Source organism: Microbulbifer mixtoriginis (SeqCode), from assembly GCF_052466695.1.
Window position 1 is genome coordinate 2,187,944 of record NZ_CP174285.1, and the last position, 115,343, is coordinate 2,303,286.

Consider the following 115,343-nt stretch of genomic DNA (forward strand, 5'->3'; position numbering starts at 1 on the left):
CCAGGGTATCGCGCAAATTGCGTAGGCCTACGGTGGCACTCAATGCCAAGCGCATCCGATCTCCCTCCACAGAAAGGAGATTTGCACTGCTCACCTGCGCCAGTCCCTGTAAATAGGCCGAGGCCTCTGCGTAATCGGCAAAGCTATCCACGCCAGATAACTCCACAAAAATTGAGCCCTGTTGGGCATCCTCAATACCGGGGCGCACGGCATAGCGTTGGGCAAGCAAGTTAGCCATCTGATTAACACCGCGCAGTGCAACCTCTTCCAAAGAGCCACCATTGCTATCAAAGGCATAACTGCGACCACCGTGCAGTAATAACCAATCAGCCTGCCAGCGGCGCCCCGACGCCTGAAGCAAGCGCCCCATCAAAGTGGCATCCGGCCTGTAGCGTAAACCAGCGCGCTCTGCGGCCTGTTCACTCTGAGCCCAAAGGTCACCAAGAGGCATATTGTGCTGGTCATTGAGGTCCATCACCGGGAAATCCAATGGCACACCGCGCTCCACAGCCATAGCATCCAATACCGAAAAGAGCTCCGGGGCATCTTCTTCCCTGAGGATACTGCGCCCTTCCTTTAGGGTATCCACAGCCAGCCACACCAGAGTGCCGGGGCGATTATTGGGCCACATCGGCAAACCCAACTGATGGACTTGCCTGGAAATAGCTTGGGGATCAAAAGAGAGATGAAGGTAGAGCTGGTTATCTTCGCTGGTGTAGCGGTAACCTTCTAGGAAATGCTGGGCTTTCTTCAGGATAGGCTGCAAATTTGGATTACTGCCAATTGCGGCGTCTCCGGTGACACGCACAAATATCCGCTCCAGCCCCCGGCTGCCAGCACTCGCGCGGTCAGTAGCCCCACGGCTCGGTACAGCCTCGACCACTTCATACAGGTCCGAGATAACTCGAGCCTGGACTGGCAGAATTAGGGCACCGAACAACAGGACCAAAAACTGCAACACCAATCCCTGCCGGAGCAGCTTGTGCATAGGATTCTTCTCCAAACCTCATTCCAACCCGTGAGCTTGCACGAAATCGTTGTTATTGCGCAAGACGCCAAAATCCACGGCTGGGATAAAAATTGGGGCTATTGTATCAGCGTCGGCGACTTCTCTCAGCCCCGAGTTCTCACTATTAGAGGGTTTCTAGCCGTTTAACTGAAGATAAATACCAGATTCCTTCATTGAGATGCCCACTGGGCGTGGCTACCGGACCAAGACCCGGCTAGAATACGCGCCCTTCGAAGACCCACTGCAGGAAGAATCATGAGCGATTCCAAGCCGCAAACCGCTGAAACATCCCTCTCTTATAAAGACGCCGGTGTCGATATCGACGCAGGTAACGCCCTGGTAGAGCGTATCAAGCATGTCGCCAAACGCACTTCCCGTCCGGAAGTCATGGGAGGCCTGGGCGGTTTTGGCGCTCTCTGCCAACTCCCCAGCGGCTATAAAGAGCCAGTCTTGGTTTCCGGCACCGATGGCGTGGGTACCAAATTACGCCTGGCGATGGACCTGGGCATCCACGACACCATTGGTATCGACCTGGTTGCTATGTGTGTCAATGACTTGGTGGTAGCAGGTGCCGAACCACTTTTCTTCCTCGACTACTATGCCACTGGCAAGCTGAATGTGGATATCGCCGCTGAGGTTGTCTCCGGTATTGGTAAAGGCTGTGAGTTGGCAGGCTGTGCCCTGGTCGGTGGCGAAACCGCCGAAATGCCCGGCATGTATGAAGGCGACGACTACGATCTGGCCGGTTTCTGCACCGGGGTCGTTGAGAAATCCGAGATTATTGATGGCAAAAAAGTAAAGAGTGGTGATGTGCTCATTGGACTCGCTTCCAGCGGCCCCCACTCCAATGGCTACTCTTTAATCCGAAAGGTACTCGAAGTCAGTGGCGCCGATTTACAACAGGAATGCGGTAGCGAAACGCTGGCCAAGGCATTGATGGCCCCCACCCGCATCTATGTTAAGAATCTGCTTCAACTGATGAAGAGCGTCCAGGTAAATGCCCTCAGCCACATCACCGGCGGCGGCCTGCTGGAAAACCTGCCCCGCGTACTCCCGGAAGGCTGTCTTGCTCGTGTAGACGTCACTAGCTGGGAGATGCCCGAAGTGTTCCGCTGGCTCCAACAGGCAGGCAACATCGACGCCCGCGAAATGTACCGCACCTTCAACTGTGGTGTCGGTATGGTAATTTGCGTACCTGCGGAACAAGCCGTCCAAGCACTGCAAACCCTGAAGCAAGCAGGTGAAGACGCCTTCGTCGTGGGCAAAATCGAAGATGCTGTGGCAGGCGCAGATGCCGTAGAGCTGGCGGGCCTGTAATGTCACAGGGAGTATGCAAAGTTGCCGTGCTGATTTCCGGTAGCGGCAGCAACTTGCAGGCGCTCCTGGATGCCTCGGCAAATGCCGGGGCAGACTTTTCCGTCTGCACAGTAATCAGCAATAAGCCCGAGGCCTTCGGCCTCAAGCGCGCCACCGAGGCCGGAGTCCCCACATCAGTGGTCGACCATCGCAACTTCTCCGGCAGAGAAAGCTTCGACCAGGCGCTAATCGCAGAAATCGACAGCCATCAGCCGGATTTGGTTGTCCTGGCCGGGTTTATGCGTATCCTCACTCCCGAGTTTGTTCGCCACTACAGCGGTCGCCTGCTCAATATTCACCCCTCTTTACTGCCAAAATATCAAGGGCTCCATACCCATCAGCGTGCTCTGGAAGCCGGTGATAGTGAGCACGGTGTTACCGTTCATTTTGTCACCGAAGAGCTCGATGGCGGACCACCCATCGTTCAAGCCGCCGTACCTATAAAGGAAGGGGACACTCCCGAATCTTTGGCAAAGCGGGTTCAGGTACAGGAACACGTCATTTACCCCATGGCTGTTACCTGGTTTGCCCAGGGGCGCCTAAAAATGCTGGCGGACCGCTCGCAACTGGACGGAGAGCTTCTACCTCTTAGTGGCGCCAGAATCGATAGTTAAGCAAAGCCAAGCTGGCGGGATCAGCATTGCAATGTACTTTGCGGGTCGCGCCAGCTAGTATTCAAAGAGGTTCAGATTTTGCGAGGCTCTGTCGTGCGCATTTTTATCTCCTCTCTGTTTTTTCTCTTTCTCTCCACTCAATCTCTCGCCAGCCAATTGGAACCCTTTAAGGCGACTTATACCGCAAGGTACAACGGCATTAGTGTTACAGCCACTCGTGAGCTTACTGGGCAAGAAGGGAGTTGGCGGCTGGACTTTAATACCTTTGCACTTTTTGCCAGCATTAAAGAATATTCCCGCTTTATCAGCCAGGACGGCAATATTACCCCCTACCACTATGAGTATCGCCGCAAAGGACTCGGCCGCGATCGCGGTACAGTTCTCAGCTTCGAACCCGACAAAGGCATGGTATTCAACGTTTCCAACCCGGAGCGGGATATGGAAAACGTATCGCCAAACATCCTGGATAAATTGAGCTATCAAATGCAGCTAACACTGGATGTCGCCGCAGGCAAAGAAAATCTCCAGTATGAGGTCGCCGACGGCAAGAAGATTCGCAAGTACACTTTCGCCAAAGAGGGCACCGAAGTAGTAAAAACACCAATGGGGAAAGTAGAAGCAATAAAGGTACGCCGAGTTAGAGATGCGGACTCAGAAAGAGAGACGACCGTCTGGATTGCACCTCAATGGAACTACGCCTTAGTGAAGCTGGTACAACGTGAGGAGAATGGCAAAAAGTACCAAATTACTTTGAAAAAGCTATCTATCAATGGCAAAAGTGTCGGTGCTGGCCAATAAATTGCCATTTTTTTACAGAGGCAAAAAAAATATTCACATTTGATGGATTTTTGCCTCCTTTCTCTTTATAAAGTGACTCCTTTCCCTTGCACAGGCAATTCCTTGTTGCCTAACCTGTTTAAAAGCGAGGGATTTGCTACGAAAACGGAAGGCATCTATATAAATCTAATGGCCTTCCCTCCATATCCCAGCATTTCCAATGCTACTTATGGTTTTCAGTAATCAGCAGACTTAGAGATGGGCTCTCATGAATAAGAAATACCTGCGACATGCAGTTTTAGCCGCAGCAATCGGCTCCGTTTCCCAAGGCGCTATGGCCGCGGGCTTCTACCTTCAGGAAACCAGCGCATCCGGCCTTGGCCGTGCCTTCGCTGCCGAAAACACTATCGGTGATAATGCCTCCATCCTAGCCCGCAACCCGGCTGGTTCTGCACTATTTGATACTTATACTTTGACTGGCGGCCTCACCTACGTCGACCCCGAAATCGACGTGGCCGGAACAGTTACTAACTACGCTTTTAGCCCGCAACTTGGCAGATATGTTGCCGTTAGCTCTTCTGTGGCTGACGCTAGCGACTATGCCACCAGCGCCTTTATCCCCAATGGGTACCTGGCAGCACCAATCAATGATGATTGGTCCTGGGGCTTAGCTATGTACACAGATTTCGGTCTTGAGACTGATTTCCCCGACAGCTTCCCCGGCACCATCATCGCCAACAAAACCAACTTGTTGACCCTTAATATCCAGCCCTCTGTTGCTTACGATATAAATGACACCTTTAGTATCGGCGCATCTATTAACTTCCTCTACGCCGAAGCAGAATTATTAACCACCTTCCCCACAGATTACGAAGTTGTTCCTGCTCTGGCCGATGCAACTATCTTGGATGTTAAAGGGGATGGCTGGGATGTAAGCTGGACAGTCGGCGCCCTGTGGCGCATTAGTGACAACACCCGCGCAGGTATTTCTTACCACGCAAAGTACGACCCCAAGCTAAAGGGTGATGTTAATTCGGATGTTACCCCCGCAGAAGATCCCTTTGATGATGCCAGCGGCAGCCTGACCCTGAACCTACCCGACACCCTGGAGCTGGGTCTATACCATCGTTACGATAACAACTGGGCTATCGCTGTTGGCTATATGTACACGAACTGGGATCGCTTCGAGCGCCTAGCCGCATTTGTTCCAGCGGGCGGCGCCGAGTGGGACCCTAAAGTACTTAAAGAGGAAAACTTTAAGAGCGGCTCCCGCTTCAGCCTTGCCGCCGAATACTTCTTTAATGACAATGTAACCGTACGCTTTGGTTACGCCCATGACGAAGGTGCAGCTCGTGACGGCTTCAATCGCCACGAAGAGGAAGTTATTAGAGAAGAGACAGGCTTCGATTTACCAATTACTTGGCGCACACTATCTATCCCCGATACCGACCGTCAATGGCTGACCCTGGGCGGCACCTACACTCACAATGATCGCCTGAGTGTTGATGCTGGCTTCGCTTTCATCTGGGGTGATGATGAGCGAATCCAGGAAGTTTCAGAGCCTGGAGCTGTTTTCGCATACTACGATGGCGGCACCACCAAGACCGAGGCCTGGCTATTCAGTGCAGGTGTAAACTACAGCTTCTAAGTAGTTCGCCCTCTCGACAAACAAAAGGCTCTACCCCGGTAGGGCCTTTTTTAATTCTCCTATCGACCTCTCACCCTAGCGCCTCCAAACCCACCAACACCTCACCCCCATCAGCATCAGCATCAGCATCAGCATCAGCATCAGCATCAATACCACTTAATAGCAATATTAAGAATTAGTGGTTAGATATCTGTCGAAAGTAATTTGTTATATAGCCACCTCAACAATTAAGAAAAACAACACAACATCGAAAATCGACTCATTATTGAAAATATACAAATTAATAACACTCACTTAAAAGAAAACCAAATGACTTTATCGAGAACACCAGCTTTCTAGATAATTTTTGTAACATGCCATAGTGAGTGACAACAGTGACTCTAAAACAGAAAGGTAATCCCCTCACTAATAAGTCTGAAATGGGGTAGCAGAAAAACTAGCAGGCAGGCCCAAAACCTCAAACTTAAAAAGCCAAACCAAAAGAGCAAAACATGAAATTAACCGCGGTATTTCTCCTATTAATAGCAAGTCTTGATGTTGCAGCATTAACCATGGGAGAGGCAATTAATATAGCAGGGCGTCAACGAATGCTATCTCAAAGAATCACGCAAGCATTTATCCTAAACGGTATACAACCCGAAGCACAACGCCACCAGAAAGTATTGAAACGGTCAGTGCAGGAATTCGAGCGTAACAATCAGAAACTTAATACGTTCCCAGCTGCAGAAAAAATCAAAGATCAGCTAAAAAAAGTACAGAGCGAATGGCAACCCTTTAAGCAACTCAGTCTGCAACCGGTAACCAGGGAAGGAGCAACCGACTTATTCCTGCGCAGCAATAAACTATTAACAGAAACGCACAGCTACGTGGTTAAATTACAGCAACTTGCCAATCACAATTCTGCCGAACTAATCAACATTGCCGGTCGGCAGCGAATGCTTTCTCAAAGAATTTGCAAGAATTATGCTGCTAAACTTTGGAACATCTCACCAGCTGAAGCGGAGCAAGGGCTACAACAAGATCTTACAGAGTACTCCAGTCGCCTAACCCGCCTTCTGGAAAGCACACTCAACACCCCTGAAATCAGCAGCAACCTTCTCAAAGCCAAAGATCATCTCAGTTATGCCAGCCGAGGCTTTGAAGGGGAAATGAAACTATCTGAACAGCGTCAGATTCAAGTAATTACTGGCACTACAGACTTGATGCTGCGCGATATGGATGTCGTTACCAAGCAATATGCCAGCTTGCTGGACTCAAGAGAATAGCCATGAAAACAGATGTTGAATTTAGGCCCAGTATGGAGGAGCTTCTGGAAAAGCTGGCAACGCCAAAATTCCGAGGCCTAAATCAACAAGCTAATGACGAAACCATAAAACGTATGAAGCAGTCCGTGCCGATTTTAATCGGGATTGGCAAAGCTGGGGATCACATACCCGGCATGCGTAAGAATCTGATTTTACACGCCGGCCCACCAATCACATGGAACCAGGCCTCTGGCCCTTTAAAGGGGGCAATTATTGCCGGCCTCCTATTTGAAGGGCTCGCAAAAAACAAAGAAGCCGCCATAGAGATGATGAAAAAAGGGGAGGTGGATTTAGAGCCCTGCCATGATCACAATGCCGTTGGACCAATGGCCGGCATTATTACCTCTTCAATGTCAGTGTATATTGTTGAGGACCAACTCTCTGGCTATAGAACTTACTCCAACCTCAGTGATGACAGAGGTGATTTTCGTGGAAGCTCCATTCGCTTTGGTGTTTACGAAAAAAGTGCTATCGATTACCTCCACTGGGTTGAGAACAATGTGGCCCCAGTTCTCAATCAAGCCATTGCCGATGTCGATGGGATTGACTTCCTGCCAATCATTGGCAGAAGCCTACTTATGGGCGATGACTGCCATGTAATGACCAATGCTGCCACTTTAATATTTTCCAGAATTCTCCTCCCTGGTGTTATCAAGGCCAGCCCTAAAAAAGAGTGGATAGAGAAAATTGCCTCACAGATTTACCAAGATGAATCATTTTCCCTGAATGCCATTATGGCCACCTGTAAAGCAATTGCAGATGCGGGTAATGGCATACCACATAGCAGTATTATCACAACCATGGCGCGTAATGGTACCGAGTTCGGCATCAAGATATCAGGACTCGGTGAAAAATGGTTTACCGGCTTGGCCGGTGTTGGACGCGGTTTTTTGATGCCCGGAATTACGCCTGCGGATGTCAACCGCGATATGGGTGACAGCGCAATAACCGAAACCGTAGGGCTTGGTGGTACTGTGAAATCACTATCCGGTTCAAACCTGGATACGATCGACAACACTCTCAAGATGTATAGCATTGCACACTCAGAGAGTGATTCCTTTTTAACTCCAGGTATTGATGATCGGGGGCCACCGCTTGGATTCGACCTATTAAAGATCGTCAAGACCAATACAACCCCAACAATCAACTCCGGCCTGGCACACAAAAATATGAATCGCTATATGGCCGGCACTGGATCACTTCACCCTCCAATGGAGGCTTTTATTAAAGCCGCTGTAGAGTTTTCTGAAGTTGAAGTCCCCTTAACTCAAATGCAGCCCTGACATTTTTTAAGCACAAAAAAAGGGGAGTAACACTCCCCTTTTTTGGCCACTTCTCGCAAAGTTAGCAAATTACCAGCCGCACTGACGACCCTTGTTCTGCTCTTCCAAGTATGCCATCAAAGGCTGGAAGTAATCGATAATTGCAGATGCATCCAGATCGCGCTGGCCAGTCAAAGCTTCCATCGCATCCGGCCAAGGCTTACTGGCACCCATAGCCAACATGGTACGCAATTTCTTGCCCGCTTCATCATTTTGATAAATAGAGCAGCGATGCAGTGGCCCGGTCTCGCCAGCAGCTTCACACAATGCACGGTGGAACTGGAACTGCTGAATGCGAGCAAGGAAATAGCGGGCATAAGGAGTGTTGCCGGGAATATGGTACTTGGCACCCGGATCGAAGTCCGCTTCTGTGCGCTCTACCGGGGCCTGGATACCCTGATACTCCTCGCGCAGCTTCCACCAAGCCTTATTGTAATCAGCCGGCTGAACCTCACCATTGAAAACCTGCCAGCGCCACTTATCTACCAGCAAACCAAAAGGCAGGAAAGCAATTTTATCCAGCGCCTGCTGCATCAGATAACCGATATCTTTACTCTCATCCGGCACCTCATCCATCAAGCCAATTTCCTTCAGGTACTTAGGTGTGATAGACAGGGCAATGGTATCGCCGACAGCTTCGTGGAAACCATCGTTGGCCCCCTCTTTATAGAGGAAGGGCTGCTCCTTATAAATGCGCTGATAGAAGTTGTGCCCCAGTTCATGATGGATAGTAACCAGATCTTCTCCGGTCTTGTTAATACACATCTTGATGCGGATATCATCCTGGCCGTCCATATTCCAGGCGCTGGCGTGACAGACAACATCGCGATCACGGGGCTGCGTGAACTGAGAACGCTCCCAGAAAGTTTTGGGCAATGGTTTGAAGCCGAGAGAAGTAAAGAACTTCTCACCCGCCTTGACCATATCCTGCTCGCTCATACCCGAGTCAACAACGAGCTGGGTCAGGTCATAGGGTGCCTGCATGTCATCGTCTTTGACTAGGTCATAGACATTGCCCCACTCCTGAGCCCACATATTACCAAGCAGATGCGCGGGGATTTTACCCTGAGCAGGAACTACCTCATCACCGTAGTGATCATTTAGCTTGGCGCGTACATGGCAATGCAATGCCTCATACAAAGGCTTCACTTTGCCCCACTGAGCATCCATATCGGCAGCGAAGGCATCTGGCTCCATATCGTATTTGGAGCGCCAGAAAACACTCAGGTTATCGTAACCCAGCTCCTCAGTGCCGGCATTGCCGATCTCCACTTGACGCTCATACAGAGGCTTCATAGGAGGGGAAACTTTACGCCAGCCCACCCACAAATCCTTAAGCAGCTCTGGGTCGCGGTTGCTAGCCATAACCTGACCCATCTCGGTCAGGGTGTAACACTTCTCAGCCCCTTCCTCTTCCCGACAGTACTTACCGGCACCATACATACCCTGCATTTTCGAGCCGATCTGGGCCAGCTCAGCGGTCAAAGCGGGATCTTTCGGCGCCGGGAACACCAAACCCTGCTTCAGCATGGTCAATTGGCGACGGGTATCTGGATCGAGCTCCAAGTCATTAAACTTTGCCGCTTCCGAAGCGAGCTCCACAGCCATCGTTGTATAGCGCTCGGAAGCGAGGGCTTCTACATACTGCGAATCAAGATTGATATAAGTGGATGCCAACCAAGCGGCGTGGCTCATTTCCTGAGCCATTTTCTCCAGGCGGGCCTGGGCATCATTGAGGAATGCCTTGGCATCCTCAGCAGTCAGCGGGCCATTTTTGGCCGCTGGGCTTTCTGCGGTGGCCTGAGCCACCCCCATGGATTTTGGTGACTGCTGATTGCTGTCACAGGCAGACAGCGCTACTGCAGCGGCAATGGCAAGAGCAACTTTCTTCATCTTCCCCTCAAATAATCGTTATTGGGCCTAGCTATAACTGTCGCCGTTTATAGCATAAGCAAGCTGCTAGCAGCGACGGTAAGCTTATGAGTTAGCTACAGATCGACACAAAATCTCACGTATTCGGCGGTTTCTGGGGAAAAATACGGCGTGATCGAGTACGGCTGCCAACAGACAGCGGGACGATTAGCCTCGGAGGCCATCTGGCGAAGAATCAGGTAAAGCTTTAAAAAGGAAGGCGTTTAAGGAGGCAGCCCAACCAGCAACACCCTCGGCACATGATACCACTGCTACCGTTGCTCCCTTCCGGGCCTGGCGGGGTTCGCAGCTGCTCATTGCGAGGGGACCGGAAGGGCCACCACAACGATCTTCGGTGCATCCGAAGAGGGCGCGATTATAGAGGGTTAAAGGCGCAAGTTCCAGCCCTATTAACAGGTTATAATAGGCGACTACTACTTTATCCCCTTCTGAAGAGTTAACCATGCATCTGTTTGTCGATAATTTGACCAATGTTGATTTCAGCTACCTGGACCACCAGCGTGGTTTAGTGGGCGAAACCTGGCTAGCAAATGCCGCCCTGGATGGGGCTCTCGATCACCAGGGCATGGTTTGCGATTTTGGTATCGTTAAAAAGACATTGCGCCACTGGCTAGATGATCAGCTGGATCACCGCCTCCTGGTTCCGATCCTCGCCCCTGGCCTGGCGCTAGCCCATCAAGACGGCAATATCTCTCTCAAGTGGCAACTCGCAAGCGGCGAGCAGATTTCAGTGTCTGGACCAGAACAGGCATTCGCCCTAGTAGAGAGTGGTAGCATCAATGCTGAAAGTGTTGCCCGCTGGAGTGTTCAGCAACTGGCTAACTCCTTCCCTGCCAGTGTCGAGCAGCTCAAGCTATCTTTTGAAGACGAGCAAATTCAGGATGCCTTTTACCATTACAGCCACGGCCTGAAAAAACATCAGGGCAATTGCCAGCGTATTGCCCACGGCCACCGCTCTCGCATCCAAATTTTTGTTAATGAAAAGAGAGACAAATCGCTAGAGCAAAAGTGGTCTCAACGTTGGAAAGATATTTACCTGGGTACCCGTGAAGACCTGCGTGAAGAGAGTGGACATAGCCTGATCTTCGCCTACAGAGCCCAACAGGGAGATTTCACCTTGGAGTTGCCCGCAAGCGCCTGTGAAATTTTGGATTGCGATACCACTGTTGAGCAGCTGGCTCAATATATCGCCACGACTCTTGCCGAACAGTACCCCGGCAGTGAAGTCAGAGTGCGCGCCTATGAGGGGCTCGGCAAAGGAGCCATTGCCAGTGCTAAGCTCTAGCCTCTGTAAAAGCCACTAAAACTAACAATTCTCCATAGTCTCAAGAGACTTGATTTTGAATTTGATTCTTTTGCAAGAAGCGGACTTTATCAGCCCTGATGTCGTCCGCCTCTCTGGCCGTAGGCTAGAGCATATTGTCAATGTCCACCGGGCCGAGCCCGGTCAGCAACTGCGCGTAGGTCTGCTGGACGGAAATATCGGCTATGGGCAAATCACTACTCTCGCCGATCAGCAAGTAGAGCTCCGAGTGGAGCTAAGTAAAAACGCTCCACCACCTCCTCCCATCACCCTGATCCTGGCGCTGCCACGTCCCAAAATGCTGAAGCGCATTATCCAGCATGTCACCGCACTGGGAGTTAAAAAGCTGGTCTTGATCAATAGCTATCGGGTGGAAAAGTCTTATTGGCAAACCCCATGGCTAGAAGAGAAAAAGCTTTTTGAACAATGCCTGCTTGGGCTCGAGCAAGCCGTCGACACACAAATGCCAGAAATTCTATTGCGCAAACGCTTTAAACCTTTTGTGGAAGATGAGCTACCCGAGCTGTGTCAGGGCTCTCAAAAACTGGTTGCTCACCCGGTCGGTGGCACTGCTTGCCCAGTAGATATCGGAGAGGCCTGCACCCTGGCAATTGGTCCTGAAGGGGGGTTTATTGCCTACGAAGTTGAGAAGTTAAAAGAAGCTGGGTTTTACTCTGTACACCTGGGCCCACGAATTCTCCGAGTAGAAACAGCCCTACCAGTTCTGGTAAGCCGACTTTTCCCCTCCTGTTAAGTGTAAGTCCCGAGTCGTGATCACATGCCAATTTCACAGTGCATGTGATCCATACTTCTCATATTTATTTCACAAGCCATTAATATCGCTCTCCCCAAGCTTTCAAAAAGCTACGGCAATATGGTCTTGTTTACCGCAAATTGTCCTGGACTCAAATTTGAGACTTTTGCACGCTTCCTTCATGAATAATTCATCATTTTGTCACAATTAAGACATATTTTGCGGCCTCGTTTTACTTCCCTAGGCTCTGAAATCACATGTACCTTTTTCTTCAACGACTGTGCCGCTCATTAATACTATTAATACTGCTTGCTACTAACCTTCTAAGCCCTTTCGCCACCGCTGAACTTCCTCCTTTTCCTTCAGACAGCAATGGAAAGCTATTTAGCCTACACGGCTCCAATACTATTGGCGCACAACTGGCACCCAACTTGGTTCAAGACTATTTCACTGCGAAAGGAGCGAGTGACATTAGTGTCCAGCCACTAGACGCTCCCAACGAAGTCCGTATTCAGGCAAAAGTTGGCAACAATTCTGTATTTGTCGATATTGCTGCACATGGTTCCAGTACGGGCTTTACTGGGTTAAAACTGGCAAAGGCCGATATCGCCATGGCTTCGCGCCCAATCAAAGACGGTGAATTCACAGAGCTGAGCACACTGGGCGATATGCGCAGCCGCAATGCGGAGCATGTCATTGCCATAGATGGACTGGCCATAATAGTGCATCCACGCAACCCACTTCACCAACTGACCCTACAGCAAATAAGTGCTATTTTTTCTGGTCAAATCAAAGACTGGTCGGAACTCGGTAAAGGCAAAGGGCGAATTAACGTTTATGCCCGAGACGACCAATCAGGCACCTGGGATACCTTTAAAAGCTTGGTACTTGGCAAGCGTTACGCTCTCACCAGCCGGGCCAAGCGCTTCGAGTCCAACGATCAACTTTCCGACCGTGTTACCTCTGACCCGCGCGGAATCGGCTTTGTTGGGCTAGCATCCATCCGCCAGGCAAAGGCTGTAGCCGTTTCTGACCAAAATACTCTGCCGCAGGCTCCAGAGCACCTAACCATTGCTACGGAAGACTACCCACTGTCACGCCGCCTTTTCCTATACACTCCGATTTATTCCTCCAACTCTACAGCGAAAGAATTTCTGCGTTTTGTACAGAGTGAGCCGGGACAGGAACAGGTGAAATCCTCTGGATTCGTCGCGCAAACTCCCATCGGCTTTAAACTAGAGGATTCTCGGGAAGGACCAAGCGAATATTTGAAGCTTACCCGAAATGCTGAGCGACTCAGTATCAATTTCCGTTTCTCCGAGGGCAGTGCTTCCCTGGATAACAAGGCTCAGCAGGATATTGAAAGGCTGGCAAAGTACATGGAAAAGCCACAGAACCAAGGTCGAAAACTATTACTTGTCGGGTTTGGCGATGAGAAAGTCAGCCCTGAACGTTCGGTTATCCTATCCAAACTTCGCGCAGTTACCGTACGTTCAGCTCTGCGCGATTATAAAATTAGTACCGCGCCAGTGCAGGGTTTTGGTGCTTACCTCCCAATCGCCTCGAATAACTCCAGCGCAAAAATTAAAAATCGTCGAGTTGAAGTTTGGCTACTCTAGCCATTAAAGTCCGGCCAGAATCAGGGAAGAAGAAACGAATAAGGCTGGATAAATAGACATCTAAAGAGAGGCCACCGCGGTCTCCTTTTTTTACGACACAAATCATTGTATTTGTTGAGAAATGAAAAATAGTTAAGGAGTAAAATTATTTTTTTAGGGGGAGCGGAGCTATCGTTCAAGGGTAACGATAAATTAGCAATAAAAAAGCCGCGTTTAAACGCGGCTACAATGGTGGCACAAGCCACCAGGTCTCACAGAGAGGAACGCCAAAGAGCGCTCCGGGGAAAATTTCCCTTCAAAACAAGCGCGTTACCGCTTTCTTGTTCAAGGTGCGGCTGACGCAGCCGCATCCTATTAAGCTACGGCGCCTTCCGCCTCAGCTACTTTTTGCAAAGCCAGCTTCGGATCTACAAACTCATATCCCAGTACATCGGCAACTGCCTTGTAAGTCACCATACCGGCGTGAACATTCAGACCTTCCAGCAGGTTGGCATCATCCAGCAACGCCTGCTTAGCGCCTTTGTTTGCCAAGGCTACAGCGTAAGGCAGGGTAGCGTTGTTCAGAGCCATGGTGGAGGTGCGTGCTACACCACCGGGCATGTTGGCCACACAGTAGTGCACTACACCATCGACAACGTAAGTGGGCTCCTGGTGAGTGGTCGCTTTGGAGGTTTCGAAACAGCCACCTTGGTCGATAGCTACATCCACTACCACTGCACCCTTCTTCATACGGCTGATGATATCGCGGGTCAGCAGCTTGGGAGCTGCGGCGCCAGGAATCAGCACTGCACCTACGACCAGGTCTGCTTCCAGGGCGTGCTTTTCAATCGCATCATTCGTGGAGTACTCGGTGCGTACAGCACCACCAAAAATGTCATCCAGCTGACGCAGACGTGGCAGTGAACGGTCCAAGATAGTGACGTCAGCACCCATACCCAGCGCCATCTTGGCGGCATTGGTACCAACAACACCACCACCGATGATGAGCACTTTGGCAGGTGCAACACCGGGAACACCACCCAGCAGTACACCGAGGCCGCCCTGAGCTTTTTCCAAGTGATGCGCACCACACTGTACAGACATACGGCCGGCAACTTCGGACATGGGGGCCAGCAGAGGCAGGCCGCCAAAGCGGTCAGTCACAGTTTCATAGGCGATGCAGGTTGCACCAGATTTCACCAACAGCTCGGTTTGCTTGGGGTCTGGAGCAAGATGGAGGTAAGTGTAGAGAACCTGCCCTGGGCGCAGCATTTCGCACTCATTGGGCTGCGGCTCTTTCACCTTGACGATCATATCGGCAGTAGCAAAGATCTCTTCCGGAGTCTCGATGATTTTGGCTCCGGCCTGCTCGTACATTTCATCAGTAAAACCGATAGCGGCACCGCCATCTTTCTGTACGATTACTTGGTGACCATGGCCGATCAGTTCGCGAACACTAGACGGCGTCAGGCCAATACGGTACTCGTGGTTTTTGATCTCTTTCGGGACGCCAATCAACATTTTCTGCTCCTTAATCTCTGCGTTTGGCGTAGTCTCCGCAAAAAGCTCGGAGCTACACCTACTTTCTGTGTTTTACCCAGTATAGGGCCACTTTAAAAGTGGATTTCTGTAAGAATTTTTAACAAACTAGTGGAATCAACTACTTACAATAGTAATAAGACTATTTATTGATCTGATCGCCCACAAAGGAAACAAGATATGCGCAAGCGCGCGGGAGAACTGAACACCGTAGACCGCAATATCTTGCGAGTTCTGCAAAAAAATGGCCGTACCAGCTATGCAGAGCTAGCTCGTCAAGTGGGATTGACTGCTACGCCATGTGTCGAGCGGGTGAAACGGCTGGAAAACGATGGGGTTATTCAGGGGTATACCGCGCTGATCAATCCAGAGTTCCTCGACGCAGCCCTGGTGGTTTTTGTGCAGATTCGCCTAAACCGTTCCGCCCAGGACGCCTTCGAAGAGTTCCGCAATGCTGTAGCAGCCCTGCCGGAAGTACAGGAGTGTTACCTGGTATCAGGCAACTTCGATTACCTGATCAAGGCACGAGTTGCCGATATGAGCGCCTACCGTAAGTTTTATGGTGAAACCCTTCTGACCCTACCGGAGGTACAGGAGTGCACCAGCTATGTGGTGATGGAGGAAGTGAAAGAGACTTTAGAGGTGCCGGTCCATTACAACCGCTAGCCCCAATTTGCGGAGTTAGATCACAAGAGAGACGACTGATCCATCGCCTCTCTTGCTTGCTAACAGTAAATGAAATCAGTACTGAATTCTGAGCTTTCGATAGATGAAGCCTATCACCCAGGCGGGGCCGATAAGCAGGAATTGAATATCCTTGAAGAAGGAAGGTTTTTTCCCTTCGATATGGTGACCGATAAACTGAAAAATCCACATCAGCACAAACAGTCCCAGCGCGGTTTGCCAGACGGGTATTCCCAGCCGCTCTACCACAGACCAGGCCCACAGACACACTAGCGTTAGTGCAGTCATCCCCAGGCCAATGGAGAATGACAGGGCGAAATAGAACAACATCACCGGCACTGTGATCACTACGGCCCAATTTAACCAGGGTATTGATGCCATAAATTGCGGCTGGGGTATGGCCCATAAGAGGCCAGCGACGGTGGCGTAAATCACTGGTACCGCAATCCAGTGAATCGATTTATTGACGGGGTTCTGATGGCTTTCACCATATTCGGCAAACCACTGTTGGGCACTGCGCATGACAATCTCCTTTTCTTATTTTTTATTGTCAGACGCTCATCTTGCTAAACAGCTGCAACGCAATCAATGGCCGAATGTATCAGGCAAAAGCGCAAAGTAATCAGTTAACGCCGCACATAGGCATCCAGTTGGGTGTGATAGAGCTCTGCCATTTCCTCGTCGAAACAACAAAAAACAATACTCACTGGCGCCCCTTCCCTCTCCTGGTGTTGCTGTACCTGCTCTACAGCAATTTCCACAGCCTGCCTGGGAGGGTAATCGTAAACACCGCAGCTAATCGCGGGGAAGGCTATAGAGTACATGCTCTCTCTCCGCGCTAAGGCCAGACACTGGCGATAGCAGCTCGATAGCAGCTCTGGCTCACCCAGGCGGCCCCCGCGCCAAACGGGTCCGACCGTGTGATAAATACGTTTAACGGGGATTGAGAAAGCGCTGGTAGCACGGACCTCGCCAACTGGACAGCCGCCGATACTTCGACAAGCTTCCAGTAGCTTAGGACCTGCGGCACGGTGAATGGCCCCGTCCACACCACCACCGCCGAGCAGGCGTGTATTGGCGGCGTTGACGATGACATCGACGTTCAATCGTGTGATATCACCGAGATGAACTTTGATCACTCAGTATCTCCAACCGCTATTTGAATAATCGCTGCGGATGGAAATCCTTTTCGCTTCACAACAGTCGCGCCCATGAGTAGGACGCGTCCTTTGCACTGCAGACAAGTGGCCGGGCCAATGCAACAGGGCCCCGCAGCCCCCGGGCTTATCCCAGCAATTTCTTGTGTTGGGAGGCCACAGTTTCCGGGCATTTCGTCAGCGCGCTAACTATGACGATAGCAGCTGCTGAGAAAATGAAACCTGGCAGCAACTCATAGATATCGAAGATTCCCCCAGACAGCTGCTCCCAAATCACTACGGTAAGCCCACCGACAAGAACCCCGGCAATGGCTCCACTGCCCGTCATACGGGACCAGTAAAGGCTGATCAACAGTGCCGGGCCGAACGCGGCACCGAGTCCTGCCCAGGCATAGCTCACCACATCCAAAACCTTGGAATCCGGGTCCATCGCGATCCACACCGCGATCAGGGAGAGCCCAACAACAGCCCAGCGCCCCACTTTAACCATGGCCTCCGGACTGGTCTTGCGACCAAACCAAACATGATAGATATCTTCCGCCAGTGCCGCAGATGACACTAACAGCTGGGAATCTGCCGTACTCATGATGGCTGAGAGGATCGCTGCCAACAGCACACCGGCAACAATCGGGTGGAACAACACCTGAACCAGCTCCATAAAGACAGTCTCACCATCGGGCAGCCCTTGTTCCATTTGCAGATGGGCAAAGAGACCCACCGCCATGGCGCCGAGAAAACCGATCAGGGACCACACCGCGGCAACGGTTGCCGCTGCCGGCACATCATCGGGGCTGCGCACTGCCATAAAGCGCGCCAGGATATGGGGCTGACCAAAGTAACCCAGCCCCCAGGCCAAAGAGCTGAGAATCGCGACTAAGCCCAATGCCTGGCCGCTGCCATCTGTGAGCCAATGCGTTAATTGCGGTTGCTGCGCTTGCAACTGGGCCCAACTGGCGGAGAAACCACCCTGGTCAGAAATCACAACCAATGGTACGGCAATTAGAGCAGCGCTCATTAATAAGCCCTGAAACACATCAGTCCAGGATACCGCCAGGAACCCACCAAACAGCGTGTAGGAAATGACAGCTATAGCACCAACAATTACCGCCCAGTGGTAATCCCAACCGAATACCGTTTCAAATAGCTTACCGCCGGCAATCAGACCAGAAGCCACATAGAAGAGGAAAAACAGCAGGATAAAGACCGCGCATACCGTGCGCAGGTAGGGGTGCCCCATTTTGAAGCGACGATCCAGGTAAGCGGGAACTGTGAGGGAGTCATCCAACTCATAGGTATAAATACGCAGGCGACGCCCCATGCTAACCCAACTCAACACAATTCCCGAGAACAGGCCTATAGCGATCCAGCCTGCGGAGAGACCGGCAGCATAAGCAGCTCCGGGCAAACCCAGCAGTAACCAACCGCTCATATCCGAAGCGCCAGCCGACAAGGCTGCTACAGCTGGAGGCAGCGAACGGCCACCGAGGAAATAGTCACTGGCATTTTTGGTGCGTAAATAGGCGTAAATACCGATCACCAGAATCAGAGCCAGGTAGGCGATAAAAGTTAAGGCGACGAGCCACTGTGCGGACATGGGAATTCCTTCTGCTCAAAAACGGAATGGCACCGAAAGAAGGCAATGACTGCGACACTTGCTCGCTTTTTGAGCAAAATGCACTACAGAACCGGAGCCACTTCAAAAATAATTATGTTTATTGCGCGTAAATCTACTTAACGGCTGGCGCCAACTCAATCCACAAACTAAATATTCAGAACAACCACAGAAAAAAGACAATACTATGGGCATCTGTCTGGACGAACTGCGCCTCCAGGTTATCCGTCCAACCCTCAAGCATTTGAGAGCCTGGAGCCAGGGCATGGAAAACCTTTTGCTGGGCACTGCTGCACAGGAGTCACAGCTGGGCTTTCATCTCAAGCAGGGACGGCGCCACGGGTTGGGGATCTATCAAATCCAGCCACATACACACCGGGAAATCTGGGATAACTACCTGATTGATCACCCCGCACTGGCCTCAAAAATTCGAGGGCTCGCCAGCCAACGGGATTTTCTCGACCACCCCCACAGCGAACTGACCACCAACCTGCGCTATGCCACCGCTATCGCCTGGCTGGTTTACCGCTCGGCAGAAGTGCACAAAATACCCGAATCAGACATCCACGATGTGGCCAAAATGGCGCGATTGTGGCACCAGCATTTCCATCACGGACCCAGTGCCACTACGCGAGATTTTGAATGCAGCTATGCCCAGCTGGTGAGCGGTGCCGATCCTACAAATTCAGCGCCGAGATATACTGGGGCTCAACCTCCTGGGCATCGTCCGGCTCCCACGAATTCACCTGGCGCTGAATTAAATGGTCAGGGCGCTCGGCAGCCGACGGCTTAGAGCGATCCAATTCCAGACTTTCAAAATCGTAGAGATCCCTGTCCGCCAATTGCGACGGGGATATACGTGTTAATGCGGCAAAGATATTTTCACTGCGCCCTGGGAATTTATTGTCCCACTCCCGCAACATCTGCTTGATCGCCTGGCGCTGCAAGTTTTCCTGACTACCACACAAATTACAGGGAATAATGGGGAATTCCTTGAACTCCGCGTAGCGGGCAATATCCTCTTCTCGGCAATAAGCCAGCGGGCGAATCACAATATTGCGCCCATCATCTGCACGCAGCTTGGGCGGCATCGCCTTCAGGCGACCACCGTAAAACATATTCAGGAACAAGGTCTCGACGATATCGTCCTTATGGTGACCAAGGGCCACTTTGGTAGCACCGATTTCCTCGGCAAAGCCGTAAAGGGTACCCCGACGCAGTCGTGAACAAAGGCTACAGGTAGTCTTGCCCTCTGGCACCACTTCCTGCACCACCGAATAGGTATCTTTCTCTACGATATGGTGTGGCACGCCGAGGGAGCGCAGATACTCCGGCAGGATATGTTCAGGGAAACCAGGCTGCTTCTGGTCCATATTCACCGCCACCAACTCAAAGTTCACCGGGGCGGTTTTTTGCAGGTTCAGCAGAATATCCAGCATGGCGTAAGAATCCTTACCACCGGATAAGCAAACCATGATTTTGTCGCCCTCTTCAATCATGTTGAAGTCGGCAATAGCGCGACCCACATGGCGGCGTAGGCGTTTCTGCAGTTTGTTGAATTCGAGTCGCTCGCGGCGATTTTCCACTTCGGACATGGTGTCTCTCTAACTATTTCGGTACCGGTGACCGGGGCTGGGGGTCACAGCCATCGCCTATCTGTGTGGAGCGAGGCTTTCATATTGCTAGGGGGCGCGATTGTACGCATTTCGATCACGGAGTACACGACTCCCCATCCGACTTATCCGCTAACAAGAACTCAACACAGGGCCAAACATGCTCCAGCAAGGCAGGCTGTGCCTTGGCGGTTGGGTGGATACCATCGGATTGCATGGCGCCGTCTGCAAGCGCGACGGTTTCCAGGAAGAAGGGCACCAACCCGACCTGTTCGGATTTGGCCACCTTGGGGTAAACGGCGGCAAAAGCATTGGTATAGGCGCGGCCGTAGTTGGGCGGGATACGCATGCCAAGCAGCAAAACCTCTACACCAGAGTTCTTCGCCAGCTTCACCATCTCCATCAGGTTGCGCTGTAAAGACTGGGGAGGGTATCCCCGCAGACCATCATTGCCGCCCAGCTCTACAATCAGCCAACGCGGATTGTGCTCCTGCATCAGGCGCGGCAGACGCGTCAATCCACCAGAAGTCGTCTCTCCGCTGATACTGGCATTGATCACCCGAACTTTTTTGCCCTTTTCCTGCAAACGCTCCTGCAGTAATTGCACCCACCCCTGCTCTTCATTGATACCGTAGGCCGCGCTGATACTGTCACCCAAGACCAACAAGGTATCTGCCTTACTTGCCTGGGCAGCTCCAATGGGGATAAACAGCAACAGTACCAAGCTGAATTGAGCCGCCATCTGCCGAAAAATGGCTGTCGTCATGTCATACTCTCCAAAAATTCGCGCATCCGTATAGGGAACACAGTATGTCCGCCATTCTTACGGCAGAAAACCTGTATCACAGAGTCTCCACCAGCGAAGGGCCATTGACCCTATTAAACAATATCTCCCTGCAGCTGGCGCGTGGAGAGAGTCTGGCTGTGACCGGTGCCTCAGGTTCCGGCAAGTCCACCTTGCTCGGTCTATTAGCTGGATTGGACAAGCCCAGTGAGGGAAAAATCTGGCTGGCCGGCGAAGAAATTACCGCCATGGATGAAGAACAACGTGCGGCGGTACGCGCCCGCTGTGTGGGGTTTGTCTTCCAAACCTTCCAGCTACTACCCGGTCTCACCGCTCGCGAGAATGTCATGCTGCCCAGTGAGCTACGCGGTGAACGCGGCGCCGCCAAACGCGCTGAGGAGTTCCTGGCCAAGGTCGGACTCGAGCATCGCCTGGGCCATTACCCGCGCCAACTCTCCGGCGGGGAGCAGCAAAGGGTCGCCATTGCCAGGGCATTCGCCAGCTTCAGCGGCGAGGACGCTATCCTTTTTGCCGACGAACCCACCGGCAGCCTGGATGCCGGCAACGGCGCCAAGATCATCGATTTACTCTTTAAGCTCAATGCCGAATCCAGCACCACTCTGGTGTTGGTGACCCACGAGCAGCGCCTGGCTGAACGCTGCGCCACTCACTTGCGTATGTCTGCAGGTGCCGTGGAGTCTTACGAGCCCCTTGCCGGTGACGACAACTTCTCGGAGGTATCCGCCTGATGCTGCCTCTGCGACTGCTTTTCAGGGACTGGCGCGGTGGCGAGTTGGCGCTAATTGCCTCAGCCCTGATTTTGGCTGTTACCTGTGTCACTGCGATCGCCCATTTCACCGACCGCCTTACCCGCGCCATGGAGCAGCAATCCCTCACCTTCCTGGCCGCAGAACGGGTGCTGCGCAGCAGTAAGCCTGTGGATAGCGCATGGCTGGAAGAGGCCAATAAAAAAGGGTTAGAACAGGGCCAGATAGTCCAGTTTTCATCCATGATCTCCGCCAACGACCAGTTCCAGTTTGTCTCGGTCAAAGCCGTCGACAAAGGCTATCCGCTGGTGGGGCAACTGGAAATCAGCAAATCCCAGGGAGGCCCAAGGGAAGTGGCACCACAAGGACCTCCCCCAGGAGAAGCCTGGGTGGAGTCCCGCCTTCTACCTTTGATGGGAATCCAGCTCGGCGACCCTATCGCCCTCGGCGACACCCAATTAAAAGTGACAGCCATACTGGAGCGGGAACCCGACCGGGGCACCAGCCTGTTTGATATGGGTGCGCGAGTATTAGCCAATACCGCCGACCTGCCCGCCTCTGGTGTAATCCAGCCCGGCAGCCGAGTGCGCTACCGCTATCTGTTTGCCGGTGATGACCAAGTTCTGAAGGATTACTTTGACTGGCTCAAACCTCAGCTGACTGAACACCAGCGAATACTGGACCTGCGCGAAGGCCAGCCCCGGGTTGCCTCTGCCCTGGATAGAGCCGAGTCCTTCCTGTTTCTCGCCGCCAGCCTGGCCGTTCTCCTCGCCAGCGTCGCCGTTGGCCTGGCAGCCAGACGCTACGGACTGCGCCACGGCGCCTACGTAGCCGTAATGAAAAGTCTCGGCGCCGGGCGCAACAAAATTCTCGGCATCTACCTGGGACAACTGGCCGCTCTCACCCTGATTGCCACTGCTATCGGCCTGGCACTGGGCACCTTTATCCAGAGCCAGGCGGTCAACCTGATGGAAGGGTTCTTCCCGGTACAACCCCCGGCCACCAGCTGGAGCCCACTGCTGATCGGGCTCGCCACCGGCCTCGCCTGCGCACTGGGCTTTGCCCTACCGCCACTTTTCCGTTTAGCTCGTACAGACCCGATGCAAACCCTGCGGCACGACTGGAGCAATCCTGACCGACGCGAATGGCTCGGGCTGATTCTCGGCCCCAGCGCTATGCTGCTCCTAATCTGGTGGCTTTCCGGCAGCCTGCTCATGACGCTCGCCCTGTTTGTCGGCATGCTCCTATTGGTGGCGGGCAGCGCCTTGGTTAACCGACTTTTGGTGCGCGGAAAGCTGGCCTCCCTGGGAGGCGCCTGGCGTATTGCCCTGGGCAGCCTGCAACGCCGAGCCGCATTTAACACCTTATTGATTGCCGCTTTTGGCACCGGTTTATTGGCCATGCTGGCCATGGTCTTTGCCCGCACCGCCCTGGTGGATGAATGGCGGATGCAATTGCCGGAAAAAGCCCCCAATCACTTCCTCCTGAATATCGCCCCTCACGATGTTCCAACCATGGAAAATATGCTGGCAGAGGGCGAGGTAAGCAGCACCGAGTTTTACCCCATGGTGCGCGGCCGTTTGGTGGCGATTAACGGCGTCTCGATTAAAGAGAAGAAAGATCGTCCCGGTGGCGTTCGCCGGGAATTAAACCTGAGCTACACCGACACCCTCGCACCAGATAACCGTATTCTGGAAGGCGAGTGGTGGGACAAGGCCAGCGAAGGTGTTTCCGTAGAAGTGGAACTGGCAGCCCAGCTGGAGCTATCACTGGGAGATCAATTGCGCTTTTCCATCGGCGGACTGGAAGTAGAAGCCCCGGTAGCCAGCTTCCGCTCGCTGGACTGGAATAGCATGCGCCCCAACTTCTATATGATATTTGCACCGGGCACTATCGATGATTTCCCGGCTACCTATATCACCAGTTTTTACCTCCCACCGGAGGACAAGTTACTGGTCAACGACCTGGTTCGCGCCTTCCCCAGTGTCAGCGTGATAGAGCTGGATAAGATCATCCAGCGTATCCGCGACACCATTAACCAGGTGTCCTTTGCTATCGAATCGGTCATGGCCCTGATGCTGGTTGCCGGGGTCCTGGTATTAATTGCCGGGGTGCGCGCCAGTATCGCCGAGCGATTGCAGGAAGCGGCAATTATCCGCACACTGGGAGGTCGCAGGCGCTTGTTGCTGAGAAGCCTGATATTGGAATTTGGCCTACTGGGTTTTGCCGCCGGCTTGCTCGCGGCTATCGGTGCCGAAGCCACCTTGGCCGTGCTGTCTTATTGGGTCTTTGAACTGCCGGTGATATTGCACCCAGTCCTTTGGCTAACCGGACCACTCACCGGTGCGGTTCTGGTTGGCACCGCCGGTACCCTGACCTGTTACAGCTCTATCAGCCAACCCCCGCTCAGAGTACTGCGCGAACTGGCCTAAATGATGAATGTCGGCTCTTGAGAATAAAGATGTAGTTTTTATGGACCTGGATTTCGATCGCAAACATATTTGGCATCCCTACTCCTCCCTGATCGACCCGCCGCCGGTGTACCCGGTAGCGCGGGCCGAGGGGGTAAGACTTTACCTGGAAGACGGGCGCGGCCTGATCGACGGTATGTCCTCCTGGTGGAGTGCCCTGCACGGCTACAATGTGCCCGAGCTAAACCAGGCCATGCGCGATCAGATGGACAAAATGTCCCACGTCATGTTCGGGGGCTTAACTCACGAGCCCGCAATCGAGCTGTGCAAGAAATTAGTGGAAATCACTCCCACCGGCCTCAACCGGGTATTTCTGGCTGACTCCGGTTCAGTGTCTGTGGAAGTGGCCATCAAGATGGCCATTCAATACTGGCACTCCCAGGGAAAACCGCAAAAGAGCAAACTGCTCGCCCTGCGCAACGGCTACCACGGCGATACATTCGGAGCCATGGCCACCTGTGATCCCGTTACCGGCATGCACCACCTGTTTGCCGGGCAATTGAGCCAACACCTGTTTGCCCCCGCCCCGCAAACCCCTTTCGGCGAAACCTGCCCGGATGAAGATATCCGTGAACTGGAACAACTGATTGCGCAAAACGGCGAGCAACTGGCTGCGGTAATTCTCGAACCCATAGTACAGGGCGCCGGCGGTATGCGCTTTTATTCCGCAAATTACCTGCGCCGGGTACGAGCACTCTGTGACGAGCACGACCAGCTATTAATCGCCGATGAAATCGCCACCGGCTTTGGTCGCAGCGGCAAGTTATTTGCTTGTGAACACGCCGATATCACCCCGGATATCCTCACACTAGGCAAAGCTCTCACCGGCGGCACCATGACCCTCGCCGCCACTCTCTGTACCGATAAAGTAGCTGAAGGTATTTGCCAAGGCGAAGCCGGTGTCTTTATGCACGGCCCCACTTTTATGGGTAACCCCCTGGCTTGTGCCGTCGCCGATGCCAGTATTCAACTGCTACTCAGCGGCCCCTGGCAGGAACGAGTAACCGCAATCGAGCAGCAACTGACCGAGCAGCTGGCCCCATTAAAAGCCGCACCGGGTGTGGCCGATGTTCGCGCCCTTGGCGCTATTGGGGTGGTGGAAATGCGCGAACCGGTAAATACGGCCAAAGTGCAGGAGGCTTTAATCGAACGCGGAGTTTGGCTGCGCCCCTTCGGCAAGCTGGTCTATGCCATGCCACCCTATGTAATTTCTAAAGAAGACCTTAGCCAATTAACTTCGGCAATGGTTGATGTATTGGGTGAAGTTTCTTAGCCTCCGTACCAATTAATTTGTGAGGCCGGTCTCAATAATACCGGGTTAACCCGCTCTTCCTGTAAATTACCTTCTCTTTGCTATCGCGAAGAGAGGGTTAACAGATCAAATTCCATAAACGGAGATGCCTCTTCCTGGCTAAAGGCCTCCGTTGACCCCTCCCGTACTCGCCGTTCTCAGATTCCATTTTCTTGACCTGTACAAGCATCGATCAGCCAGAACGCAATTTCTGTCAGAAATGTTTTGAGCCCCTAAAAATTCCTGTATCATGAATGTTAATGATAGTTATCCTCATTTACGATAGCGATCAAAGTGAGCAAAATGGCCACTGAAAAATGTTAGGCATTCACCTCGCCCGATCAATGCCTTACCAACCCTTAAAGTTTGGGCGTCAGAGAGGAAAGATGAGAATTTTAATTGCACTACTTTTTGCGGTTACTTTTGCTACCACAGCGCAAGCTAGCGATGCTTCTGGAGAAAAGCCCATTCAGCACCTTAAAGTAGCGGATGTTACTTCGATGAAAGATGCCAAGAAGATTTTCGTTGAGAAAACCGCAGAAATTAAGAGCAAGCAAAAGCTTGACGCTGCTGAGCTTCACCAGATACATGTCATCACCTACACGCTTGAGAAAAGTGTTGAGTTTTTCGCTGAGAACCTAAAGGGTGACAAGCAAGAGCTGGCAAAAGAAATTGCCGTTGTTGTGGAGAATATCCATCTTAACTCCGAGAACAACCGCACAGAAAAGACCCGTAAGGACCTAAAGGAATACTTTAAATTAGCAGACAAATTTGCCGCTGGGTTTAAGCATCACTAATAAAGCTTATTCCTGAGCTTAAACAGCGGCTCTAGTCGCAGCGAAAGGCTCGTCTGGTTCGATTGAAAATTAAAGGGCTAACTATCATTAGTTAGCCCTTCAATGGCAACAAACCCATTCAGGGCTAAGCGCCACAATCCCGATCAGATTCTCAACGATTTCCACTGCCTATATTTCCTTCCTTTTTGATCCGCCTATAAATCTCCTCGCGGTGTACGGGCAGGGATTTGGGAGCAAGTATGCCTACCTTTACCTGATTGCCCTTAACTTCCAATACGGTGATTGAGACATTCACTCCAATCCGTAAGTTCTCGCCTGTGCGGCGCTTTAAGATCAACATATTTGTTTCCTACTGATACTCAAACCATGGATAGACCTTCCACAATGGAAAAGCTTGAATAGAAATGTTTTGAGTAACTGCGAGGAGGTGCGCGAGAACGGTAGGCGTAGAAAAAGAAAAGGCAGACGCAGCGCCCCCAGGGCTTGGGGAATCTCTCCAAGCCGCTGATTGTGCTCCACTTTATTGAAGACGAGCGGGTTTCTAGCGTACTATGCATATAGCCATCTTGATACTTTATCTATCAATTTGGTTAGCTGGCCCCAGGTGTTCCAGCACCTTGGGTCAGCGCCTTTTACTATTTCTTACTTCACGCTACCGTTCTCCTTTGAGAGGTTGATTTTTTAGAAAATCTTAGGTCTCTTGATTCTTCCGATTCTCTTGAACTGAGCCGCTTTGACTGTTGCCTTCAGGTGGCTCCTTAAGCACGGCAAAATATCAAAAAATATCTATCGATTTTACGTGGCTTTGACACTAAAACAATCCTAATAAAATCTAATAAGATTATTTTTGTGCCTATATTTTTTGTTACTCACGCATTGAAAATTTCGGTTGCATATAAAAATGGCCATTTAGATTAATATACCCACCGCTCCCATGCCGGAGTTCAAACAACAATAGATCATCAATGCTTCGACTTAATACGTACTCCATATCTCTACAGAAAAGATCTCTCCATAGACCAAAGTAACTTGCAGACTTTTAGAAAATTACTGCGCAATTTAGGAGCCTCTAAACAACCCAGTGATGCCTCTACTTGCAGAGTGGTTTCAATAAGAGCGCAGCTTCACAGGAATGACTAGACCTTAGAAGAAGTCTCAACACGGTGTATGAATCGTTATGGAAGCCCTCAGGCCAATCCTTGAAGGCCACATCTGCTGCGTTGCAACGCTTGCAAAGGGCTACGTCCATTCGCGGCGAACTGCGTCTAACATCTTTAGCCTTCAAGATCCGCAGAGATGTTACAGAGTGATTCAGAGGAACCCTGGATACCTTAACCACTCCCCAACTAATACCAGCCTGTAAAAGTTAGCGAGTGCTAGCTTAGGGATTTACGATCATATTGACCGTGATATTGAAGAACAAGAAGATAAACCCAAAAACAATAATGAAATCAGGAATTACGGACTAGCGTTAAAATTGGGATAGTAGTCAAAGTGATCGCTTTTCCAGTTTGCACGGACGTATCAAGATGCTTTAAGTCTATGGTTTTAAATAAAAATTTAGGCTTCGGCGTAGAAATTGATTCTAAGATAACAATCAGGATAATAGTGGTCAGAATGATTACTATATAGCTGTTATGAGTAATTTAATGAAGAACATACTATTTCTGTCACTGACTTTTTTTTGTAGCGCGGCATTCGCAGAGAATAAGTCCGTTACAGTTTTTGATGGTGAGTTCAAAAAAATAAATGAGCTAACTCAGCCAAAAGATATTGAAGCCTTTTACTCATTGTGGCAAACCAAGGTTGCGTCTGACAAAAAGATACGAATGGATTGGTCAAAGGGCTTTAAAATAGATATATCTGGTGGCAATGATTCTGGGCGTTGGCTGTATCGTGGTGGATGGTTAATGCCATTAGCTAAATCTGCATCAGTAGGTCTTTATCAAATACAAAACTATAAGCAATTCGAGTTGGTGCTAGGAATCACTCATAACAAGTCAATGGTGTATCGCCCAAGCAAGCTTGGGCTGGACTCGCTAACGCTCGCCGCACATTGAGGCGTTAACTATAAAGTCATGATATTAGAAACCTCACTGATAGAAATATTAAAAAGCTTAGATGAGCTACCTTGGGATCATCAGCTTTACCTCTCTAGTGGCGGCATTAGTTCTTTAGAGTCAATGGCATTGGTGTTAAGTGACGATGATGAGATCGAGAGAGATTCTAAAGATGAGCCTCTGTATGCGATTGAAAGGCAATATCAGTACTATCTTGGCATTCAGGATCTCCAGGGGATTAAAGACAACTTGCAATCACAATCACCTATTGAATCTATAGAGGAGCTGGTTGCTGCAATTAATTTTTACCATGAGAACGATGCATTTATTTGCATCAACAGTTAACAAGTGCCGGCACAATCGCGCACTTCGTGCGCTGGACTCGCAACAAGTTGCTCGCCTGTGCGGCAGGCGTTATGAGCTACCAAACCTCAACATCCGAGTTAATATTCAACACATTTGAAGTAAATTTTTTATGACAGATAAACCTAGATATGGAAGTCAATATTCTGATACTGATTGGGGATGTGACTACTTTGAGATAGAAACAGACACATCGATTGGAAAAATCAAGGTATGTCATGTAGTAGTAAACGACATAAAGATAATATCTGAAGCACTAGCTAAAAAAGTACTTGATACTTCTTGGATGACGAATTTAGATGTAGGTAGCAAGAGAGCATACGATAGAACAGTTCAAGAAACTGCTTCTGCACTAATTGAGATATTTGAATCTACCACCACACCTTCTGATGTGGGGAGTGAGTTTGGTGAAGTCATGGTTTCAATTGGATCTACTAAAGCACTTGAGAAAATATTTAGTCATGTGATTTTGCCCATAGCAGAACTCTGGAAGCCCCAGATTAAACAAAATGAGGGTTTTGATTTTCATACAGTTTGTTCTGACATGTTTATAAATTTTGGAGAAGCAAAATATTCAGGAAGTGCAAACCCCCATGGTAATGCAATAAATCAATCAAAAGGTTTTATAGATGATGAAAAACATCTAAGGGATTTTGTTCACTTAAGAGAATTGGCTTCAGACGCAGCTGTTGAAAACCTGAATAATGATAGTTTTGGTATTGTCGCGTCATTCTCAATAAATACATCCGACCCACTTGAAGTTTTAAAGAATGCTATTAATTCAGCTAAAAGTAAATTGAGTTCAGATAGCATAAAAGCAGTATATTTGGTTGGGGTAAGTAAATGAGCATAACCGATATTGCAGAAAACATTGAACCAATCAATGGTATTTCTGAACTATTAGATATTCTTCATAAAGAAGGCCCTGTAAGCCCTGAAGTATTAGAAAAGATAGCTTATTATAAAAAGTTCCACAGAGATAAGTTTCAGGAACATGAAGAGAAAATCATCACTTCTCTCGGACTCTTTTATAAATTACCTAAACCAAACAATTTGTACTCATTCCTTTTGTCCGGTATTGGAAAACAACACAAGGAAGAGTTTGGTGAGTATCTCACCCCTGTTCAGGCGAGTGTAAGAAGAGCAGTTGATGAATATAAAGTGGTTTCTATATCCGCACCAACAAGTGCTGGAAAGTCATATTCCATCAGAGATTTTATTGCTGAAGGTGATGGCGATGCTGTTGTAATTGTTCCTTCTAGAGCTTTGATCGCAGAGTATGTCAACACAATGAAGCAAAAGTTCAACGGTGACAAAAATGTGATGGTATCCTCATTTGTAGATGATATATTTAAATCTAGGAATCTACGAAGAATATTTATTCTCACACCTGAACGAGCAAGAGACCTATTTTCCAGCAACCTAAATTTAAATATCAAAGTATTTTTCTTTGATGAAGCTCAGGTTTCTGAAGAAAATGAAAGAGGGGTTATTTTCGATGTTCTTGTGCGAAGGGTTAAGCAACATTTCGATAAAGCAAAACTAATTTTTGCGCATCCATTTGTAGAAAATCCTGACGCTCAACTTAAAAAGCATAACTTTTCTGAAACAGACGGCTATTCCAGATCATATACCCATGGCTCTGTAGGTAAAATCTTTATATATCAGCATAAAAATAAAAAATATTATCACTTTTCTCCATTTATTGAACGCGGACACCAGATTAAAAAATGTGTAGAGCATGAACAAAAGTTCAGTGATTTTGCATTTGATGGAACTCACTCCGTCCTTGTCTATGTGTCAAAAGCATCTATATATAACGGTAAATTTATCGAACCATTCAGAAAATATATTGATAATTATGAGGGCATAGATTCAGTTGAAGCTGAAGAGATAATTAACATAATTGAACACCTTCTGGGCGCTGATAACGATGAGCATAACTCTGAACTGGTCGCACTATTACGTAAAGGCATTGTGATTCATCATGGTTCAGTACCACTAGAAGTACGTTTTCTTATCGAAGACTTAATAAGAAAGGGTTATGCAAAAATTTGCTTTGCGACAAGCACGCTTGCACAAGGTGTTAACATGCCGTTTGATATTGTATGGCTTGATAACATGCGAATTCTTGGTGATAGCGATCAAAGTAGATCGTTATCATTTAAAAACCTAATCGGAAGAGCTGGCCGACTATCCAACAAACCTAAATTTGACTTTGGGTATGTTTTCACAAAAAGTCCTCAGCTACTCTCCCAAAGAGTCAATGAGAAATTCTTATTAGATGAACAATCAATTATCGACAGTCCAGAAACCATAGAAGATCCTGACACTTCGGAATTGATCAATTCAATAAAAGAAGGCAGTTTTGACGATGATAAGCAAGCACCTTTATCCAAAATTGAACGCCTATCTGAATCAGAAATATTAAAATACTGCGAAACAATATTAAGTGTTATCTATAACGGAGACTCGATAAAGGATAATCTCTACGGGACCAAGAATGAAGGCAAAAGAGAGTCATTAAAACAATACTTTAGATTCATATATGAAGCTTCAATTAATAGAGTCTTGTATGATGGTGAAATTGCAGTATTTAGGCAAGCAATTTCAATTTTCCTCCAAGTAATTCAAGGGCGATCCTTTAGAGAAATTGTCGGCATTCGATATAGTTATATTTCAAAAAAAGATGAGGGAAGACAAGGTTATGCTGCGTTTTCACAGCCGGCTGCTAAATTGCCAAAGAGTACATTGACTCAAACATATTCAATCTTTGACAAGGGCACATTAGCAAAAAATGTTAGTTATGACGCGGTAGTTTTTGACACATATGATTATCTCGATCAAGTTATTTCATTCTCTCTAACCGAGTCCTTTATTACTTCTTTTAAAGTATATAAAGATCAAACATCAGACCAGCGCTCTGATAAAATGATAGAGTTATTACGGTTCGGTACAAATAACACAGTACATACATTGCTAATGCGTTATGGATTTCCACCTGAGGATATTACAGAAATATCAAAATACATACTTTTCATTAATGAAGACACCATAACATTCAAACCTGACATATCAGATGCGCCAAAATATATTCAAGAAATGGTAGATTGGTATTTGCCGGGCTAGGCTCATAACAAGTAAATCCAGGTGACGCCTACGGCGCACCTGATTTAGGCGTCAACTGTATTTTCTATGGACCTATATACAATCAATTTGACAACCAAAACACGCAAGATGGTAAACCCCTTTACTGAAGAGATTTCCTATGCGCCTGTAGATAATCCTATTACCGCTTCGGCAAAAAGTAACCTCAAGCAGTTCTTGTTGGAATTAGGTGCAACTTCTGAAGAAGAAGATACTTATGTTTATGTGCCACTAGAAAGTGGCACGATGCTAAGATTAGGAATGCTCAACTTTCTAGAAAATGAATCTTTGGTGGGTATTGCATTCGAGTATGATGATTTAGATATATCGCTTGCTAAGGCCTTGTTTCAAATTTGCAGTGCTGGTGAGTTGGTTATTCGGTCCGGAACTGATGAAGAGCCTGTGGCTGTAGTAGCAGAACTCGCTAACCCCTCGTTGCAATCGCGCTGGTTAAAGCTGGAGAAAATCGGGCGAGCCGAAGATCTTTTAACCTGGATGCAGTCGAATTTAGAATGGAATAATTAACAAGTGACTATGGTTGCTCGTCAAGTTTTTAAGCCATACTTTCATCACAGTAGGCAGAGTACAACACTAGAACACCCACAGATTGAAATATGACACAGGAAAAAGTACAGGCCTTCCACCTTGACGGCCATTTCTCCTGATCAGGTATAGGGCAAAGTGAAATACTGAAAAATTATGCTTTAGGTTTGAAAATTGCGTGACTTTGGCCAAACCGAAAAGAATAGTATCGAAAGGTTCGGAGGGAATTAGTAGTGCATTGCAGATAGGAAACGTTGGCAGTCACCTATACCGTGTACCCAGCGTTTATTGAGCTGAATACAGGCTTGCCGTACCGCCTCTGCTGATCCCACTAGGCCTTTAAAGCGGCTTTCAAAGTTCCGATTAAAATAGAGCCAGTGTTTTGAAGAGATTCCCAGCCGCTCAAGGATAGGGGGCGCATTTTGAGAAATGGTACCGATCGGCTTGAGATCTACATAGGCTATAAAGTGGGCTTCCTGAATCGGGCTAGCGGGTTGGGCCCTATATGATTTCAAGGTCACGCAGACAGCAGCAAGCTAAGCAGACCTCTCCAGATATGAACGTGAACTTTCAATACACGACTACATCATTAGCTCGGCCCATTAGCCACATGACTTCGGTGTCCTTGGTCACCTCGTCTCCAGACTAAGCCTTATATGATGTTTCTGTTCGTCAGCTCATAGTTTTGCTAGCGGCTTCCTCCCCACAAGACCTCACGGTATTGCAGTTGCCATTCGCTAGTAGTTAGCATTTAATGGAATCCATTAAATGGTGATCCTCCTACAGCGGACTTTCACCCCATTAATCCACGCTCTTGTTGGACGTACCAAGTCAATTAACTACGCGCCTTTGGCGCCCGACAGCTTACACGCCGCTTCGTTATGTTTCTGAGGATGACAAGTGCATAAAGATCAAGTTCGAAGATTTTATGAGGTTCTTTGGGATGCCCACGATAAGAAAGCAATGCCATCGATCCTGCATAAGAGTTTCTCCTTTAGAGGATCATTGGGGCAGGAAAAGCGAGGTCACAAAGGTTTCGCTGAATATGTCGATATGGTTCACAAAGCGCTGGGTGATTACAAATGCATTATTGAAGATCTCGTAGAAGAGGGAGACAAGGTTTTTGCAAAGATGTCCTTTACCGGATTTCATAGAGATGAGTTTATGGGCTTTTTACCATCACATAAACACGTAACTTGGAATGGGTGTGCTTTGTTTACCTTTGAAGGTGATCGAATCTCTGATGTATGGGTACTGGGTGATTTAAAGAGCCTTGAAAACCAGCTCAAGAAAAACGAAATATAACAGTCGCAGTCAGCAGGTCCTTCGCTACGCACCGACCTCTGCTGCAAGGCGTTAGTTTTCATCGGGCTTCGATCAATGAAAGTTATATATCTAACCTTATTAATCATCCTTTATTCTCAGCGAGCCATTTCGTTTGAATATGATCATAAGAATTTAAGCGTTGATTTGAATAATGCCACTGACATTGTTATTGCTAAGAAAATCTCAGGCCGCATCGCGTACGCAGATCTGACACATGAAATTAGCTCATATAACGCAAAGCCTATTGAGTGGCGTGACTCTCCAGCGTGGGAGAGATTGCAAGATCTGAATCGAGGTATCGACTCAACTTTCTTGGTTTTGAATTCAATCAAGAGTACTTTTGAAATAGGGGATCGATTTACATTTAATGACTCATGGATACCTGTTGAATTGGGTTCAGTTCAACTGTATTTTCTATATCTGAAAAACGATCAAATCCAGTCTAATCCGTGTCATCGAATACCAATCGGCGATAACAAACAATCAATCGTCGAGCTTTCTTCAGATCCTAATGGGATTATTGATTTGGTTTTACGCAATAAGCTATCATTTTGCGATTCAAAAAACTGACAAAGCAATGTACTTGACCTCCACTGCGCCGCTTTATTTTGTGCTTTAATAGCACAAAATCAACCAACTACGTTCCGGCCAGTGCTTGGGGCGTTATGACTAAAACTTTCCACTGTTAAGGAGGTAATACAATGTCAAAGGAAAGAACTAAGAATTTAGTCGATTTATTTTCGTCTAGACTAACGACTCTTGGTCATATTCTTGAAATTTCTGAACAGCACTTCCATGAGGAGTCAGAATCCATATTGGATTTTCGACTAATTGAAGACATGCTTCCTTTTGGCACACAGATCGCCTACACATGTAATCAGCCTTACAATTTCTCGCTTTGGTGCAAAAATCAGGAATCCGATAATCTATCCCCTAAAATTGAGTCCTTAACTGTAGCTAAGAACCTAATTGAGCGAACTAAATCTCAACTTAAAGATTCGGAGCTAAGAGATTCAAAATTGTCAGAACTAAAGCGAATAAACCTTGATGGAAATCAATATCTTGAGCTAAAGGGGAAGGATTACATTCAAGAATTTCTAATCCCCAACTTTTATTTTCATTTGGTTTCTGCTTACAACATCATGCGGATGAAAGGGGTTCCTTTGGGAAAGGTAAACTATATGGCACATTTAGCTCCCTTGGTTAAAGTGGCATAACAAGTGACTATGGTCCTTAGTCAATTATTTAAGCCATCTTTTTTGGTTTACCAACAGCGACTAGGCGCTCATACATTGGTTTTAATTTAGGGTGCATTGTATTGCCGACATCATAGAAAAGAATAAGACTGTACGCACACGATGTCGTCCGCCTCGAATATAGGGCTAACCCTGGAAGCTGCCACTATTACGGTTTACCGGGGTGATACCGCCAAGTGCAGCGATTTTTTTACGGTTCAATTTTCCTACCTCGGGAAGCTCACTCATCAAAATATAAGCCAATACATTTCCGCCCCCTTTAGCACTCAACAGTAGGTCGCGCCTTTGCCGCCACTCAGACATACTGTTAACCAGTTTATCCAGTTACTTGTCGATACCTTGTAGCTCTTTCTTTATGGTGTTTAGAATGGTCTGTATAGGTTTGAGTACTGATTTCGGCATTCTCAGGAGCCGATTCTTTTGCATTGTGCTCATCTCTAAACACTGACTTCTTACCGCCAGCAAGTCACTGATCTCCCTAAGATTTTCGGGTTTTAGCGCCGACAGCCTCGGCTTCATGGCCTCACCAGAATGTGCAATATCAATTGCATCTAGCCCGTCGGTTTAGCGAGGCGTCCTTCGGATTTATCGAAGCTTCTTATCTGAGACGGATTGCAAACGACAATAGGTAATCCTGCTTTATCTGCGGTGCAAACAAACACTAATTCGAGCCTTCCAGTAGACTCTATTAATACGCTCTGAGGTTTAAGAGGTTGTAGTTGTTTAATGGCGTCTTTAATGCCATTTTTGGCATTGTTAACACTAAAGAATTGGCCAGTAGATCTCACATAAATATCGAGTTGTTTACTACTGGAATAAATACCGACATTGATCTCTTTAGCTTCCAGTAAGATAAGCCATCTCCACCTTGCTATTCGGGCTCAAAGCCCACATGACTATTCGAGTTATGCCTAGTGAGTGCTTTTCACGTTCACACTTGTTAACGGTCTTTATGAACCGGCGCAGCAACGAACTGTGACAAACAAGGCCTTCGGTGGCCGCCGAAGGTGGGTCTCAATTTACCCGTTAGCGAAAAGGATTTTCAACATCAGAATCGGGCAAGAAGAACCATACAAGTCAATTAACTTCGCGCCTGCGGCACCGGACAGCTTATATTGCGCTTCGCTCCGAGCCTGCTGCCGGTTATTGAGGCGTTTAGGTGACATAAATGCTCCCCCGCTTCGACCACCAGCTGGAGACGTCCGATGGATAACGAGCGCGATGTAGTAGTGATTGGAGCCGGATTCGCCGGACTTTCCTGTGCCGCCCGACTGAAGAGCGCAGGTCTCACCAACTTGGCCATCGTAGAGAAGGGGGAAGGATGCGGAGGGTTCTGGCGTGGGAACTATGACCGGATCCGCCTTCACACGCCGTTTCACGAATTGCCCGATGACGGTGGAATTCGCCGCGACTACCCTGAGTTCCTTCCGAGAGACGACCTCATCGAATATTTCGAACGATACGCAGCACGCCACAACTTGCTCGGCAATATCGTGGTAGACACGGAGATTTCGTCAATTGCTCTGGACGCCGGGCGCTGGTCGATAAGGAGCTCTAAGTCGGAATTCCGATCACGGTTTTTGGTAGTTGCCACGGCGTCCAATCGGAAACCAATTTGGCCGGAGATTGACGGCTTAAGCGAATACGGGGGAACGGCGATACATAGTCGACAGTATCACAATGCGACTCCCTTCAAAGGCAAGCGAACCCTTGTAATCGGAAGTGGAAACTCTGCCGCAGAAATCGCTTTGGATCTCGCTGAGGGTGGCGCCCGCGAAGTGAAGATGCTCATCCGAGGCCCGCGCCATGTGTTGTCATTGAGAGGCCTGGGAATCGCTGCCCGTGTTGCGCGGTTCCTCAAGACCGGGTTCACCTCAAAGCACATTGAAGTGTCGCACGCCTATACGCGCTCTCACCCAGCGTTTCGGGAGAAACTCGCAAAGAAGGACAAGTTCCTCTCTACCTTCTCAATCGATATGAGCGAGTATGGAATCCATCCGCCGGATTCGGGCCCGGCGACCCAAATCTCATTGCACGGCCGAGTAGCGTGGATGGATCAAGGCACCGTAAAAGCGATAAAGCAGGGACGGATCAAAGTAATTGATGCGAAAGAGAACCCCCTGCAACGATTGAGCAAGAGGGGCGCCGTCTTCCAAAATGGCCACGAAGATTTTGATTTGGTCGTATTTGCTACTGGAATGGAGCCGGGCTTAGATGACTTGTTCGAGGAGCCTGCAAGATTCCTAGAATGGAATGACGAGATGTCCCGCCTAATGCCTCGGACCGATGGCCGTAGCCGTAGCATCGTTGAGCCCACCCTATTCTTCCCTGGGTTCGACCTTTCGGTAAATGGGGGACTGAGCCTTGGCCTATGGGGATTCGAGTGTGCAGATGCTATCCTGCGCCAAATGGGTTCTGGTGCTACTGGCACCTAACAAGCCGATCAACTCGGCGCTGACTGTTGTACACACTATGAGACTATTTACTGATTTTTATACAAAGGTTGCACTTAAGCTTTATCCATATAGGTGGTTATTAGTTGTATCCTTTTTTCTTCCTTTTATAGGTTGGTCTCCTGCCTCGACGGCACTGCTGGTAATGCTGTGGGTGTGGACCAATTTAGGACTATTTATTGTTTTAACTTATGGTCCTATCAACCATTTAGAAGGCTCTATTATATGGAGTGACGGGTGGCGGCCTATAGCTTGGGTTTTCCTGATTCCAATCTTACTGGGAGCCTTGGCTGCAACAGTCCTAATTCCTTATGCTCTTATACAAAGTAATTAACAAACCGCAGCAGACGTTCCCTTTGATCGCCGGACTCGCACAAGCGCGAGCCGTTTAACCGGGCGTTAACCAAAAACTAATGTCAAAGAAGCGTAAAATGAGATACAGAGAGTACGTAGATCATCCACGATATGGTTCCAAGCCAATATACTCCGGAAGCAAGATGACGACTGAAATGGCTGCGTCTGCTCATTGGAGCCTTGATAAAGATAGTGTTTTCCCCGAAACGGCTATCCCGGCAAATATTGATAGGCAGAACTATTCAATATTTCCGCGTAAGTTTTACGTAGATATAGAACGCTGTTGTATTCAATGCAGGCGATGGTTTATTTTTTTTGCTAACGAGCAGAAGCACTGGTTTGAAGGGCTGGGGTTTTATGTTGATGCCGATTGTACCAAATGCGTCGACTGCAGACAAAATGATCAGAACATCAAGCTGATGCAAAAGAGATACCAGATCCTTAGTGTGAAAAAAGATCGTAATGCAAAAGAGATATCTGAGCTTAAAAGAATTGCCTTAGAGCTATTTCAGTTGGGATATATCAAAGATCAAACTAAAGTGGATAGAATTGGCTAACAAACGCAAACAAACCGGCCTATCGGCCTCGACTCACAACGCTCACGTTTCTTGCAGACGTTAGATTGCCATGGTCAAGTCATTATCAACCGTTGTTTTAGTAATCTTGATATTGCTTGCTATGAAGCAGTGGATGCTTTCTAAAGATAAGCAAGAAAAACTTGCCAGACTCAATGCAATTGAAACAGCAGAACAGTGCCTCGCGGTTGGTGGGGAGCTTCGTCCTGTATGTATGTCCGGTACTAGAATGTGCATCATTAACTATTCAGATGCCGGAAAATCCTGTCTAAGTAGCTCACAATGCCAAGGTGAATGTAGGGTTTCGAAGAGTAAGGCTGGCAACGTTTTTGCCATGGGTCAGTGCTCTACCTCCAATAATCCTTGTGGTTGCTGGGCAAATGTCGAGCTAGGTATGGTAAACCATGCTATTTGCTTCGACTAAATCTAACAAACGCAAGCAGGATGCTACGGCCCAGCAGGCCTCCGCGGACGTTAAGGCACTATGAAACTACTACCAATATTTTTGTTTCTTTGTTCCAGCACCTGCTACAGCTGGGAATGTGCCGAGCGTGATCCGCCAGTTTGCATAGAGGAATTCTAGAATCAGCGCCCCAGAGTTATTGTTGCCCAAGTGGTTTCAGGAAAGTACGATCTGAAAGCAAAAGATGAGTATGAATACCAACTTTCGGTCAAGCATTGGCTTAAAGGAAATTTGGGAAGAAACTTAAATATATAGAGCCGTGATTCTTTACAACTTCCAATTGGCGAGAAATACATTTTTTCAATTAAAAATAGTACGGTTGATTTTTGTGAATTGATTTTGCCGTTTTCGTATAGCTGGCTAGAGCGTTTTGATATTCCAGTGGAGCAGGCTCGTGTAGAAAAAATTGTGGAGCTTTCAGGTTACAAACCTTAACGATACACAATGCAGTCAATGTTAGAGAAACTATGAATAACGAATACAGAGCAAGGGATTGGATTAACTTCATTTTAGAGAGATGTCAGTTCCCTGATACACAAGCGCTAAAGAATCATCTCGACAAAGCCGTGTTTTCTGAGTTCTGTCAGTGCGGATGTAATAGCTTCAAAGTTCTGGTCCCGGATTTCACCAAGGCCATTGCAGTTCCAGGTAAATATGGTGTAATTTTTGAAGCAAACTTTAATCTTGCAGAAGCAGGTAAAACGTTAGAGATCCTAATATTCTCTGGAAAATCAGGAATGGTTGAATACATAGAAATAGACTGTAGTGGTAACAACTTTCCTATCCCAGAAATAGTTGAGGTTGTTGGAGAACCGTTTCATATCAGTGCCGGTAGTGCGCTACTTCTCTAACGAAAGCCGGCACATGCACGCACTTCTTGCGCTGGACTCACAACAAATTGCTCGCCTTTGCGACGGGCATTAAATTCACGGGGATATCGTGCTAAAGATTCTGAAATTTATAACATTTACACTATTGAGTATGTCGGTACTGGCAGAGTCTATTGAGTCCATTAACAAAGGTAAGCACATTGAAATCTCGGGTTTTGACTGTGCAGATAAAAGCACTCATATGATTGAGTGGCTAGGACTGGGAACGGATTATCGTAGCTTCGTAGTAAAGGATGTAGAAACAGAGCTTTATAATCAGCAACCAGGTTCTCAACTTTTAAAGCTTGAATGCACTGGTGAACCAGAACTGCTGACTGGTGCGTTACCACAAGATGGAGTTGAAGCTAAAGCAATCTTAACGAGGTTCTCGGTGACATTTCCTCTTAAAGCTACCATTAATCTTTCTGGTACCATCTGGGTGTTATCTATTGATCAAAATTACTACGCTGAAAACCTAAATTTACTCACCGATCGTAAGCTAATAAAAAAATTCACTGTCAAAGGCAGTTCCAAGCAATGAATTTAACAAGCAGATGCACTACGTTCCGATCAGCAGCCTCTATTAGACTCGTTACCCTCACTAATAAGCTAGGCGTTATCAAACAACATAAAGTCTCACAACCTGTATTCTGACAACTTAGCAACTTGTTTCTACTGATTTCACCTTCATTTCACCTCTGCTTCTTTAAAGTGCTGCTCAACCAGTTCTTTAAAGGAGCTAACCATGTCGAGCAGCATTCACTTAAAGCAAGTTGACCATCATTTTACCTTGGCCAAACAACAGGTCAGCCTGTTTGAGGATTTAAATATTGAACTGCACAGTGGTCAGTCTTACGCCATTGTGGGGCCCTCTGGAGTAGGTAAATCAAGCTTATTACTGTTAATGGCGGGTCTTGAACCTCCCGTTTCTGGCGAAGTGCAATTCCAGAAAAATGGTAAGCCGCAGCTATTAAAGAGCCTACGTCAAATCTCAGGTTTTATTTTTCAGCAGTTTCATTTGTTACCCGAACTCAACGCCTTAAACAACGTCGCGCTGCCTTTAAAACTAAAAGGCGATAAACGTGCATTAACCACAGCCGAATTATGGCTCGACAAAGTGGGGCTAGCTGAGCGAATGTATCATAAACCACAGCAGCTCAGCGGTGGTGAGCAACAACGGGTGGCCATTGCCCGTGCTTTTGCCATACAGCCGCAATTTATTTTTGCCGATGAACCTACGGGTAACCTAGATGAGAAAACCGCGCAACATATTGCGCAATTGATGTTTGATTGCTGTCAGCAAAGCGGCGCGGGGCTGGTACTCGTCACTCACTCGATGGAATTAGCGCAGCAGGCCGATACTTTGCTGCAATTGGGTCAAGGCAAATTAACGGTCATGGCGCGCAACCAAGCTGCGTCTAGGGTGGGCGCATTATGCTGATTTTATTAGTGTGGCAATTATTCCGCCAGCAATACCATCAAGGGGATGCGCGCTTAATTCGCTGGACCCAAGCAAGTTTGATGTTCTTCATTTTAACGCTCAGTTTGACCAGCAGTTCCATTCAGGCTTATTTGGCCAATAATTTGCAACAAATGCTTGGCAGCGATTTGGTAATTTCTCAGCATCAAGCCCTAACCGATGTGCAACTAAACAAGTTGCACCAGCATGCACAGCAGTTGAGCGTGAGCCAGCTGGTGAACGTAACCTTGACCCATGATCACCATTGGCAAGCGGTGCAGTTAAAAGCAGTGGATGATCATTATCCAGTGCAAGGCACCGTGCAAGTGGCGTTTGAGACGGATGGACAAGGGCAATCCCTGAGCCATGGGCCTAAATCCGGTGAAATCTGGGTCGATAACCGATTGTTTGCTTCGCTGCAGCTTACCCTTGGCCAATCCTTAGATATGGGGCATGGGCAATTAAAGCTCACAGGTTTGGTACAACATGAACCCGACCGTCTGCTCGAAGGCCATTCGGTGGCGATGCGAGCATTGGTGCATCTAGATGACCTTCCACTGATACAAGCCGACAATGCCCTCTTTCGCTATTTACTTGTGGGGGATAAAAGCGAATTGAACACCCTAAAACAATGGGCCACCACTGAGCTAGTAACTGCAAAGCTTTATGACAAACACAGCGGCCATCCGTTGGCAATGTTTTGGCAACGGGTTGAGAATTTTGTGGGCTTAGCATCGGTACTGTTGTTTTTGATGGCGGCCATTGCCATCGACCAAGCCGGTCGACGTCAGTTGTTATCCCAGCAGCGTTTTGCGGCAGTGTGTTTGGCCATGGGCAGCAATAAACCCCGAGTGTTTGCTTTATCATTTGGTCAATGGCTATTAACAGTCATTGCAGGGCTAATTCCGGCAACCGCCTTGGCATGCGGGGCCGAATACCTAATTTTGCAGCAAATGCAGACACAGTTTGCTGACCTAACCACCACCTGGGTATGGACAGATTTACTCAGCAGTTACGCGCTATTGTTGGCTCTATTGGCAATTTTCCAAATTCCCAATTGGTTAGTGATGGCCAAAGTAACCCCGGCACAGTTGATTCGCCAAATGTCGAGTCCGAATCACTTATTGCCTCGCTATGGATTTGCATTAATTAGTGTAGCTACGGTGGCTTTTGTTTACTCCGACAACGGTCTGCTCACGGCCATGACGCTATCCGCTATGGCAGCCACCTTGATGCTGATGATGGTATTGACTTGGTTGGTGCTGAGTTTGGGCCATACGGTGGCGAGCCGTGCAATGGGTATGATAGCTTTTGGTTTTTATATGATGAAACAGCGCTTACTCAGCAAATCCATTCAAATTTTAGGCGTTGGAATGTGTGCCACCTTGTTGCTGTTCACCTTGAGTTTGATGAAAGACATTGGCCAAACCATGGAAGGCTATACCCGCGAGCACGATGGTAATCTGATCATCACCCAGGCCAATGAACAACAGGTGCAAGACATTCGCCAGTGGAGTGCACAAACTGGCAGTGACATTCGCCAATTAAAGCCGTTTTGGTACGGGAAGCTAAGCCATGTCAATGGCCAGACGTTGGCGGAATTTGCCACCAGCCCCAGCGAAAGTTTGGCTAGCTTACAAAAGCCAGTCCGCTTGCATTTCAGTATTCAGCAAGCAACCAACAACCAAACAGTGACAGGCCAACGCTGGCAAGATCGAGATGCCGACTGGCAACAAGTATCGGTAGAGCAAGAAGTCATGACTGATATGGGGTTGAAACTCGGCGACCAATTACAGTTTGAAGTTGCGGGGCAATCTTTGAACTTTGAAATCAAAGCCAGTCATAAATACGTGCCTGGCAAAGGTTCCATCACCTTTTGGTTTAATGTGCCACAAAGCACCATGAACCAGCTTCAAACACCACCACTTTATATGGGTAGCCTTGAGCTTGCGGACACTGCTTGGGGTCAGCTGGCAGAGCTTTGGCAGCGTCACCCATCATTGCGGTTAATCTCGGTGCGCGAATTGACGCAACGCTTTGATGATACTTTGTCGATGGTGATTAAGCTGGTATCTGGATTTAGTTTGATGATTATTTTACTGGCACTGCTGGTGATCAGTGCGTCGGTCAAAGGCTATGAAGCTGATGAGCGTAAAAAGAACGCTTTACTGATCAGCTTTGGCCAATCACGTCTTGCGTGCTGTAAACTAAGCCTGTTCGAGTGGTTGCTGACTTCTTTAATTGCTAGCGTGGGGGCCATTTTAGGTACCAACCTTACAGCTCAATTGATCTATCAGTCTCAATTTGGCATTAATTACAAGCCAGATTGGTTATGGATCATGGCTACTTTATTTGTCAGTGCATTGGTAGTGTGCAGCGCTGGCATGATAGCCAATCGCAGAAGTTTAAAGTTTTCCGTTGGGGCCCTGTTAAGGAACGGAGGCTGAATACAAGTTCAATTTTGTTGGTGGAAGATCAGCAGGATTTGGCAATAACGTCATCGAATATTTTGAGTCCAAAGGGCTGTCGGTGGATGACGTAAGTAGGTCTCAATATACCCGTTAGCGAAAAGGATTTTCAACATCAGAATCGGACAAAAACAACTATACAAACACAGGCAGTTTGTTCCAGCCCTTCTGGCCTCTGCTGACGATAAGACGGCCATGTATAACGATATTGGTAACAATTGTATTGTTGCTTTCAGGCTGTACAAGTACCAAAGAGCAGAGAAAGCCGGAGCCAAAGTTTCAGGTTCAAATTGAATCTTCGGGAGTGGAGTATTCAGTTACAAGAACTATTGCATTGCAATATCTCTCCTATGTGTCACGGTATAACTATGATGGTGAAAGTATTGAAGTTAGCAAATCTGACGGCACAGTGACCAATGAGTGCCATTGTTATGTGAGCCATATAGGAAATGGTTGTGGCTGGGGCTCATATCTCATTGAGCAGTGCATATCAGATAAATGTACTTTCAGCTTTACTCCATACAATGCCGGGACCGTAATTTGTGAATAACCTTAACAAGGGGGTCCATTCAACGCCCAAAGCTATGCACCTTCTTGTGCAAGGACCTGCACCCCTATTATGCTACAAACCACGCCCCACTTCGGCTACCTGTGCTGGCAACGTTAGGTCTGAATAAATTATCTGAGATCTTCAAGAAGATGGAAGTTGATAAAAGCGACGTTCGGAAAAGAGCCAATCAAATTAAGCCTTATCGCTGTAAAAATCTAATATGTGTTCTTGAATACCCGATGGATATGAAGAACATAGGGACAGTCATTCGAAACGTCAATGCTTTAGGCGTCGAAAAAACCTATATTATTGATCCACGCAACTCACTGCCTGATGAATGGAAGGAAATGAGAGAAAGGAAATCACTCTCAAAACCGTCTGTCTCAGCAATCAAATGGAGCTTTGTAAAGCGATTTGATAGTACCGAAGAATGCCTGGATCATTTGGCGAACAACAGATTTACCTCGATTGTTACCTCTCCTCATGTAAAAGGAAAAGACAACTTTATATTGCATGAGGCCGATTACACTCAGCCAAGATTAGCAGTATGGTTTGGTAACGAATCTAGAGGTATCAGTGATCTTGCAGTCAAAAATAGCGATTTCTGCGTATCTATTCCAATGTTTGGAATGATAGAAAGCTTAAACCTTGGAACAACTTCTGGGATTGTATTGTATGAAATTACTAAGCAGCGCCGCGAGTACCAGGAAAAGTATAAGCGAGCCAACCGCCGCACCTGACAGAGCAATTCAGCTGACATCTTGCTTTGTGCATTCTGATTTAGTTTTCACTGGAAAGTAGACTATTTTTTCGTAAAATAATCATACAAAAATTTAGATTTTTTCTATACCCTCGTTAAGCGCTAAGGTGATCACTTGCTAGTAACCGTTGCTAGATTCTCATTTCCATATGAAGCCCAGATTGCAAAAGCAAGACTTGAGTCTGAAGGAATAAGCGCTTTCATTGCAGATGAGCACACAGTCAATATGCAGTGGCTATATTCTAATGCTATGGGTGGAGTAAGGCTTCAAGTGTCGGAAAGCGACCTTGATAAAGCCCATGAAATCCTTAAGCAAGACCGCTCCAATCTTGTAGACCAAGAATTAGGGTGTGAAGGGGAAAGGAAATGTGAGTCCTGCTCTTCACGAAATGTTGAGCCATTTACCAAGGGAAAAAAGCCCGCATTTTTGGTCTTCTTACTCTTGGGTATGCCTCTATTTTTCTACCAACATGGTATTAAGTGCAAGGATTGTGGCCATTTCCAAAAACTTAATAATCACAAGTAATAAGGCATCTGCCCTTCGAGCCTCCGTCTGGCTATCTAAGTGAGGGTATTCTTTACCCTCTGGTCGTTCGAGTATGGTCAATAATCCGGACAAACAGTGACTCAAATAGTTGTAAGTGTTCACCGTGACCTCAACATCCGAAATGAGTCTAAAATTCGCGATTATATCAGTGTGATAAGGACGTCCAAGTTTATGAGGGTAATAACATTTGACCGCCAGTTCTTATTTACCGCAGATGGGCTTAACCGTGACATCCACGCCTAAACCCATGGTGCCGTTAATAGGGGAAAATAGTTCACAGCAACCACCTTTCAGCGGATTTTCCTGTCTGCTTGGGCAAGGTGCAGTTGACTGAGCCATCGCCAACCACCTTAGTCATACTCAATAACTTCGTTGTCACAAGATTATTGGTGATCCCCAATTAATGCGCGCAAAGTGAATGACCAGAGAGTGCCGATAAGAAAAATACTCCTAATACAATCAATGTTTGTGGGAGCATTATTACTTTAATGTGTAAAAGGCAACTCCCGACGCAAGGGTCAGAACGGTGGCCAACGTTAATAACGGAATAAAACACTGCAACCGACTTAGCGGCATCAAACTGGCTTACCCCCAGTCGACATCGACTTTACCTGCACAAGCATAGAATTTCATAGATAAACTCGATGCCCCCTTGATGGTGTTTAGATTTCATCTACAGAGTGAAATGAAGTCGTTGAGATTGGCCCCACCCTTTCAGATAAATTAATAAGCATAGTACAAAGTAGATGACTTCAACCTATTTTTTTAGGTTAAGGCTATTGTTATATAATTCATCAAGTGTTAAGACTCTGGCTTAAATGACAATATTTTACATACAGAGAAAACCATTATGTGTTTTTCAGCCACAGCATCATTCGGATCAGCAGCTGTTCTTCTTGTTGGTGGTGCTTTGTGTACAAGACACGCTATAAAAAACGATAAAACCTATTTATTACTAGCGATTACCCCTATCCTTTTCGCGTTACAACAAGCGAGTGAAGGTGTGGTATGGATTGGATACAACGGAAATTTAACATCACTGACAACCGCAGCCTCCATTTTCTATTTGTTTTTTGCTCTGCTTTTTTGGCTTGCCTGGATACCAACCGTAGCCTTTAGCCTTGAAACAAAAAAGTGGAAAAGGATTTTTTTTATCACATTAATCATCATAGGTTTTGTTTTTGGCTTATATCTTTGGACACCCGTCCTATTGGAAACAGGACCAAGACATTTGGTAAAAACCAGCGTATGTGGGCATAGCTTATGTTACATACTGTCCGATGGCAGCTTGTTTTCCATTACGGCAGGACACATTATTTATTCTTCACTAGGTTTTTTATTTTTATTATCAAGCAACCAAGTTTTTAGGAAATTTTGGGCACTTGTCATGCTGTTCGGCGTTATCATCTACTTTACACAGCGTGAAACGTGGGTATCAACCTGGTGTTTCTTTGCTGCATTATCTACCTTATGGATTTATTTTCTATTAATGAATGATTATAAAGCAAAGATTAAAAAACAGGCATGATAATTGTAGAGGCAAAGCTAATTTGGCCACGGCGTAAAGGGAAAGACCTGCAAGGAGTTTTTTAAGGATCTAAGGATGCTATGCTTTTGACCTGATGCCTGCTTTCAACATCACATAACGCGTTACTGCATCAGACTATGGTATAGTGCTGACAACACTATACCAGCCAACACCGGCCATTAAAATATTATGAATCTCAAATTTGTTTCGCCGAGTATGAGAAGATTGTTTTTCACTCTGTCAGTTATATTTATTTCCGGATGTGTTTCTACCGCTAACATATATGAGAGAAACGCCAAAGCTAATGAACTAGAAGCACAGGCTGAAGACGCCAGAGTAAACAATAATTATTCCATGGCCAAACAGCTGGACAGAAAGGCAGAGAAGCTACGAGAAAAAGACTCTATCAACAAAGAGGATATCGTTGCAGGTATTTTTTCCGAACTTTTTAAGCGATTGCTCGGAGGAAGCTCTAAAAACGATCAACATGGTTGGCAGTAAAGCAAAGCACTAAAGTAAACCTTTACCAACAAGCATTAGGCGGCTCAAGATCTCTATACCGAGGCTGATGGTATCATCTGATTTGGGTCGGCTTATTTTACAGTTAGATATCGATTCTATTTAGCTGGTCACTGTGATTCTGAGATAGACGAGATCTTATTATCTATGAGAAAGAATACATTAGCCTATGAGGTTTAGAGTGAGTATTTACTGCTTAAAAAACACCCAGCTTTGCTCCAACTAAAAAGAAGCCTTCACAGGGCTGCTACTAATAGTATGCTTCACACGGGACTAGTTGCCGGTTAGCTTAGTGATAACTATGATCAGCAACTACACCCGAACGCTGCCCAAAGTATTTAAAAGCCAAATTACCGGAAAACCCGTGCACCCCATACTCTCCATAGAAAACCTGCAGTGCCGCTACGGCGAGCAGGTGGTTATCGAATCAGTTTCCTTTGCTTTACAGGCCGGGGAGATTGCCTGCTTGTTGGGCCCCAGCGGCTGCGGCAAAACAACCCTGCTGCACGCCATCGCTGGATTTCAGCCAGTCGTTGCAGGGAATATTCAACTGTCTGGAGAAGTAATCTCTTCTCCCAAGGTTAAAGTTCCTGTGGAACAGCGGAAAATTGGGGTGGTATTTCAGGATTATGCCCTCTTCCCACACCTCACCGTTAAGCAAAATATTGCCTTCGGTATCCAGTCAATGCCGAAAGGCCAACGGCAATCTCGCACCCAGGCGTTACTACAGCTAGTGCGGCTGGAAGGCTTCGGGCAACAGTATCCGCACCAACTATCCGGCGGTCAGCAGCAGCGTGTCGCTCTGGCTCGAGCACTGGCACCGCGCCCCAAGTTGTTGCTGCTGGATGAACCCTTCTCTAATCTGGATACCGAGCTGCGCCGCAGTCTCGCCGCCGAAGTCCGCCATATACTGCGCGAAGAGAAGATCCCTGCGATTATTGTTACCCACGACCGCCACGAGGCCTTTATTGCTGGAGACAAGCTGGGAGTACTCAGCCAAGGTCAATTACAGCAGTGGGACAGCCCACAGGATACTTATCAGAAGCCAAAGAATTTGGCGGTTGCGAGAATCGTTAGTGAAGGGAACATTATCTCCGGCACTGTCCTGGGCAATGACCTGATCAGCACCCCATTAGGGGAAGTAAATATGCCGACAGCTGCATACGAAAATGGAGATAGGCTCGAACTGTTTGTGCGCAGTGAGGATATTGCCGCAGGCGAACATCCCGGTGCGGTTATGGCCCAGGTTGTGGAAAAGAATTTTCTCGGCAATCAGGTGAGCTATCGCTTCCAGTTAGCCGAAGGGGAAACTGTCGAGGCCGCTTTGAATGCAAATGTTCAAGCCGTTCCCGGTGATAAACTTCCCCTACGTCTCTCCTCTGCGCTGGTGTTTGACCAGGCCCGATAGCAGCTATCAAGACAGGGCGGGCGCTTCAGAGTTCGCCAGGGCTGTGCGCTCCTCACCTCTGCGCCACCCAATGGAACGACTCAGCAAAATCACCGGGATTAATCCCACCAGGACAATCAATAAAGCCCCCAGGGCTGAGCGTTCCAGCATCTCATCAGAAGCAAACTGGTAAACATAAGTCGCCAGGGTGTCAAAGCCGAAGGGGCGCAGAAGCAAAGTCGCCGGCAGTTCTTTCATACAATCCACAAAGACCACCAAACCACCCGTTAGCAGCCCTGTACGCACCAAGGGGAGGTGCACGGCCCACAGGGTTTGCCAGCTATTGCGCCCCAGAGAGCGGGCAGCCCTATCCATTGATGGGGTTACCTTCTCCAGGCTGGATTCTATGGCCCCCGTAGATACCGCCAGGAAGCGCACCGTGTAGGCAAAAATAATGGCAAAAATACTGCCGCTTAACAGTAGCCCTATGGAGATATCGAAGTGCTCACGTAAAAAAGCGTCGACGGCATTATCAAATGCGGCCAGTGGAATCAGGACTCCAATCGCCAATACCGCCCCGGGCATTGCATAACCCAGCTTGGAAAAGCCGACCAAGAGTCGTACGGACCTTTTGGGTTGCAGCCGCTTACCGTAAGCCAACAGCAAGCCCAGCAGTACGGAGACCAGTGCTGCTGCAATAGACAGTAATAAGCTATTGCTGGCGATCTGTATAAAATCTTCGCTCCAATAGCTAGAAAAGTTACTAAGTGCGTATCCACCCAGAACCAGCAGGGGAATAATAAAACCGGCCACCAACAGTAACCCACAGAACAACAGAGCTACACCAGCCCGCCAACCGCACAGTACATAACGTTCACGCTGGGAATTTGGTGACTGTACAAAGTGCTTCTGTCTCGCCCGCCCCATTCGCTCCAACGTAATTAACAGAACAACAAAAATCAGGGTGCTACAGGCAATTTGTGCCGCCCCCCCTAAATTACCGCGGCTCAGCCAGGTATCGTAAATCCCAACACTCAAGGTGCGCACCGCAAAGAAGTCGACAGTGCCGAAGTCATTCAGGGTTTCCATCAGCACCAGTGACAAGCCCACCGCAATTGCCGGGCGAGCCATTGGCAGGGATACGCGCAAGAAGCTTTGCCAGGGCGTGCAGCCCAATGACCGGCTCGCGGCCCGTATACTGCCGCACTGTTCGATAAAGGCCGCGCGCGCGAGCATATACACATAGGGGAAGAGCACCAGTGACAGCATGGCAATCGCCCCACCCATACTGCGGATCTCAGGGAACCAGTAATCCCTGGCCGTCTGCCAACCAAACCAAGCCCGCAAAGACTTTTGCACTGGGCCCGCGTACTCCAGCAAATCTGTATAGACGTAGGCAATCACATAGGCGGGAACTGCAAACGGCAGTAGCAACGCCCACTCGAACAACCGGCGTCCGGGGAACTGGCACATACTCACCAGCCAAGCGCTGCCCACGCCTGCTATCAACGTTACTAAACCGACACCACCAGCCAGAATCAATGTGGAGGACACATAGTGAAACAGCACCGTGTCTAACAGGTGCGGCCAGATATTTTCTTCAGGGAAAAATGCCAACCAAAAGATAGATAGCACTGGCAGGGCTACCAGTAGGGAAATAGTAGCTACCAGTAGCAGCCAGCGGGACGCTGATAAATTCGCTCGGTTTAGCATGAATTAAGAAATCAAAAGCTCATTATAAAAGAACGGCCCTGGTCTCTCGACAGGGCCGTTCGAATAAGGCTGAGATAGTGCTACCAATAGGCTGGGCAGCAACTCCCATTCAGTTAAACATTCTAAAAGTCAAAGCGTACTTCATCAACCATACGGGAAGCCGCCGGAACGTAGGAACCGATTTCCGTGAGGCTCAGATCGTCTTCTTTAAACTCACCCATATATTCCTTGATCAACTCAGAGCGAGCAGTACCGGGGCGTACAGGGAACTCAAAATTTTTCTCAGCGTAAGCGTATTGAGCATCGGCACCACTGAGGAATTCCAGCAGCTTAACGGCGTTTTCACGGTTGGGGGCATGCTTGGTCAGCGCCGCGCCGGAAATAAACATATGGGTGCCGCGATCTTTCTGGTTAGGGAAGACCAGGTTGACTGACTTGGCCCAATCCACCTGCTCCGGCTGCTCCTTATTGGTAATCATTTTACCGAAGTAGTAGCTGTTACCCAGGGAGAGGTCGCAGACACCTTCGCTAATGGCTTTCACTTGTGCACGGTCATTGCCCTGCGGCTTACGCGCCAGATTCGCTTTCACGCCTTGCAACCACTCTTTGGTTTCTGCTTCACCGTGATGGGCGATCATGGAGGCGATCAGGGACAGGGTGTAGGGGTGCTTGCCGCTGCGGGTACAGATTCGGCCCTTCCACTTGGGGTCTACCAGCTCTTCGTAGCGAGTGATTTCACCGGGTTTAACGCGGTCTTTGGAAGCGTAAATTAAACGCGCTCGGGTTGTCAGGCCGAACCAGTTACCGGCCTTATCACGGAATTGCGCCGGGATATTGTCTTCCAGGATTTCACTGCTTACCGGTTGGGTCAGCTGCTTATTAAGCAAGTCCATCAGACTACTGGTATTGGAAGTCAGAACCAGGTCGGCAGGGCTGTTGCGCCCTTCCCTTTGCAGCCGCTCGTTCAAGCCTTTGCTGGCGTAGACCACTTTGGTCTCAATACCGGTTTTCTCGGTGAACTCCTGCAAGATCGGCTCAATCAGGAAAGGTTGTCGGTAGGAGTAAATATTTACTTGCTCAGCGGCATTGGCCCCAATGGCACCAATCAAACCAACAGTTGCAATCGCTTTTTGAAATAGAGATCTGGTAAACATGGGAGTCCTATCACCCTGGGGTTAATTTGAGAAGCATTCTCATTTGGAAAGGTATTAATGTCAACCTGGAACTTCTCTACCCAGCAAAGTCGCAAAATCCCTCCTATGCTTAGATTCAAGCTAGCCACCTGCAGAGTCTCTATGCATTACCTTATTCTGCCACTCGCTCTGGTTTTTGCCTTAACCGGCTGCGACCGCAAGGGCGAGCCACATAAGGCCCAATCATCGGGTAGTGAAGTAACCGCTGGTCAAACAGCCAGCGAGGCAATGAAACAGCCGATTAAGCGAAACGCGAGCAGCACGGCGGAAGACCCCACCAATCAGCTACAGGCTACCGCTTCGGGTAGTGAAACCATTTGTACACCGGGCTGGTTTACCTGGGTACAGCGGCAAGTGATGGCCCAACAAGATGGCGACCTGAAAAAAATGTACCCATCAGGTCTACCCCCCACTGGCAGTGCAGAGTGGTTTGATGCAATCACCAAGCTGACGGGCGGCAACCTGGCCGATGTAAAGCCCGGCAGCCCGGAGTGGTGTCTAGCAGTTCAGAAACGTCTCAGTCACCCCGGTGACCAGGGCCTTTAAGGCAATCAAAAGGCTAAGTATCTTGCTGAGTAAAGCGAGATGTAAACCTTCTATTACCCGGTCAATTTTTCAACCGGGTCCGCAAGCGAGGTAGTGAAAAATGAAGTTCTTCAGCAGAATGTTGCTGGCACTAATCGCCGCAACCACGCTACAAGTCGCCATCGCCGACGAGAAACCCCCTCCCGGGGCTATGGCACTCTCTATGGTGCTCACAAAGTTAGAGCAACAGGGTTACACCCCTATTGTGGAGGTAGACCTGGAAAGAGGACGCTGGAAAGTGGAGGCCTACAAGGGCGATCAGAAATACGACCTGATTGTGGATCCTAATTCAGCAGAGGTGCAATCCGAAAAACCCGATAACAGCTGACTCGCATAGTCTGCGATCATTCCTACCAGTCCTCCCCGGATTAGGGATACTCCGGGGAGGGCCTGAATTCATCACAGTTTTTACCAATGTGGTGGCAACTCACGTAACCACAGTGATTATGTCTATTCACTGACGTAATTGGTCAAGCACCGCGAGGATGAATGCGTTAGTCTGGTCTAAGACAAACGCCAAAGGATAATAAAATGACCATCCAGACGCTTACTCGGCAGGATGCAGACAAGGCGCTACTCCAGAACCAGCTAGACAACCAGCGCCGAGCCCATCACGCCAACCCTGTTCCCAGCTATCAGCAGCGTGTTCAAGATCTAAAAACCCTGGCACGAATGCTGCGTGAACAGCAGGAAGCCATCATTGAAGCCATATGCTGTGACTACGGCAATCGCTCGCGGGAAGAAACCCTGCTATTGGAGATATATCCTGCCCTTTCCGGCATCAAGGATGCCATAAAGAACATCAAGAAATGGATGAAGCCCAGGCGGCGCCATGTCGACTTCAAAGCCTACCCCCTGTCAAAAAATACTGTAGTACCTCAACCCCTGGGAGTAGTTGGGGTAATCGTGCCGTGGAACTTCCCCATTAACCTTAGCTTTTCACCTCTAACCAATATCTTTGCCGCAGGCAATCACGCAATGGTAAAGATGTCTACCAACTCCTGTCGGCTTGCTGAGTTGTTAAAGGAGGTTAGCCCCAAGTATTTTCCAGAGGAGAAACTCTCTTTTATTGCTGACTATGGTGAAATAGGTCCACTATTTTCCAGCCTAAAATTTGACCACCTAATTTTCACCGGCTCCAGCACTACTGGGCGGGCCGTGATGCGCTCCGCTGCAGAAAACCTGACTCCAGTCACGCTAGAGCTTGGAGGGAAGTCCCCCGCTATCATCGCCCCCGATTTTCCCATCGAAAAAGCAGCGGAGCGTCTGATTCACTGGAAAATGGTCAATGCCGGGCAAATATGTGTCAATGTAGATTATCTCTTTATCCCTGAGAACCAACTGGATACCTTTATTGAGCATGCCAAGCGGGTAATGAAAAAGCACTTCCCCAATTGGCAGAGCCCTGACTATACCTCCATTATTGACAACGCAGCCTACCAGCGCCTGTGGAAAACACTGGATGATGCCGTCGATAAGGGGGCTAAGATTTACGACCTGAGTGCCGGAGAACTCAAACGAAATGACAGCCTGCGAAAGTTCCCTCCCCATCTATTAATCAACGTAAATCGGGACATGCTGGCAATGCAGCGGGAAATTTTTGGCCCGCTTCTGCCAATTATGACCTATTCAAGGCCTGAAGAAGTCATTGACTATATCAATGCTCAGCCACGACCACTGGCAATTTATCCCTACACGAACGATAAGAACCTGCAAAATCGCTATATTGAGCAAATTATGTCTGGCGGTGTGTCGATAAATAACTGTGTATTACATGTTGGACAGCACGATATTCCATTTGGTGGGGTTGGAGAAAGTGGCATGGGCCATTACCACGGTTACGAAGGCTTCCTTACCTTCTCCAAATTGCGCCCTATCTACCAACAGGGACCAATCGACCTATTGAAATTAATGCGCCCCCCCTATGGAAAACTTTCCAATAAACTATTGAACCTTATGCTCAAGATGACCCGGTAAAATTGGGTACTGGAAAGCATAACCGCATGTAAAAATAATAACCCGGCGAACCCATACGCCGGGTTATTATTTTCGATTCATTCAAACATTTAATTAAAATCACTGGCGTAATGATCATCCACTGTCCACACTAAAAACATGGCTTGGTTGTAGTGTGGAGCCTCGTGTGAGTTTTATTGTAACGGTCATGCTCGTTAGTAATTTGACAAACCCCATTCCCCCAGGGATAGACCCTAACAAACCCGCCCCAATCTACGATAGCCCCGATCTTTACGGAGCAACGCCTTCGGTTATTGCTCTAGATCCATCGACTATTAGGGCAAAACTCTACAGTCTTGGATTTAAGCCTATAACCAGTATGCGTTTCGTGGGAGGGCGCTGGAAGATTCAAGCGGTTTACCAGGGCGAGCTCCGAGCCTTGGAAGTAAACCCAGATAATGGGATTATTTTTGCAGATCGACCAGCCAAATAGGTAACAAGAAAATCCTGAACGAACCTTATGAAAAAAGGAAAAATATTAATACTCGGAGCAGGCTCCATTGGATCATACCTAGCGGCAAAATTTTTCCGAGCAAACTATCATGTAGATGTCATAGGTAGAAAAGCGGATAGAATTGGAGAATATCTCCTCATTAACTCTAAGAGATATGACTTCCCGCCCACCTCAAAAGAGATCAGCACTCAATCAACCTATGACTTTGTTTTTTTAACATGCAAAATCTATGACCTAAAGAAAAACCTCATCAATTTAAGCAAGACAAACCCAAAATCAAAAATTATTATTCTATTACAAAACTGCCTTTTTGATATCTCAGAGTTTGAACACACTTATCAGAAAAACTTCACGAGCGTATTGGTATATGACGGCTTCAATCTGAACAACAATAAACTGAAGCATACAAAAGGCTCTGGGTTTCTCGTTGGGAATGACAAATATTCAGAAAGCTTACTGCAGCTGTTCAAAGACTCACTTATCGAGACCAAAACAACTAGCAACACAGTACAGCATCGTGTTGAAAAGACTATTTTCAATTGCACAACAAATATATTTTCAGCCACCTATTCAAGAACCCTCAGGGAGCTTTTTGCAGACGACAAAATAACCAAGCACATGAAAAATGTACTTTATGAATCCTACGAAGTTCTCTCAAAAGAAATTGAGATCAATCAAGACAAACAAGAGATGTGGAAAAAACTCACCCAACAAGCCAAAAATTTGGATCATTACACTTCAACCTACCAGGATGCTAGAGAAAATAAAGTTACTGAGCTTTCCTATTTGAATGGTTTTATTATTAAATTAGGCCGCAAAGTAGGAATTGCCACTCCTTACACCATTGAAGCCGTGAATAATTTTAAGAGAAAGTATCCTAACTTATATTGAGATTACCTAGCTGTCCGCCCCAAACTCCCAACTGGCTACTTATTGTAGAGCATTCAAATAAACCTACGACTTTATGCTGACCATGAAGAAGCATATTTAGCTACACCGCTAGGGACCAGTATGATTTACCTTCAATCTAGTAGCAGCACTAAAACCAAAGATAAATATGATCAATAAATAGAATTCCGATATTGAAGAGGTGTCACCCCTTTCCATCCTCGGTAAGCGCGTATAAATGAATTAGGCTCCTTAAATCCTAGCATAAAGGAAATTTCTCCCAGATGGAGATTAGACTTAGAGAGATAGTGATCAGCCAAACTTACCCTAATCTCCTGTAAGACAGACTGAAAAGTGTGATTTTCCTCCCCAAGTTTTCTCTGTAAAGTTCTTTTGCTGATCATTAAACGCTCAGATACTGCCTCAATAGAGCTCTCACCAGCTGGCAATAACTCCATTAACACGGACCCGACCCGCTCTCCCATTGTGGCTTCGCTGCCCAGATCCTTTAGCTGTTGACTCAATTTACCTTCAAAGAAATCCCACATACGGGCATTGGCAGTCAGAAACGATTTTTGTGCATCTTGTGCTGAGAAGCAAATTCTCACCCGGTCTGATTTCTTAATTGAGCAACCAAAGAACTTCTGATAAGGCGCTTGATCTTCCGGTAACTGCGGTAGAGCCAATTCCAAAGGTTGAATTTTATCCCGGGTTCCCAATCGAGCCAGGCGGATATAGAAAATTAATTCACTCAATCCCAAAGCTATGGGGATAATTTCATCACTGCCATAGCACTCTAAATTAAGCCTTGTGTACTTATCAGTAATATCCAAGTGCAATTCCATTGGACCAATCAATGGTTTGTACTGCTGTATCCGCAATAAAGCTTGATTCAGGTTTTCGCTGCAAAGGCTCGCAAACACAGGGGGATCAAATGTTTCAGCCGTAAGATGCTCTGCCAATAAGAGCGGCAGTGGCTTATCCTTCGAAGCCTGGTCAATACCACACCAGAAGCGGAAATATTCCACCGGAGTCAGTGTCACAGACTCCCGCTGCAATAAATCCGCAGGTAACCCGGCATAGGCCAAAGCCAGCGCTGTATCGATATTCATATCGTGTAATATCAACTTCCAGCTAGGAGGTACCAAAAATTTAGCTGCACGTCTGATCATTACCGGGCCTTCCTACAATTAAGACTTTTCCATCGTCTGACGGGAAAACTTCAGTAGCATTTTACGAGGCAATAAAGGCATTATCCAATTCAGAAACAACTTTAGCCGCGTCTCATTGAAAGCAACCAGATATCCACGCTCCATAGCCTGATAACCACATCTGGCAACAGACTCAGCTGAGCGGGCATTCTTCCAAATATCGACACCCTGAAGATCACCTGCCGCGACGAATCCTGTTGCAACAGCGCCGGGGCACAAAGCGGTTACTGTCACACCTGTGCCATTCAGCTCCTCAGCCAATGCCTGGCTGAATGAAGTTACATAGGCTTTAGTTGCGTAGTAAACCGCCTGTAAAGGGCCGGGAATAAAAGAGGCTGTAGATGAGACATTAAGGATATGCCCGCTATTTCGGGCAACCATACCCTTTAAATACAGATGGGTGAGATTGGTAAGGGAAATCATATTTACCTGCATCATACTCTGCTCAGCTTCCAAGTCCCGCTGATGAAAAAGGCCATGACCACCAAAACCCGCATTGTTGATCAGGGTACCAACCTCCACATTCTCGCCTTGTGTTCGCTCAAAAATTCTCTGTGCGGACAACGGGTCAGATAGATCTTCAGTAATTACCATTACTTGGACACCAAACTCTTTCTCCAGCTGCTGCTTGAGTGATAAAAGCTTCCCCTCAGACCGAGCAACCAGAACCAGGTTGCCACCTTTAGCCGCATGTATCTTGGCCAACTCCAGACCAATACCACCAGAGGCCCCTGTGATAAGTGCCGCTTCCATCAAACTGTCTCCCAAGTGTTAATCTTAGAATCAGTATATAAGCTAAAGACGCCAGCCAAGCATCCGATTGTGCCGGTTGGCTATCCAAACATGCCATCGCTCAAAGGGATAGTTTCAACTTATCTAAGATTTTTTCTGATACGCTGAAATAAGCTCAAGATATCGCTTCTCGTATTAAGGGGCTTGAAATCGCAACTCCAAAACTTGAGAGACGCTACTTTAGGGTAAAGACGGAATAATTTCCTAGAGTAGCTTTCACTAGCGGTGACCATTGCCCTCGTACATACCATACCTATTAAAATTCAGTGTATTCGGGCTACCGTTACTTATTATTTTTGATGCTGTGACTTTATGGTCGCGCCACTGTCCACTCTGGAGAGTGAGAACCTCTACCTCAATTGAGTCATATACTGTGACTCCGTAAACCCAACGTTCTAACATTCATACACTGATTACACCAGCCTGGACTTAAACAACAGGGTATTCTCTTGGTACTTGATTTATATAACATTGATATTGCAAGGGGCATGAAGCACACTTAACACACAATTTAAGACGCAGTTTTAGCCTAACAACTGTTTTTTTGCTAGTGTTCTCCACATGCAAAAATCTAGAAAGGCTTCACTACTCCCACCCCTTCAGTAAGGTGTAAAAATAGCATTTATCACTTTTAAATTAATTATGTTCATGTCTAAAAGGCTGAAAGTTCCTGGCAACATTTAGTTACCCTTTAATATTCACCATGCACACATGACTTAGCCTGAGATAAATCAAAAACTTAAAAAATCAATTTAAAGAACTCGATCAACAAGTAACTGGCAACCAAAACTATTTACCAGCTAAAGATATATGCGAATCTTTATAATAGAAGACGACATCAAATTAAGCCATTACCTTCACAAGGGCCTCAACCAGGAAGGGCATAGTGTAGAGCTATGCCATGATGGAAAAACAGGATTAATTCAAGCTAGCACCGAAAATTTTGATGCAATCATCCTTGACCGAATGCTTCCTGGTATGGATGGGCTAAAGCTATTAAGGTCCCTGAGGGGAATGGAAATCAGTACACCGGTTTTAATGCTAAGTAACCTCGGAGACGTTGACCATCGCGTTGAAGGTTTACGTAGTGGATGTGATGACTACCTTTCCAAACCTTTTTCTTTTGCGGAGCTTTTAGCCAGAGTCGAAGTCATTGGTAGGCGCCAACCTCAGTCCAATACCTATGAATCCCTTATTGTTTCAGACCTTGAGCTCAATCTCTTAACAAGAAAGGCACAACGCAGAGGCCGTAGTATTGAGCTATTAACCCAAGAATTCAAACTCCTAGAATATCTTATGAGACATGAAGGTCAAATTATTACAAAAACAATGCTTTTGGAGCAAGTCTGGGACCTTCATTTTGACCCCAAGACCAATGTAGTAGAAGTACACGTAAGCAGACTGAGAAAGAAAGTTGACCAATCCCAGGATAGGCCTCTTATTCACACAGTAAGGGGGGCCGGTTATGTCCTTCATGAAAAAAATTAAGCTACATAAAAGCTCTAGTTTCAGACTGGCAATTATTACATTCAGCTGCGTCTGCCTTAGCTCCAGTATTTCACTGGCAAGCATCTATTTACTCACAAAGCAATCCTTGACAAATCCAACATTTCATAAAGTTGAAAATATAACAAAAGAATCTATTGCGGCAATCAATGACCTAGAGTTTTTTCACCCCGACCTTTTCCCAAACTTCCAAAATGTAAAACCTAGAAATTTTATTAACAACTACGCTTCACCATCAAAATTTACTAGCGATTACACACACCATTTCAAAAACCTTTTAAGTAAAAGCAGCTTAAGTCAGCAAGAGAAACTTGCTATTCAAGGGCGATTATTCGCACTAGGAGAGGGCATAACCCCACCTCTAGAAAAGATTCCGGCCAACTTAATCTGGTATCTGCTTAACAGAGAATTTCCCGAAGATTTTCACGATTATGTAGACCAGATTACTGATGACCGATTTAGCCATTGGCCCCAATACCATAAAAAACGTCACATAGATACAACACTACTTACAAAATATTATATTGAAACTGAGTATTTTTTAGATACGGAGGACCTCTGTGTACAGCTTCAGGATAGAAAGGGAAATATTATACTCAGCAATATCGAAGGAACTTCCCCACAAAGCACTTATTATAAGTCTACATACACAGCAACCTACAATCCAGACTCTACATTTGCTCAAGAACATGAACAACACATATGCCTAGCAAAATCTTCTCTACTTAGTGATGGAGGAGAACTCATACTGGGAAAGGATTTCACCCAAGAATTTCACTTATTGAAAAACCTTAACTCAGCTATTTTTTATGGGCTTTTGATCACTACAATTATTAGTCTAATTTGTGGATATCTTGTGTCTAGGCAATCAGTCAGAAGAATAAGCGAGATCAATAAAGTATGCCGCCAAATTATGTCTGGCGATCTGGACAAACGGATCCCATATAATAGTAATGGCGGAGACTATGATCAATTATCTATACATATCAATACAATGCTGGATAAAATTCAACAGTTAATGATGGGGATAAAGCAGGTTTCCGACAATATTGCCCATGACCTAAAATCCCCACTTTCTCGACTACGAGGCCAGCTAGAACTATTATTGCATATAGAAAAACCAGATAAAGATACCATCGAAGCCATTATTAATGAAAATGACAAGATCATAGAGTGCTTTAATGCATTACTCAGGATCTCACAAATTGAGCAAGGAACGAAAAGGTCAGAATTTCGACACTTTTCACTACACAAACTCCTTAAAACCCTAATAGAAGTCTATGAACCGACTTTTCATGATCAGGGAATACTTCCATCCATCACTTTAGATGATGAGCAGCATATGATTTTTGGGGATAAAAACCAATGGTCTCAGTCTATTGCAAATCTATTTGATAATATAATTAAGTACGCACCAGGAAGTGGCAATCTGGATATTAGGCTTTCAGCCCAATCTCAGCAGGGTAAAGATTATCTTCGTCTGCAGCTACACGATAGCGGTCCAGGAATTCCAGAAGATGATCAAAAAAAGGTCTTTGAACGATTCTACCGGTTGGAATCGCATAGGCATACAAAAGGCAACGGACTTGGACTAAGTCTTGTTTTAGCTGTTTGCAATTTACACAAAGCCAAGATTCATTTAGCTAACTGCAATGGATTAAAGATACAGATAGATATCCCATCAATCACAGAACCACATTCCGCCCATCCTTTAAATTCTCAAGAAAGCAAGCCCACTAAATTATATTGAGTGTTTATTTGTAAGAGGAAAATAAAAAATTATTTATAGTTAATTTCCACTTACAAAGCAGAATTGCCATACTATTGTATGGCAATTCTGCTTACCCTTAAAATATAACAACCAACAAGAAGGTTAACGCCCACCAACAGAATCACGAATAATTTCAATGGATGAATCCATGGTCGCCGTTACGGGCAACCATACAATCAAAGTCTGAGATCCATCAGTATCTCTGATAATACCCAATTTTTCATCGGATAGTGCTTTGCCATTGAATTTTACTTTCGGAGTTTTACTTGTTCCCCATTGGCGAATAATGAGTGATGGATTTACCAAAGGACTACTATCATTAGCTTTCACCAGCAAAGAAATATCTCCTGATACCCCATCTGATGTCAGGCTATAGGCTCTTTCATCTGTGATAAAAGTAATTGCATTGTCCTTAACACCTTGAACCGCATCTATTACAGGTGGAGAAATCCATGAACTTGCCAAGTCTTGTAAATCAACCGGTGTTCCCTGAGTAAATCCATACATCATAGATCCAGAACCATATTCAAAGGCCTCTAGATTACCAACCGCGAAGTGAGAAACTCTATCATTGGCAACGGAGAATCGACCATCGGAAGGAATTTGAGCTATTGGCCAATGATTCCAAGGGCCTGCAAACGGAAAAGTACCTCCCAGGAAATCTATATGCTCTGAACTCTCCTCATTAGCAGAGGGAAAAAAACCACCTGCCTGACTTACTCCAAAGACCTTCCAGTTTGTTTGGCTATTGAGCACCGCAATATTACCGGGCAAAGGGCTGGGGTCCACTCCATCATTAGGTCTATCTAAGGATATAGGATAAATTATATCAGAGGAGTCCCCCTTAAGCCCTGCAATCGAAACTGCATTATAATTCAGGAAGTCCTCAGCCTTTTGACCAGGTCCTAGTAACCATTGGAAGTCCTGGTAAAATTCTACTCCACCTTCATCAGCTGCAGGATGGTAAAAAACATCCCGGATTGCCACCCCATCGGGATAAATTGTATGCACCTCATCAATATAAGCAGTATCCATAACGAGTAAATCAAATACATCTGCAGCAGCATAACGCCAGTGAACCTTAACCCGTGCAGGAGTATTTTCAATCATGCGAACATGGGTTCGTAGAGCCGCCTTATCAGACATGTGTTCAGCCAAAGAAACAATTGGATTGACTGAAGCTGGAGTTTCAGGATCATCTGGATCTGGAATTACTAACTCCACACTTTGATCAGACATCCACCGATTATCCGTCACCAAGTTCATGCCGTGTGATGTTCCTCGCCAATATACATAGCTAATCGGCTTATTATCGAACCGGACTACAATATCTTCGTTGTTAGTAACCCTCCATAGGTTATCCCAAGCATCATGAAAGTCTAACTTTGTATAAATCCCACCAAACTTCTGAGGGTATTTTTCCAGATCTGGCAATTGCCGCTTTGTAAAACTAGGATCTGGAGCTTTCTTTTGTGCTAATAAAAAACCATTGTAACTATCATAAAAATCTTTAGATGTCAGGGAGTGTTTATAGATGGCAATCTCGTCTATTGCCCCCTCAATACCGAATATACTGGAGAAGTGATTGAATTCATTTAATTCACTCTCCCGAACCCCATCGGTTGCCGGTAAAGGTGAATTATTCATCCCCACAATCATTGGCATATCTGGAGTCGAAAGATTGACATCATAAGATTGACTTTTATCTAAAACACCATTGATATAGAGTGATAAATTCTTTTCTGCAGAAACACCAACATGAACCCACTGATTAACTGGGATTACGCTATCAGAGATTAAAGTTTTTCCATTTACCGTAAAAAGGAGTTTACCGTCAGAACTTACTCCAAAATAATACCCCTCATTTCCCATATTATCTGATTGGTGAATGATAGGGGCGTTATTCCATGGATAAGCGGCTAGATTAATCCAGGCTTCAATGGAAAGAGCCTCCTTAAATATGGGTGCCTCATCCTGCGCGACCACTACTGCTGATCTATAACCGTCAAAAAAAAGGGCCGAACCAGACACACCAGCGACCCAATTACCTCCGTGGCTGTCAATATATCCAGTCGCTGATTTCAAGCTCTCAACAGTACTCATGCCCTTACCCTCATCAAACTTCCAATGAGCCACTGGCAAGCCAGGGGGAGTATAATTGACTATCGCATTTCCATTACCCTGAGTCACATCTGCCTGTAGCTCTCCAGACTTATTTTGTACATCAGCTATGCCATTTTCCGTGAGACGCATAGTCTGAATAATGGCCCCTCTACGCACATCCCAGTCTGTGATGGTATCAGTGCCTGGCCGGTATAACCTGGTTACATTGCCATCTCGAGTAATCGTATAAATCTCATGGACTACCCCTTCGGGATCTCGTCCCATTTTCGCATTAGCTTTCGGAAAGTAACGCCAATGAATAACAACCTTTTCATCTGACTGCTCTAAGATACGAACATAAGAAAAGTCATTTGATTTATCAAAGCGAGTATTGGCATCACTCGAAATATCAGCCAAATGCGCTACAGGATTAGAATTGTTTCCAAAATGCCAGACAGGCCGGTAACTATGATCGCGAGCAAAAACAAGCTTACCTTTCCCTTCAAGGTTCACAATGATGTCAGCATAAGGCCCTGTGACCTTTTCCGGAATATCTACTGAGTTGACACGGGTATAGTGCGCAAAAAAACCAGCCGACGCTTGGCTTAAGTCTACTTGCGAACTCCTGGATTCTAACGCCCGCCCCTCTCCAGAGCCCCCCGAATCCTTACAGCCTAGTACTGCAAGACAGGCAGCTAGTACAAGATTACCTTTTGATAACAACATATCTGCTCTTTCCTCCCATTTACTGAAAGGGAAGTCTAAAAGGACATGCTAACCCTTTGCTGGACTGAACATTAAATATATGTAATGTTTCTCCTCAAAATTAGTATTAAATACATATATATCGAGTCTTTGCCGACCTATATTCATCATCCTTGTTACAATCCAGAAAGTAATAAACAAAAACAATCAGAGGATTATTTTCAAAAGAAAGGGTTATCTCCTCAATTACCTGTTTCACCAGATAAGGATATAGATCTTAAACACACTGCACAGAAATAAGCCGAGAGTTAACCTAACCTAAGCGGCAATTGGCCCATTTGAAAGTCTGAAACAATGAATAAACCCGAAAGTTATTTAAAACTAAAAATACTTTTTCTTATCTCTCTATTAGTAGTAGGAACTTTTCTATTAGTAGCGCAAAAGACGCAAACTGATCAAGAACACCAGAAAATTCTCTCCGTGCTTTTTATCGGCAATAGCTACACTCGCCCGCTTCCTACAATGATCCAGTCAATCGCTGAAATTAATGGGACACAAATCACCTATAGATCCTTAACCCCAGGTGGATGGACCTTGCGAAAACATTCTGAGTCTGAAGAGACATTAGAAGCTATTCATGAGAGAAAATGGGACTATGTAGTGCTTCAGGAACAGAGCCAGCTTCCATCTTTTCCTGAAGAACAGAGACGAAAAGAGATTTACCCTTACGCGAAAAAACTGACGGATGAGGTTCGAAAAGCCGGAGCCACCCCTCTGCTCTTTCTAACCTGGGGACGCAAACATGGAGATATTCAAAATATTCCTGACGATACTCGCAGCAAAATGCAAACTCGTCTGCTAGAAGGCTACCAAAATATGGCTAAAACAACATTCTCAGAAATCGTTCCAGTCGGCCTTGCGTGGGAGGCAATTCAATCTTTAGATAAAAACATCGACCTTTACACTCATGATGGAAGCCATCCCAACCGTAAGGGTGTCTATCTATCTTCTCTAGTCTTTGCTTTCCATCTAGTAGGCTTATCGCAGTTAAATACTCCTCCCATCACGGGTATTCCCGAAGAAACAGCAGAGTTACTTGCACAACAAGCTAAGGCACTCACATTGAGTCCATAAACTTTTCCCAAGTCTAACCATCATTGGGAATATCCAGGCATGCTTCGACTCGTCACAGCAGCTATCTAGCATTTTGTTCTGGGCAAAAAAAAGCCCCGCAATTGCGGGGCTTTTTAGATAGGCTGTTAGGCCGGCTTACATCATGCCGCCCATACCGCCCATGCCACCCATACCGCTCATGTCAGGAGCAGCCGGCTTGTCTTCCGGGATCTCAGCAACCATAGCTTCGGTGGTGATCATCAGACCAGCAATAGAAGCTGCCGCTTGCAGTGCAGAACGGGTTACTTTAGCAGGGTCCAGAATGCCCATTTCCAGCATGTCACCGTACTCGCCGGTAGCAGCGTTGTAACCGAAGTTGCCTTCGCCTTGCTTGATCTTATCAACAACTACAGAAGCTTCATCACCAGCGTTGGCAACGATTTGACGCAGAGGCATTTCCATAGCGCGCAGGGCTGCAGCGATGCCGTGGTTCTGGTCTTCGTTGTCGCCAGTTACAGAGATAGCCTGAGTAGCGCGAACCAGAGCGGTACCACCGCCAGGTACTACGCCTTCCTCTACTGCAGCGCGGGTAGCGTGCAGAGCGTCTTCTACGCGAGCTTTCTTCTCTTTCATTTCCACTTCAGTAGCGGCGCCTACTTTGATTACTGCAACACCGCCAGCCAGTTTGGCTACGCGCTCTTGCAGCTTCTCTTTGTCGTAGTCGGAAGAGGACTCTTCGATCTGTGCACGGATCTGGCCAACGCGAGCTTCGATGTCTTTAACATCACCAGCGCCATCAACGATTACAGTGTTTTCTTTGGACAGGGTTACACGCTTAGCAGTACCCAGGTGCTCCAGAGTAGTACCTTCCAGCTCCAGACCAACTTCTTCAGAAATTACGGTGCCGCCAGTCAGGATAGCGATGTCCTGCAGCATGGCTTTACGACGGTCGCCGAAGCCAGGAGCTTTAACAGCAGCAACTTTAACGATGCCGCGCATGCTGTTTACAACCAGAGTTGCCAGCGCTTCGCCTTCTACGTCTTCAGCGATGATCAGCAGCGGCTTGGAAGCCTTAGCTACTTGCTCCAGCAGGGGCAGCAGGTCGCGGATGTTGGAGATTTTCTTGTCTACCAGCAGGATGAAAGGGCTATCCAGCTCAGCAGTCATGTTTTCTTGGTTGGTGATGAAGTAAGGAGACAGGTAGCCGCGGTCGAACTGCATACCTTCTACTACGTCCAGCTCGTTTTCCAGGCCAGAACCTTCTTCAACAGTGATAACGCCTTCTTTGCCCACTTTTTCCATGGCTTCGGCGATGATGGTACCAACGCTCTCGTCGCTGTTAGCGGAGATAGTACCTACCTGAGCGATAGACTTGGTGTCTGCACAAGGAGTGGACAGACCAGCGATGTGGTTGACCGCTGCGGTTACCGCTTTGTCGATACCGCGCTTCAGATCCATCGGGTTAAAGCCAGCGGCTACGGATTTCAGGCCTTCGGTTACGATAGCCTGGGCCAGAACGGTAGCGGTGGTGGTGCCGTCACCGGCAGTGTCAGAAGCTTTGGAAGCAACTTCCTTCACCATCTGCGCGCCCATGTTTTCGAACTTGTCTTTCAGTTCGATTTCTTTTGCTACGGAAACACCGTCTTTGGTTACGGTAGGTGCGCCGAAGGACTTGTCCAGAACTACGTTGCGGCCTTTAGGACCCAGGGTAGTTTTAACGGCGTCTGCCAGGATGTTTACGCCTTTCAGCATTTTCTGACGAGCGTCGTCACCAAAAATTACGTCTTTAGCTGCCATGATTCTTATTCCTCAAATTCTTTTTGCGAGTAAAGTTAAAGGCTTTTCTTAGCCTTCCAACACGCCGTAGATGTCACCTTCGCTCATGATGATCAGCTCTTCGCCGTCCACCTTGAGGGTATTGCTGTCGGCATAGCGACCGAAAACAACAGTGTCACCCACCTTCACAGACAGTGCGCGAACATCGCCATTGTCCAGCTGCTTGCCCTCACCCACGGCTACCACTTCACCTTGGTTCGGCTTTTCTTTGGCAGCACCTGGCAGCACGATACCGCCAGCTGACATCGCTTCTTCTTCCTTACGGCGTACTACGACGCGGTCGTGTAAAGGACGAATTTTCATGGATAAGTTCTCCATTGAGTCGTTTTTTTAAGGTTTTCAACATCGGCGGCACTGGCTTTATGGGCCGGTAACCTCACCCCTCTCTGATTCCCAGAGGCGGGGCTTAATTCTCAGTTGAACCCTATCTATGGGCGCGAGAATGGATTTCAACACTCTTCAATAAAAAAACTACAAAAGTGCCGGGTGAAGCACAAAATAGTGCACTATTTAACCAGCTCAGTCTTTATGATGCTTATGATCTACCTGATCCATAGGTTTTCGCTCATCTCGAGAAAATTCCCCCTCGATAATATCTGGACCGCGTTGGTTGGGGTCCGAGCTGCGGGGGTCACCAGGCCGCACAATGGTGATATGACGCACCAGTCTCCCCAGTAGCAGTTGGCGTAAACCCGGTATCAGGCAGGCAAATCCGAGGGCATCGGTGATAAATCCAGGAGTGAGCAACAATGCCCCGCCCACGGCAAGAAAGATTCCTTCAACCATCTCCTGGGCAGGTATATCGCCTGTTCGCATCTTCTCCTGAGCCCGCATTAGGGTCGATATGCCCTGCCGCCGCAACAGGGTTACGCCAACAATAGCGGTTAAAAATACCAATCCAATCGTGGGCAAGGCGCCGATTTCTCTCCCTACGGTGATTAAAACCCACATTTCAAGTACAGGTAGGACTATAAATAGAAGCAGTAATGGGCGCATTGAGGGAATTCCTAATAAACCAGCTCTACGAAGCTGGGACGATCAAGGTTTTTCAATATGCTGAAGTAAATGGAGTGGGGAGGCAAATTATTCAAGGGCGCCTCAATCAACCCACAGCAACTAGGAGAGAGGGAGGCTTTGATGGCAAGCGAGCAGCAGGACACCATAGAAGTGCCGGCCATTGGCCGCAGTCGCCACTTGGTAGACGAAATATTAGCCGAGGCCGACATCCAGGTGAATGGTGATAGGCCCTGGGATATACAAGTCCACCGCGAGGAGGCCCTAGACGAGATTGTCGCTCGTCACAGTATGGGGCTCGGTGAGACTTATATGCGCGGAGATTGGGATGTCCAAGCGCTGGACCAATTTGTGTACAAAATTCTGGAAGCCGACCTTGGCCGCCATGCCAAGACCTGGCGCTATGCTTGGCGCTACCTGCGCAGTTTCTTAATCAACCTGCAAAGCCGTCGTCGCGCCTTCGAGGTTGGTGAGCACCATTACGATCTCGGAAACGAGTTTTATACAGGTATGCTCGATAACCGCCTTACCTATAGTTGCGGTTATTGGAAGGATGCTCAAACCCTGGACGAAGCTCAAGAAGCCAAGCTCGACCTTATCTGCCGTAAGCTGCAACTAGAACCTGGGATGCGTCTATTGGATATCGGTTGTGGCTGGGGGAGCCTGATCGGCTATGCCGCCCAGAAATACCAGGTAGAGTGTGTCGGAGTAACGATCTCCCGCGAACAAAGAGCCTATGTTTCCGAACGCTATGCCAACCTACCGATTACCGTCTCCCTACAGGATTACCGAATGCTTGATGAGCCTTTCGACCGTATTGCCAGTGTCGGAATGTTTGAACATGTTGGGCGTAAAAATCATCGAGCTTTTATGGAAGTGGCTAAACGCTGCCTAAAGAAAGATGGAACTTTACTGCTCCATACTATCGGTAAAGCAAGACCGGCCAATACCGATCCATGGATTGAAAAGTACATTTTCCCCAATGGAGAAATACCGGCTGCAACGCAGATAACCAAGGCAGCCCAGGACCTTCTCACACTTGAAGATCTGCATAACTTTGGGCCTGACTACGATAAAACCCTGATGGCATGGCATAAAAATTTCGAGGAAAATTGGCCGCGCTTTGCCGATCGTTACGGCAGACGCTTTTATCGTATGTGGCGCTATTACCTGTTGTTCTGCGCCGCTACATTTAGAGTTCGCAGAGTACAGCTCTGGCAATGGATGCTCTCAAAAAATAGGGTTGGCGGTGTGGAGAGAATTTGCTAGATCAAGAAATTTTTGATTAAAGACTTCAAATTCTTCCAACATTGAGAGTTCCAAAAGTCTGGGGGAGCAATTGGTAGCAGCGATTAAGCTCTACTTCTATCAAAGCTTCACCCAGACCATTCTCCTGATAATCAAATCCATTAACTATCGCCATTTGCCTGTAAGCCTTATTAATACTTGCTGCCGCCAGGTCTTTACTAAATGCATTATCTATTCACAACCCCTGAAGGACTAAATCTATTTATAGAGGTTCATACGGTTGCAGCCATAATCTTAACGTTCATTACTATCCCATTAACTCTTCTGATGAAGAAGGGCAGCCGTTACCATCGGATCGGTGGTCTCAGCTCATTGTTGATTGCCATTATCTTTTCCATCAGTGCCCTGCTGATGCTATTCAACCCTTACATCATCCCGCATCTCAAGGCAGATATTCCCAAGTACCAGATCGATATTGCCTATGTCTACAATACCCACCCAGACCTTTTATTACTGGGATTGATCAGTATATTCAGCTACTCCATATTTTCTGCTTACAGAATATGGCCGAGAATCAAGCACTCTAATGATGGCAGAATCACTTCCAATATTATCGATTGGGTATTGGCTGCTATAGCTGCCTGGGTCGCGGTCTTCTATTTCCAGGTTTTTCTTTACGATATTGGTAAACACCCCAATTATGCCAACATTTACTTGGCTCCATCCGCGTTAATGCTGTTTTTTGTTGGACTCGATGTCTATACGTTTTTTTTCCGACCACAAATAACAGGCCGACCATGGTGGGCCCTGCATATGTGCAAGATGTTGTATGCCTGGTCGGCACTAATCAAAGGCTTTGTGATGCGGGATTTTCACTTATCTTTAGAGCAAACCGTATTTCACGAAGTGGCATCCATCCTGGCCTGGCTCATTATTTCCTTATTTGTATACCTGTTTTATCGAAAGACTCTCAACACGCGATATGCAAGGAAGGGATAGATAAACCTTAGAGTTATTACTGAAAGGGAAATAAAAAAGGGCGAACAAAGTTCACCCTCTTCTGATCGCGCACTGCTTAATTATTAAATACGTGCACCACCATCGATATCCAGAACTCGACCAGTTAGATAATCATTCTCCAGAATAAACGCCACGGTTGAGGCAATTTCCTCTTGCTCACCCAGGCGTCTCAATGGCACTTGCTTAACCAGACTTTCCAGGATTTCCGGGCGCATCTGTGCAACCATATCAGTGCCAATAAAACCTGGAGCAATTGCAGCTACCCGCACACCGTAGCGAGCCAGTTCACGGGCCCAGGTTACGGTCATAGCGGCAACACCCGCCTTGCTGGCAGAGTAGTTGGTCTGCCCCATATTACCTGCTCGGGAAAGGCTGGAGATATTAACCATCACCCCGCCCTTGCCACTCTCCGCCATAATGCCCGCTGCCGCTCGGCCACAAAGAAAGACACCTGTCAGATTTACATCAATAACAGACTGCCACTGGGCCAGAGACATACGATCGGTAACTTTGCCCTCTTTGCATTTCAACAACATGCCATCGCGCATAATTCCGGCATTATTGATCAGCACCTGCAGGCCACCAAAATCTTCGGCAATTTGCAGGAAGCCCTTATCTACCTCTTCTTCACTGGCAACATTGATAATATAGCTACGAACCTCGGCGCCATGCTTTTCACAAGCGGCAGCGCTCTGCTTGAGGCCTTCCTCATTGACATCAATCAATGCCAGCCGGGCTCCGCGTGCAGCCAGGTATTCCCCCATTGCTCGCCCCAAACCCTGGCCTGCGCCAGTAATCGCCACTATGCTGCCGGCAATCTGCATGATGAACTCCTTATTTTTAAATTTTATTGCTGCTGTGCCTTGGCAACCTTCTTAAAAGCAGGTTGCCAGCAAGATACTACCATTCATAACCGACACCCACGGTTAGCTTGGTATCCTCTTTTTCACTCTCGAGTGATGGTGTGTTGTCGTACTGCCACTGATAGCCGATTTCCATCAATACGCCTTCAACCAATGGCGTGCGTACACCCAATTCGGCATTTGCTTGGTAATCATCGCTATGATCAAAAGACTGTAGGGTTTCCTGGTTAAAGTAAATTTCCGGACCCAGGGAAAATTTATAGCGATAATCTAGCTTAATTCGACCCGCCACATATTGGTCGTCCTGGTCTTCACTCAACTCGGTATCAATAAAATCTTCCTGCAGGCTACTGACACCACCTGCCAGTGAAAATGCAGTCTTGTCTGTATCGTAGAATAGGTAACCAAGACCGAGACCCATAGTGGTCCCCAAATCCAAGTTGCGCGCCTCTTCATGCTCCCACTCAGTGTTTGCCTCGGCAAACCACTTTTCTGCGAAGATCCAGCGCAAGTCATAGGCCAGCTGGTATTTTTCCAGGGCACCATCATCTTCACTATCCTGGTTCTGGTAGAGAGCTCCTATCAGATGATGAAAATCCCCATGACGCACATCCAAATTGAGTTTGGTATCCAGGTCTTTTCGCTCACGGTTACCAGATTCAAAGACACCCCCAGCACTCACGTTGCCTTTGAAAGTCAGTGGGTTACTGACAAAGTGCGGATACGGCTCTGCCCGCTCGACTCCAGGGAAATCAATTAACCAACCATCTCCCTCAGCGCAGTAGACTTCCCACCGCTCCTGCCGGTGCCCCGCCAGGGTACATGGCTCATCGCGCCCGGCAATCTTCAAGTCGGTATCAACGTCCATTGAGACGACTTTGGACTTATCGACTTTGACCTGGCCAAAAGTTTCTGACTTCCAAATTACCTGTTCGCTATCAACCAGCACCAACTCTCCCTGAATACGGTCACCATTCTCAAGGGTGAGCACACCAGCATGGAGTGGCAAAGACGCCAGACAGAGAAGAGTTTGCGTGAAAAACCTAGACAAGCGTGTCGATAGAACCACAGGAGGACCTTAAAGTTTCTGGGTGAACCAACAGTGAAAACCGTTCTAAAAAAACAAAACAAGCTGCAATAATGCCATAACTGTCATTAATCTGGCACGCCGTTACTACCCAACTACCCATGGCAATACATGGGCAAGACTCCTTTAGATGCTCATTTATAGCCTATTCGGCATCAATTGCGGCAAACTGAAGCTAACTTCCGGTAAATGGTTTAGCAGAGAAATTTTGTGAGCAAAGAACAAGCCAGCGATACACTTGCCAGAATATGCCGCGTTCTGGCCTCAATCCCATGTGGCCATGTAGTCACCTATGGGGATCTGGCGGAAATGGCCGGCTTCCCCAGAGCAGCACGACTTGCGGGCCAACAATTGAGGAAGTTACCCAAAGACACAACCCTCCCCTGGCACAGGGTGATTAATGCCCAGGGCCGTATCTCCCTGCCAGAGCCAGGAGCCTCTCGCCAGCGGGAGCGGCTGGAGAGTGAAGGAGTTAGTTTTCTTAGGGGGCGGGTAGATATGGCGAAATATCGCTGGAAACCCTAAATCAGGCATCCTCTGCACAGTCATGGAATGATCTTGCCACTATTAAGCCTCTTCGCCCTCGCCTCGCCAGGGGGCTACGACAAAGAGTAACAGCATCCCCGGCACCGCAAGCGCTGCGCACAACAGGAAGAAGTTGGTCCATCCCATAGACTCTACCAAGTACCCCGTGGAGGCATTGGCAAAAGTTCTGGGCAGGGACGTCAATGCTGTAAAAAGTGCCAGTTGTGTCGCAGTGTGTAATTTACTGGTTGTTCGAGCAATAAAGGCAATAAACACCGCTGTCCCGAGCCCCACCCCTAAGTATTCAAAAGCAATCACCACTGCCAGTAACCAGAGGCTGGGCTTAAAGCCCGGGGTGCCAACCAAGCCCTCATTGGCTTGGGCCAGAATCATAAAGCCGAAGATCGAAACAAGCTGAATAACCCCAAAAATCCACAGGCACTTATTAATACCGATGCGTACGATTAACAGACCGCCTAGAAAGCCGCCAATTACCGCCGGCCAAAGTCCAGCATTTTTAGCGACAATACCAATATCCGTATTGGAGTAGCCCATATCCAGATAGTAGGGCGTCGCCAGGGCTGTTGCCATACTGTCGCCCAGCTTGTAAAGAAACATAAATGCCAATACTAAAATGGCATGCTTAACACCGTTACGAGTGAAGAACTCTACAAATGGCAGGACAATTGCTTCGCGCAAGGACCTAGGCCGCTCCGCTGGATGTTGCGGCTCAGCTACCATCAAAGTCATAAAAACTGCGATCAGCATAAAAGCTGCCGTCACCCAGAAAACCTGTCCCCAGGCCAGATGATCAGAGAGAATCAAGCTGAGAGAGCCCGGCACCAAGCCGGAAATCCGGTATGCGTTGGCATGAAAAGAGTTACCGAGCCCCAACTCCCAGTCCGGTAGAATTTCCCGGCGAAAAGCATCCAGGACAATATCCTGACTTGCACTAAAGAAGGCTACGCCAAAACACAGGGCCGCGATCGTCCAAATATTAAACTGGGGATTGAACATGCCCAATGCGCCAATAAAAAGGATCAGCAGCAGCTGCATCACCAACATCCACCCCCGGCGGCGCCCCAGTATTGGAAACGCGTAGCGCTCCATAAGCGGCGCCCAGATAAACTTCCAGGTATAGGGCAATCCCAACAGGGAGAAGATGCCTATCGTCGCCAGGTCCACCCCTTCAGTTCTCAGCCAGGCAGGTACCAGCTGAATCAGCACAAACAGCGGCATCCCCGAGGAAAAGCCGGTACCGATACAGATCAGCATTCTCCGGTTAAATACCGCTTCCCTGACTGTTTCGTGGGACATAGTTTGTCGCGTTTATTTGTTAACTCTGCAATTGAAAATGTGCGCTCTCCAATTAACACAGCGATAAACCCAAATGCGGGGGGAGTATTAGCGGCGCACAGGAGAGGTAGTGGTTTCCCCTCCACCAACATAGACACAAGCTGACAAAAATGCTCGGTGACTACCGTCACCCAATTCACAAATAGCTGGTAACCAAAAACGCTAAAGGCCACGTTCAGTGGCCAAAAGGAAAATCGATAAGCCTTCGATAGGAAAAACGAAAAGAGAGGGGGCACCCTATGGCCGCGATAAGCCCTTAACCCGGCTGGGGCTGTTCTTCACTCCAGCCGCGTCTCTCCCGCCGCCAAAAATAGATAGAAAGGAATATGGCCGGCAGCCCCATTAGTGCCGCATAAATAAAGAACTGGGCGTAGCCCTGAGCATCCACCACGATACCGGAGAAGCCACTGATAAATTTACCCGGCAGTGTCATGAGTGAGCTGAACAGTGCATATTGGGTGGCTGTATAGGCCTTATTGGCCAGGCTGGAAAGGTAAGCAACGAGCACAGCATTAGCCATACCACCACTGATATTGTCGGCACTAATCACCAGCGCGAGCCATGCCTTGTCCGGTCCTATCAGTGCAAGCTGAGCAAACAAGAGATTGGTACACGCCACCATCACTGCACCGAGTATTAATGGGCGCAGCACACCATAGCGAACAACTAAAACCCCGCCGAGAAAAGAACCGATAATGGTACAGAAAAACCCAAATAGTTTACTGATTTCCGCGATTTCAGTCTTGGTGAAACCCAAATCCAGATAAAACGGATTCGCCATTATCCCCATCGCAATATCGCTGAGACGGAAAATACCGATAAAAACCAATAAAACAAGGGCAAAGCGACCATTGCGCTGAAAGAATTCAACAAAAGGGCACACTACGGCTCGAATAAACCACTGTTTCAGGCGGCCGTGCTCCCCCTTCCCCAACAGGCGTTCTTCCCACTCACTTTGCAGCTTATCTGCCTCTTTGTTCACCTTGCTGTGATCAGGCTCGGAGACAACCAAGCATGTAATCACCCCCACCCCCATGAGGGCTGCCATCACAAGATAAGCACCTGACCAGCTGAAAGCATCCGCAATAAATAACGCCCCGGCTCCGGCAATCAGCATTGCGACTCGGTAACCGAATACGTAGTTAGCCGCCATAGCACCCTGGTAATCTTCATCCATGGCCTCTATTCGGTATGCGTCAATTGCCACATCCTGCGAAGCCGAACAGAAGGCAACCCATAAAGCGAGCAGGGCAACTTCCATCAGTGATTGCTGCGGGTTAACGCTGGCCATACCCACTAGCCCGATAGCAATCCCCACTTGAGATACCAACATCCAACCGCGGCGTTTACCCAACTTATCAGTGAAAAAAGGCAATCGTAGTTGGTCAATAATTGGGGCCCAAAGCACTTTTATCGAAAAGGTAATTCCCACCCAAGCGAAGAAACCAATAGCTGTGCGGCTTACACCAAAATCTCTCAGCCAGGCGGTCAGGGTAGAGAAGACCAATAAGAGCGGAAGGCCGGCAGAAAAGCCAAGAAAAAACATGGTGAGTACACGAGGCTTAAGGTAAGCACCGAGGGCTTGCCCCCATGTCAGTTGCTGCTGCGACATATTCAACCTTTCCCCTTAAACCCCATAATTGGCCTTGGTAAAATAATGCGGGCAACCAGCCCGCACTTGGCCATCAATTTAGAACTGATGCGCTCAGTGGCCCCACAGAACCTCGAGCTCGGCCTCCGCCAATTTATTGGCATTTACATTGAAACCCACTTTAGCGGGGGAGGAGTTCTCATCCAATGGCAGCGAGTCTACTTTCAGGGCATAGACTCGAAAACGGTAGCGATGATCGCCGTGCCCCTTTGGTGGACAGGCGCCACCATAACCGGGGTTGCCGTAATCATTGCGCCCCTGAACGGCCTCTGGTACCAAACCATTTTTCAGGTCGCCCGCGCCCTCTGGCAAACTGGTTACCTCAGCGGGAATATTGAACATCACCCAGTGCCACCAGCCACTGCCAGTTGGCGCATCGGGGTCGTAAACCATTACCGCATAGCTTTTAGTTCCTTCAGGAGCACCGCTCCAGCTCAGTTCGGGGGAGAGGTTTTCTCCACCACATCCACTGTACACATGAGCCAGCGGCATTTTGCCACCGGGTTTTAATGAGCTGGAAGTGAGCGTCAGCTGCCCAGCTTGTGCAGCCATTGCCGCCAGGAAAAGGGCCGATGCCACCAGGCCCGCTCTGAGTTTGCAGTAAATAAAGCGGCCAAATCCTAAATTCATATTCAATCGTCCTGTAGTTATTTTTCGGCTTCGGCCAACAAGCTTGAAGCCCGGTCCAAATCCATATTGCCGCCGGTGAGGACAATCGCAACATTCTTATTGCGAAAGCGCGCGCTGTGCTCTAGCACAGCTGCCAGGCCAACTGCCGCAGAGGGCTCAACCAATTGCTTGGTACGCGTCCACAACAGCTCCATTGCCCGCACGATACCATTTTCTGAAACTGTCACAATATCTCGCACCGTGCGCCGAATTACAGAGTAATTTCTGCGCCCCAGTGTGGTGCGCAGGCCATCTGCGATAGTTTGCGGCTGCTGGGTGGTGACATGCACACCACCACGTAGTGATCTCTGAGCGTCATCTGCGCCAGCGGGTTCCGCACCAATTACCAAGACATCTGGTGCCAGGGCTGCCATGGCCAAACCAATTCCGGCGAGTAGCCCCCCGCCCCCCACGGGTGCCAGGAGTACATCCGGAGTAAAACCCTGATCGCGGCATTGCTGCACCACTTCCAGGGCAACGGTACCCTGCCCGGCGATAATACGACTATCGTCAAAAGGCGGAACCACATGGGCTCCCGTTTCCTCTACTACGGTTTGCAGTGCGGCCTCGCGCTCCGATTGGGTAGGACCACAAATAATTATTTGTGCGCCATAACTCTGTACAGCCTCACGCTTAGCCCTGGGCGCCGTCTCGGGCATCACCACAATGCAGGGTAGGCCCAGCTCAGCAGCAGCCCAGGCCAAAGCAGCACCATGATTTCCCGAGGAGTGAGTCGCTACCACTTCAGCTCCAGCAGGCAGATTGGCAAGAGCATTGGTGGCACCGCGGGCTTTGAAGGCACCTACTTTCTGTAGGTGTTCACACTTGAACCAGAGGTTAGCGCCCCCCACTTGGTCGAGTAATTGGGAGCGAATTAGCGGTGTTCGGTGGACAGAGTCAGCAATGGTTTGCGCGGCACAAAAAACATCCGCACTGGTGGGTAGGTCATTACGATCCGAGGGCATAGCATTTTTATCTAAATAATTTTTGCTGAATGTACCAATTCAGCCCCCCAAAAAACCAGTAAAATCCCCGCTGATGGTCACACTTCTCAGTATTTCTACTTCTGCAGCATTCTCAACAAACTGAATTTGCGTTTGCTGTAAGGGGCGTAACGTAAATTAACATCCAAAATATTTTTGCGCTTCATTACCGCTTTATAGTGGCTAAAAGTTTTAAAGCCATGTTCACCGTGATAACAACCCATACCGCTGGCTCCCACCCCACCAAATGGCAGATCTTGGGCCAGCATAAACATCATGCAGTCATTCACACAGGCGTTACCGGAGCTGCAGCTGGAAAGAATCCGCTCGGCCAAGCTATCGCTTTTAGTAAAAATATACAGGGCCAGCGGTTTTTCCCGCTGATTGACAAATCCCTCCACTTTTCCGAAGTCATCCAGTTCGACTACCGGCAGGATTGGCCCGAAGATCTCATCCTGCATCACTGAAGCTTCGAGATCGACGCAGCGCATCAGTGTCGGCGCTATATAGCGGTTGTCGGCATCTACCTCACCGCCATAAATAACATCTCCACCACTGAGAAGATCCGCCAGGCGCAGGGTATGCCGGCTATTGACGATACGTCCGTAGTCCGAGCTCTTTTGCGGGTCCTCTCCGAACATTTTTGTCACCGCCTGCTGAATAGCAGGCACCAGGAGATCGGCGGTGTGACGGGTGCACAGCACATAATCCGGTGCGATACAGGTCTGCCCTGCATTGGTAAACTTTCCCCAAGCAATGCGGCGGGCGGCGAGTTCAATATCGGCATCGTCAGCCACAATACAGGGGCTCTTGCCCCCCAGCTCCAATGTAACCGGCGTCAGGTGCTCAACTGCAGCCGCCATAACAATCCTGCCGACTCTAGCACCACCGGTGTACATAATATGATCCCAGCGCTGCTCCAGTAACTTAGAGGTCTCGACCGCAGCGCCTTCAACACAGGCAAAAGCGTCGTGGTCGAGGTAACGCGGCAGCAGTTCAGCAATCAATTGGGAGGTACTGGGAGCCAGCTCCGAGGGTTTCACTACTGCGCAGTTACCCGCAGCAATCGCGGGAACCAATGGCGACAACAACAACTGCAAAGGGTAATTCCAGGCACCAATAATCAGAACCACCCCAAGCGGTTCCGGCTGGATGTAACTGTTTGCGGGCTGGGTCAAAAGTGGTGAGGATACTTTGCGAGGGCGAACCCAGCGCTTCAAGTGTTTCAGAGTATGTTCGATATCAGCGTAGAGGAAAGCAATCTCGGTCAGATAAGCTTCTTGTGGCGCCTTATGTAAATCTTCACCCAGGACCTGAATAAAGCGGGTTTCATTTTCACTGAGCATCTTGCGCAGTTGATTCAACTGCCGGCGTCTCCAGCTCAGTTCCACAGTGGCACCACTACGGAAATAAGCCCTGAGGCCAGCAACCAAAGCTGCGGTATTGCCACCACTTGCCACACTGAGATCTGACAGCATTTGTGCTTCCAGTAATGAAACCTTCAACCCCTGCATCCTCCACTAAGTATATGTCGCCCGCAGCCAGGCAAAGAACCTGGATTTTGTAGCGGGCGCAATCTTCTTGGATACTGGTGTTAAGTCAAGTAACTGTTAGCAAATTAATCCCACTTTATAATTTTTTGTGGAACTTTGATCCCAATGGGTGCGAGTGTTCACACTTAGAAAAACAAGACAGTAAGTGCCAGTGCGGTAATCCACAGCAGTAGGGACCTGGATAGTAACGCCTGCAAACCTTCGATCTCCGCACCACTCTGGCGCTGGATATGGGAGAGATCTGCAGAGGCGCTGCACTCACTGGCATCAATCCCTCCCAGGGCCCCCTCCAAATAGGATTCGAGAACCTGATCAGTATCCCGTTCCCGGCACATCAGGCACTGCCTCCAGGCCCTGTAACAGCCGGCAAAGTTACCGACAATGGCGAAACTTAGCCCCATCAACCTTACTGGCACCCACTCCAGCAACCACAGCCAGCGTGCGGCCAGAGCCTCCCGTTCGGTTCCCCGAGCACGCTCCGCGTAAAGAGCGCTCAGGCGAAACAGCAGCGCTCCCGGAATACCCAGCAGGATAAACCAAAACAAAACGGCAAAAAGTCGCTCGAAGGCGGAATAGGCCGCTCCGCGAAATACCTGCTCATGCAAACGTCCGCCCTCGGCGGCACTCTCGTGAATTTCCCGCAACAGGGGGCGTGCCGCTTCGGCGGCCCCATTAAAATCACCCCGATACCAGTTGCGCAGATAAGCACTCAAAGTCTCATTAAAATTTCCACGCCCCAGGCAATAGAGCAGTAGAGGGACCCCTAGCAAAAGCCCCCCCAAAGCCCCAGCGGAAGATTGGGCAAAAGCCATTGCCAGCGCCGCCACCAGAACCGGCGGCAGGATGCTAAATCCGATTAGCAAGCCTTCTTTTCCCTGTAGCGGGGAAAGCCCCTCGATGTGGGTACTCCAGCGATCGAACCAGTGATCGCGATGTAGAGGCGCGCCCGATCCCCAAATTTGTACCAAGCCTAAGGTCAATAAAATAATCAGCAAGGTCATAACGTTGCCGTGATAGTGCGTAAAGAAATTCAGTTACCGGCACAAAAGTGCCGAGATTCGATTGCAAGACTCTAATTAATAAATATGTGCCAATAATACCGTTCACAATTACTCGGCGACTTTTTTTACGTCCCCCAAATAGCGCTGCCAGTCAAAGCCTGGGCCCGGATCTAATTTGCGCCCAGGAGCTATATCAGAATGCCCGGTAATTTTATCGACCCCTATCCCCGGATAAGCCTGCATTATCGCTCGGGTAACTTCTGCCAGCGCCAGATACTGAGCATCGGTATAAATATCCGTATCCAGGCCCTCCAGCTCAATACCAATGGAAAAATCATTGCAGTTGCTGCGCCCCCTAAACTCCGACTTGCCCGCGTGCCAGGCTCGTCGGTCCAAAGGCACATATTGAGTGACGATGCCGTCGCGATCGATAAGCAAGTGGGCAGAAACCTGTAAAGCGGCAATTTCCGTGAAGTAAGGGTGGGCATCAATGTCCAACTGCCCAAGGAAAAACGTATCAATATAGGGGCCACCGTACTGACCTGGGGGCAGGCTTATGCTGTGAATCACCAGTAGGTCTACAGGGCAGTTATCCGGCCGGCTGTTGCAGTGTGGGCTGGGAACACGACGCGCCCCTGATAACCAGCCGGAATCCACTTGATATTTCAATCTGCGATCTCCGCTCCAAAAAAACTACCAACCCGAGTAGCCCGGGATTTCAGCAGTAACCATTTTATGGAAGCGTTGATCGATATGCCAATCCGTTTGGAACTGTCTGACGACAGAAGTGGAAACCCGGTCTAGACTGCCGGGTATATGAAATTGCCTTTTTATTCCCTAACGCTGTTCACTGCGTTTTTTACGTACATTACCGATTACTGACTGCAGGGCGCGCTCGAACAACATGCCGTCATCTAGGGGTAACAACTGTGCTGAGCGCAGGGCATGGGCCAGTTCCAGGCGGGCAAATTCCGCTACTTTGGCACCATTGCGATTTACAAAAATAAACTGGTCGATATCCCGGATCACCGCCGCCAAACGACAGCGGAACTGTTCCTCTTCGGATCGCTTCAGCTCGAACCAGCTACCCTGAGCCAGGCGGAAGGTCATCTGCCAGTGGGGATCGTCTTCATCGAGTTGTGCCAGTCCCTGCTGCTCTTCGGTAACCGGGGCGACTTCAGCTTGGGCCACCGCCTGCTCTATCTCCTCCATAGGCGGCAGAGCAACTTCCTCCTTGGCTTCGGCACTATCAACCGCTACCCGATCCTCAGCCAAGGCCACTTCGGCTTCTGGCGATTCTGCAACTGCTTCAATCTTGGCTGTTTCAGCCGGTGTTTCCGCCACCACTTCTACGGCAGTAGCCGCTTGGACTTCCCTGGCTACCTGCTCTTTGACTAAGCGCTCGCGCTCCTCTGTTAAGCGTTGTGCCAAGGCGAAGCGCTCGCGATAAATTTCCTTAAGGCCAGCAAACAGACTACGGGCCTCAAAGGCATTGTAGGAAAGCGCCTCAATACCTTCCCTCAGGCGCTCCTGCAAAGTTGGCAGAAGGCTCAAAAGCTGCTTACGTGCTTCCGGCATCGGCGCCTGCACACTCCAGACCAGGTCCCGAGCGGTGCGTACATCGCGACTCCAGGCCTCACTGTCAGTACCCTCTTTAACGCAGGTGAGGAATAAAACGTTATTCCAAACCTTGTTGAGCCAGTCCTGCACAACCGGCGGCAGATCGCGCTCCGCCACCAACGCATCCATAACAGCGGCAACGCGCGCTCGTGCGGCCTGGGTTTTTGCACGGCCATCGGCCTCATCCACCACCCGGCGTTCTAGCATCTCGGCGCGTTTGCGCTCACGGGCTATAAATTCACGCAGGGACTCCAACAAGGATGAAAAGATATGAATATCCTGATCAAACTCATTCAGGGCGCGCTCAACAATCTGGGAGATTTCCCGGTAAAGAGGGTCGGACTCATAGTTTTCCGGAGCCTGCCAACCCGTGGCTGCATCGGCGAGTTCGTTGAGCAGCTTACGTGCGGGGTGCCCCCCTTTACTAAAGAATGATTTATCGGCGATAGCCACCTTTAGCAAAGGCAGCTGTAAACGACCCAACAAGGATTTAATGGGCGTTGCCAGGCTGCGATCTTCCAGGATAAAGGAGAACAGCATCTCCACCAGCTTGATAACATCACTGTCCACTTTCGCCAGCGATGCCGCTTGGTTTGCCTCTACCAAACGCTGCTGTAATAGCTCACCCACATTGAGCAATTGGGCCGTACCACCGCCCTGGTAATGAGCTCCGCTCTGTAAGGCGCCCAGGTGGCTGAGCAGATCTCCCGCCGGCATGGGGGTCATACCAGCTGTAGCAGGTACTAGGCCCGGAGCAACGTGACCGCTAACTGGAACGCCTGAAGCAACCGGCCCCTGCCCCTCAGCTGTAGCATGGCCAGTACCCACAGTGGTCTGGGCACCACCTGACACCGGCGTAGAATGTGCAGGCCGTTGGCGTGCCGCACGCTGTTGCTCCCTCAGAGAGGGCAATACTCCCTGCTCCACCAACAACTGGTTACAAAAATCATAAAATCCCCGCAGCTGTTGCATAACAAGCTGCTCAAACTTTTTCAGCAGGGTGAGGCGGGCGCGAATATGTAGATCGAGGGGCTGGATTGCCTCCACAAAGGCGTCGCAAATAACATCGGGCCCCAAGGGGTTGTTCTTGTCGTAAATCTTAACCGAATAAAGGGTATCCAGGCGCAGACACAATTCCGTTAAAGGTTCTGCAAAATCGCGTTTTGCAGAAGCCACCATGGTATCTGCAGCCACCAACTGCTCTAGATCATCGTTGTGGACCAGTGACAGGTTATCTGGAGCAAAGCTGGGTGCGTCCTGAGCCTCCTGGCGAATCTGAAAAGCCTGTTGGACATTGCCAATGAAGTTTTCTGCAATATTGCGGCGCTCAACCCGCAACAGGCGCAAGGCTTGGAACAATCCATCTTGCTCTTCCTGACCATGGGCACGCTCGGCCATGGCAAAAAGTGAGTCATCCACTTTGCCAAACAGTGACTTGACCCGCTCGAATAACTCGGCGCAAGCCTTCTCCTTCAACATTGCAACGGCCGATGGAAGCACCATGGCTTTACCTGCAAGCGCCGTAGATCGCTCTGCGCTTTTCTCTGAAAGGGAAACTACCTTGCTGGATTCACTCATTTCCAAGAGGTCCTTCAAATACCATCCGGCTATTACGTATTTGCTGGCTTAAATCTTGTTGGCCGCACAAGTCGCGGTAAATAACCAAGCCTTACTTTTTACCTACACCACTTCTATCAATCCGTGGAAACAGGTTGGGATGCACACCGCCACCACTAATTAAAATTAATCGACATTTTGCTTGAAAAAACCAATAACCTCTTGATTTTGCTCAGATTTCAAGCTTTTTAATGCAGGTAAATTGAATAGTGAAGACAGGGATAACGTGCGCCTACGCCGATACCCATCCGCCTTGGATTTTACCCATGATAACTGCCCTATTGACACAGTTTCGCGACACATTTGAGACACTTGTCACAGCGAAATGTTGGGGCAGCTGCTATCAGGAAAAATACATGCAAAGGAGTGGCATGGCCCCCCAGGCAATCCAAATCCCATGGGTTTTGGTAAACTGCCCGCGCGTTTATTTCGAGGTTTGCCAATGCACCCTAAAGACTCCACCATCCCAAACATCATGACCGACCTGCAAAGGGCTGTGCGAACGGCACTGGAGGAGGATATTGGCGATGGCGATATCACCGCCCAGCTGATCCCCGCTGATCGCAGTGCCCGCGCCCGCGTGATCACCCGCGAGGACTGCACCCTGAGCGGGCGCGCCTGGGTTGAGGAGATCTTTCGACAACTAGATCCCGACCTGCAATTAACCTGGCATTTTACCGATGGCGATAGAGTTTCCGCCAATAGCGTGATTTTTGAACTCGAGGGCAATGCCCGCACAATCCTCACCGGCGAGCGCACCGCACTTAACTTTCTGCAGACCCTGTCCGGCACAGCAACCACTGCCGCAGAGTTCGCCGCACGCGCCACCGGTACCGAGGTGAAAATCCTCGACACCCGCAAAACCATTCCCGGCCTGCGCAGCGCGCAAAAATATGCTGTACTGTGCGGCGGCTGCCACAATCACCGCATCGGCCTCTACGACGCTTTTCTTATCAAGGAAAATCATATCGCCGCTGCCGGTGGTATCGACAAGGCCGTAGCCCAGGCGAGAACGATTAAACCGGGGGCACTGGTAGAGGTTGAGGTGGAAACTCTCGAAGAACTCCAGCAAGCGCTAGATAGCGGTGCGGATGTGATTATGCTCGATGAATTCAACGATGCGGACACCCGCAGTGCTCTGGATATGGCCAAAGGGCGCGCGAGAATTGAAATTTCTGGCAGTGTAGATCGGGAGCGAATCGCACAGCTGGCGGAACTGGAGGTCGACTACATATCCTCTGGCAGTTTGACCAAGCACCTGCGTGCTGTCGACCTATCGCTGCGTATCGAATTTTAGATTTGAAGGGGCACAGTGCTGCTACTGCCGTGCCCCACAAGCCCGACAACAACAATCAGTGATGATGGTGGTGGCTTTCTTCCTGTGGCTTCTCCTCAACAGATTCCACGGCATTCATAGCACCGTGATTGCTGTGATCTCCGTGCCCCCCATGGCCGAGAGCACCCCACAATGTCCAAAAGCCAAACAGCATAATCGCAGCGGCAAACCCCAGACGCACCCCTGGCTTCTGCACGAAATTACGCACCTGTACGGCGGCGGCGCCAGTGGCCAACATGGCCGGCAAGGTACCTAAGCCGAAAGCAAGCATTGCCAACGCCGAACGCTCCGCGCTGCCCTGGGCCAAAGCAAAAGTCAGGGCGCTGTAGACTAAACCGCAGGGCAACCAACCCCACAGAGAACCCAGTGCAATAGCCTGTCCCGCGGAACGCACCGGCAACAACTTAGCGGAAAGCGGCTGAACATAGCGCCAGAGATAGCTACCGCCCTTCTCAAGCCACACCAGGCCGCGCCAGATGCCCGCTACATAGAGCGCCATCACAATTAACATTATTCCTGCAGCAAACCGCAACGGTGTCAGTGCCGGAATAACGGCAGCCCCCAGGGCACCGGCCAGGCCACCCATCAATGTGTAACTGGCAACGCGCCCCAACTGGTAGGAACCCAGTTGCACCCAGGCGGTCTGCCTACCTGGCACCGCCATGCCCAGCGCGCCAGAAATCCCTCCACACATACCAATACAGTGACTACTGCCGAGAAAACCGATAGCGAGCGCAGCCGCCAAAAAACCCCAATCCCCCACGAACTACTACTCCTTTTCCTCAGTCTTTGTGGATGATGCCTGCAGATCATCTTCAAACAAGATTCGTCGTCCCTCCGTCTCCAGATCGTCATATTGGCCGTTATTTACGGCCCAGAAGAAGACTTTTATGGCGAGAGCAACAAATACCACCGCAATAGGAATCAGGAAATAGAGACTGTCCACGCTTCACTCCTCTGTATTAATCCGCCAATCTGGGGCGAATATTGGGCTCTACACGGGTGGTGTCCTCTGTAGAAGGTGCGGCTCGAGACAAGCGCAGTGCATTGATGACCACTACCAGAGAGCTCAGAGACATACCAATAGCGGCAGCCCATGGAGGCACCAGGCCGCACACCGCCAGGGGCAGTGCTATGACGTTATACCCCAGGGCCCAGGCCAAATTTTGACGTACCACCCGGCGACACTTACGCGCCAGGGCGACAGACTGCGCCAACACCCGCAGGTCACCGTTGAGCAGAATTGCATCCGCGCGGGATTGGGCCAGGTCAGCGGCAGACATCATCGCCACCGACGCGTCAGCACCTGACAATACCGGCACATCATTGAGGCCATCACCCACCATCAGGACTTTCTCCCCCGCGTCCTGCCGCTGCTTCATATGGGAGAGCTTGTCTTCGGGCGATGCACCAGCGCGGAAACCTTCAATGCCCGCCTGGGCAGCCAACCGTTTTACTTCAGCGGATTGGTCGCCGCTCAACAATTCAACTGACAGGCCCATTTGGCCCAGCTGCTCAACCGCCTGTGCGGCGGAGTCCCGCAATTTATCGCCAAGCGCGATCCAGGCGATGGCGCCAACATCATCGGCCAGCAACAGCCACTGCCCCTCTCCCTGTGGAGCCGCAATAGATTGCGTGGCGGCAAAATCGGCACGGCCCAGGCGGTAGCGGTTGCCCTCGATCTGCCCCTCCAGGCCGCGGCCTGTATGTACCTTGAGCTGGCTTGCAGTCAGGTTGCCGCGCCAGGCACGAAATGCCCGTGCCAGTGGATGGTGAGTTTGGGACTCGAGTGCTGCAGCCACATCTTTGACTTTCTGTTCGGTCCAGCCATCACGCAGTAAATCAATATGCAGGATGCGTGGTTCGCCACGGGTCAAGGTACCGGTTTTATCGAACACCACACGACTGATGCGGGGCAAGGTCTCTAAAAGACTGCCGCCAGCAACCAACAAGCCCAGCTCTTGCAGGCGCAGAGTTGCTGAGGCCAATGCTGCAGGTGTCGCCAAAGACAAAGCACAGGGACAGGTCACCACCAACACGGATAAGGCCACCCAAAATGCCCTACTCGGGTCCAGTTGCCACCAGACCGCGAAAGCACTCAGGGCTGCAACCAGTACGACTCCGACAAAAATGCCGGCAACCCGATCCGCCAGGGCTACCTGAGCTGGTTTCTCCAGCTGGGCGCGCTCCACAAGACGCTCAATCGCCGACAAGCGCGTGGATTTTCCGGCGGCGGTGACACGCACGGTAAGACTGGAATCGCCGTTGACGCTGCCTGCATACACAGGACTGCCCACGGTCTTTTGCTGTAGCGCGGATTCACCACTGAGTAGCGATTCATCTACGCCACTCTCACCTTCGAGTACCTCACCATCAGCGGGAATCGTATCGCCGGGGCGCAGTAAAATCCGGTCGCCAGCCGCCAGGGCTGCTACGGGGACGTGGGCAACCTCAGTGCCGCCATATCTTGCCGCGGTCATGGGCAACAGCTGCGCGAGCCCACCGCTGGCTAGCCCCGCTCGGTGGCGCGCGCGCATCTCCACAGTGCGCCCCAACAGCAAAAAGAAGGTAAACATGGAGATGGATTCAAAATATACCTCGCCGGTACCGAATACGGTGGCATAGAAACTGGCCCCATAGGCCAGACCAATAGCGAGGGAAACCGGCACATCCATACTCAAGTGGCGCGTGCGCAGACTGCGCAGGGCCGCGCTAAAGAAAGGCCGCGCGGCATAGAACACTACAGGAGTGGCTACCAGCAGGGAGACCCAGCGGAAATAACGTTCGAACTCGCCCACATCACCGCTGCCGGCACCAAAATAGAGGGCAATGGCGAACATCATCACCTGCATGGTGCCGAGACCGGCGACTCCGAGGCGGCGCAGGGCGGCGCGATGTTCACTCTGAATTACACTTTCGCGGTTGGCGGCAGTCGCCGGCGCAGGGCGATAGCCGATCTGCTCCAGGGCCTCAAACAGGGCGCTGGGTTGAATCTGCTCTGGATCGAAAACAATTTGCGCACGCTGGGTACTGGCGTTGACCGAAACTTTCTCGATACCGGCCAATTGCCCCAGATGTTTTTCTATCAACCAGACACAGGCGGCACAAGTAATACCACCGATCAGCAGCGCCGCCATTTGGCGCCCGCCGTCCCAGTCGTGCACAAACTGCTGCTGCACTTCGGGAAGATCATAAGCACTCCAGCGATCCTGTGGCTGGTTCTGCTCCGGGCGATCACTTTGTTTTTCCCGATAACGGTAAAAACCGTCCAATCCCCCGGAGACAATTGCACTCGCCACGGCCTCACATCCCGGGCAGCACATGCTGCGCGGGACACCTTCGATCACAACTGAGTGATTACTGCCAGCGGGAACCGGTAGCCCACAGTGATAACAGGGTGACTTCATTGACTGCCGGGATTCATGGGCGCCGCGTTGCCCAGGTCGAAGTTAATCTCGCCTTTCAAACGCCACTCTGCTTGCTGGTGTGCACTTGGGTCAAGTTCAGGCATCAGACGCAGGTACCAACGGCTTTTTAAGGCGCCCGGTACTTCACCGGAATAGCGCCCCACAGAGAGCTGTGACAACTCAATATGCTGGTCCAGATCCTCTTCCATCGGGTGGCTCAGAGTGAGCAGCAGTTTTTCCGGGTAGTCGGTATTGCCATTCAATTCGACAGTAACGCCACCTTCAGTGCGCTGGAACTGCACCAAGGCCGCCAGCCCCAGAGCTTTGGCACGTTGGTCTTGCTCCGCGGAAAAATGGTACATGCGGCTGTCTTTGTAGTAGGTATCGCTGACCTGATCATCAGCAAAGCGCACGGCAATGGAGACCGTAATAGAGGAGACTACAACCACCGTAATCAACGGTGCCAAGACCATCCAGGCCCAGAATTCCCGATACCAGGGTTTCGACGTTGGTTCATTCATCGCGTTACCAAAATTACCGTTTTGTGCAGAAAAGCAGAGCCCGCCTGAGCGGGCCCGTACTTTGCAACGGGAACGGCTTCCCGTCTACTGCTTGGGACCAATAAATACCGCTCGATGCTTATTGACCAGCTCCGGGTCATCGACAGCCTGCACCACGATATCAATATCGTGCTTGGTGTCCTTCAGCTGGGTCTCGGGCACACTCACCCGAATCGGTACCGGGTAGATCTCCCCGGCCTTCAGGTAAATATTGCGCGGTTTGCGCACCGAATAGTCATAATTCGGATTGCCCTCAACACGGATCGTGAACTCATGAGCTGCCTGCTCCATATTGCTGATCTTCACGGTATACACATTCTGCACCAACCCTTGTGAAACCCGATACATACGGGCACCGCGGTCACGGGTGACTTCCGCCTCGATAGGACTGCGAGTTGCCACCTGATGCGAAAACAATCCTATCATGGCCAGCAAAACGACTGCGTAGCCAAACAGTCGCGGACGTAAAAAGTTCGTCTTGCCAGTCTGTAGCTCGTCTTCAGAGGTGAAGCGAATTAAGCCCTGCTCATAGCCCATCTTATCCATGACGCTGTTACAAGCATCGACACAGAGACCGCAGTTGATACACTCAAACTGCAAGCCATCGCGAATGTCGATATCCACCGGGCAAACCTGCACACACCAATAGCAATCGATACAGTCACCCATACCTTCGGCTTTGTAGTCCACGTTCTTTTTGCGCGGCCCGCGAGTCTCACCACGCTTGGCATCGTAGTAAACCGCAAGGGTATCCTCGTCGTACATCACCGACTGGAAGCGTGCGTAGGGGCACATGTATTTACATACCTGTTCCCGCAAGAAGCCCGCGTTCATGTAAGTGGCAAAGGTAAAGAAAGCTACCCAGAAGACACCTTGCGGATGAGCTTGGAAGGTGGCGAGGTCTACAACCAACTCACGAATGCCATAGAAGTAGCCAACGAAAGCCAGGGCTGTAGCCAGGGAAATCAACAGCCATAAAGCGTGCGTGCCGCCCTTGCGCAGAACCTTTTCCACGTTCCATGGGGCCTTATCCAGCTTCATGCGCTTGTTGCGATCACCCTCGCAGATACGCTCCGCCCACATAAACATCATGGTCCATACGGTCTGAGGGCAGGTGAAGCCACACCAGACCCGCCCCATCCAGGTGGTTACAGCAAATAGGGCAAAGGCGGCAATAATCAGCAGCCAAGCCAGTAGGAAGCCGTCTTGGGGGCCAAAGGTTGTCCAGAAAATATGGAATTGTCGGGTGGGAAGATCAAAAAAGACTGACTGGCGCCCGTCGATATTGATCCAGGGAAGAAAGAAGAAGGCCAGCAATAACGGCAGGCCGGTATATTTGCGGATACGGGTGAAAACACCCTTGATATGTCGGATGTAAATTTTATCGTCCGACTCATACAGCATGCGATAGCGAACCTCGCCATCACCTTCCTGTTCCTCACGGGTTGGAATTAAATCACTCACACAAACCTCACTCTCGCACGGACACATCTTGTACGCGGGCCAGGTAGCCACTTATTTTGAGGCTTTTTTCTCCGTCCCTGCAGCGCCCGGAGTCCCTTGAAAAAACAAGGCCCAGCAAATGCCGGGCCTCAATAGTAAATTACTGCTGTTCTTCGTCCTGCTGGGACAGGCTGTAGACATAGGCCGCTACCAGGCGGATTTTGTCTTCACGCAGTTTATCTCTCTGCGCGGGCATCATATTGGATCGCCCACTGCGAATGGTGTGCTGGATCTGCTCCCGGCTGCTGCCGTAGAGCCACAGATCGTCGGTCAGGTTGGGAGCACCCAGGGCTTGATTACCCTTGGCATCCATTCCGTGACAGGCCATACATACAGTGTTAAACACCTTCTGGCCTTCAGCAGCCATCGCCTTGTCGTGGTTCAGGCCATTGAGGGAGAGCACATACTCGGTGGCATTGCGCACACCCTCTTCACCAATAATCGGACCCTGTGGAGGCATCATACCCTGACGCCCATTGTATAGGGTCTCAAGGATTTTCTCCGGGGTACCGCCGTACAACCAGGCGTTATCGGTCAGGTTGGGGAAGCCAAAGTTACCGCCGGCATCGGCACCGTGACAAACCGCACAGTTGTTAGCGAAGATTCGAGAACCCATTTTTAGGGCTTCCGGGCTCTGCGCAATCTGCTCAATAGGCATATCGAGGTATTTGCCAAACTGCTCGTCGAACTTTTCCTGGGCCTTAGCCTGGGAAGCTTCCAGCGCGCCGACAGATGACCAATCACCAAGGCCTTTGAAGTTACCCAGGCCTGGGTAGATCACCAGGTATCCTGCAGAGAACACCAGTGTGGCGATAAACAGCATGAACCACCACTTGGGCAGAGGATTGTCGTACTCCTCAATACCGTCGTAGACGTGGCCGGTTGTTTTGTTTTCCGGTTCAGCCTGGTCATCCACCGCAACCTTTCGGTTGGCGAACAACACCCAGGTAATCAACGCCAGATTGGCGAGGGTGAGTACAATTACCCACACACTCCAGAATGTACTCATTACTTATCCTGCCCCTGTTTTCGTTCAGTCCCGGGCTTTTGCCCGGATTTGGATTCGTCCTTCTGAGCAGCCGACGAATCATCCTTATCGGCTTGCTGCTCATCATCGGCAAATGGCAAATTGGCATCTTCTTCGAAGCGCTTCTTGCGCTTCGGAGAGAAAGCCCACCAGCAAATAGCCAGAAAGGCCAGTGATCCCAGAACCAGTCCGATTTCCCGCAAAGTTTCGATAGTCACGAGTTTCCTTCCTCGCTATTAGCGTTTTTGGGTAACCAGGGTACCCAGCTGTTGCAAGTAAGCGACCAGCGCATCAATTTCTTTCACCTTGCCACCTTTGAAAGGCTCGGCGGCATTGGCGATATCCTCATCGGTGTAGGGCACACCGACCAGGCGCAGCGCTTCCATCTTACGCGCGGTGTAATTACCAGTAACCACATTGTCGAACAACCAGGGGTAGGCCGGCATAATGGATTCAGGCACTACGCTGCGCGGGTTGTACAGGTGAGCACGCTGCCATTCATCGGAATAGCGGCCGCCCACACGGGCCAGGTCAGGACCAGTACGCTTGGAGCCCCACAGGAAAGGGTGCTCGTACACGGATTCCTGTGCCATGGAATAGTGGCCGTAACGCTCCACCTCGGCGCGCAGTGGGCGCACCATCTGGGTGTGGCACACGTGACAGCCTTCGCGAATATAGATATCCCGGCCTTCCAACTGCAGTGCGGTCAGCGGCTTCTGACCTGGCAGCGGAGTGTAGTTCGCCTTGGTAAAGAACTGCGGGACAATCTCCACCAGAGCACCAAAGCTGATGGCGATAATGGTGAAAAAGATCATCCAGCCGATATTTTTTTCTACGATGTCATGATTCTTCACGATCTAAACTCCTATGCCGCAGGCACTGCACGAACGGTGTTATCGGCTTCGGCATCGTTTACTTTCTCAGTAATCGTGCGGTAGACGTTGTAAGCCATCAGCAGCATACCGACCAGGAACATGGCACCGCCCAACCAGCGCACCACATAGCCCGGATGGCTCGCAACAACACTTTCCACGAAGCTGTAAGTCAGGGTGCCGTCGGCGTTGAAGGCGCGCCACATCAGACCTTGGGTAATACCGTTTACCCACATCGCAGCGATGTACAGAACCGTACCCACAGTGGCCAGCCAGAAGTGCGCGTTGATCAGCTTGGTGCTGTACATTTCGCGACGCTTCCACAGAACCGGAACCAGGTGGTACAGAGCACCGATAGAGATCATCGCAACCCAGCCCAATGCGCCGGAGTGTACGTGGCCCACAGTCCAGTCGGTGTTGTGAGACAGAGCGTTCACCGTCTTGATGGACATCATCGGGCCTTCGAAGGTGGACATACCGTAGAAGGACAGGGATACCACCAGGAAGCGCAAGGTAGGATCGGTGCGCAGCTTATGCCAAGCGCCAGACAGGGTCATGATGCCGTTGATCATACCGCCCCAGGAAGGCGCCAACAGGATCAGGGACATTACCATCGCCAGGCTCTGCGCCCAGTCGGGCAGCGCTGAGTAGTGCAGGTGGTGACCACCAGCCCATACGTACAGGGAAATCAGTGCCCAGAAGTGCACGATAGAAAGCTGGTAGGAGTAAACCGGACGACCAGCTTGCTTAGGTACGAAGTAGTACATGATGCCGAGGAAGGCCGCAGTCAGGAAGAAGCCTACCGCGTTGTGGCCGTACCACCACTGGATCATCGCATCCTTGGTACCGGAGTAGATGGAGTAAGACTTGAACGGAGCAACCGGAATTTCCAAATTATTAATAATATGGAGTACGGCAATGGTGATGATATAAGCACCGAAGAACCAGTTGGCAACGTAGATGTGGGAAGTCTTGCGCTTCATGATGGTGCCGAAGAACACCAGCGCATAAGCCACCCAAACTACGGCGATCAGGATATCGATCGGCCATTCCAGTTCAGCGTATTCCTTGGTGGAGGTGAAGCCCATCGGCAGGGTAATAGCCGCTGCCACGATAACGACCTGCCATCCCCAGAAGGTGAAGGGAATCAGCCAGCCGCCCCAAAGGCGAACCTGACAGGTGCGCTGCACCACATAGTAGGAGGTGGCAAACAGAACACTACCACCGAATGCGAAGATAACCGCATTAGTGTGCAGTGGCCGCAATCGCCCGAAGTGCGAGAAGGGCTGCCAGAAATCGTTCAGCTCGGGCCAGGCCAGCTGAGCCGCGATCAATACGCCCATGCCCATACCAAAGATGCCCCAGACCACGGACATGATGGTGAACTGGCGCACGATATTGTAGTCATAGTCCGGCACAGGGCCGGTCTTTGCCACCGTTGTCGTCATGTTTTTACTTCCGTTGCTTTTAAAATTCGGTTCCACTGAGCGGGCCTGGCCCACCACTGGGTCTGCAGCAGTCATGTATGAACCCGCTTATAACGTCGAAGGCATACACATAACTGTCACTGTTGGCCAGAAAAGGATTTAAGCGCATCCATTTCCAGCCTTGACTGATCTAAATCAACTAAGCCGACTAAATCAATTTTCTTCCTTTACCGGCGGCGATGCGCAGGCGCAGGGCATTGAGCTTGATAAAGCCCTCTGCATCTTTTTGGTTGTAGGCCCCAGCATCATCCTCGAAGGTAGCGATACGCTCATCGAAGAGGCTATCTACAGAGCGGCGGCCTACTGCACTGACACTACCCTTGTAGAGTTTCAGGCGTACTTCACCATTCACCACTTCCTGGGATTCATCGATAGCGGCCTGCAACATGCGGCGCTCAGGCGACCACCAGTAACCGTTGTACACAAGATCCGCGTAGCGCGGCATCAAGGAATCTTTCATATGCGCCACTTCGCGATCCAGCGTAATGGACTCGATAGCGCGGTGCGCCTTCATCAAAATTGTTCCACCGGGAGTTTCGTAACAACCCCGGGATTTCATACCCACATAGCGGTTTTCCACAATATCCAGGCGGCCAATGCCGTTAGCTCCACCCAACTTATTCAGTTTTTCCAGCAGGGTGGCCGGGCTCAAACGCTCACCGTCGATTGAGACTGGATCACCTTTCTCAAAGCCGATGGTGATGTACGTCGGCTCTTCTGGCGCGGCCTCCGGGCTCACACTCCAGCGCCACATATCTTCCTCGGCTTCCGCCCAGGGATCTTCGAGGATGCCGCCCTCGTAGGAAATATGCAGCAGGTTGGCATCCATCGAGTAAGGGGATTTTTTCTTCGTAGAAGAGAAATCCACTGGAATCTTGTGCTGCTCGCAGTATTGCATCAGCTTTTCGCGGGAATTTAAGTCCCATTCGCGCCAGGGCGCGATTACCTGAATACCCGGCTTCAGTGCGTAGGCACCCAGCTCAAAGCGCACCTGGTCGTTGCCTTTGCCGGTGGCACCATGGGAAATAGCATCGGCACCGGTCTCGTTGGCAATTTCAATCAAGCGCTTGGCGATCAGCGGGCGCGCGATAGAGGTGCCCAGCAGGTACTCGCCCTCGTAAATCGCATTGGCACGGAACATTGGGAAAACAAAATCCCGCACATATTCCTCGCGCAGATCGTCGATATAAATCTCTTTCACACCGAGCGCCTCGGCCTTGGCCCGCGCCGGTTCAACTTCCTCACCCTGGCCAATATCCGCCGTGAACGTCACTACTTCACAGCCGTAAGTATCCTGCAGCCATCGCACAATCACTGAAGTATCCAGTCCGCCGGAATATGCCAGTACTACCTTCTCGATTTTGCTCATTGCTGTCCTCTGCTGCTGGATTTTTGCCGCCACGATCAAAGTGCGGCGATTGGAATCACCTATCTGTGAAGTTTGTTTCGTTCTGGGGGAGGTTATTCTTGGAGGTATGCCCAGGCTCGGTATTTATGGGCACAATTAATACCCACACACTTTATCGGGGCGCGATTGTAGCGCCTCTGCTCGCAATCGACTAGCGCCAAGGTGAGAGTCTATACAATTGATTAACTTTTGACCGGTTCGCGCATCGCATTTTGACCCTGCATCGGGTAGCATGCGCGCCGCACAGAGACACTTCTACAGCAATTGATATCCTGGAGTACCATGACGGAGCAAATCACTCTTCGCGCCCCCGACGACTGGCATATTCACCTGCGTGATGGCACCGCCCTGGAACGCACTGTTGGCGATGCCGCCCGACAATTTCACCGCGCAATTGTGATGCCAAACCTGGTACCGCCCGTCACCACCGGTGAAGGCGCAGCCGCATACCGCGAACGCATTCTCGCGCATATTCCAGCCGGCCGCACCTTTGAGCCGCTAATGGTGATTTACCTCACCGACAAAACCGATGCCGAAGTGATTCGCCAGGCCCACGCCAGCGGCGTAATCGCAGCAAAACTCTACCCGGCTGGTGCCACCACCAACTCCGATTCCGGCGTAACTGACATCGCCAATATTTACCCGGCTTTGGAAGAAATGCAGTCCTGCGGCATGAAGCTGTTGGTACACGGTGAGGTCACCACCAGCGATATCGATATTTTCGACCGCGAGCAGGTATTTATCGAGAAGACCCTAGCGCGCCTGGTAGAAGATTTCCCCACACTAAAAGTGGTTTTTGAGCACATCACAACCGCCAATGCCGCTGAGTTTGTGCAAAATGCCCGCGAAGGCGTTGCTGCGACGATTACCGCGCACCACCTGCTGTACAACCGCAACCATATGCTGGTTGGCGGTATTCGCCCGCATTTCTACTGCCTGCCAATTCTCAAGCGCGGCGATCATCAGTCCGCACTAATTGAAGCCGCTACCAGTGGCAGCCCGAAATTTTTCCTCGGCACCGACTCGGCCCCCCACGCGCACCACAAGAAAGAGCACGAGTGCGGCTGTGCCGGTTGCTACACCGCTTACTCCGCTATCGAGCTGTACGCCGAAGCCTTTGAGCGCGCCGGTAAGCTGGATAAGCTCGAAGGCTTCGCCAGCAATTTCGGCCCGGATTTCTACGGCCTGCCACGCAACCAGGACACCATCACTCTGGTGAAGCAGCCCTGGGCACTTCCAGAGGCACTGGATATGGGCGGCGAAAAGCTGATCCCCCTGGCCGCCGGTGAAACCCTGAACTGGAAGCTCGTATAATTCCAGTTCAAACCCTCGCGGGCCCAAGCCCGCGAATCCCCTACCCCGCCGGATTTATCCCGGCACAACTGAGATTTACAAGGACCCAAAGTGACCCCGGCCGAAGAACCCACAGGACCAAAGAGCTCCCTTGCCCAGCGATTTCGCGGCTTCCTGCCGGTTGTGATCGATCTGGAAACCGGCGGCTTTAATGCGCGCACCGATGCCCTGCTGGAAATTTCGGCGGTAATCCTGGATATGGATGAAGAGGGGAAACTTTTCCCGCTGGAAACCCACAGCTTTCACCTGGAACCATTCGATGGCGCCAATGTGGAGCAATCGGCGCTCGACTTTATCGGCATCGATCTGGAATCCCCCGAGCGCGAGGCCTGGCCCGAGGAAATCGCCCTGCCGGAAATGTTCCGCAAGATCCGCAGTGCCGTGAAGAAACACAGCTGCACCCGTGCCATTATGGTTGCCCACAACGCCCACTTCGACCTGGGCTTTGTGAATGCCGCGGTTGAACGGACCGGGATCAAGCGCAATCCCTTCCACCCCTTCTCCTGCTTTGACACCGCTACCCTCGCCGGACTCGCCTACGGCCAAACCGTGCTGGCGAAAGCCTGCCAGGTAGCCGGTATTGAGTTCGACAATAGCTGCGCCCACTCCGCCGAATACGACGCGGAAAAAACCGCAACCCTGTTCTGCGGTATCGTCAACAAATGGCGGGAGCTGGGTGGCTGGCCAGTGGCCAATACCGAACTCCTGGAGCAAGAGACCGAGTAATCCTCGTTCGGGCCAGTGCAACTGGCCCTCTCCCACAAACCGCCCTTTAGTGACAGCACAACCTCTGTATATGGCGGCAAACTGTGCACTATGAGTGCCACTTAGGCAGTTGGATGCTTTTTTATCCAATTTGCTGTATGATGACTGGCCAACCCAAAACACCGGACAGTCACCGTGGCCAAAAAAGCATCCTCCTCTTCCAGTCGTAAGCAGACCGCCCCCTTAGAGACCAGCGAGAGTATTGAGGCGCAAGTGCAAGCCTTTTTGGAGAAGGGTGGCGAGATCGAGCAGGTCCCCAAGGGTGTCAGCGGCCAGACCAACACTTCCGGCCCCAAACATATCACTCTGGGCAAAAAACCTCGCAGCTAACTGTTTGCAACTAGCTCCGCAAATCACCCCACAGTGAAAACCCCGATTGCAGTGCTTACTTATCAGTGACTGAATAATCGGGATAAAAAAAGGCCGCTAAACAGCGGCCTTTTTTATTTGGAAGCTCTTCCCGATTAGGGCATTTCTTCCAGCTCTGCACCTTCCTTCACCGGCGGCATCAGATCCTCTTTGCTGATCTTCAATGCCATCAGCACGTTCGCAGCGACGTAAACAGACGAGTAAGTACCCACAACCACACCGACGATCAACGCCAGGGAGAAGTTGTGGATCAGCTCACCACCAAAGAACTGCAGTGCCCAAAGCACTAACAAGGTGGTGAAAGAGGTCATAAAGGTACGACCCAGGGTCTGACTGATGGAGATGTTAATAATCTCCTCCGACTCTGCTTTGCGCACTTTACGGAAATTCTCTCGGATACGGTCAGATACCACGATAGTATCGTTCAACGAGTAACCGATCACCGCCAGCACCGCCGCCAACACGGTCAGATCGAAGTCCAGCCCCATCAGAGCAAAGAAGCCCAGCACAATAATGACGTCGTGGCCCAATGCCGCTACCGCGCCAACCGAGAACTTGTACTGGAAGCGCAAAGCCACATACATCATCACCAGTGCCAGCGCTACCAACATACCCAGGCCGCCGTCGTCGCGCAGCTCGGCACCCACTTGCGGGCCGACCAGTTCGACCCTGCGCAGGGTGACGGTGCCCTCACTACCGGCACGCAGAACCTCTACCACCTTGTCACCAATAGGTGTTGTGGCCTCCTGATCGGTGGCGCTAATGCGAGTTTCTTCTTCGGCTACCTCTGGGGGCAACTTGATCATCAGCTCGTTATCGGAGCCGTAGTTAACAACCGTGGCGCCCTCAAAGCCGGCATCTTCCAACTGAGTGCGCACGTCGTTAATAAACGGAGTAACCTCGTAACCCACTTCTACCTGGGTACCGCCGGTAAAGTCCAGACCGAACTTCAGGCCCTTGGCCGCCAGTATCCCGATCGAAGCCAGCACCAGTACAACGGATAGTACGGTGGCAAACTTGCGCCAGCGCATAAAGTCGTACACGCGCTTGCCCATGTACTCGGTAATCTTTCCGCTTTCCACTTTGGTCTCACTCATGGCCAGCCTCCTTAAATCCAGAGTTTCTGTACACGGCGACCGCCGTAGAACAAGTTGATGATTGCGCGTGTGCCCATGATGGCACTAAACATAGAGGTGAGAATACCGATAGACAGGGTCACCGCGAAGCCCTGTACCGGGCCGGAGCCGATAGCGTAGAGGATCACCGCCACAATCAGGGTAGTGATATTCGCATCCACAATGGTGCTGTAAGCGTTATCGAAACCGGCACTAATCGCCGTTTGGGGAGGCATCCCATTCCTGAGCTCCTCCCGTATTCGCGAGAAGATCAGTACGTTGGCATCCACCGCCATACCCACGGTCAATACGATACCGGCGATACCGGGTAGCGTCAGGGTGGCACCGAGAATCGACATCACCGCCACCAGCAGAATCATATTGACCGCCAGGGCGATATTGGCGGCGAGACCAAATACCCGGTAGGAGATCAGCATACAAATAATGACTGCGAGCAGACCGATCTGTACCGATTGCACACCCACCTTGATGTTATCCGCACCCAAGGACGGGCCGATCACACGCTCTTCCACAAAGTACATGGGAGCCGCCAGCGCACCGGCGCGCAGCAGCAGGGCCAGTTCCTGGGCTTCTGCCGGGCTGTCCAGTCCGGTTACACGGAACTGTTTGCCCAGGGCGCTCTGCACGGTGGCCAGGCTGATAATCTTTTTATCTTCGGTTCTAACCTGCTCGACAATCTCATTGCCCTCCGCATCCGTTTTGGTCTGCGGGGTAAAACGGGTCTCGATAAACAGGGTGCCCATTCGGCGGCCGACATTCTTCCAAGTGGCACGATGCATCAGCTCACCACCACGGGAATCCAGGGTGATATTCACCTGGGGAAGACCGCTCTCATCGTAGCCGACACGCGCATTGGTTACGCTGTCACCCTTGATGATGATCTTGCGCTCCAGCCAGGCGCCGCCGTACATCTGCTGTTGGCGCTCGCTGCGGTACTCGAAGTACTCCTTGTTGGTGACCAGCTCATCGGGGCGGGCCTCCATACGGTATTCCAGGTTGGCGGTCTTACCGATAATCCGCTTGGCTTCGGCAGTGTCTTGAACACCGGGCAGCTCCACCACAATACGGTTGCGCCCCTGGCGCTGTACGATCGGCTCGGCCACACCCAGCTCATTCACCCGGTTGCGCAGGGTGGTGAGGTTCTGGGAAACCGCGTAATCCTCAAGTTGCTTGATCTCTTGCTCAGACAAGGTGGCCCGGATTTCCAGGTTCTCGCCACTGCCGGTCTCGCGCAGTTGCAACTGCGGGAATTCCTTGCGCATGGTGGAAAGGGCCAGGCTGCGCAGCTCCTCGTTGCGGAAGCGCGCCACAATCTCGCGATCGTCGATCAGGTTAACGCTACGGTAACGGGCCTTGGCCGCGCGCAGTTTGGTTTTCACATCCTGCACATAGCCTTCCATATTGGTTTTTACGATGGTGTTGGTATCCACCTCCATCAGGAAGTGCACACCACCAGCCAGGTCGAGACCCAGCTTCATCGGGCTGGCGCCGATATCACTGAGCCACTGGGGGGTAGTCGATGCCAGGTTTAGAGCAACCACGTAATCGCTGTGCCCCAGAGCCTCCTGAATCGCGCGCTTGGCAGGTAGCTGCTGGTCGATGGATTCGAGGCGAATCAAAATCGCCTTGTCACCCACCTCACCACCGAAGTGGGGAATACCCGACTCATCCAGGGCTTTGCGTGCCTTGGTGAGGACGTTCTCGTCCATCTCCATGGCACTGGACTGCCCGGAAATCTGCACCGCAGGGTCCGGCTTGTAGAGGTTGGGCGCGGCGTAGATCAGGCCGAAGGCCACAACCGCGAGAATCAGAAAGTACTTCCAGATCGGGTAGCGATTCATGCTGTTCTCATTGTTCTAGTGTGACCCCGAGGGCCGGTAAATCTTGGCAATCTGCCTGGATATGTGGGCGCAGTACACAAATTGCAAGGTGCACAGCCGCCGACAAAAGTGGGAGCGATTATACGGGGATCGAATGAACGGACAAATGACAGGGGCACAATCGTGCGATCGACTGTGCCCCAGATAGGATAAAAGTGCGACAGGGTTAGGCCTGCAGTGGCGGAACCTCGCGGCCCAGGCCGCGGTAGAACTCCGCGACATACGCCTCCAGCTCATTGGCGGCAATGGCGTCGCGCAGCTTTTGCATCAGACGCTGGTAGTGGCGCAAATTGTGAATCGTATTCAGCTGCGCACCGAGAATTTCACCACAGCGATCCAGGTGATGCAGGTATGCGCGGGAGAAATTCTCACAGGTGTAGCAATCGCACTCTTCCTCCAAGGGGCCCGTATCGTGGCGGTGCTTGGCGTTGCGGATTTTCACTACGCCTTCAAAGGTAAACAGATGGCCGTTGCGCGCATTGCGCGTGGGCATGACGCAGTCGAACATATCCACACCACGGCGAACCGCCTCGACAATATCCTCCGGCTTGCCCACGCCCATCAGGTAGCGCGGTTTATCTTCCGGCATCTTGTGCGCCAGGTGATCCAGTACCTTGATCATCTCTTCTTTCGGCTCACCCACAGACAAGCCGCCAATGGCATAGCCATCAAATCCAATCTCAGTCAGGCCGCGCAGGGACACATCGCGCAACTCCGGGTACATACCACCCTGCACAATACCGAACAGCGCCGATGGGCTATCGCCGTGAGCCTTCTTGGAGCGCTCCGCCCAACGCAGGGACAACTCCATAGATTTGCGCGCTTCATCGGTGGTGGCCGGATAAGGCGTGCACTCATCGAAGATCATGACGATATCGGAACCCAGGTCCCGCTGAACGCGCATGGATTCTTCCGGATCCAGGAATACCGGACTGCCATCGATCGGCGAGCGGAAAGAAACCCCCTCTTCGGTAATCTTGCGCAGCTCACCCAGGCTAAACACCTGGAAACCGCCGGAGTCGGTGAGGATCGGGCCGGACCACTGGGTAAAATCGTGCAGATCGCCGTGGGCTTTAACCACTTCCGTACCCGGGCGCAGCATCAGGTGGAAGGTGTTTCCCAGAATAATCTGTGCACCGATCCCTTCGATATCCCTCGGCAACATGCCTTTCACGGTGCCATAAGTGCCCACCGGCATAAACGCCGGGGTTTCCACCACACCGCGAGGGAAACGCAAGCGACCGCGACGGGCCTTGCCATCAGTGGTATCCACTTCAAACTGCATAAAACATTCGCGGCTCACTGGGTATCTCCTTTCGCTGGTGCGACTTCTTCTTTTTTGGCATTGGGATCGCGGGTAATAAACATGGCATCGCCGTAACTAAAGAAGCGGTAACGCTCCTCAACTGCGGCCTTATAGGCGGCCATCGTATGCTGGTACCCGGCAAAGGCGCTCACCAGCATCAATAAGGTGGATTCCGGTAGATGGAAGTTGGTGACCAACTTATCCACAACCTGGAATTCATAACCGGGATAAATAAAGATATCTGTCTCTCCCACGGTGGCCTGTAACTGGCCACTGCGCGCCGCACTTTCCAGCGCGCGCACGCTGGTGGTACCCACCGCAATCACGCTGCCATTGCGCGCGCGGCAAGCGGTTACCGCATCCACCACTTCCTGGGAGACATCCAGCACTTCGCTGTGCATCTGGTGCTCGTAAATATTGTCCACGCGCACCGGCTGGAAAGTACCCGCACCCACATGCAGGGTAACGAAGACAACCTCGACACCTTTATCCCGCAGCGCACCGATCATTTCATCATCAAAGTGCAGCCCCGCAGTAGGCGCGGCCACTGCACCGGCATTGCGGCCGTATACGGTTTGGTAGCGCTCCCGATCGCTGGCATCGTCTTCACGGTCAATATAGGGAGGCAGCGGCATATGGCCGAGGCGATCCAGAATCGCCAGCACACCCTCTTCTTTGGGGAAGGACAATTCAAACAGTGCATCCTTGCGGCCGGTCACCTCTATACGGGTGCCGTCTTCAAGGACGATGGCAGAACCGGGCTTGGGCGACTTACTGGAGCGCACATGGGCCCAGATATCCGTCTCGTTGAGCACCCGCTCCACCAGGATTTCCAACTTACCGCCGGTCTCCTTCTGCGCGAACAAACGCGCCGGGATCACCCGGGTATCGTTAAAGACCATCAGGTCACCAGCTTGGACCTGATCGAGAATATCTGGGAACTGCCGATGTGCAATGGCCCCACTGGGCCCATCCAGACACAAAAGACGGCTGCCACGGCGCTCTTCAGTAGGCGCGCGGGCGATCAGCTCATCGGGCAGATGAAAGTCAAAGTCCTGACGCTGCATGGAATCCTGGAAATCTAGAAACTATGGAGAGGTCGCGAAGGTTATAGGAAATTTTAGGAGCTGTTAACTGGGACGACAGAAAATGCGCTAAGTTATTGAAATCACTGGTTGACCCAGACCAAAGCATTGCTATAATCACGCCCTCTTCGCACCGACCCCAAGGTCGAGCAGCGAAAGTGCCAGAGTGGTGAAATTGGTAGACACAGGGGATTCAAAATCCCCCGCCCTTAAAAGCGTGCCGGTTCGAGTCCGGCCTCTGGTACCATATCTCAAACCCGCGTCAGCGCTAGCTTTCGCGGGTTTTTCATTTCTGCGTAGGCAACTTTGTAAAAGACTGTTTTGTTGGTTTTAACGCCAAAGTGTCAACAAAGAGTCAACGCAAAATCACGTTAACACTTTGCACCCCCCTAGCCTTTCAGCTGTGCAATACCCTTTCACCTCTCTTCGTAACTCTTCAAAGTGTGAAATCCAATTCTTACCCAAACCCCGCACCAGCTCAGGCCCTAGCCTCATGTGCCATTTCATCAACTCAAAGAGCGCCCAAAATTGGCAGGCGTGGGGAGGAGTGCCCAGCAACCCTTTTGCCGAGCAAATAATGCTCTATATAATTTGAGTAGCGGAAACTGCAGCAGTTTTTAAGTACTTTTTATGGTGCGAACAATTAATTGGCACTAACGTGCATCACAACAAAGCAATGGAAACAAATGAAAAGTTATGTTCCATTTGCCCCCTGTTTAAGCTCTAAACTTGCTTGTAATCAGTCCTTTTATAGGCATTCAAAAGCGGTTGAATCCATCTAATAAATAAGGTACGAACCCCCTAACCTTTAAGGGGTTCACAAAATGACAAATAACAGAGAAAATGTAGGGATACAAAAAAGCTACGTCGATCTACTTGTTTAGTCATGCGTCAATAGAAAGTAAAGCTAAATTTGCTCTAGATTTAATGCAAAATGAAATATTAAATTTCTTTAAAAGTTGGCTCCAGGGTTTTCAGGTCATTAAAATCACCAGCATAAGGAATTAAGGTGAAGGTTAATTATTTTGGTTACTGCATAAAAAACAATGAAACAGGCAAGAAGGTACTGTTTGATATAAGGCCTTTCTTGAAAGCATATTACAAGAATGCCAACACATCATTTAAAAACAGCTTTAGGCACCATGATGAACATATTTACTTGATTCATCATATTGGTGATACTTTTTTCTTCTTAGCCACTAGAAGCAATGAACTAATTAAAAAGGTAAATACCAATAACATCTCCGTAGGTGAGATAACATCATTATTGGAGCAAGATGAACATATAGGGTTCACTTCTTACCTACACATAAAAGAAGATCACTTTGGATTTGCCTCAACCTATTTGGCCCCTAAAGCAGATATTTTCATACATTATGTAAATGAATTATTGGTGGCTCTTGGAATTACAAACTGGACCTTCTTACCTCAAGCCTTGTTATACCAAGCCACTAGAGAAGAAGCATTATCCCTACAGCATATTGGCCGAACAACAATTGAGCTAACTAGGGACAATTCTTTTACGCAGGACTTACTTGCCTTAGTATCTGCAGATACTAATGACACGACTGAGCTTGAAGGCATCGAAATTATAATCAAACCTAAGAGCAGAAAAAATATTAAACCTACTGTAAATAAATTTTTATCATCAATTCCTGACTCGGGAATTGAGAAAATGATAATGAAAGCCAAAGATGAAACTGCCTCGAATATGAGAGATTTATATCTTGTAGGCCGCGGTGCAATTTGTGATAAAGTAGACAAATCAAATGAAATTAAAATACCGACTCTTTTAGAAACTAAAATGACGGGAAATGAGTTCTTAAAAACCAAACTAGTGGAGTATAGGGAAAATGGAGAGTTCGAGGAAAATATCCCTGAAATTATTTCTAGCTATACTAACCCTGACACCTGGGCCACTTTTCTATGCAATATATCTGAGAATGGTGAAATGGTTTCCTAACTTACATCTAAACCTGATAGATGAGAAACAAACTGTTGCAGTAATAATTGCAACTTTTGCATTTACAATGCTAGGCTTCTTGGCTGCAGTAATAACTATTATGTTTTCTTTTGCAGGTACGCGCACACTCAAGAAATATAAACACAAGGGATATCTTGATGTGTTCTTCTTTATTTATTTATTTGCAATATTTAGTCTTGTTATTACTTTCTTTCTAGGCATTATTATATTATCAAGCACTAATGCCTCATGGGCATTAAGATGTGGCCTCATGTCTACTGTAAATAATTTCGCACAAATAGCTCTATTAACAATAATAATTGTCAACATCAGTAATAAATCAATGAATCAATGAATCATGTTTGGAAAATAATGGTAAGAAGCTTCCGAATCCATCAATATGCAAATTACAATCATCCATTGACTGTAATTTGAATATTATCTAACCCTTCCTACCTGAACAAAACAACTTCAAAATTAAGCGAATTTTTCTAACTCTTTATTAATCACAATCTCTTACCGTAAATCCTGCCGACTATTAGAAAGAAGGAGGATCATAGGCATGCCAGCTTTAGATAGCTCCATAATCATCAGTATAGGCATTTACTCTCCACCAAAACCCCACCCCTCCCAATCGAGTATTCAGTGAACTTCCCCGTCACAATATCCAGAATTTGCAGCCAGGAATAAAACAGCGCTTTCTTAGATTTAGCAATTTTTGGTGCCAGCTCTTTTGCCGCCTCTTGAGTTGGCGCAGAGTCTCTAAAGCTATTTGCTCCGCCATTCATCAAGTGAACGCGTTCTGCGAAAATGACATACCTGTTTACTCTATTATTCATAACTTCTCTCCTTTTAAGTGTATAACCCGCTTAGGCCCGAACCGCGCTAAGCTGAGATTTCAAACTATCCACACTGCTCTTGTGCCCATTAATTGCCGCATCCTGATCCGGTTTTTTTCCATTACTGGGGTGCGTGTGTGTAGCGATGGTGGCTGCCAGGGCCGATACGACGCCGATTAAATCCTCTAGCACTTTAAGCACATTTAAAGATTCACAGCCTAACCAAACCTTGCCGCCATCTTTTACTTTGATAGCTTGGCGGACCTTGGCCACTGATTCGCGAATATTTCCGATCTGTTCTTTTAAGTCGCGCCCCACGGAAATATTAATATCACTGCCGCTTGTAATATTTAGATTGTCTAGGGCTGACAAGTTCAGGCCACCAGCAGATAAGAAACGTAAAGCTCCAAGAACTTCAATTATTTTTACGCCGGCCACTTCTTCCACCGAATGTTCCCGCACTTGTCGGTGTTCGCTGTCACAGTTTGTCTTTATTTCCGCGGCCTCTGTAATCCTGCGTAATGATTTCTCACGTATATCCCCGTGGGTTTCCCGGCTCCAGTCTGTGCTGTCATCCACTTTTAGTCACACTGAGTCGCATTGCTGCCACATTAAACTCCACGGTCGAGTACTAGGTGCCCTACCCCGTGCGATAACACCGTACGAACAAATGGCTCATCAGCCATTGCCTGCATAGTGCAGCGATAGCGGTACAAAAAACAGGCAAGCAATCAAATGAAAAACCTCTACCATCTCGTAATTTATATCGAAATAGGACGGATAAATAACTAGCCAAGCTACCAACATTTATGTTTACATCACGTTGTGTGATCTGCATTTACAATTCAAACAAATCATCTTGTCGATAATAAAAAAGCATACTTAATTTAGATTCTTAGTTTAAGTCAACTTTTACATCTACAGGCTCAATATATGAATAGTGAGAATACAATTACTTCCGGTGGTTGCTTGTGTGGAGCTGTGCGGTACGAGGTTAAAGGGCCACTACGCAACGTAGTTAACTGTCATTGTAGTATGTGTCAAAAGTTGCATGGAAGTTTCGGCCCTCACACAAAGGCTCGCAAGGTCAATATTAAGATAACAAAAGATAACGGGCTGGCGTGGTATAAAACATCAGAAGTAGCCCGCAGAGGCTTCTGTCAGCAATGTGGCTCAAGCCTCTTCTGGGAGCCATTTAACCTCGATGCCACTGGAATTATTGCAGGATCACTCGATGGCCCAACCGGGTTGAAAACAATGGGGCATATTTTCACCGGAGAAAAATCTGATTTTTACGAAATTGATGACGAACATCCTCAATTCAAGGGGTCATCAAATGGGCAGCTTGTCAATGACTACAAATAAATCATTATTTTTTTGACTGAGAGAAAACCACAGGTCTAAACGAAGAAAAGAAACATAAAATTAATATTTCGGTCATAGGCTCAACCCCTATCTGACCGAAAATAATCAATTTAAATAGCAAGTGAGCTGTCACCTAAGTGAAAATATCGACTTTAGTGACAGCTAAAATTAAAATTGGAACAGTGCAAAACAACATAGCTAATAGCCTTTTGGCAGTAAAACAACCTCTCAGGAAAGGGGGTTTCCTGGCCACTCTCGCAACGGTTAAGGCTCCCTTCTATGATGCCCTCTTCACTTTTATCGAACTTGACTGAAACCAGAGGGTGTCATTAATTAGCTATTCAGTTTTTACTATCCGGACACTCTCTTTCCTCCAACACCCCACCGGTCTTGATTGAATACTCGGTATAGTTACCAGTCATAATATCGAGAATTTGCAGCCAAGAATAAAACACCGCTTTTTCAGACTTAGCAATTTCTTCTGCCAGATCCATGGCGGCTTCTTCTGTGGGTGCAGAATCCCTAAAACTTTTTGCACCGCCATTCATCAAATGAATTCGTTCGGCAAAAATTGCGAATCGATTGATCTTTCTTCCCATGATCTATCTCCTTTTCGATAAAACTGCTTAAGCCCTTACATCCTTATGCAGGGGCTGCCAGCCAATCCATACTGCGCTCGACCTCCCGCATCTGCGTCAATGTCAGATCCAACTCCTTGCGCAGATTTACACCTACAGATACTGAAAAGCTGCGCACGTACTTCGTATAATTCAGCATACAGATAGCATACATTGCTCGGTTGTCATAATCCGAACGATACCGGCAAATCCGGACAGGCTCTCCGTCGAAAATGATGCTTCTGGTTCCCATGACTACCCTTATCAAACCGCTGTACATGCATACAGTATAAAATATGGTGATCCCCCTCTGTCAACCCACAATGAACTCAACACCCTTAATGAGCCCTGAATAGGCTGAAAATCAATCTGTTATTACAAAGTGGGGTCTTGAAGATTTTTGAGGTCTAAATGAGTTACGGAATATACTGGGATCTGTCAAAACGACGAAAAACCGCTAAATAACATTACTAAAAATTGGTCGTTCAGAAAGGCAGCCCTGCACCAATTGCAAGTAGTCAAGGGAGACTGAACTCCATTCAACGCTACTCTACTTATTAAGAGAAACAGATTTTCTGAAATACAACCTGAATAACCGATTTAAGCGCTCACTAGCTTATCTTGGTTTATATCGTTGAGTAGATAGCGCTAACTTGGTCGATCAGCACAATTATTCACTAATGGTAGAAGGCATTCCAATCGTTCAGTTTGCTCAGCATTGAATTTATATACCATCACTTTGCCAATACATGCTGTCATTTTTAATATCCTGTTTTTATAATCCAGAACATTCAAAATTTAGTATTGGCTAACAATTGTCACTTGAAATTGAAAGGCTAGCAACATAAAGTACTCACTTAAGTAATAACACTTAATATCGCTATTTTTAGTATCAGGCTTTTAACATCATTGGATTATCAAATGGAAAAGGTTGCCATTCTTGTTGACGTGCAGAATGTTTATTACACATGCAGGCAAATCCATAAACGAAACTTTGATTACAATAAGTTTTGGTCTGAAGCAACTAATGGAAGGAAAGTCGTAAAAGCCGTTGCCTACGCCATCGACCGTGGCGATAGAAAACAGTATCAATTTCAAAATATCTTAAGATCTATCGGTTTTGAAGTGAAGTTAAAACCCTTCACTCAACGGTCCGATGGTTCCGCCAAAGGTGATTGGGATGTGGGGATAACGATAGATGCAATGGAATATTCAAGCTTAGTAGACACTATAGTTTTAGTTTCAGGTGATGGTGACTTTGATATTCTTGTGCATAAGCTCAGATTAGGTAGAGACAAAAAAGTTGAAGTATATGGCGTACCAGAGTTGACAGCTGCCACATTATTCAACGCGGCAAGTAAATTTATTCCAATTGATAACAAGCTTTTACTTTAACAACTATCTATCTAAGTATACGGCTCTTTTATAGGCTAATATGCAACTACAAGACCCCAGTATAAGTTCCATAGCCAAACATCAAAAAATGAGCCTGGTGCTAATTTGAAAATTTCATACGGGAAGTATGATCCCCGATACACTTGACTCTCTGTGACTACAATTCAATTAAACAAATAAAAACTTCGAAAATTATACGGCTAGCTAATGCGAAGAATCAAACTTTTGAAGTTTTATTATGATGAATGGAAAGGATTTGCTTTAATAACTCTCTTTTTTTTATTAGTTCTGCTCCACGTAATCAACCTAGCGAGTAATACTGAAAAGGTAATAGAACAGAACGGCAGAATTACATCAAAATATCACCATGGTTTTTCTGGTGCAGGTAGAAAGGGGACGCTAGAGTATTCATATAATGTAGAGCTGAATAATAGGAGTGTGATTCAGGTAGTTAGTGATTTGAATCTAAGCATAGGTGATACTGTTTGTGTCGCAAGTATAACCTATAAAAACAGCTTGAGAGTTGCCCAGTATGTAATAGAGACTAAAGGAGTGTGCCGTCAATAACGAGTTACAGAAATAGAACAGGAATATATCTCCGTACTGACATAATCATATCTATACGATTACTTGAACGATCAATAGAAGTATGATGTCACAAACCTTGTAAAGATTATTCAGACTATATCAATGGGAAAGATATAAGCTTAAGTGAAAACAGTCAGAAACTTTTAAAGGCTTAGTATGGATTGTTGACTTATTTCGTAATGACGCACTCATAACTCTTATAAAAAAGCCTGAATAAATACAGTATTTTACTCTAAAAACGAAAAAAAACCGAAAGATTAGCTTTTGCACGTTCGTAAAGATTAACGAGATAAATCCCGAATTGGAGAAACACTACCTTCGAATAAAACATGTCGGCGTCGAAATGTTTTGCCCTTGAGATACTCCGGTTTACTGATCCTGTCCATTCGAAAATGACGGAAGTCTTTGCGTGCGGGATCCCAAGCTACCAAATACCATAGAGGTGGTAAAATCAGCATCGCCTGTGGCTCAACAACCCTACTGGTTACAGATCCCTTTGCATCACAGTATTGGAAGCTTAGTTGTAACCGCTGGAGAAAAGCTGTCTCGAAAGTGGGGAGCAGCGCGGGCTCCATTTCCTGAATATTTGATACGTCTACGTGTGGTGAAAGCTTACCGATATATAAGCAGTCTAAAAATCGGCGTAAATCACGTACTTTGTCCGGTGGCAAAGCCTTCTCTATTTTGGCAAGCCCAGTATCTGCAAGCCCCGAAAAAGGTAAATTCCCGGCCGCACGCATTGATGCAACGCTGATAAGGAGTGCAAAAACCTCGGCAACCGAGAGGCGCGCTGTGGTTTGGACCGATTGCGGGTCTAATTGCAGGCCGCCCCCAGGACCAGGGTCAGAATGGATAACAAAGCCCTCATCGCGCAGTGCGCCAATATCACGCAACACTGTACGCCTGGATACACCGACCTCTTTTGCTAAGTCAGCAATCGTAGAAGTACCATTTCGGCGAAGGCTGCGCACGATGGCGTCTTGTCGAAGGCGAACACTCATTTTGTAAGGATATTATTAAATGGTGACATTATTTGGCACTATTTGATTTTAGCCTATGTCTGTTCTTTTCAGCAAAGGAGTTCTGAAATTGCAACGCACATCCGTAGCCCCAAGTCGAAGAAAAGGGGCTGTCCGGCAAATAAGGCATTGTTGAGCCTCAAAAAAGGAGAAATACATTGTTTAATCTAACCGAATTCCCCAAGCCCACTCTTATTCCAGTCAACGGTGTTGAGTTAGAAGTCTTTGAAGCAGGTCAACAGAATACGGGAAAACCTATTGTGCTTTGTCACGGCTGGCCAGAGCATGCCTATTCTTGGCGCCACCAGCTGCCTGTACTTGCCGCAGCCGGCTACCATGTTATCGTTCCAAACCAGCGTGGTTATGGCAATTCATCCCGTCCTGCCGATATAACTGACTATGGCATTGAAAACTTGTCGGGTGACCTCGTCGCACTTCTTGATCACTACGGATACAAAGATGCCACCTTTGTCGGCCATGATTGGGGCGCAATGGTAGTTTGGGGGCTTGCGCTATTACATCCAAACCGGGTCAACAAAGTTATAAATATGGCCCTACCCTACCAGGCTCGCACAGAAAAGCCTTGGGTCGAGTTTATGGAGGAATTCCTAGGAAGCGACTATTACATCGTTCACTTTAACCGACAGCCAGGCATCGCGGACACTGTGTTAGATGCAAATACTTCACAATTCCTTCGCAATATATTCCGCAAGAACGTACCTCCAGCACCACCAGAGCCTGGAATGATGATGATCGATCTCGCCAAAGCAGAGGCGCCACTTGGCGAGCCCTTAATGAGTGATAGCGAACTGGCTGTTTTTGTTTCCGCATTTGAGAAAACAGGGTTCATGAGCAGTATTAATTGGTATAGAAACCTTGACCGAAATTGGCAGATCTTGGCAGATGTAGAGCCAACCATCCAAAAGCCAGCACTTATGATTTACGGCGATCGAGACTTGATCCCTAAGGCTCCAAACTTAAAAGAGTTCGTTCCCAATGTTGATATAGTCAGTCTCAACTGCGGCCATTGGATTCAACAGGAAAAACCGGAAGAGACAAATCAGATCATTCTAAAGTGGTTAGAAAAACAGGATACCACTTAGCGTAAAAGGCTATTCGATATAAAAAGTATTTAATTAAAGCATTTGAGTAATTTACGGGTACACTAAAACCCACTATTTCTCGTTACTCAGATACTTTTCTCGTACTTGATTAATCATGCCACCAGCCTCTAGCACTTCGATTTCATCTGCTGACAAGTCACTGCGCAGATTAATACTCTCGCCGGATGACTTAATCAAAAGCTTTACAGAATTGTTTGATTTCAGTTGTGCTATTGGCTTGTCAATCTCAAGGATTGAATCCTGCTCCAGTCGATCGTAATCATCAAAGCTCTCAAAAAGTAGTGGCAGAACACCAAAGTTAATGAGATTACGGCGATGGATACGAGCCATGCTTTTTGCAATTATGCACCTTACCCCAAGAAATCGTGATGATACCGCTGCATGTTCACGGCTGGAGCCTTGCCCATAATTTTCACCACCAACAACAAAACAGTCACCATTCAATTTTATCGCCCGCTGGTAAAAGTTTTCATCAATACGGGAAAATGTATAGCGACTAATGGCGGGGATATTTGAACGTAAAGGTAAAATCTCCGCTCCAGCAGGCAGTATTTCATCTGTCGAAACGTTGTCACCCGCTTTCAGTAATAGCGGACCCGTTAAGGTATTTGGAAGCTTTTCAAAGTTTGGCAACGGTTTGATATTCGGACCTTTAATCAGCTCAACGGCTACGGGGATTTCTTGTGGTGGCTGAAGTAAAGGTCTTATATCTGGCAGATATTCCGGCTCACTAAAGCTGGGATAGTCCATGTCCAGATCACGAGGATCGGTGATCACGCCCTTCAGCGCACTAGCAGTGGCGGTTTCAGGGCTGCATAAATAGACTTGGTCATCTGCTGTGCCGGATCGACCGGGAAAATTACGTGGCACAGTACGTAGGCTGATACGGCCAGTGGCCGGAGCCTGCCCCATACCGATACAACCGCCACAACCTGTTTGGTGCAAGCGCGCACCCACTTCAAGTAGTTTTGTGAGATCGCCACTCCGGCTAAGCTCCTCGAGCAATTGGCGCGAGGTTGGGTTGATATCAAAAGAGACATCATCGGCTAATCGACGACCTGCGACGATACGCGCTGGTATGGCGAAATCCCTCAGCCCAGGGTTAGCAGAAGAGCCAATATAGCTCTGGTAAATAGGGCGACCAGCCACTTCACGTACGGTTACCACTTTGTCTGGACTGGATGGGCAGGCGATCAGCGGCTCAAGATCAGATAAATTAATGGTATCTTCTTCGTCATAGCTCGCACCCTCGTCGGCTTTCATTTCTACATAATCGCTTTCCCGATGCTGTTGTTTGAGGAAGGCCTTCACAGCGTCATCGGCAGGAAAGACACTGGCCGTGGTACCCATCTCCTGCCCCATATTGGCGATTACATGGCGGTCCATAGCAGTAAGATTGGTGAGGCCTGGGCCGTGGTACTCGACAATCTTATTCACACACCCCTTGACCGTTTGCCGACGCAACATTTCCAGGATGATGTCCTTGGCACTGACCCAGGGAGGCAGTTCACCCTCAAGCTTTACGCCGAGCACTTTCGGCATTTTCAGCGCGAAGGGAACGCCAGCTATAGCCATGGCCACCTGTAGACCACCAGCACCAATGGCCAGCATACCCATAGAGCCGGCTGCACAGGTATGGCTATCGGCGCCAAGTAGCGTCTTTCCGGGAACATCAAAGCAAGCCATATGTACCGGGTGGCTTACACCGTTTCCAGGACGTGAAAACCAAAGTCCAAACTTGCGACAGGCGCTTTGCAGGAACAAGTGATCATCCGCATTTTTGAAGTCCGTCTGTAGAAGATTGTGGTCTACATACTGTGCGGAAAGCTCAGTTTTGATTTGTGATAAACCAAGCGCCTCTAGCTCTAACATCACCAGAGTGCCAGTACCATCCTGAGCCAGCGTCTGGTCAATCTTTATCTCTATTGGGCTACCGGGTTCCAATGAACCGCTCACGAGATGACTCTTAATCAGTTTCTGTGCGAGGTTCATAGCCATAGTGGGTACCCTTGAGCAAATTTCCTTAATCTGAGAAGCTCCACTTTCGGCGCCTCTTGAACCTGATTCATTGTAGTCCGGGTCAAGATAGTTACTATGTGTGTCTAAGTGCCCTTCTGTATTGGCATGATTAATTAAGCGCCGGGCCGACAACCTAAGATCCTAGACAATTCGAAAACACGCTAGCCTCAATATGCCATTAAAAATGGCCTTCTCTTTTTCCTTTTGACAAACCAGTGATCAAACCCAACAAAACTCACGCCCAGTGCTTATGTGAATTTTCTTTAAAATTAACTTATTCATTTTATGAATACGGCCGTACTGCTCAACATGTATTTTTTAATACCAGAAACTTATTTTTACATCCATTAATCACCGCTCACATTTAAGGCATAAACCATTTAGCCTAGTGCTATCTTTCTACAATTGCACTCAATGAATGAATCCAGGGAGAGTTAACAGTGGCAATCCGAATCCTATCTATTGATGGAGGGGGAATAAGAGGCATACTGCCCGGTGAAATATTGGTCTCTCTTGAACATAAGCTAAAAGTGCAATCAGGCAACCCCGACGCCAGAATAGGAGATTTTTTTGACCTCATTGCAGGAACAAGCACTGGCGCCGTATTAGGCGCGGCCTATATTTTCCCTAATGAAGAGGGAAGGCCAAAATTTTCAGCCCAGGAAGCCGTTAATATTTATTTTAAAGAAGGAGACAAGGTATTTAATGGTGGAATCTGGCCTTACCTGGATAAGCTGAGACTACTCAAGGAAGAAAAATACTCTACACATGAACTAGAAAAGATATTGAAGAAATATTTTGGAAAAACAAAGCTTAGTGAACTATTAAAACCCACCTGTTTTATTTCCTATGACATTAAAAAGCGCGAGCAAGTTATCTTTAGGCAACACTGCGCATTAGTGAGAAATGAAGACTTTCTAGTTAGAGATTTACTACGAGGCAGCACCGCCGCACCAACCTACTTTGAACCCGCACGTATTTACTCACTATCGCCAATTAACAAAAAATATATCCTGGTAGACGGTGGTATGGTTGCCAGTGACCCCGCTTTATGTGCTTACTCAGAAGCCATTAAGTTTAGCGGTGTGAGTGGGATCAAGGATATGATTATTGTGTCTCTTGGTACTGGTAAGCAGCTAACAAGTTACAAATACAAAGAAACGAAAAATTGGGGTATTTTCAACTGGGCAAGGCCAGCTATAGATATTGCATTAAGTGGCGGAGCTCAAATGACCCATTATTACCTGAAACAAATTTCATCAACCGTAGAAAACACAAAGTACTACCGAATTCAGCCAGATCTCTATGATGCGAATTCTGCATTAGATGATGCATCTCCCAAAAATTTGAAAAAACTGAAGAAGTCTGGTGAAAGAAATGCAAAGTACTATGATAAGTTATTAGATGACATTGCTCGGACACTGACAAATACACAAGATAACCATCAATATGTGCAAAGATACTGATACCTATCAACATCAAATTAGCTATATTAACAATTAATCATTCAAGCATCTCGTCAAACAGATACCACACATTAAAAACTTTCTATAGAGTTTACCAATACTCAAACCATATCTGTTCTTGAGCTTTCATACGGTATTTTTAATTGAAATAACACCAGAAACAATCGGTAGCAACACTAAGCTTGTTAAACTCATATGATCCTTTGTTCAGGCCTCACATAAAACAATGTTTATTAACTTTTCTACTCGATCTCCGGTATTACTCTCTCCATATTCAATATGCCTTTCACAGCATAGAACCCTAAAGCCAGCTTCAATTAATTGAGTCCGAATATCGCTTTCATCAAAAAGCTGAAACCCAAACGATGTAAATGACAAATTCTGCATAAAGGACTTATCACC

At 48.7% G+C, this 115,343-nt stretch carries 107 protein-coding genes, 1 tRNA gene and 1 other RNA gene (2 of these 109 running past the window's edge); 56 read left to right on the forward strand and 53 right to left on the reverse strand.

Annotated features, from left to right (window positions below; genetic code table 11):
- Positions 1 to 988 carry the 5' portion of a DUF2066 domain-containing protein gene (locus tag ACJJI0_RS09725; protein ID WP_444885711.1) on the reverse strand. Its footprint begins 110 nt before the window's first position, so the window shows 988 of its 1,098 coding nt (coding positions 1–988); its start codon is at positions 986 to 988; the stop codon falls past the left edge of the window.
- A 276-nt stretch (positions 989 to 1,264) separates the two neighbouring features.
- Here ACJJI0_RS09725 and purM point away from each other — a divergent pair, with 276 nt between their 5' ends.
- From purM to ACJJI0_RS09755, 6 genes are all read left to right on the forward strand, one after another.
- Positions 1,265 to 2,326, forward strand: a complete 1,062-nt coding sequence (gene purM / locus ACJJI0_RS09730; protein WP_444885712.1) for a phosphoribosylformylglycinamidine cyclo-ligase — start codon at positions 1,265 to 1,267, stop codon at positions 2,324 to 2,326.
- The gene (purN, locus tag ACJJI0_RS09735) at positions 2,326 to 2,979 is read left to right on the forward strand and encodes a phosphoribosylglycinamide formyltransferase (RefSeq protein WP_444885713.1); all 654 of its coding nucleotides are present in this window, start codon (positions 2,326 to 2,328) and stop codon (positions 2,977 to 2,979) included. The genes purM and purN overlap by 1 nt, the downstream gene beginning before the upstream one ends.
- Positions 2,980 to 3,072: 93 nt before the next feature.
- Positions 3,073 to 3,777: a DUF3108 domain-containing protein gene (locus ACJJI0_RS09740; RefSeq protein ID WP_444885714.1), complete on the forward strand. Its 705-nt coding sequence runs from the start codon at positions 3,073 to 3,075 to the stop codon at positions 3,775 to 3,777.
- A gap of 247 nt (positions 3,778 to 4,024) precedes the next feature.
- Entirely contained in the window at positions 4,025 to 5,404 is a 1,380-nt protein-coding gene (locus tag ACJJI0_RS09745) for an OmpP1/FadL family transporter (protein ID WP_444885715.1), read from the forward strand.
- 491 nt (positions 5,405 to 5,895) lie between these two features.
- Positions 5,896 to 6,669 carry a type IV pili methyl-accepting chemotaxis transducer N-terminal domain-containing protein gene (locus ACJJI0_RS09750; protein WP_444885716.1) on the forward strand — a complete coding sequence of 258 codons (774 nt, stop codon included), beginning with the start codon at positions 5,896 to 5,898 and terminating at the stop codon, positions 6,667 to 6,669.
- A gap of 2 nt (positions 6,670 to 6,671) precedes the next feature.
- Positions 6,672 to 7,991, forward strand: a complete 1,320-nt coding sequence (locus ACJJI0_RS09755; RefSeq protein WP_444885717.1) for a YlbE family protein — start codon at positions 6,672 to 6,674, stop codon at positions 7,989 to 7,991.
- A 69-nt stretch (positions 7,992 to 8,060) separates the two neighbouring features.
- Here the strand turns inward: ACJJI0_RS09755 and ACJJI0_RS09760 are convergent, their stop codons facing one another.
- Complete coding sequence (locus tag ACJJI0_RS09760) at positions 8,061 to 9,923, reverse strand: M2 family metallopeptidase (RefSeq protein ID WP_444885718.1); 1,863 nt, start codon at positions 9,921 to 9,923, stop codon at positions 8,061 to 8,063.
- Positions 9,924 to 10,177: 254 nt separating this feature from the next.
- An RNA gene (ffs, locus tag ACJJI0_RS09765) (signal recognition particle sRNA small type) lies at positions 10,178 to 10,275 on the reverse strand.
- Between the two features lie 129 nt (positions 10,276 to 10,404).
- On the opposite strand from ffs, the gene ACJJI0_RS09770 reads away from it, so the two are divergent.
- The 3 genes from ACJJI0_RS09770 to ACJJI0_RS09780 all read left to right on the forward strand — a co-directional run bounded on the left by ACJJI0_RS09770 (position 10,405) and on the right by ACJJI0_RS09780 (position 13,638).
- Entirely contained in the window at positions 10,405 to 11,247 is an 843-nt protein-coding gene (locus ACJJI0_RS09770) for a 6-carboxytetrahydropterin synthase (RefSeq protein ID WP_444885719.1), read from the forward strand.
- A 55-nt stretch (positions 11,248 to 11,302) separates the two neighbouring features.
- The gene (locus ACJJI0_RS09775; protein ID WP_444885720.1) at positions 11,303 to 12,019 is read left to right on the forward strand and encodes a 16S rRNA (uracil(1498)-N(3))-methyltransferase; all 717 of its coding nucleotides are present in this window, start codon (positions 11,303 to 11,305) and stop codon (positions 12,017 to 12,019) included.
- Between the two features lie 257 nt (positions 12,020 to 12,276).
- On the forward strand, positions 12,277 to 13,638 hold the full coding sequence (locus ACJJI0_RS09780) for a substrate-binding domain-containing protein (protein WP_444885721.1): 1,362 nt from the start codon (positions 12,277 to 12,279) through the stop codon (positions 13,636 to 13,638).
- Positions 13,639 to 13,992: 354 nt separating this feature from the next.
- On the opposite strand, the gene ald is transcribed toward ACJJI0_RS09780, so the two are convergent.
- The gene (ald, locus tag ACJJI0_RS09785; RefSeq protein ID WP_252085017.1) at positions 13,993 to 15,138 is read right to left on the reverse strand and encodes an alanine dehydrogenase; all 1,146 of its coding nucleotides are present in this window, start codon (positions 15,136 to 15,138) and stop codon (positions 13,993 to 13,995) included.
- A 198-nt stretch (positions 15,139 to 15,336) separates the two neighbouring features.
- Here ald and ACJJI0_RS09790 point away from each other — a divergent pair, with 198 nt between their 5' ends.
- Positions 15,337 to 15,822, forward strand: coding sequence for an Lrp/AsnC ligand binding domain-containing protein (locus ACJJI0_RS09790; RefSeq protein ID WP_152452263.1), 486 nt, complete (start codon positions 15,337 to 15,339; stop codon positions 15,820 to 15,822).
- A gap of 75 nt (positions 15,823 to 15,897) precedes the next feature.
- Here the strand turns inward: ACJJI0_RS09790 and ACJJI0_RS09795 are convergent, their stop codons facing one another.
- The 3 genes from ACJJI0_RS09795 to putP form a co-directional block, all read right to left on the reverse strand.
- A complete protein-coding gene (locus ACJJI0_RS09795) occupies positions 15,898 to 16,362 on the reverse strand; it encodes an Mpo1 family 2-hydroxy fatty acid dioxygenase (protein WP_444885722.1) in 465 nt (154 codons plus the stop codon).
- A 104-nt stretch (positions 16,363 to 16,466) separates the two neighbouring features.
- Positions 16,467 to 16,979: an O-acetyl-ADP-ribose deacetylase gene (locus tag ACJJI0_RS09800; RefSeq protein WP_252085015.1), complete on the reverse strand. Its 513-nt coding sequence runs from the start codon at positions 16,977 to 16,979 to the stop codon at positions 16,467 to 16,469.
- A 145-nt stretch (positions 16,980 to 17,124) separates the two neighbouring features.
- The gene (gene putP, locus ACJJI0_RS09805) at positions 17,125 to 18,591 is read right to left on the reverse strand and encodes a sodium/proline symporter PutP (protein ID WP_444885723.1); all 1,467 of its coding nucleotides are present in this window, start codon (positions 18,589 to 18,591) and stop codon (positions 17,125 to 17,127) included.
- A 205-nt stretch (positions 18,592 to 18,796) separates the two neighbouring features.
- On the opposite strand from putP, the gene ACJJI0_RS09810 reads away from it, so the two are divergent.
- Positions 18,797 to 19,402, forward strand: a complete 606-nt coding sequence (locus tag ACJJI0_RS09810; RefSeq protein WP_444885724.1) for a hypothetical protein — start codon at positions 18,797 to 18,799, stop codon at positions 19,400 to 19,402.
- Here the strand turns inward: ACJJI0_RS09810 and ttcA are convergent.
- Both ttcA and ACJJI0_RS09820 read right to left on the reverse strand, forming a co-directional pair.
- Entirely contained in the window at positions 19,287 to 20,204 is a 918-nt protein-coding gene (gene ttcA / locus ACJJI0_RS09815) for a tRNA 2-thiocytidine(32) synthetase TtcA (protein WP_252085012.1), read from the reverse strand. The genes ACJJI0_RS09810 and ttcA overlap by 116 nt on opposite strands.
- A gap of 115 nt (positions 20,205 to 20,319) precedes the next feature.
- Positions 20,320 to 20,988 carry an arylesterase gene (locus ACJJI0_RS09820; protein ID WP_444885725.1) on the reverse strand — a complete coding sequence of 223 codons (669 nt, stop codon included), beginning with the start codon at positions 20,986 to 20,988 and terminating at the stop codon, positions 20,320 to 20,322.
- A gap of 44 nt (positions 20,989 to 21,032) precedes the next feature.
- Here ACJJI0_RS09820 and ACJJI0_RS09825 point away from each other — a divergent pair, with 44 nt between their 5' ends.
- The 4 genes from ACJJI0_RS09825 to ACJJI0_RS09840 all read left to right on the forward strand — a co-directional run bounded on the left by ACJJI0_RS09825 (position 21,033) and on the right by ACJJI0_RS09840 (position 26,332).
- On the forward strand, positions 21,033 to 21,755 hold the full coding sequence (locus ACJJI0_RS09825) for an ABC transporter ATP-binding protein (RefSeq protein ID WP_252085010.1): 723 nt from the start codon (positions 21,033 to 21,035) through the stop codon (positions 21,753 to 21,755).
- Positions 21,755 to 24,205, forward strand: coding sequence for an ABC transporter permease (locus tag ACJJI0_RS09830; protein ID WP_444885726.1), 2,451 nt, complete (start codon positions 21,755 to 21,757; stop codon positions 24,203 to 24,205). The genes ACJJI0_RS09825 and ACJJI0_RS09830 overlap by 1 nt, the downstream gene beginning before the upstream one ends.
- A gap of 7 nt (positions 24,206 to 24,212) precedes the next feature.
- Positions 24,213 to 25,517 carry an adenosylmethionine--8-amino-7-oxononanoate transaminase gene (gene bioA, locus ACJJI0_RS09835; RefSeq protein ID WP_444885727.1) on the forward strand — a complete coding sequence of 435 codons (1,305 nt, stop codon included), beginning with the start codon at positions 24,213 to 24,215 and terminating at the stop codon, positions 25,515 to 25,517.
- 404 nt (positions 25,518 to 25,921) lie between these two features.
- A complete protein-coding gene (locus ACJJI0_RS09840; RefSeq protein ID WP_252085007.1) occupies positions 25,922 to 26,332 on the forward strand; it encodes a DUF6746 family protein in 411 nt (136 codons plus the stop codon).
- A 151-nt stretch (positions 26,333 to 26,483) separates the two neighbouring features.
- Here ACJJI0_RS09840 and csrA read toward each other — a convergent pair whose 3' ends face one another.
- Positions 26,484 to 26,672 carry a carbon storage regulator CsrA gene (csrA, locus tag ACJJI0_RS09845; protein WP_444885728.1) on the reverse strand — a complete coding sequence of 63 codons (189 nt, stop codon included), beginning with the start codon at positions 26,670 to 26,672 and terminating at the stop codon, positions 26,484 to 26,486.
- Positions 26,673 to 27,981: 1,309 nt separating this feature from the next.
- On the opposite strand from csrA, the gene ACJJI0_RS09850 reads away from it, so the two are divergent.
- From ACJJI0_RS09850 to ACJJI0_RS09870, 5 genes are all read left to right on the forward strand, one after another.
- Complete coding sequence (locus ACJJI0_RS09850; RefSeq protein WP_444885729.1) at positions 27,982 to 28,392, forward strand: hypothetical protein; 411 nt, start codon at positions 27,982 to 27,984, stop codon at positions 28,390 to 28,392.
- A gap of 18 nt (positions 28,393 to 28,410) precedes the next feature.
- Positions 28,411 to 28,737, forward strand: a complete 327-nt coding sequence (locus ACJJI0_RS09855) for a DUF7716 domain-containing protein (protein ID WP_444885730.1) — start codon at positions 28,411 to 28,413, stop codon at positions 28,735 to 28,737.
- A 130-nt stretch (positions 28,738 to 28,867) separates the two neighbouring features.
- On the forward strand, positions 28,868 to 29,602 hold the full coding sequence (locus tag ACJJI0_RS09860; RefSeq protein WP_444885731.1) for a hypothetical protein: 735 nt from the start codon (positions 28,868 to 28,870) through the stop codon (positions 29,600 to 29,602).
- Positions 29,599 to 31,884 carry a DEAD/DEAH box helicase gene (locus tag ACJJI0_RS09865; RefSeq protein ID WP_444885732.1) on the forward strand — a complete coding sequence of 762 codons (2,286 nt, stop codon included), beginning with the start codon at positions 29,599 to 29,601 and terminating at the stop codon, positions 31,882 to 31,884. Before ACJJI0_RS09860 ends, ACJJI0_RS09865 begins: the two co-directional genes overlap by 4 nt.
- Positions 31,885 to 31,950: 66 nt before the next feature.
- Positions 31,951 to 32,427, forward strand: coding sequence for a hypothetical protein (locus tag ACJJI0_RS09870; protein ID WP_444885733.1), 477 nt, complete (start codon positions 31,951 to 31,953; stop codon positions 32,425 to 32,427).
- 245 nt (positions 32,428 to 32,672) lie between these two features.
- On the opposite strand, the gene ACJJI0_RS09875 is transcribed toward ACJJI0_RS09870, so the two are convergent.
- A complete protein-coding gene (locus ACJJI0_RS09875) occupies positions 32,673 to 32,966 on the reverse strand; it encodes a hypothetical protein (RefSeq protein WP_444885734.1) in 294 nt (97 codons plus the stop codon).
- 379 nt (positions 32,967 to 33,345) lie between these two features.
- On the opposite strand from ACJJI0_RS09875, the gene ACJJI0_RS09880 reads away from it, so the two are divergent.
- From ACJJI0_RS09880 to ACJJI0_RS09890, 3 genes are all read left to right on the forward strand, one after another.
- The gene (locus ACJJI0_RS09880) at positions 33,346 to 33,750 is read left to right on the forward strand and encodes an ester cyclase (protein WP_444885735.1); all 405 of its coding nucleotides are present in this window, start codon (positions 33,346 to 33,348) and stop codon (positions 33,748 to 33,750) included.
- 75 nt (positions 33,751 to 33,825) lie between these two features.
- Positions 33,826 to 34,341, forward strand: coding sequence for a hypothetical protein (locus ACJJI0_RS09885; RefSeq protein ID WP_444885736.1), 516 nt, complete (start codon positions 33,826 to 33,828; stop codon positions 34,339 to 34,341).
- 131 nt (positions 34,342 to 34,472) lie between these two features.
- Positions 34,473 to 34,988, forward strand: coding sequence for a DUF1993 domain-containing protein (locus ACJJI0_RS09890; RefSeq protein WP_444885737.1), 516 nt, complete (start codon positions 34,473 to 34,475; stop codon positions 34,986 to 34,988).
- Positions 34,989 to 35,153: 165 nt separating this feature from the next.
- Here ACJJI0_RS09890 and ACJJI0_RS09895 read toward each other — a convergent pair whose 3' ends face one another.
- Positions 35,154 to 35,330 (reverse strand): transposase, encoded by a 177-nt coding sequence (locus tag ACJJI0_RS09895; protein WP_444885738.1) that lies wholly within the window; start codon positions 35,328 to 35,330, stop codon positions 35,154 to 35,156.
- A gap of 716 nt (positions 35,331 to 36,046) precedes the next feature.
- Positions 36,047 to 36,193: a hypothetical protein gene (locus ACJJI0_RS09900; RefSeq protein WP_444885739.1), complete on the reverse strand. Its 147-nt coding sequence runs from the start codon at positions 36,191 to 36,193 to the stop codon at positions 36,047 to 36,049.
- A 39-nt stretch (positions 36,194 to 36,232) separates the two neighbouring features.
- On the opposite strand from ACJJI0_RS09900, the gene ACJJI0_RS09905 reads away from it, so the two are divergent.
- The 8 genes from ACJJI0_RS09905 to ACJJI0_RS09940 all read left to right on the forward strand — a co-directional run bounded on the left by ACJJI0_RS09905 (position 36,233) and on the right by ACJJI0_RS09940 (position 45,504).
- A complete protein-coding gene (locus ACJJI0_RS09905) occupies positions 36,233 to 37,462 on the forward strand; it encodes a flavin-containing monooxygenase (RefSeq protein WP_444885740.1) in 1,230 nt (409 codons plus the stop codon).
- A gap of 515 nt (positions 37,463 to 37,977) precedes the next feature.
- Positions 37,978 to 38,391: a zinc-ribbon domain containing protein gene (locus tag ACJJI0_RS09910; protein ID WP_444885741.1), complete on the forward strand. Its 414-nt coding sequence runs from the start codon at positions 37,978 to 37,980 to the stop codon at positions 38,389 to 38,391.
- Between the two features lie 948 nt (positions 38,392 to 39,339).
- Entirely contained in the window at positions 39,340 to 39,723 is a 384-nt protein-coding gene (locus ACJJI0_RS09915; protein WP_444885742.1) for a hypothetical protein, read from the forward strand.
- A gap of 88 nt (positions 39,724 to 39,811) precedes the next feature.
- Entirely contained in the window at positions 39,812 to 40,282 is a 471-nt protein-coding gene (locus tag ACJJI0_RS09920; RefSeq protein ID WP_444885743.1) for a hypothetical protein, read from the forward strand.
- A 204-nt stretch (positions 40,283 to 40,486) separates the two neighbouring features.
- The gene (locus ACJJI0_RS09925; RefSeq protein WP_444885744.1) at positions 40,487 to 41,182 is read left to right on the forward strand and encodes an ABC transporter ATP-binding protein; all 696 of its coding nucleotides are present in this window, start codon (positions 40,487 to 40,489) and stop codon (positions 41,180 to 41,182) included.
- The gene (locus ACJJI0_RS09930) at positions 41,176 to 43,647 is read left to right on the forward strand and encodes an ABC transporter permease (protein WP_444885745.1); all 2,472 of its coding nucleotides are present in this window, start codon (positions 41,176 to 41,178) and stop codon (positions 43,645 to 43,647) included. The genes ACJJI0_RS09925 and ACJJI0_RS09930 overlap by 7 nt, the downstream gene beginning before the upstream one ends.
- Before the next feature lie 720 nt (positions 43,648 to 44,367).
- Entirely contained in the window at positions 44,368 to 44,958 is a 591-nt protein-coding gene (locus ACJJI0_RS09935) for a TrmH family RNA methyltransferase (protein WP_444885746.1), read from the forward strand.
- A 135-nt stretch (positions 44,959 to 45,093) separates the two neighbouring features.
- Entirely contained in the window at positions 45,094 to 45,504 is a 411-nt protein-coding gene (locus ACJJI0_RS09940) for a putative signal transducing protein (RefSeq protein WP_444885747.1), read from the forward strand.
- Between the two features lie 222 nt (positions 45,505 to 45,726).
- On the opposite strand, the gene ACJJI0_RS09945 is transcribed toward ACJJI0_RS09940, so the two are convergent.
- Complete coding sequence (locus ACJJI0_RS09945; RefSeq protein WP_444885748.1) at positions 45,727 to 45,864, reverse strand: hypothetical protein; 138 nt, start codon at positions 45,862 to 45,864, stop codon at positions 45,727 to 45,729.
- 511 nt (positions 45,865 to 46,375) lie between these two features.
- Here ACJJI0_RS09945 and ACJJI0_RS09950 point away from each other — a divergent pair.
- The 3 genes from ACJJI0_RS09950 (at position 46,376) to ACJJI0_RS09960 (ending at position 48,980) form a co-directional block, all read left to right on the forward strand.
- Positions 46,376 to 47,053, forward strand: coding sequence for a DUF6629 family protein (locus tag ACJJI0_RS09950; RefSeq protein WP_444885749.1), 678 nt, complete (start codon positions 46,376 to 46,378; stop codon positions 47,051 to 47,053).
- Positions 47,054 to 47,242: 189 nt separating this feature from the next.
- The gene (locus ACJJI0_RS09955; RefSeq protein ID WP_444885750.1) at positions 47,243 to 47,554 is read left to right on the forward strand and encodes a hypothetical protein; all 312 of its coding nucleotides are present in this window, start codon (positions 47,243 to 47,245) and stop codon (positions 47,552 to 47,554) included.
- 319 nt (positions 47,555 to 47,873) lie between these two features.
- A complete protein-coding gene (locus ACJJI0_RS09960) occupies positions 47,874 to 48,980 on the forward strand; it encodes an ABC transporter ATP-binding protein (protein ID WP_444885751.1) in 1,107 nt (368 codons plus the stop codon).
- Between the two features lie 6 nt (positions 48,981 to 48,986).
- On the opposite strand, the gene ACJJI0_RS09965 is transcribed toward ACJJI0_RS09960, so the two are convergent.
- Positions 48,987 to 50,672 (reverse strand): ABC transporter permease, encoded by a 1,686-nt coding sequence (locus ACJJI0_RS09965; protein ID WP_444885752.1) that lies wholly within the window; start codon positions 50,670 to 50,672, stop codon positions 48,987 to 48,989.
- Between the two features lie 122 nt (positions 50,673 to 50,794).
- Complete coding sequence (locus tag ACJJI0_RS09970; protein WP_444885753.1) at positions 50,795 to 51,826, reverse strand: Fe(3+) ABC transporter substrate-binding protein; 1,032 nt, start codon at positions 51,824 to 51,826, stop codon at positions 50,795 to 50,797.
- Between the two features lie 141 nt (positions 51,827 to 51,967).
- Between ACJJI0_RS09970 and ACJJI0_RS09975 the strand changes: the two genes are divergently transcribed.
- The 5 genes from ACJJI0_RS09975 (at position 51,968) to ACJJI0_RS09995 (ending at position 55,811) form a co-directional block, all read left to right on the forward strand.
- On the forward strand, positions 51,968 to 52,411 hold the full coding sequence (locus tag ACJJI0_RS09975; protein WP_444885754.1) for a hypothetical protein: 444 nt from the start codon (positions 51,968 to 51,970) through the stop codon (positions 52,409 to 52,411).
- A gap of 100 nt (positions 52,412 to 52,511) precedes the next feature.
- Complete coding sequence (locus ACJJI0_RS09980) at positions 52,512 to 52,778, forward strand: PepSY domain-containing protein (RefSeq protein ID WP_252084977.1); 267 nt, start codon at positions 52,512 to 52,514, stop codon at positions 52,776 to 52,778.
- Positions 52,779 to 52,981: 203 nt separating this feature from the next.
- Positions 52,982 to 54,427 (forward strand): coniferyl aldehyde dehydrogenase, encoded by a 1,446-nt coding sequence (locus ACJJI0_RS09985; RefSeq protein ID WP_444885755.1) that lies wholly within the window; start codon positions 52,982 to 52,984, stop codon positions 54,425 to 54,427.
- 166 nt (positions 54,428 to 54,593) lie between these two features.
- Entirely contained in the window at positions 54,594 to 54,899 is a 306-nt protein-coding gene (locus ACJJI0_RS09990; RefSeq protein WP_252084975.1) for a hypothetical protein, read from the forward strand.
- A 27-nt stretch (positions 54,900 to 54,926) separates the two neighbouring features.
- Positions 54,927 to 55,811, forward strand: a complete 885-nt coding sequence (locus tag ACJJI0_RS09995) for a ketopantoate reductase family protein (RefSeq protein ID WP_444885756.1) — start codon at positions 54,927 to 54,929, stop codon at positions 55,809 to 55,811.
- Positions 55,812 to 55,981: 170 nt separating this feature from the next.
- Here ACJJI0_RS09995 and ACJJI0_RS10000 read toward each other — a convergent pair whose 3' ends face one another.
- Together ACJJI0_RS10000 and ACJJI0_RS10005 are read right to left on the reverse strand one after the other, a co-directional pair.
- The gene (locus ACJJI0_RS10000; RefSeq protein WP_444885757.1) at positions 55,982 to 56,980 is read right to left on the reverse strand and encodes an AraC family transcriptional regulator; all 999 of its coding nucleotides are present in this window, start codon (positions 56,978 to 56,980) and stop codon (positions 55,982 to 55,984) included.
- A gap of 18 nt (positions 56,981 to 56,998) precedes the next feature.
- Positions 56,999 to 57,772, reverse strand: a complete 774-nt coding sequence (locus tag ACJJI0_RS10005; protein ID WP_444885758.1) for an SDR family NAD(P)-dependent oxidoreductase — start codon at positions 57,770 to 57,772, stop codon at positions 56,999 to 57,001.
- Between the two features lie 849 nt (positions 57,773 to 58,621).
- On the opposite strand from ACJJI0_RS10005, the gene ACJJI0_RS10010 reads away from it, so the two are divergent.
- Positions 58,622 to 59,299, forward strand: coding sequence for a winged helix-turn-helix domain-containing protein (locus tag ACJJI0_RS10010; protein ID WP_444885759.1), 678 nt, complete (start codon positions 58,622 to 58,624; stop codon positions 59,297 to 59,299).
- The gene (locus ACJJI0_RS10015) at positions 59,277 to 61,067 is read left to right on the forward strand and encodes a sensor histidine kinase (protein ID WP_444885760.1); all 1,791 of its coding nucleotides are present in this window, start codon (positions 59,277 to 59,279) and stop codon (positions 61,065 to 61,067) included. The genes ACJJI0_RS10010 and ACJJI0_RS10015 overlap by 23 nt, the downstream gene beginning before the upstream one ends.
- Before the next feature lie 123 nt (positions 61,068 to 61,190).
- Here the strand turns inward: ACJJI0_RS10015 and ACJJI0_RS10020 are convergent, their stop codons facing one another.
- On the reverse strand, positions 61,191 to 63,917 hold the full coding sequence (locus tag ACJJI0_RS10020; RefSeq protein ID WP_444885761.1) for a LamG domain-containing protein: 2,727 nt from the start codon (positions 63,915 to 63,917) through the stop codon (positions 61,191 to 61,193).
- A gap of 333 nt (positions 63,918 to 64,250) precedes the next feature.
- Between ACJJI0_RS10020 and ACJJI0_RS10025 the strand changes: the two genes are divergently transcribed.
- Positions 64,251 to 65,030: a DUF4886 domain-containing protein gene (locus ACJJI0_RS10025; RefSeq protein ID WP_444885762.1), complete on the forward strand. Its 780-nt coding sequence runs from the start codon at positions 64,251 to 64,253 to the stop codon at positions 65,028 to 65,030.
- 135 nt (positions 65,031 to 65,165) lie between these two features.
- Here ACJJI0_RS10025 and groL read toward each other — a convergent pair whose 3' ends face one another.
- The 3 genes from groL to ACJJI0_RS10040 all read right to left on the reverse strand — a co-directional run bounded on the left by groL (position 65,166) and on the right by ACJJI0_RS10040 (position 67,841).
- Complete coding sequence (gene groL / locus ACJJI0_RS10030; protein ID WP_252084967.1) at positions 65,166 to 66,806, reverse strand: chaperonin GroEL; 1,641 nt, start codon at positions 66,804 to 66,806, stop codon at positions 65,166 to 65,168.
- Between the two features lie 48 nt (positions 66,807 to 66,854).
- Positions 66,855 to 67,148 carry a co-chaperone GroES gene (locus ACJJI0_RS10035; protein WP_152452204.1) on the reverse strand — a complete coding sequence of 98 codons (294 nt, stop codon included), beginning with the start codon at positions 67,146 to 67,148 and terminating at the stop codon, positions 66,855 to 66,857.
- Positions 67,149 to 67,364: 216 nt separating this feature from the next.
- Positions 67,365 to 67,841 carry an FxsA family protein gene (locus ACJJI0_RS10040; protein ID WP_444885763.1) on the reverse strand — a complete coding sequence of 159 codons (477 nt, stop codon included), beginning with the start codon at positions 67,839 to 67,841 and terminating at the stop codon, positions 67,365 to 67,367.
- Positions 67,842 to 67,982: 141 nt separating this feature from the next.
- Here ACJJI0_RS10040 and cfa point away from each other — a divergent pair, with 141 nt between their 5' ends.
- Complete coding sequence (gene cfa, locus ACJJI0_RS10045) at positions 67,983 to 69,128, forward strand: cyclopropane fatty acyl phospholipid synthase (RefSeq protein ID WP_252084965.1); 1,146 nt, start codon at positions 67,983 to 67,985, stop codon at positions 69,126 to 69,128.
- 306 nt (positions 69,129 to 69,434) lie between these two features.
- Positions 69,435 to 70,106 (forward strand): hypothetical protein, encoded by a 672-nt coding sequence (locus ACJJI0_RS10050; RefSeq protein ID WP_444885764.1) that lies wholly within the window; start codon positions 69,435 to 69,437, stop codon positions 70,104 to 70,106.
- Positions 70,107 to 70,189: 83 nt separating this feature from the next.
- Here the strand turns inward: ACJJI0_RS10050 and ACJJI0_RS10055 are convergent, their stop codons facing one another.
- Together ACJJI0_RS10055 and ACJJI0_RS10060 are read right to left on the reverse strand one after the other, a co-directional pair.
- Complete coding sequence (locus tag ACJJI0_RS10055) at positions 70,190 to 70,951, reverse strand: SDR family oxidoreductase (protein ID WP_444885765.1); 762 nt, start codon at positions 70,949 to 70,951, stop codon at positions 70,190 to 70,192.
- A 76-nt stretch (positions 70,952 to 71,027) separates the two neighbouring features.
- Positions 71,028 to 71,999, reverse strand: coding sequence for a DUF481 domain-containing protein (locus ACJJI0_RS10060; protein WP_444885766.1), 972 nt, complete (start codon positions 71,997 to 71,999; stop codon positions 71,028 to 71,030).
- Between the two features lie 288 nt (positions 72,000 to 72,287).
- On the opposite strand from ACJJI0_RS10060, the gene ACJJI0_RS10065 reads away from it, so the two are divergent.
- Positions 72,288 to 72,602 (forward strand): MGMT family protein, encoded by a 315-nt coding sequence (locus ACJJI0_RS10065; RefSeq protein ID WP_444885767.1) that lies wholly within the window; start codon positions 72,288 to 72,290, stop codon positions 72,600 to 72,602.
- Positions 72,603 to 72,644: 42 nt separating this feature from the next.
- Here the strand turns inward: ACJJI0_RS10065 and ACJJI0_RS10070 are convergent, their stop codons facing one another.
- The 8 genes from ACJJI0_RS10070 to ACJJI0_RS10105 all read right to left on the reverse strand — a co-directional run bounded on the left by ACJJI0_RS10070 (position 72,645) and on the right by ACJJI0_RS10105 (position 83,013).
- The gene (locus ACJJI0_RS10070; protein ID WP_444885768.1) at positions 72,645 to 73,919 is read right to left on the reverse strand and encodes an AmpG family muropeptide MFS transporter; all 1,275 of its coding nucleotides are present in this window, start codon (positions 73,917 to 73,919) and stop codon (positions 72,645 to 72,647) included.
- Positions 73,920 to 74,214: 295 nt separating this feature from the next.
- The gene (locus tag ACJJI0_RS10075; protein ID WP_444885769.1) at positions 74,215 to 75,570 is read right to left on the reverse strand and encodes an AmpG family muropeptide MFS transporter; all 1,356 of its coding nucleotides are present in this window, start codon (positions 75,568 to 75,570) and stop codon (positions 74,215 to 74,217) included.
- Positions 75,571 to 75,663: 93 nt separating this feature from the next.
- Positions 75,664 to 76,239: a YbhB/YbcL family Raf kinase inhibitor-like protein gene (locus ACJJI0_RS10080; protein ID WP_444885770.1), complete on the reverse strand. Its 576-nt coding sequence runs from the start codon at positions 76,237 to 76,239 to the stop codon at positions 75,664 to 75,666.
- A 17-nt stretch (positions 76,240 to 76,256) separates the two neighbouring features.
- On the reverse strand, positions 76,257 to 77,243 hold the full coding sequence (locus ACJJI0_RS10085; RefSeq protein ID WP_444885771.1) for a threonine ammonia-lyase: 987 nt from the start codon (positions 77,241 to 77,243) through the stop codon (positions 76,257 to 76,259).
- 95 nt (positions 77,244 to 77,338) lie between these two features.
- On the reverse strand, positions 77,339 to 78,766 hold the full coding sequence (locus ACJJI0_RS10090) for an aldehyde dehydrogenase family protein (protein WP_444885772.1): 1,428 nt from the start codon (positions 78,764 to 78,766) through the stop codon (positions 77,339 to 77,341).
- 173 nt (positions 78,767 to 78,939) lie between these two features.
- Positions 78,940 to 79,815 carry a regulatory signaling modulator protein AmpE gene (gene ampE / locus ACJJI0_RS10095; protein ID WP_444885773.1) on the reverse strand — a complete coding sequence of 292 codons (876 nt, stop codon included), beginning with the start codon at positions 79,813 to 79,815 and terminating at the stop codon, positions 78,940 to 78,942.
- Between the two features lie 108 nt (positions 79,816 to 79,923).
- Positions 79,924 to 80,484 carry a 1,6-anhydro-N-acetylmuramyl-L-alanine amidase AmpD gene (gene ampD / locus ACJJI0_RS10100; RefSeq protein ID WP_444885774.1) on the reverse strand — a complete coding sequence of 187 codons (561 nt, stop codon included), beginning with the start codon at positions 80,482 to 80,484 and terminating at the stop codon, positions 79,924 to 79,926.
- Positions 80,485 to 80,652: 168 nt separating this feature from the next.
- On the reverse strand, positions 80,653 to 83,013 hold the full coding sequence (locus ACJJI0_RS10105; RefSeq protein ID WP_444885775.1) for a DUF1631 domain-containing protein: 2,361 nt from the start codon (positions 83,011 to 83,013) through the stop codon (positions 80,653 to 80,655).
- A 481-nt stretch (positions 83,014 to 83,494) separates the two neighbouring features.
- On the opposite strand from ACJJI0_RS10105, the gene nadC reads away from it, so the two are divergent.
- Positions 83,495 to 84,349 carry a carboxylating nicotinate-nucleotide diphosphorylase gene (gene nadC / locus ACJJI0_RS10110; protein ID WP_444885776.1) on the forward strand — a complete coding sequence of 285 codons (855 nt, stop codon included), beginning with the start codon at positions 83,495 to 83,497 and terminating at the stop codon, positions 84,347 to 84,349.
- Positions 84,350 to 84,404: 55 nt separating this feature from the next.
- On the opposite strand, the gene ACJJI0_RS10115 is transcribed toward nadC, so the two are convergent.
- The 10 genes from ACJJI0_RS10115 to ACJJI0_RS10160 form a co-directional block, all read right to left on the reverse strand.
- A complete protein-coding gene (locus tag ACJJI0_RS10115; RefSeq protein WP_252084952.1) occupies positions 84,405 to 85,151 on the reverse strand; it encodes a sulfite exporter TauE/SafE family protein in 747 nt (248 codons plus the stop codon).
- A gap of 6 nt (positions 85,152 to 85,157) precedes the next feature.
- Positions 85,158 to 85,334: a cbb3-type cytochrome oxidase assembly protein CcoS gene (gene ccoS / locus ACJJI0_RS10120; RefSeq protein ID WP_252084951.1), complete on the reverse strand. Its 177-nt coding sequence runs from the start codon at positions 85,332 to 85,334 to the stop codon at positions 85,158 to 85,160.
- 16 nt (positions 85,335 to 85,350) lie between these two features.
- Positions 85,351 to 87,795, reverse strand: coding sequence for a heavy metal translocating P-type ATPase (locus ACJJI0_RS10125; protein WP_444885777.1), 2,445 nt, complete (start codon positions 87,793 to 87,795; stop codon positions 85,351 to 85,353).
- Positions 87,792 to 88,316: a FixH family protein gene (locus tag ACJJI0_RS10130; protein ID WP_252084949.1), complete on the reverse strand. Its 525-nt coding sequence runs from the start codon at positions 88,314 to 88,316 to the stop codon at positions 87,792 to 87,794. The genes ACJJI0_RS10125 and ACJJI0_RS10130 overlap by 4 nt, the downstream gene beginning before the upstream one ends.
- Positions 88,317 to 88,400: 84 nt before the next feature.
- Positions 88,401 to 89,819 (reverse strand): cytochrome c oxidase accessory protein CcoG, encoded by a 1,419-nt coding sequence (gene ccoG / locus ACJJI0_RS10135; protein ID WP_444885778.1) that lies wholly within the window; start codon positions 89,817 to 89,819, stop codon positions 88,401 to 88,403.
- A gap of 139 nt (positions 89,820 to 89,958) precedes the next feature.
- A complete protein-coding gene (ccoP, locus tag ACJJI0_RS10140; RefSeq protein ID WP_444885779.1) occupies positions 89,959 to 90,867 on the reverse strand; it encodes a cytochrome-c oxidase, cbb3-type subunit III in 909 nt (302 codons plus the stop codon).
- Positions 90,867 to 91,103: a cbb3-type cytochrome oxidase subunit 3 gene (locus ACJJI0_RS10145; protein ID WP_252084946.1), complete on the reverse strand. Its 237-nt coding sequence runs from the start codon at positions 91,101 to 91,103 to the stop codon at positions 90,867 to 90,869. Before ACJJI0_RS10145 ends, ccoP begins: the two co-directional genes overlap by 1 nt.
- 18 nt (positions 91,104 to 91,121) lie before the next feature.
- Positions 91,122 to 91,739 carry a cytochrome-c oxidase, cbb3-type subunit II gene (ccoO, locus tag ACJJI0_RS10150; RefSeq protein WP_152452172.1) on the reverse strand — a complete coding sequence of 206 codons (618 nt, stop codon included), beginning with the start codon at positions 91,737 to 91,739 and terminating at the stop codon, positions 91,122 to 91,124.
- Positions 91,740 to 91,750: 11 nt separating this feature from the next.
- Positions 91,751 to 93,205 (reverse strand): cytochrome-c oxidase, cbb3-type subunit I, encoded by a 1,455-nt coding sequence (gene ccoN, locus ACJJI0_RS10155; RefSeq protein WP_444885924.1) that lies wholly within the window; start codon positions 93,203 to 93,205, stop codon positions 91,751 to 91,753.
- Positions 93,206 to 93,392: 187 nt separating this feature from the next.
- The gene (locus ACJJI0_RS10160) at positions 93,393 to 94,613 is read right to left on the reverse strand and encodes an argininosuccinate synthase (RefSeq protein WP_252084944.1); all 1,221 of its coding nucleotides are present in this window, start codon (positions 94,611 to 94,613) and stop codon (positions 93,393 to 93,395) included.
- A gap of 321 nt (positions 94,614 to 94,934) precedes the next feature.
- On the opposite strand from ACJJI0_RS10160, the gene pyrC reads away from it, so the two are divergent.
- From pyrC to ACJJI0_RS10175, 3 genes are all read left to right on the forward strand, one after another.
- A complete protein-coding gene (gene pyrC, locus ACJJI0_RS10165) occupies positions 94,935 to 95,966 on the forward strand; it encodes a dihydroorotase (protein WP_252084943.1) in 1,032 nt (343 codons plus the stop codon).
- Between the two features lie 90 nt (positions 95,967 to 96,056).
- Complete coding sequence (gene rnt, locus ACJJI0_RS10170) at positions 96,057 to 96,731, forward strand: ribonuclease T (RefSeq protein ID WP_252084942.1); 675 nt, start codon at positions 96,057 to 96,059, stop codon at positions 96,729 to 96,731.
- A gap of 174 nt (positions 96,732 to 96,905) precedes the next feature.
- A complete protein-coding gene (locus ACJJI0_RS10175; protein WP_252084941.1) occupies positions 96,906 to 97,100 on the forward strand; it encodes a PFL_1563 family small protein in 195 nt (64 codons plus the stop codon).
- A gap of 134 nt (positions 97,101 to 97,234) precedes the next feature.
- Here ACJJI0_RS10175 and secF read toward each other — a convergent pair whose 3' ends face one another.
- The 4 genes from secF to queA form a co-directional block, all read right to left on the reverse strand.
- Complete coding sequence (gene secF, locus ACJJI0_RS10180) at positions 97,235 to 98,236, reverse strand: protein translocase subunit SecF (RefSeq protein ID WP_444885780.1); 1,002 nt, start codon at positions 98,234 to 98,236, stop codon at positions 97,235 to 97,237.
- 11 nt (positions 98,237 to 98,247) lie between these two features.
- Positions 98,248 to 100,116, reverse strand: a complete 1,869-nt coding sequence (gene secD, locus ACJJI0_RS10185; protein ID WP_252084939.1) for a protein translocase subunit SecD — start codon at positions 100,114 to 100,116, stop codon at positions 98,248 to 98,250.
- A gap of 205 nt (positions 100,117 to 100,321) precedes the next feature.
- Positions 100,322 to 101,440 (reverse strand): tRNA guanosine(34) transglycosylase Tgt, encoded by a 1,119-nt coding sequence (tgt, locus tag ACJJI0_RS10190; protein ID WP_444885925.1) that lies wholly within the window; start codon positions 101,438 to 101,440, stop codon positions 100,322 to 100,324.
- Positions 101,441 to 101,454: 14 nt separating this feature from the next.
- Entirely contained in the window at positions 101,455 to 102,528 is a 1,074-nt protein-coding gene (gene queA / locus ACJJI0_RS10195) for a tRNA preQ1(34) S-adenosylmethionine ribosyltransferase-isomerase QueA (RefSeq protein WP_444885781.1), read from the reverse strand.
- 178 nt (positions 102,529 to 102,706) lie between these two features.
- On the opposite strand from queA, the gene ACJJI0_RS10200 reads away from it, so the two are divergent.
- Positions 102,707 to 102,793, forward strand: a tRNA-Leu gene (locus ACJJI0_RS10200).
- A gap of 762 nt (positions 102,794 to 103,555) precedes the next feature.
- Positions 103,556 to 104,509, forward strand: coding sequence for a RexA family antiphage protein (locus ACJJI0_RS10205; RefSeq protein ID WP_444885782.1), 954 nt, complete (start codon positions 103,556 to 103,558; stop codon positions 104,507 to 104,509).
- Between the two features lie 590 nt (positions 104,510 to 105,099).
- Here the strand turns inward: ACJJI0_RS10205 and ACJJI0_RS10210 are convergent.
- Both ACJJI0_RS10210 and ACJJI0_RS10215 read right to left on the reverse strand, forming a co-directional pair.
- Positions 105,100 to 105,348 carry a hypothetical protein gene (locus tag ACJJI0_RS10210; RefSeq protein ID WP_444885783.1) on the reverse strand — a complete coding sequence of 83 codons (249 nt, stop codon included), beginning with the start codon at positions 105,346 to 105,348 and terminating at the stop codon, positions 105,100 to 105,102.
- A gap of 30 nt (positions 105,349 to 105,378) precedes the next feature.
- On the reverse strand, positions 105,379 to 105,927 hold the full coding sequence (locus ACJJI0_RS10215) for a hypothetical protein (RefSeq protein ID WP_444885784.1): 549 nt from the start codon (positions 105,925 to 105,927) through the stop codon (positions 105,379 to 105,381).
- Between the two features lie 354 nt (positions 105,928 to 106,281).
- On the opposite strand from ACJJI0_RS10215, the gene ACJJI0_RS10220 reads away from it, so the two are divergent.
- A complete protein-coding gene (locus ACJJI0_RS10220) occupies positions 106,282 to 106,713 on the forward strand; it encodes a GFA family protein (RefSeq protein ID WP_444885785.1) in 432 nt (143 codons plus the stop codon).
- 341 nt (positions 106,714 to 107,054) lie between these two features.
- Here the strand turns inward: ACJJI0_RS10220 and ACJJI0_RS10225 are convergent, their stop codons facing one another.
- Both ACJJI0_RS10225 and ACJJI0_RS10230 read right to left on the reverse strand, forming a co-directional pair.
- Positions 107,055 to 107,312 (reverse strand): hypothetical protein, encoded by a 258-nt coding sequence (locus tag ACJJI0_RS10225; RefSeq protein ID WP_444885786.1) that lies wholly within the window; start codon positions 107,310 to 107,312, stop codon positions 107,055 to 107,057.
- Between the two features lie 43 nt (positions 107,313 to 107,355).
- Complete coding sequence (locus ACJJI0_RS10230; RefSeq protein ID WP_152452121.1) at positions 107,356 to 107,583, reverse strand: hypothetical protein; 228 nt, start codon at positions 107,581 to 107,583, stop codon at positions 107,356 to 107,358.
- Positions 107,584 to 108,251: 668 nt separating this feature from the next.
- Between ACJJI0_RS10230 and ACJJI0_RS10235 the strand changes: the two genes are divergently transcribed.
- The gene (locus tag ACJJI0_RS10235) at positions 108,252 to 108,725 is read left to right on the forward strand and encodes a LabA-like NYN domain-containing protein (protein WP_444885787.1); all 474 of its coding nucleotides are present in this window, start codon (positions 108,252 to 108,254) and stop codon (positions 108,723 to 108,725) included.
- Between the two features lie 207 nt (positions 108,726 to 108,932).
- Positions 108,933 to 109,292 (forward strand): hypothetical protein, encoded by a 360-nt coding sequence (locus ACJJI0_RS10240; RefSeq protein WP_444885788.1) that lies wholly within the window; start codon positions 108,933 to 108,935, stop codon positions 109,290 to 109,292.
- Between the two features lie 302 nt (positions 109,293 to 109,594).
- On the opposite strand, the gene ACJJI0_RS10245 is transcribed toward ACJJI0_RS10240, so the two are convergent.
- Positions 109,595 to 110,314 (reverse strand): helix-turn-helix transcriptional regulator, encoded by a 720-nt coding sequence (locus ACJJI0_RS10245; protein ID WP_444885789.1) that lies wholly within the window; start codon positions 110,312 to 110,314, stop codon positions 109,595 to 109,597.
- 176 nt (positions 110,315 to 110,490) lie between these two features.
- Between ACJJI0_RS10245 and ACJJI0_RS10250 the strand changes: the two genes are divergently transcribed.
- Positions 110,491 to 111,435 (forward strand): alpha/beta fold hydrolase, encoded by a 945-nt coding sequence (locus ACJJI0_RS10250; RefSeq protein WP_444885790.1) that lies wholly within the window; start codon positions 110,491 to 110,493, stop codon positions 111,433 to 111,435.
- A gap of 72 nt (positions 111,436 to 111,507) precedes the next feature.
- Here ACJJI0_RS10250 and ACJJI0_RS10255 read toward each other — a convergent pair whose 3' ends face one another.
- Positions 111,508 to 113,454: an aconitate hydratase gene (locus ACJJI0_RS10255; protein WP_444885791.1), complete on the reverse strand. Its 1,947-nt coding sequence runs from the start codon at positions 113,452 to 113,454 to the stop codon at positions 111,508 to 111,510.
- A gap of 461 nt (positions 113,455 to 113,915) precedes the next feature.
- Here ACJJI0_RS10255 and ACJJI0_RS10260 point away from each other — a divergent pair, with 461 nt between their 5' ends.
- Positions 113,916 to 114,941 carry a patatin-like phospholipase family protein gene (locus ACJJI0_RS10260; RefSeq protein WP_444885792.1) on the forward strand — a complete coding sequence of 342 codons (1,026 nt, stop codon included), beginning with the start codon at positions 113,916 to 113,918 and terminating at the stop codon, positions 114,939 to 114,941.
- 207 nt (positions 114,942 to 115,148) lie between these two features.
- On the opposite strand, the gene ACJJI0_RS10265 is transcribed toward ACJJI0_RS10260, so the two are convergent.
- A protein-coding gene (locus ACJJI0_RS10265; protein ID WP_444885793.1) for a class I SAM-dependent methyltransferase crosses the window boundary here: on the reverse strand, positions 115,149 to 115,343 show its 3' portion. The gene runs 456 nt beyond the window's last position; 195 of the gene's 651 nt are visible here — the last part of the coding sequence; its start codon lies off the right edge, out of view; the stop codon is at positions 115,149 to 115,151.

Excerpts from the sequence above, each read along its gene's own strand:
- purM (WP_444885712.1), top strand. The coding sequence starts at position 1,265 with ATGAGCGATTCCAAGCCGCAAACCGCTGAAACATCCCTCTCTTATAAA.
- purN (WP_444885713.1), top strand. The coding sequence starts at position 2,326 with ATGTCACAGGGAGTATGCAAAGTTGCCGTGCTGATTTCCGGTAGCGGC.
- ACJJI0_RS09745 (WP_444885715.1), top strand. The coding sequence starts at position 4,025 with ATGAATAAGAAATACCTGCGACATGCAGTTTTAGCCGCAGCAATCGGC.
- ACJJI0_RS09750 (WP_444885716.1), top strand. The coding sequence starts at position 5,896 with ATGAAATTAACCGCGGTATTTCTCCTATTAATAGCAAGTCTTGATGTT.
- ACJJI0_RS09755 (WP_444885717.1), top strand. The coding sequence starts at position 6,672 with ATGAAAACAGATGTTGAATTTAGGCCCAGTATGGAGGAGCTTCTGGAA.
- ACJJI0_RS09760 (WP_444885718.1), bottom strand. The coding sequence starts at position 9,923 with ATGAAGAAAGTTGCTCTTGCCATTGCCGCTGCAGTAGCGCTGTCTGCC.
- ACJJI0_RS09770 (WP_444885719.1), top strand. The coding sequence starts at position 10,405 with ATGCATCTGTTTGTCGATAATTTGACCAATGTTGATTTCAGCTACCTG.
- ACJJI0_RS09780 (WP_444885721.1), top strand. The coding sequence starts at position 12,277 with ATGTACCTTTTTCTTCAACGACTGTGCCGCTCATTAATACTATTAATA.
- ald (WP_252085017.1), bottom strand. The coding sequence starts at position 15,138 with ATGTTGATTGGCGTCCCGAAAGAGATCAAAAACCACGAGTACCGTATT.
- ACJJI0_RS09790 (WP_152452263.1), top strand. The coding sequence starts at position 15,337 with ATGCGCAAGCGCGCGGGAGAACTGAACACCGTAGACCGCAATATCTTG.
- ACJJI0_RS09795 (WP_444885722.1), bottom strand. The coding sequence starts at position 16,362 with ATGCGCAGTGCCCAACAGTGGTTTGCCGAATATGGTGAAAGCCATCAG.
- putP (WP_444885723.1), bottom strand. The coding sequence starts at position 18,591 with ATGTCCGCACAGTGGCTCGTCGCCTTAACTTTTATCGCCTACCTGGCT.
- ACJJI0_RS09810 (WP_444885724.1), top strand. The coding sequence starts at position 18,797 with ATGGGCATCTGTCTGGACGAACTGCGCCTCCAGGTTATCCGTCCAACC.
- ttcA (WP_252085012.1), bottom strand. The coding sequence starts at position 20,204 with ATGTCCGAAGTGGAAAATCGCCGCGAGCGACTCGAATTCAACAAACTG.
- ACJJI0_RS09820 (WP_444885725.1), bottom strand. The coding sequence starts at position 20,988 with ATGACGACAGCCATTTTTCGGCAGATGGCGGCTCAATTCAGCTTGGTA.
- ACJJI0_RS09825 (WP_252085010.1), top strand. The coding sequence starts at position 21,033 with ATGTCCGCCATTCTTACGGCAGAAAACCTGTATCACAGAGTCTCCACC.
- ACJJI0_RS09830 (WP_444885726.1), top strand. The coding sequence starts at position 21,755 with ATGCTGCCTCTGCGACTGCTTTTCAGGGACTGGCGCGGTGGCGAGTTG.
- bioA (WP_444885727.1), top strand. The coding sequence starts at position 24,213 with ATGTCGGCTCTTGAGAATAAAGATGTAGTTTTTATGGACCTGGATTTC.
- ACJJI0_RS09840 (WP_252085007.1), top strand. The coding sequence starts at position 25,922 with ATGAGAATTTTAATTGCACTACTTTTTGCGGTTACTTTTGCTACCACA.
- csrA (WP_444885728.1), bottom strand. The coding sequence starts at position 26,672 with ATGTTGATCTTAAAGCGCCGCACAGGCGAGAACTTACGGATTGGAGTG.
- ACJJI0_RS09850 (WP_444885729.1), top strand. The coding sequence starts at position 27,982 with ATGAAGAACATACTATTTCTGTCACTGACTTTTTTTTGTAGCGCGGCA.
- ACJJI0_RS09855 (WP_444885730.1), top strand. The coding sequence starts at position 28,411 with ATGATATTAGAAACCTCACTGATAGAAATATTAAAAAGCTTAGATGAG.
- ACJJI0_RS09860 (WP_444885731.1), top strand. The coding sequence starts at position 28,868 with ATGACAGATAAACCTAGATATGGAAGTCAATATTCTGATACTGATTGG.
- ACJJI0_RS09865 (WP_444885732.1), top strand. The coding sequence starts at position 29,599 with ATGAGCATAACCGATATTGCAGAAAACATTGAACCAATCAATGGTATT.
- ACJJI0_RS09870 (WP_444885733.1), top strand. The coding sequence starts at position 31,951 with ATGGACCTATATACAATCAATTTGACAACCAAAACACGCAAGATGGTA.
- ACJJI0_RS09885 (WP_444885736.1), top strand. The coding sequence starts at position 33,826 with ATGAAAGTTATATATCTAACCTTATTAATCATCCTTTATTCTCAGCGA.
- ACJJI0_RS09890 (WP_444885737.1), top strand. The coding sequence starts at position 34,473 with ATGTCAAAGGAAAGAACTAAGAATTTAGTCGATTTATTTTCGTCTAGA.
- ACJJI0_RS09895 (WP_444885738.1), bottom strand. The coding sequence starts at position 35,330 with ATGTCTGAGTGGCGGCAAAGGCGCGACCTACTGTTGAGTGCTAAAGGG.
- ACJJI0_RS09900 (WP_444885739.1), bottom strand. The coding sequence starts at position 36,193 with ATGTCACCTAAACGCCTCAATAACCGGCAGCAGGCTCGGAGCGAAGCG.
- ACJJI0_RS09905 (WP_444885740.1), top strand. The coding sequence starts at position 36,233 with ATGGATAACGAGCGCGATGTAGTAGTGATTGGAGCCGGATTCGCCGGA.
- ACJJI0_RS09910 (WP_444885741.1), top strand. The coding sequence starts at position 37,978 with ATGACGACTGAAATGGCTGCGTCTGCTCATTGGAGCCTTGATAAAGAT.
- ACJJI0_RS09915 (WP_444885742.1), top strand. The coding sequence starts at position 39,340 with ATGAATAACGAATACAGAGCAAGGGATTGGATTAACTTCATTTTAGAG.
- ACJJI0_RS09925 (WP_444885744.1), top strand. The coding sequence starts at position 40,487 with ATGTCGAGCAGCATTCACTTAAAGCAAGTTGACCATCATTTTACCTTG.
- ACJJI0_RS09930 (WP_444885745.1), top strand. The coding sequence starts at position 41,176 with ATGCTGATTTTATTAGTGTGGCAATTATTCCGCCAGCAATACCATCAA.
- ACJJI0_RS09935 (WP_444885746.1), top strand. The coding sequence starts at position 44,368 with ATGGAAGTTGATAAAAGCGACGTTCGGAAAAGAGCCAATCAAATTAAG.
- ACJJI0_RS09945 (WP_444885748.1), bottom strand. The coding sequence starts at position 45,864 with ATGGCTCAGTCAACTGCACCTTGCCCAAGCAGACAGGAAAATCCGCTG.
- ACJJI0_RS09950 (WP_444885749.1), top strand. The coding sequence starts at position 46,376 with ATGTGTTTTTCAGCCACAGCATCATTCGGATCAGCAGCTGTTCTTCTT.
- ACJJI0_RS09955 (WP_444885750.1), top strand. The coding sequence starts at position 47,243 with ATGAATCTCAAATTTGTTTCGCCGAGTATGAGAAGATTGTTTTTCACT.
- ACJJI0_RS09960 (WP_444885751.1), top strand. The coding sequence starts at position 47,874 with ATGATCAGCAACTACACCCGAACGCTGCCCAAAGTATTTAAAAGCCAA.
- ACJJI0_RS09965 (WP_444885752.1), bottom strand. The coding sequence starts at position 50,672 with ATGCTAAACCGAGCGAATTTATCAGCGTCCCGCTGGCTGCTACTGGTA.
- ACJJI0_RS09970 (WP_444885753.1), bottom strand. The coding sequence starts at position 51,826 with ATGTTTACCAGATCTCTATTTCAAAAAGCGATTGCAACTGTTGGTTTG.
- ACJJI0_RS09975 (WP_444885754.1), top strand. The coding sequence starts at position 51,968 with ATGCATTACCTTATTCTGCCACTCGCTCTGGTTTTTGCCTTAACCGGC.
- ACJJI0_RS09980 (WP_252084977.1), top strand. The coding sequence starts at position 52,512 with ATGAAGTTCTTCAGCAGAATGTTGCTGGCACTAATCGCCGCAACCACG.
- ACJJI0_RS09985 (WP_444885755.1), top strand. The coding sequence starts at position 52,982 with ATGACCATCCAGACGCTTACTCGGCAGGATGCAGACAAGGCGCTACTC.
- ACJJI0_RS09995 (WP_444885756.1), top strand. The coding sequence starts at position 54,927 with ATGAAAAAAGGAAAAATATTAATACTCGGAGCAGGCTCCATTGGATCA.
- ACJJI0_RS10000 (WP_444885757.1), bottom strand. The coding sequence starts at position 56,980 with ATGATCAGACGTGCAGCTAAATTTTTGGTACCTCCTAGCTGGAAGTTG.
- ACJJI0_RS10005 (WP_444885758.1), bottom strand. The coding sequence starts at position 57,772 with ATGGAAGCGGCACTTATCACAGGGGCCTCTGGTGGTATTGGTCTGGAG.
- ACJJI0_RS10010 (WP_444885759.1), top strand. The coding sequence starts at position 58,622 with ATGCGAATCTTTATAATAGAAGACGACATCAAATTAAGCCATTACCTT.
- ACJJI0_RS10015 (WP_444885760.1), top strand. The coding sequence starts at position 59,277 with ATGTCCTTCATGAAAAAAATTAAGCTACATAAAAGCTCTAGTTTCAGA.
- ACJJI0_RS10020 (WP_444885761.1), bottom strand. The coding sequence starts at position 63,917 with ATGTTGTTATCAAAAGGTAATCTTGTACTAGCTGCCTGTCTTGCAGTA.
- ACJJI0_RS10025 (WP_444885762.1), top strand. The coding sequence starts at position 64,251 with ATGAATAAACCCGAAAGTTATTTAAAACTAAAAATACTTTTTCTTATC.
- groL (WP_252084967.1), bottom strand. The coding sequence starts at position 66,806 with ATGGCAGCTAAAGACGTAATTTTTGGTGACGACGCTCGTCAGAAAATG.
- ACJJI0_RS10035 (WP_152452204.1), bottom strand. The coding sequence starts at position 67,148 with ATGAAAATTCGTCCTTTACACGACCGCGTCGTAGTACGCCGTAAGGAA.
- ACJJI0_RS10040 (WP_444885763.1), bottom strand. The coding sequence starts at position 67,841 with ATGCGCCCATTACTGCTTCTATTTATAGTCCTACCTGTACTTGAAATG.
- cfa (WP_252084965.1), top strand. The coding sequence starts at position 67,983 with ATGGCAAGCGAGCAGCAGGACACCATAGAAGTGCCGGCCATTGGCCGC.
- ACJJI0_RS10050 (WP_444885764.1), top strand. The coding sequence starts at position 69,435 with ATGAAGAAGGGCAGCCGTTACCATCGGATCGGTGGTCTCAGCTCATTG.
- ACJJI0_RS10055 (WP_444885765.1), bottom strand. The coding sequence starts at position 70,951 with ATGCAGATTGCCGGCAGCATAGTGGCGATTACTGGCGCAGGCCAGGGT.
- ACJJI0_RS10070 (WP_444885768.1), bottom strand. The coding sequence starts at position 73,919 with ATGTCCCACGAAACAGTCAGGGAAGCGGTATTTAACCGGAGAATGCTG.
- ACJJI0_RS10075 (WP_444885769.1), bottom strand. The coding sequence starts at position 75,570 with ATGTCGCAGCAGCAACTGACATGGGGGCAAGCCCTCGGTGCTTACCTT.
- ACJJI0_RS10080 (WP_444885770.1), bottom strand. The coding sequence starts at position 76,239 with ATGAATTTAGGATTTGGCCGCTTTATTTACTGCAAACTCAGAGCGGGC.
- ACJJI0_RS10085 (WP_444885771.1), bottom strand. The coding sequence starts at position 77,243 with ATGCCCTCGGATCGTAATGACCTACCCACCAGTGCGGATGTTTTTTGT.
- ampE (WP_444885773.1), bottom strand. The coding sequence starts at position 79,815 with ATGACCTTGCTGATTATTTTATTGACCTTAGGCTTGGTACAAATTTGG.
- ACJJI0_RS10105 (WP_444885775.1), bottom strand. The coding sequence starts at position 83,013 with ATGAGTGAATCCAGCAAGGTAGTTTCCCTTTCAGAGAAAAGCGCAGAG.
- nadC (WP_444885776.1), top strand. The coding sequence starts at position 83,495 with ATGCACCCTAAAGACTCCACCATCCCAAACATCATGACCGACCTGCAA.
- ACJJI0_RS10125 (WP_444885777.1), bottom strand. The coding sequence starts at position 87,795 with ATGAAGTCACCCTGTTATCACTGTGGGCTACCGGTTCCCGCTGGCAGT.
- ACJJI0_RS10130 (WP_252084949.1), bottom strand. The coding sequence starts at position 88,316 with ATGAATGAACCAACGTCGAAACCCTGGTATCGGGAATTCTGGGCCTGG.
- ccoP (WP_444885779.1), bottom strand. The coding sequence starts at position 90,867 with ATGAGTACATTCTGGAGTGTGTGGGTAATTGTACTCACCCTCGCCAAT.
- ccoN (WP_444885924.1), bottom strand. The coding sequence starts at position 93,205 with ATGACGACAACGGTGGCAAAGACCGGCCCTGTGCCGGACTATGACTAC.
- ACJJI0_RS10160 (WP_252084944.1), bottom strand. The coding sequence starts at position 94,613 with ATGAGCAAAATCGAGAAGGTAGTACTGGCATATTCCGGCGGACTGGAT.
- pyrC (WP_252084943.1), top strand. The coding sequence starts at position 94,935 with ATGACGGAGCAAATCACTCTTCGCGCCCCCGACGACTGGCATATTCAC.
- secF (WP_444885780.1), bottom strand. The coding sequence starts at position 98,236 with ATGAGTGAGACCAAAGTGGAAAGCGGAAAGATTACCGAGTACATGGGC.
- secD (WP_252084939.1), bottom strand. The coding sequence starts at position 100,116 with ATGAATCGCTACCCGATCTGGAAGTACTTTCTGATTCTCGCGGTTGTG.
- tgt (WP_444885925.1), bottom strand. The coding sequence starts at position 101,440 with ATGCAGTTTGAAGTGGATACCACTGATGGCAAGGCCCGTCGCGGTCGC.
- queA (WP_444885781.1), bottom strand. The coding sequence starts at position 102,528 with ATGCAGCGTCAGGACTTTGACTTTCATCTGCCCGATGAGCTGATCGCC.
- ACJJI0_RS10210 (WP_444885783.1), bottom strand. The coding sequence starts at position 105,348 with ATGAATAATAGAGTAAACAGGTATGTCATTTTCGCAGAACGCGTTCAC.
- ACJJI0_RS10220 (WP_444885785.1), top strand. The coding sequence starts at position 106,282 with ATGAATAGTGAGAATACAATTACTTCCGGTGGTTGCTTGTGTGGAGCT.
- ACJJI0_RS10225 (WP_444885786.1), bottom strand. The coding sequence starts at position 107,312 with ATGGGAAGAAAGATCAATCGATTCGCAATTTTTGCCGAACGAATTCAT.
- ACJJI0_RS10230 (WP_152452121.1), bottom strand. The coding sequence starts at position 107,583 with ATGGGAACCAGAAGCATCATTTTCGACGGAGAGCCTGTCCGGATTTGC.
- ACJJI0_RS10235 (WP_444885787.1), top strand. The coding sequence starts at position 108,252 with ATGGAAAAGGTTGCCATTCTTGTTGACGTGCAGAATGTTTATTACACA.
- ACJJI0_RS10240 (WP_444885788.1), top strand. The coding sequence starts at position 108,933 with ATGCGAAGAATCAAACTTTTGAAGTTTTATTATGATGAATGGAAAGGA.
- ACJJI0_RS10245 (WP_444885789.1), bottom strand. The coding sequence starts at position 110,314 with ATGAGTGTTCGCCTTCGACAAGACGCCATCGTGCGCAGCCTTCGCCGA.
- ACJJI0_RS10255 (WP_444885791.1), bottom strand. The coding sequence starts at position 113,454 with ATGGCTATGAACCTCGCACAGAAACTGATTAAGAGTCATCTCGTGAGC.